The organism is Streptomyces sp. NPDC058637, assembly GCF_042717325.1.
GTDB lineage: Bacteria > Actinomycetota > Actinomycetes > Streptomycetales > Streptomycetaceae > Streptomyces.
Genome location: NZ_JBHXRD010000004.1, coordinates 1 through 113,426, shown reverse-complemented (window position 1 = coordinate 113,426; position 113,426 = coordinate 1). Strand labels below are relative to the sequence as shown.

At 71.9% G+C, this 113,426-nt stretch carries 97 protein-coding genes and 5 pseudogenes (1 of these 102 running past the window's edge); 42 read left to right on the top strand and 60 right to left on the bottom strand.

What is annotated here, in order from left to right:
• Positions 1–607, bottom strand: the 5' portion of a protein-coding gene (locus tag ACFWVP_RS05530; protein ID WP_384493826.1) for a Cmx/CmrA family chloramphenicol efflux MFS transporter. It extends 605 nt beyond the left edge of the window; the window shows 607 of its 1,212 coding nt (coding positions 1–607); it begins with the start codon at positions 605–607; its stop codon lies beyond the left edge, outside the window.
• A 375-nt stretch (positions 608–982) separates the two neighbouring features.
• Here ACFWVP_RS05530 and ACFWVP_RS05525 point away from each other — a divergent pair, with 375 nt between their 5' ends.
• Together ACFWVP_RS05525 and ACFWVP_RS05520 are read left to right on the top strand one after the other, a co-directional pair.
• Entirely contained in the window at positions 983–2,302 is a 1,320-nt protein-coding gene (locus tag ACFWVP_RS05525) for a cation:proton antiporter (protein ID WP_384493824.1), read from the top strand.
• On the top strand, positions 2,299–3,018 hold the full coding sequence (locus ACFWVP_RS05520; protein ID WP_384493822.1) for a 4'-phosphopantetheinyl transferase: 720 nt from the start codon (positions 2,299–2,301) through the stop codon (positions 3,016–3,018). The genes ACFWVP_RS05525 and ACFWVP_RS05520 overlap by 4 nt, the downstream gene beginning before the upstream one ends.
• On the opposite strand, the gene ACFWVP_RS05515 is transcribed toward ACFWVP_RS05520, so the two are convergent.
• Entirely contained in the window at positions 3,015–4,007 is a 993-nt protein-coding gene (locus ACFWVP_RS05515) for a transcriptional regulator (RefSeq protein WP_384493820.1), read from the bottom strand. The two genes, ACFWVP_RS05520 and ACFWVP_RS05515, sit on opposite strands and share 4 nt — an antisense overlap.
• A 564-nt stretch (positions 4,008–4,571) precedes the next feature.
• Between ACFWVP_RS05515 and ACFWVP_RS05510 the strand changes: the two genes are divergently transcribed.
• The 3 genes from ACFWVP_RS05510 to ACFWVP_RS05500 are packed head-to-tail and all read left to right on the top strand — an operon-like array spanning position 4,572 to position 6,843.
• Entirely contained in the window at positions 4,572–5,066 is a 495-nt protein-coding gene (locus tag ACFWVP_RS05510) for a hypothetical protein (RefSeq protein ID WP_384493818.1), read from the top strand.
• Positions 5,067–5,104: 38 nt separating this feature from the next.
• Positions 5,105–5,626, top strand: coding sequence for a hypothetical protein (locus ACFWVP_RS05505; protein WP_384493816.1), 522 nt, complete (start codon positions 5,105–5,107; stop codon positions 5,624–5,626).
• Positions 5,620–6,843, top strand: a complete 1,224-nt coding sequence (locus tag ACFWVP_RS05500) for an MAB_1171c family putative transporter (RefSeq protein WP_384493815.1) — start codon at positions 5,620–5,622, stop codon at positions 6,841–6,843. Before ACFWVP_RS05505 ends, ACFWVP_RS05500 begins: the two co-directional genes overlap by 7 nt.
• A gap of 331 nt (positions 6,844–7,174) precedes the next feature.
• Here the strand turns inward: ACFWVP_RS05500 and ACFWVP_RS05495 are convergent, their stop codons facing one another.
• Positions 7,175–8,425, bottom strand: a complete 1,251-nt coding sequence (locus tag ACFWVP_RS05495; protein ID WP_384493814.1) for a hypothetical protein — start codon at positions 8,423–8,425, stop codon at positions 7,175–7,177.
• Between the two features lie 326 nt (positions 8,426–8,751).
• Between ACFWVP_RS05495 and ACFWVP_RS05490 the strand changes: the two are divergent.
• The 3 genes and pseudogenes from ACFWVP_RS05490 to ACFWVP_RS05480 form a co-directional block, all read left to right on the top strand.
• Positions 8,752–9,030: pseudogene (locus tag ACFWVP_RS05490) on the top strand (Scr1 family TA system antitoxin-like transcriptional regulator); the annotation flags it as partial.
• A 150-nt stretch (positions 9,031–9,180) separates the two neighbouring features.
• Positions 9,181–9,840 (top strand): RNA polymerase sigma factor, encoded by a 660-nt coding sequence (locus ACFWVP_RS05485; RefSeq protein ID WP_384494012.1) that lies wholly within the window; start codon positions 9,181–9,183, stop codon positions 9,838–9,840.
• 695 nt (positions 9,841–10,535) lie between these two features.
• A complete protein-coding gene (locus tag ACFWVP_RS05480; protein WP_384493813.1) occupies positions 10,536–10,922 on the top strand; it encodes a hypothetical protein in 387 nt (128 codons plus the stop codon).
• Between the two features lie 65 nt (positions 10,923–10,987).
• On the opposite strand, the gene ACFWVP_RS05475 is transcribed toward ACFWVP_RS05480, so the two are convergent.
• The gene (locus ACFWVP_RS05475; RefSeq protein ID WP_384493812.1) at positions 10,988–11,479 is read right to left on the bottom strand and encodes an FBP domain-containing protein; all 492 of its coding nucleotides are present in this window, start codon (positions 11,477–11,479) and stop codon (positions 10,988–10,990) included.
• Between the two features lie 84 nt (positions 11,480–11,563).
• Here ACFWVP_RS05475 and ACFWVP_RS05470 point away from each other — a divergent pair, with 84 nt between their 5' ends.
• On the top strand, positions 11,564–12,145 hold the full coding sequence (locus ACFWVP_RS05470) for a TetR/AcrR family transcriptional regulator (protein WP_384493811.1): 582 nt from the start codon (positions 11,564–11,566) through the stop codon (positions 12,143–12,145).
• Between the two features lie 441 nt (positions 12,146–12,586).
• On the opposite strand, the gene ACFWVP_RS05465 is transcribed toward ACFWVP_RS05470, so the two are convergent.
• Positions 12,587–13,048: a GNAT family N-acetyltransferase gene (locus tag ACFWVP_RS05465; protein ID WP_384493809.1), complete on the bottom strand. Its 462-nt coding sequence runs from the start codon at positions 13,046–13,048 to the stop codon at positions 12,587–12,589.
• A 497-nt stretch (positions 13,049–13,545) separates the two neighbouring features.
• Here ACFWVP_RS05465 and ACFWVP_RS05460 point away from each other — a divergent pair, with 497 nt between their 5' ends.
• The 5 genes from ACFWVP_RS05460 to ACFWVP_RS05440 are packed head-to-tail and all read left to right on the top strand — an operon-like array spanning position 13,546 to position 20,171.
• Complete coding sequence (locus ACFWVP_RS05460; protein ID WP_384493807.1) at positions 13,546–14,526, top strand: DUF6895 family protein; 981 nt, start codon at positions 13,546–13,548, stop codon at positions 14,524–14,526.
• Positions 14,523–15,710: a radical SAM protein gene (locus tag ACFWVP_RS05455; protein WP_384493805.1), complete on the top strand. Its 1,188-nt coding sequence runs from the start codon at positions 14,523–14,525 to the stop codon at positions 15,708–15,710. Before ACFWVP_RS05460 ends, ACFWVP_RS05455 begins: the two co-directional genes overlap by 4 nt.
• A 2-nt stretch (positions 15,711–15,712) precedes the next feature.
• The gene (locus tag ACFWVP_RS05450) at positions 15,713–16,663 is read left to right on the top strand and encodes a DUF6895 family protein (RefSeq protein ID WP_384493803.1); all 951 of its coding nucleotides are present in this window, start codon (positions 15,713–15,715) and stop codon (positions 16,661–16,663) included.
• Positions 16,660–18,033: an MFS transporter gene (locus ACFWVP_RS05445; protein WP_384493801.1), complete on the top strand. Its 1,374-nt coding sequence runs from the start codon at positions 16,660–16,662 to the stop codon at positions 18,031–18,033. Before ACFWVP_RS05450 ends, ACFWVP_RS05445 begins: the two co-directional genes overlap by 4 nt.
• Positions 18,030–20,171 (top strand): prolyl oligopeptidase family protein, encoded by a 2,142-nt coding sequence (locus ACFWVP_RS05440; RefSeq protein ID WP_384493799.1) that lies wholly within the window; start codon positions 18,030–18,032, stop codon positions 20,169–20,171. The genes ACFWVP_RS05445 and ACFWVP_RS05440 overlap by 4 nt, the downstream gene beginning before the upstream one ends.
• Positions 20,172–20,202: 31 nt before the next feature.
• Here ACFWVP_RS05440 and ACFWVP_RS05435 read toward each other — a convergent pair whose 3' ends face one another.
• Positions 20,203–20,769, bottom strand: coding sequence for a DinB family protein (locus ACFWVP_RS05435; protein ID WP_384493797.1), 567 nt, complete (start codon positions 20,767–20,769; stop codon positions 20,203–20,205).
• Positions 20,770–20,822: 53 nt separating this feature from the next.
• A complete protein-coding gene (locus ACFWVP_RS05430; RefSeq protein WP_384493796.1) occupies positions 20,823–21,191 on the bottom strand; it encodes a hypothetical protein in 369 nt (122 codons plus the stop codon).
• A gap of 287 nt (positions 21,192–21,478) precedes the next feature.
• Between ACFWVP_RS05430 and ACFWVP_RS05425 the strand changes: the two genes are divergently transcribed.
• Positions 21,479–23,002, top strand: coding sequence for a glycoside hydrolase family 43 protein (locus tag ACFWVP_RS05425; RefSeq protein WP_384493794.1), 1,524 nt, complete (start codon positions 21,479–21,481; stop codon positions 23,000–23,002).
• A gap of 592 nt (positions 23,003–23,594) precedes the next feature.
• Positions 23,595–25,748 (top strand): RNA polymerase recycling motor ATPase HelR, encoded by a 2,154-nt coding sequence (gene helR / locus ACFWVP_RS05420; protein ID WP_384493792.1) that lies wholly within the window; start codon positions 23,595–23,597, stop codon positions 25,746–25,748.
• Positions 25,749–25,806: 58 nt separating this feature from the next.
• Here helR and ACFWVP_RS05415 read toward each other — a convergent pair whose 3' ends face one another.
• Together ACFWVP_RS05415 and ACFWVP_RS05410 are read right to left on the bottom strand one after the other, a co-directional pair.
• Positions 25,807–26,340 carry an SRPBCC family protein gene (locus ACFWVP_RS05415; RefSeq protein WP_384493790.1) on the bottom strand — a complete coding sequence of 178 codons (534 nt, stop codon included), beginning with the start codon at positions 26,338–26,340 and terminating at the stop codon, positions 25,807–25,809.
• Positions 26,341–26,562: 222 nt separating this feature from the next.
• Positions 26,563–27,483, bottom strand: a complete 921-nt coding sequence (locus ACFWVP_RS05410; protein WP_384493788.1) for a MerR family transcriptional regulator — start codon at positions 27,481–27,483, stop codon at positions 26,563–26,565.
• A 322-nt stretch (positions 27,484–27,805) separates the two neighbouring features.
• Here ACFWVP_RS05410 and ACFWVP_RS05405 point away from each other — a divergent pair, with 322 nt between their 5' ends.
• The 3 genes from ACFWVP_RS05405 to ACFWVP_RS05395 all read left to right on the top strand — a co-directional run bounded on the left by ACFWVP_RS05405 (position 27,806) and on the right by ACFWVP_RS05395 (position 29,704).
• Complete coding sequence (locus ACFWVP_RS05405; RefSeq protein WP_384493786.1) at positions 27,806–28,669, top strand: Scr1 family TA system antitoxin-like transcriptional regulator; 864 nt, start codon at positions 27,806–27,808, stop codon at positions 28,667–28,669.
• On the top strand, positions 28,666–28,854 hold the full coding sequence (locus ACFWVP_RS05400; RefSeq protein ID WP_384493785.1) for a DUF397 domain-containing protein: 189 nt from the start codon (positions 28,666–28,668) through the stop codon (positions 28,852–28,854). Before ACFWVP_RS05405 ends, ACFWVP_RS05400 begins: the two co-directional genes overlap by 4 nt.
• Positions 28,855–29,071: 217 nt before the next feature.
• Positions 29,072–29,704 (top strand): hypothetical protein, encoded by a 633-nt coding sequence (locus tag ACFWVP_RS05395; RefSeq protein ID WP_384493784.1) that lies wholly within the window; start codon positions 29,072–29,074, stop codon positions 29,702–29,704.
• A 64-nt stretch (positions 29,705–29,768) separates the two neighbouring features.
• Here ACFWVP_RS05395 and ACFWVP_RS05390 read toward each other — a convergent pair whose 3' ends face one another.
• The 3 genes from ACFWVP_RS05390 to ACFWVP_RS05380 are packed head-to-tail and all read right to left on the bottom strand — an operon-like array spanning position 29,769 to position 32,043.
• Positions 29,769–30,389: a hypothetical protein gene (locus ACFWVP_RS05390; protein WP_384493782.1), complete on the bottom strand. Its 621-nt coding sequence runs from the start codon at positions 30,387–30,389 to the stop codon at positions 29,769–29,771.
• 30 nt (positions 30,390–30,419) lie between these two features.
• On the bottom strand, positions 30,420–30,731 hold the full coding sequence (locus tag ACFWVP_RS05385; protein WP_384493781.1) for an NIPSNAP family protein: 312 nt from the start codon (positions 30,729–30,731) through the stop codon (positions 30,420–30,422).
• Between the two features lie 46 nt (positions 30,732–30,777).
• Complete coding sequence (locus ACFWVP_RS05380) at positions 30,778–32,043, bottom strand: DUF6357 family protein (protein WP_384493780.1); 1,266 nt, start codon at positions 32,041–32,043, stop codon at positions 30,778–30,780.
• Positions 32,044–32,187: 144 nt separating this feature from the next.
• Here ACFWVP_RS05380 and ACFWVP_RS05375 point away from each other — a divergent pair, with 144 nt between their 5' ends.
• The gene (locus tag ACFWVP_RS05375; protein WP_384493779.1) at positions 32,188–32,799 is read left to right on the top strand and encodes a hypothetical protein; all 612 of its coding nucleotides are present in this window, start codon (positions 32,188–32,190) and stop codon (positions 32,797–32,799) included.
• Between the two features lie 129 nt (positions 32,800–32,928).
• Positions 32,929–33,507 (top strand): hypothetical protein, encoded by a 579-nt coding sequence (locus tag ACFWVP_RS05370; protein ID WP_384493777.1) that lies wholly within the window; start codon positions 32,929–32,931, stop codon positions 33,505–33,507.
• Between the two features lie 85 nt (positions 33,508–33,592).
• Here the strand turns inward: ACFWVP_RS05370 and ACFWVP_RS05365 are convergent, their stop codons facing one another.
• Positions 33,593–34,765, bottom strand: coding sequence for an aminotransferase class V-fold PLP-dependent enzyme (locus ACFWVP_RS05365; RefSeq protein WP_384493776.1), 1,173 nt, complete (start codon positions 34,763–34,765; stop codon positions 33,593–33,595).
• 303 nt (positions 34,766–35,068) lie between these two features.
• On the opposite strand from ACFWVP_RS05365, the gene ACFWVP_RS05360 reads away from it, so the two are divergent.
• Complete coding sequence (locus ACFWVP_RS05360; protein ID WP_384493774.1) at positions 35,069–38,989, top strand: metallophosphoesterase; 3,921 nt, start codon at positions 35,069–35,071, stop codon at positions 38,987–38,989.
• 100 nt (positions 38,990–39,089) lie between these two features.
• On the opposite strand, the gene ACFWVP_RS05355 is transcribed toward ACFWVP_RS05360, so the two are convergent.
• Positions 39,090–40,349: an amidohydrolase gene (locus ACFWVP_RS05355; protein WP_384493773.1), complete on the bottom strand. Its 1,260-nt coding sequence runs from the start codon at positions 40,347–40,349 to the stop codon at positions 39,090–39,092.
• 164 nt (positions 40,350–40,513) lie between these two features.
• Here ACFWVP_RS05355 and ACFWVP_RS05350 point away from each other — a divergent pair, with 164 nt between their 5' ends.
• Complete coding sequence (locus ACFWVP_RS05350) at positions 40,514–40,684, top strand: thiazolylpeptide-type bacteriocin (RefSeq protein ID WP_030757923.1); 171 nt, start codon at positions 40,514–40,516, stop codon at positions 40,682–40,684.
• 70 nt (positions 40,685–40,754) lie between these two features.
• Here the strand turns inward: ACFWVP_RS05350 and ACFWVP_RS05345 are convergent, their stop codons facing one another.
• The 11 genes from ACFWVP_RS05345 to ACFWVP_RS05295 form a co-directional block, all read right to left on the bottom strand.
• On the bottom strand, positions 40,755–42,677 hold the full coding sequence (locus tag ACFWVP_RS05345) for a TOMM precursor leader peptide-binding protein (protein ID WP_384494001.1): 1,923 nt from the start codon (positions 42,675–42,677) through the stop codon (positions 40,755–40,757).
• 44 nt (positions 42,678–42,721) lie between these two features.
• Positions 42,722–43,477, bottom strand: coding sequence for an ABC transporter permease (locus tag ACFWVP_RS05340; protein WP_384493771.1), 756 nt, complete (start codon positions 43,475–43,477; stop codon positions 42,722–42,724).
• Positions 43,474–44,466, bottom strand: coding sequence for an ABC transporter ATP-binding protein (locus tag ACFWVP_RS05335; RefSeq protein ID WP_384493769.1), 993 nt, complete (start codon positions 44,464–44,466; stop codon positions 43,474–43,476). Before ACFWVP_RS05335 ends, ACFWVP_RS05340 begins: the two co-directional genes overlap by 4 nt.
• A gap of 44 nt (positions 44,467–44,510) precedes the next feature.
• Positions 44,511–45,656 carry a peptidase M50 gene (locus ACFWVP_RS05330; protein ID WP_384493767.1) on the bottom strand — a complete coding sequence of 382 codons (1,146 nt, stop codon included), beginning with the start codon at positions 45,654–45,656 and terminating at the stop codon, positions 44,511–44,513.
• The gene (locus ACFWVP_RS05325; RefSeq protein WP_384493766.1) at positions 45,653–46,786 is read right to left on the bottom strand and encodes a lantibiotic dehydratase C-terminal domain-containing protein; all 1,134 of its coding nucleotides are present in this window, start codon (positions 46,784–46,786) and stop codon (positions 45,653–45,655) included. Before ACFWVP_RS05325 ends, ACFWVP_RS05330 begins: the two co-directional genes overlap by 4 nt.
• Positions 46,774–49,581 carry a lantibiotic dehydratase gene (locus ACFWVP_RS05320; RefSeq protein ID WP_384493764.1) on the bottom strand — a complete coding sequence of 936 codons (2,808 nt, stop codon included), beginning with the start codon at positions 49,579–49,581 and terminating at the stop codon, positions 46,774–46,776. Before ACFWVP_RS05320 ends, ACFWVP_RS05325 begins: the two co-directional genes overlap by 13 nt.
• Before the next feature lie 15 nt (positions 49,582–49,596).
• The gene (locus ACFWVP_RS05315) at positions 49,597–51,261 is read right to left on the bottom strand and encodes a nitroreductase family protein (RefSeq protein ID WP_384493762.1); all 1,665 of its coding nucleotides are present in this window, start codon (positions 51,259–51,261) and stop codon (positions 49,597–49,599) included.
• Between the two features lie 41 nt (positions 51,262–51,302).
• A complete protein-coding gene (locus tag ACFWVP_RS05310; protein ID WP_384493761.1) occupies positions 51,303–53,333 on the bottom strand; it encodes a TOMM precursor leader peptide-binding protein in 2,031 nt (676 codons plus the stop codon).
• Positions 53,323–55,563: a TOMM precursor leader peptide-binding protein gene (locus ACFWVP_RS05305; RefSeq protein WP_384493759.1), complete on the bottom strand. Its 2,241-nt coding sequence runs from the start codon at positions 55,561–55,563 to the stop codon at positions 53,323–53,325. Before ACFWVP_RS05305 ends, ACFWVP_RS05310 begins: the two co-directional genes overlap by 11 nt.
• A gap of 165 nt (positions 55,564–55,728) precedes the next feature.
• A complete protein-coding gene (locus tag ACFWVP_RS05300) occupies positions 55,729–57,627 on the bottom strand; it encodes a BTAD domain-containing putative transcriptional regulator (protein ID WP_384493757.1) in 1,899 nt (632 codons plus the stop codon).
• Between the two features lie 62 nt (positions 57,628–57,689).
• On the bottom strand, positions 57,690–57,896 hold the full coding sequence (locus ACFWVP_RS05295) for a hypothetical protein (RefSeq protein ID WP_384493756.1): 207 nt from the start codon (positions 57,894–57,896) through the stop codon (positions 57,690–57,692).
• Positions 57,897–58,190: 294 nt separating this feature from the next.
• Between ACFWVP_RS05295 and ACFWVP_RS05290 the strand changes: the two genes are divergently transcribed.
• Entirely contained in the window at positions 58,191–59,198 is a 1,008-nt protein-coding gene (locus ACFWVP_RS05290; protein ID WP_384493754.1) for a helix-turn-helix domain-containing protein, read from the top strand.
• A 33-nt stretch (positions 59,199–59,231) separates the two neighbouring features.
• On the opposite strand, the gene ACFWVP_RS05285 is transcribed toward ACFWVP_RS05290, so the two are convergent.
• Positions 59,232–59,444, bottom strand: coding sequence for a hypothetical protein (locus tag ACFWVP_RS05285; protein ID WP_384493753.1), 213 nt, complete (start codon positions 59,442–59,444; stop codon positions 59,232–59,234).
• 476 nt (positions 59,445–59,920) lie between these two features.
• On the opposite strand from ACFWVP_RS05285, the gene ACFWVP_RS05280 reads away from it, so the two are divergent.
• The gene (locus ACFWVP_RS05280; RefSeq protein ID WP_384493751.1) at positions 59,921–61,456 is read left to right on the top strand and encodes a sugar transferase; all 1,536 of its coding nucleotides are present in this window, start codon (positions 59,921–59,923) and stop codon (positions 61,454–61,456) included.
• A 59-nt stretch (positions 61,457–61,515) separates the two neighbouring features.
• Here ACFWVP_RS05280 and ACFWVP_RS05275 read toward each other — a convergent pair whose 3' ends face one another.
• Positions 61,516–62,499 carry a GDP-L-fucose synthase family protein gene (locus ACFWVP_RS05275; RefSeq protein WP_384493750.1) on the bottom strand — a complete coding sequence of 328 codons (984 nt, stop codon included), beginning with the start codon at positions 62,497–62,499 and terminating at the stop codon, positions 61,516–61,518.
• A 114-nt stretch (positions 62,500–62,613) separates the two neighbouring features.
• Between ACFWVP_RS05275 and gmd the strand changes: the two genes are divergently transcribed.
• Together gmd and ACFWVP_RS05265 are read left to right on the top strand one after the other, a co-directional pair.
• Positions 62,614–63,627: a GDP-mannose 4,6-dehydratase gene (gene gmd / locus ACFWVP_RS05270; RefSeq protein ID WP_384493749.1), complete on the top strand. Its 1,014-nt coding sequence runs from the start codon at positions 62,614–62,616 to the stop codon at positions 63,625–63,627.
• Positions 63,624–63,782: a hypothetical protein gene (locus ACFWVP_RS05265; RefSeq protein WP_384494011.1), complete on the top strand. Its 159-nt coding sequence runs from the start codon at positions 63,624–63,626 to the stop codon at positions 63,780–63,782. Before gmd ends, ACFWVP_RS05265 begins: the two co-directional genes overlap by 4 nt.
• Here the strand turns inward: ACFWVP_RS05265 and ACFWVP_RS05260 are convergent.
• Positions 63,740–63,925, bottom strand: a pseudogene (locus tag ACFWVP_RS05260) (helix-turn-helix domain-containing protein); the annotation flags it as partial. The gene ACFWVP_RS05265 and the pseudogene ACFWVP_RS05260 sit on opposite strands and share 43 nt — an antisense overlap.
• Before the next feature lie 167 nt (positions 63,926–64,092).
• Here ACFWVP_RS05260 and ACFWVP_RS05255 point away from each other — a divergent pair.
• Genes ACFWVP_RS05255 through ACFWVP_RS05245 form a run of 3 tightly spaced genes read left to right on the top strand, consistent with a single transcriptional unit; the run spans position 64,093 to position 67,891 of the window.
• Positions 64,093–66,348 carry a LamG domain-containing protein gene (locus ACFWVP_RS05255; RefSeq protein WP_384493747.1) on the top strand — a complete coding sequence of 752 codons (2,256 nt, stop codon included), beginning with the start codon at positions 64,093–64,095 and terminating at the stop codon, positions 66,346–66,348.
• Entirely contained in the window at positions 66,348–67,055 is a 708-nt protein-coding gene (locus tag ACFWVP_RS05250) for a hypothetical protein (protein ID WP_384493745.1), read from the top strand. The genes ACFWVP_RS05255 and ACFWVP_RS05250 overlap by 1 nt, the downstream gene beginning before the upstream one ends.
• Positions 67,052–67,891 carry a glycosyltransferase family 2 protein gene (locus ACFWVP_RS05245; protein WP_384493744.1) on the top strand — a complete coding sequence of 280 codons (840 nt, stop codon included), beginning with the start codon at positions 67,052–67,054 and terminating at the stop codon, positions 67,889–67,891. The genes ACFWVP_RS05250 and ACFWVP_RS05245 overlap by 4 nt, the downstream gene beginning before the upstream one ends.
• A 12-nt stretch (positions 67,892–67,903) precedes the next feature.
• On the opposite strand, the gene ACFWVP_RS05240 is transcribed toward ACFWVP_RS05245, so the two are convergent.
• The gene (locus ACFWVP_RS05240; RefSeq protein ID WP_384493743.1) at positions 67,904–69,067 is read right to left on the bottom strand and encodes a glycosyltransferase; all 1,164 of its coding nucleotides are present in this window, start codon (positions 69,065–69,067) and stop codon (positions 67,904–67,906) included.
• Positions 69,068–69,175: 108 nt separating this feature from the next.
• Here ACFWVP_RS05240 and ACFWVP_RS05235 point away from each other — a divergent pair, with 108 nt between their 5' ends.
• Positions 69,176–70,717: a hypothetical protein gene (locus ACFWVP_RS05235; protein WP_384493741.1), complete on the top strand. Its 1,542-nt coding sequence runs from the start codon at positions 69,176–69,178 to the stop codon at positions 70,715–70,717.
• Here the strand turns inward: ACFWVP_RS05235 and ACFWVP_RS05230 are convergent.
• Genes ACFWVP_RS05230 through ACFWVP_RS05220 form a run of 3 tightly spaced genes read right to left on the bottom strand, consistent with a single transcriptional unit; the run spans position 70,686 to position 74,919 of the window.
• Positions 70,686–71,930: a hypothetical protein gene (locus tag ACFWVP_RS05230; RefSeq protein WP_384493739.1), complete on the bottom strand. Its 1,245-nt coding sequence runs from the start codon at positions 71,928–71,930 to the stop codon at positions 70,686–70,688. The genes ACFWVP_RS05235 and ACFWVP_RS05230 overlap by 32 nt on opposite strands.
• Positions 71,927–73,660, bottom strand: coding sequence for a lipopolysaccharide biosynthesis protein (locus tag ACFWVP_RS05225; protein WP_384493737.1), 1,734 nt, complete (start codon positions 73,658–73,660; stop codon positions 71,927–71,929). The genes ACFWVP_RS05230 and ACFWVP_RS05225 overlap by 4 nt, the downstream gene beginning before the upstream one ends.
• Positions 73,657–74,919 carry a glycosyltransferase gene (locus ACFWVP_RS05220; RefSeq protein ID WP_384493735.1) on the bottom strand — a complete coding sequence of 421 codons (1,263 nt, stop codon included), beginning with the start codon at positions 74,917–74,919 and terminating at the stop codon, positions 73,657–73,659. Before ACFWVP_RS05220 ends, ACFWVP_RS05225 begins: the two co-directional genes overlap by 4 nt.
• A 117-nt stretch (positions 74,920–75,036) precedes the next feature.
• Here ACFWVP_RS05220 and ACFWVP_RS05215 point away from each other — a divergent pair, with 117 nt between their 5' ends.
• Positions 75,037–75,486, top strand: coding sequence for an adenylyltransferase/cytidyltransferase family protein (locus tag ACFWVP_RS05215; protein ID WP_384493733.1), 450 nt, complete (start codon positions 75,037–75,039; stop codon positions 75,484–75,486).
• Here the strand turns inward: ACFWVP_RS05215 and ACFWVP_RS05210 are convergent.
• A complete protein-coding gene (locus ACFWVP_RS05210) occupies positions 75,455–76,189 on the bottom strand; it encodes a CDP-alcohol phosphatidyltransferase family protein (protein ID WP_384493732.1) in 735 nt (244 codons plus the stop codon). The genes ACFWVP_RS05215 and ACFWVP_RS05210 overlap by 32 nt on opposite strands.
• 190 nt (positions 76,190–76,379) lie before the next feature.
• On the opposite strand from ACFWVP_RS05210, the gene ACFWVP_RS05205 reads away from it, so the two are divergent.
• Positions 76,380–76,748, top strand: a complete 369-nt coding sequence (locus ACFWVP_RS05205) for a nuclear transport factor 2 family protein (protein ID WP_384493731.1) — start codon at positions 76,380–76,382, stop codon at positions 76,746–76,748.
• A 6-nt stretch (positions 76,749–76,754) separates the two neighbouring features.
• Here ACFWVP_RS05205 and mnhG read toward each other — a convergent pair whose 3' ends face one another.
• The 7 genes from mnhG to ACFWVP_RS05170 all read right to left on the bottom strand — a co-directional run bounded on the left by mnhG (position 76,755) and on the right by ACFWVP_RS05170 (position 83,874).
• Positions 76,755–77,132: a monovalent cation/H(+) antiporter subunit G gene (gene mnhG / locus ACFWVP_RS05200; protein ID WP_384493729.1), complete on the bottom strand. Its 378-nt coding sequence runs from the start codon at positions 77,130–77,132 to the stop codon at positions 76,755–76,757.
• Positions 77,129–77,452: a monovalent cation/H+ antiporter complex subunit F gene (locus tag ACFWVP_RS05195; protein ID WP_384493727.1), complete on the bottom strand. Its 324-nt coding sequence runs from the start codon at positions 77,450–77,452 to the stop codon at positions 77,129–77,131. Before ACFWVP_RS05195 ends, mnhG begins: the two co-directional genes overlap by 4 nt.
• Positions 77,449–78,081 carry a Na+/H+ antiporter subunit E gene (locus tag ACFWVP_RS05190; protein ID WP_384493726.1) on the bottom strand — a complete coding sequence of 211 codons (633 nt, stop codon included), beginning with the start codon at positions 78,079–78,081 and terminating at the stop codon, positions 77,449–77,451. Before ACFWVP_RS05190 ends, ACFWVP_RS05195 begins: the two co-directional genes overlap by 4 nt.
• Positions 78,078–79,730 carry a Na+/H+ antiporter subunit D gene (locus tag ACFWVP_RS05185; RefSeq protein WP_384493724.1) on the bottom strand — a complete coding sequence of 551 codons (1,653 nt, stop codon included), beginning with the start codon at positions 79,728–79,730 and terminating at the stop codon, positions 78,078–78,080. The genes ACFWVP_RS05190 and ACFWVP_RS05185 overlap by 4 nt, the downstream gene beginning before the upstream one ends.
• Complete coding sequence (locus tag ACFWVP_RS05180; protein WP_384493723.1) at positions 79,727–80,341, bottom strand: Na(+)/H(+) antiporter subunit C; 615 nt, start codon at positions 80,339–80,341, stop codon at positions 79,727–79,729. The genes ACFWVP_RS05185 and ACFWVP_RS05180 overlap by 4 nt, the downstream gene beginning before the upstream one ends.
• Entirely contained in the window at positions 80,338–83,235 is a 2,898-nt protein-coding gene (locus tag ACFWVP_RS05175; protein WP_384493722.1) for a Na+/H+ antiporter subunit A, read from the bottom strand. Before ACFWVP_RS05175 ends, ACFWVP_RS05180 begins: the two co-directional genes overlap by 4 nt.
• Positions 83,236–83,448: 213 nt before the next feature.
• On the bottom strand, positions 83,449–83,874 hold the full coding sequence (locus ACFWVP_RS05170) for a (4Fe-4S)-binding protein (protein ID WP_384493720.1): 426 nt from the start codon (positions 83,872–83,874) through the stop codon (positions 83,449–83,451).
• Positions 83,875–84,194: 320 nt separating this feature from the next.
• Here ACFWVP_RS05170 and ACFWVP_RS05165 point away from each other — a divergent pair, with 320 nt between their 5' ends.
• From ACFWVP_RS05165 to ACFWVP_RS05145, 5 genes are all read left to right on the top strand, one after another.
• A complete protein-coding gene (locus ACFWVP_RS05165; RefSeq protein WP_384493719.1) occupies positions 84,195–87,332 on the top strand; it encodes a nitrate- and nitrite sensing domain-containing protein in 3,138 nt (1,045 codons plus the stop codon).
• On the top strand, positions 87,329–87,766 hold the full coding sequence (locus ACFWVP_RS05160; protein ID WP_384493717.1) for a roadblock/LC7 domain-containing protein: 438 nt from the start codon (positions 87,329–87,331) through the stop codon (positions 87,764–87,766). The genes ACFWVP_RS05165 and ACFWVP_RS05160 overlap by 4 nt, the downstream gene beginning before the upstream one ends.
• Positions 87,763–88,170 (top strand): DUF742 domain-containing protein, encoded by a 408-nt coding sequence (locus ACFWVP_RS05155; protein ID WP_384493715.1) that lies wholly within the window; start codon positions 87,763–87,765, stop codon positions 88,168–88,170. Before ACFWVP_RS05160 ends, ACFWVP_RS05155 begins: the two co-directional genes overlap by 4 nt.
• Before the next feature lie 6 nt (positions 88,171–88,176).
• Positions 88,177–88,746: an ATP/GTP-binding protein gene (locus tag ACFWVP_RS05150; RefSeq protein ID WP_384493714.1), complete on the top strand. Its 570-nt coding sequence runs from the start codon at positions 88,177–88,179 to the stop codon at positions 88,744–88,746.
• Between the two features lie 62 nt (positions 88,747–88,808).
• Entirely contained in the window at positions 88,809–89,942 is a 1,134-nt protein-coding gene (locus ACFWVP_RS05145; protein WP_384493712.1) for an FAD-dependent monooxygenase, read from the top strand.
• A gap of 111 nt (positions 89,943–90,053) precedes the next feature.
• On the opposite strand, the pseudogene ACFWVP_RS05140 reads toward ACFWVP_RS05145, so the two are convergent.
• Positions 90,054–90,186 (bottom strand): annotated as a pseudogene (locus ACFWVP_RS05140) (RidA family protein); the annotation flags it as partial.
• A 100-nt stretch (positions 90,187–90,286) separates the two neighbouring features.
• Between ACFWVP_RS05140 and ACFWVP_RS05135 the strand changes: the two are divergent.
• Positions 90,287–91,111 (top strand): PaaX family transcriptional regulator C-terminal domain-containing protein, encoded by an 825-nt coding sequence (locus tag ACFWVP_RS05135; protein WP_384493710.1) that lies wholly within the window; start codon positions 90,287–90,289, stop codon positions 91,109–91,111.
• A gap of 455 nt (positions 91,112–91,566) precedes the next feature.
• Entirely contained in the window at positions 91,567–92,028 is a 462-nt protein-coding gene (locus ACFWVP_RS05130; RefSeq protein WP_384493708.1) for an ATP-binding protein, read from the top strand.
• Here the strand turns inward: ACFWVP_RS05130 and ACFWVP_RS05125 are convergent.
• From ACFWVP_RS05125 to ACFWVP_RS05045, 17 genes are all read right to left on the bottom strand, one after another.
• The gene (locus ACFWVP_RS05125; protein WP_384493707.1) at positions 91,979–93,469 is read right to left on the bottom strand and encodes an amino acid permease; all 1,491 of its coding nucleotides are present in this window, start codon (positions 93,467–93,469) and stop codon (positions 91,979–91,981) included. The genes ACFWVP_RS05130 and ACFWVP_RS05125 overlap by 50 nt on opposite strands.
• 251 nt (positions 93,470–93,720) lie before the next feature.
• Positions 93,721–94,722 (bottom strand): ornithine carbamoyltransferase, encoded by a 1,002-nt coding sequence (gene argF, locus ACFWVP_RS05120; protein ID WP_384493705.1) that lies wholly within the window; start codon positions 94,720–94,722, stop codon positions 93,721–93,723.
• A gap of 137 nt (positions 94,723–94,859) precedes the next feature.
• Positions 94,860–96,092 (bottom strand): arginine deiminase, encoded by a 1,233-nt coding sequence (locus ACFWVP_RS05115; protein WP_384493703.1) that lies wholly within the window; start codon positions 96,090–96,092, stop codon positions 94,860–94,862.
• 150 nt (positions 96,093–96,242) lie between these two features.
• Positions 96,243–98,786: a polynucleotide kinase-phosphatase gene (locus ACFWVP_RS05110; RefSeq protein WP_384493702.1), complete on the bottom strand. Its 2,544-nt coding sequence runs from the start codon at positions 98,784–98,786 to the stop codon at positions 96,243–96,245.
• Positions 98,783–100,279, bottom strand: coding sequence for a 3' terminal RNA ribose 2'-O-methyltransferase Hen1 (locus ACFWVP_RS05105; protein ID WP_384493701.1), 1,497 nt, complete (start codon positions 100,277–100,279; stop codon positions 98,783–98,785). Before ACFWVP_RS05105 ends, ACFWVP_RS05110 begins: the two co-directional genes overlap by 4 nt.
• 43 nt (positions 100,280–100,322) lie before the next feature.
• On the bottom strand, positions 100,323–101,258 hold the full coding sequence (gene mmuM / locus ACFWVP_RS05100; RefSeq protein WP_384493699.1) for a homocysteine S-methyltransferase: 936 nt from the start codon (positions 101,256–101,258) through the stop codon (positions 100,323–100,325).
• A gap of 89 nt (positions 101,259–101,347) precedes the next feature.
• A complete protein-coding gene (locus ACFWVP_RS05095; RefSeq protein ID WP_384493697.1) occupies positions 101,348–102,271 on the bottom strand; it encodes an LLM class F420-dependent oxidoreductase in 924 nt (307 codons plus the stop codon).
• Positions 102,272–102,311: 40 nt separating this feature from the next.
• Positions 102,312–102,836 (bottom strand): DUF6099 family protein, encoded by a 525-nt coding sequence (locus ACFWVP_RS05090; protein ID WP_384493696.1) that lies wholly within the window; start codon positions 102,834–102,836, stop codon positions 102,312–102,314.
• Between the two features lie 135 nt (positions 102,837–102,971).
• Positions 102,972–103,331 (bottom strand): nucleotide pyrophosphohydrolase, encoded by a 360-nt coding sequence (locus ACFWVP_RS05085; protein WP_384493694.1) that lies wholly within the window; start codon positions 103,329–103,331, stop codon positions 102,972–102,974.
• Positions 103,328–104,584, bottom strand: a complete 1,257-nt coding sequence (locus ACFWVP_RS05080; protein WP_384493692.1) for an AAA family ATPase — start codon at positions 104,582–104,584, stop codon at positions 103,328–103,330. The genes ACFWVP_RS05085 and ACFWVP_RS05080 overlap by 4 nt, the downstream gene beginning before the upstream one ends.
• A 7-nt stretch (positions 104,585–104,591) precedes the next feature.
• Positions 104,592–104,996 (bottom strand): cell division protein SepF, encoded by a 405-nt coding sequence (locus ACFWVP_RS05075; protein WP_384493691.1) that lies wholly within the window; start codon positions 104,994–104,996, stop codon positions 104,592–104,594.
• Positions 104,997–105,071: 75 nt separating this feature from the next.
• Positions 105,072–106,361, bottom strand: a complete 1,290-nt coding sequence (locus ACFWVP_RS05070) for a cytochrome P450 (protein ID WP_384493689.1) — start codon at positions 106,359–106,361, stop codon at positions 105,072–105,074.
• Positions 106,358–106,972 (bottom strand): ATP/GTP-binding protein, encoded by a 615-nt coding sequence (locus ACFWVP_RS05065; protein WP_384493687.1) that lies wholly within the window; start codon positions 106,970–106,972, stop codon positions 106,358–106,360. Before ACFWVP_RS05065 ends, ACFWVP_RS05070 begins: the two co-directional genes overlap by 4 nt.
• Entirely contained in the window at positions 106,950–107,303 is a 354-nt protein-coding gene (locus ACFWVP_RS05060) for a DUF742 domain-containing protein (protein ID WP_384493685.1), read from the bottom strand. Before ACFWVP_RS05060 ends, ACFWVP_RS05065 begins: the two co-directional genes overlap by 23 nt.
• The gene (locus tag ACFWVP_RS05055) at positions 107,300–107,722 is read right to left on the bottom strand and encodes a roadblock/LC7 domain-containing protein (RefSeq protein WP_384493683.1); all 423 of its coding nucleotides are present in this window, start codon (positions 107,720–107,722) and stop codon (positions 107,300–107,302) included. The genes ACFWVP_RS05060 and ACFWVP_RS05055 overlap by 4 nt, the downstream gene beginning before the upstream one ends.
• Entirely contained in the window at positions 107,719–109,137 is a 1,419-nt protein-coding gene (locus ACFWVP_RS05050) for an ATP-binding protein (protein ID WP_384493681.1), read from the bottom strand. The genes ACFWVP_RS05055 and ACFWVP_RS05050 overlap by 4 nt, the downstream gene beginning before the upstream one ends.
• Positions 109,138–109,218: 81 nt before the next feature.
• A complete protein-coding gene (locus ACFWVP_RS05045; protein WP_384493679.1) occupies positions 109,219–110,214 on the bottom strand; it encodes an MBL fold metallo-hydrolase in 996 nt (331 codons plus the stop codon).
• 400 nt (positions 110,215–110,614) lie between these two features.
• Here ACFWVP_RS05045 and ACFWVP_RS05040 point away from each other — a divergent pair, with 400 nt between their 5' ends.
• Positions 110,615–111,508 carry an SIS domain-containing protein gene (locus ACFWVP_RS05040; protein WP_384493678.1) on the top strand — a complete coding sequence of 298 codons (894 nt, stop codon included), beginning with the start codon at positions 110,615–110,617 and terminating at the stop codon, positions 111,506–111,508.
• A gap of 75 nt (positions 111,509–111,583) precedes the next feature.
• On the opposite strand, the gene ACFWVP_RS05035 is transcribed toward ACFWVP_RS05040, so the two are convergent.
• Positions 111,584–112,153, bottom strand: coding sequence for a hypothetical protein (locus ACFWVP_RS05035; protein ID WP_384493676.1), 570 nt, complete (start codon positions 112,151–112,153; stop codon positions 111,584–111,586).
• A 75-nt stretch (positions 112,154–112,228) separates the two neighbouring features.
• A pseudogene (locus ACFWVP_RS05030) lies at positions 112,229–112,737 on the bottom strand (hypothetical protein).
• Positions 112,738–112,840: 103 nt separating this feature from the next.
• On the opposite strand from ACFWVP_RS05030, the pseudogene ACFWVP_RS05025 reads away from it, so the two are divergent.
• Positions 112,841–113,294 (top strand): annotated as a pseudogene (locus ACFWVP_RS05025) (winged helix-turn-helix transcriptional regulator).
• Positions 113,295–113,426: the final 132 nt, after the last annotated feature.

Sequence of the window (113,426 nt, the reverse complement as noted above, 5' to 3'; positions counted from 1 at the left end):
TCAGCCGGGAGTCGCGCAGCGCCCGCAGTTCGTGGCGAACGCTGGGAGCCGAGGGGTCGACGGGCGTCGCCGGCACGGCCCGCAGCACCGCGAAGGCCGCAGGAACAGAGATGATCGCGACACCCCAGAAGACCGAGCGCCAGCCCCAGACCTCGTTCAGGACGGCACCGAGGGGGACACCCGCGATGAGGGCGAGGGTGACTCCGCTCAGGAGCACCGAGGTCGCCCGTCCCTTGGCCTGCGGTCCGGCCATGGATGCCGCGGTCGCGAGGCCGACGGCGAGGAAGCCCGCGTTGGCAAGTGCGGCGACGACCCGGGTGACGAAGAGGACCTCGAAGCTGTCGGTGAGGGCGCCCACGACGTGGGCGAGGAGGAAGGTGACGAGGAAGGCCAGCAGCGCCCGGCGGCGCGGCCACCGCAGGCTCAGCATCGCGACCAGCGGTGCGCCGACGATCATGCCGACGGCGAAGGCCGAGGTGAGCGAGCCGACGGCGGGGATGGACACGCCGAAGTCGGCGGCCATGTCCTCCACCAGCCCGGACAGCATGAATTCCGACGTTCCCTGGGCAAATACGGCCAGCCCGAGAACGTAGATGGCGAATGGCATGAAGAAGCTCCAACTACATCGCAGAAAGGGGAGACGCGCGACGCATGGGCGCAAGGCCGTGCGTGGGCGTGGGGGACGTCCGGAGGGAGCTCCGGAGGTGATCCCGCGATGCGGTTGATCCGTGACGGACGCGCGACGCACTGCTCGGCCGGGAGGCCGGAGAAAGCAGGGTCGTCAGACAGTTACGCGGTTCGCCACCGGATCACCGGTGGCCCGCTTCTTTCCGCCTCGGGACTCGACATACCTCTCAACATAGCAACGCCCGGATCGCCGTGTCTAACGCAATTGACGACCCCCGCCGTCCTGGCCGCTCCCCTGTCCCCGACCGGGTAGGGCACCGCCGCGGGCCGGTCGCCCCGTACCCAAGGAGTGTTCGTGACCACCCATCAAACGGCCATGATCATGGTCGGTCTGGCGTTGATCCTCGCCCTCGCGCACGTGCTCGGGCGCCTCGCACTGCGGTGCGGTCAGCCGGCCGTCCTCGGCGAGATCCTCGCCGGCATCCTGCTCGGTCCGACGCTGCTCCACGGCGCCCTCTCGGACGCGGTCTTCCCCTCGGACGTCCGGCCGATGCTCAGCACGCTCGGCAACCTCGGCGTCGCACTGTTCATGTTCCTCGTCGGGATCGAACTCGACCACCGGCTGCTGCGCGGGAACAGGCGAGCCGCGGTCGGAGTGTCCGTGGGGTCGATGGTCTGCTCGTTCGGACTCGGCGTGCTGCTGGCGGTGTGGCTGTGGGACGAACACGCGGTCGACAACCGGATCGGCTTCGTGCTGTTCATCGGCGCGGCCATGTCCATCACGGCCTTCCCGGTCCTGGCCCGCATCCTCACCGACCGGGGCATCCAGCACACCAGGATCGGTGCGCTCGCGATGGCGAGCGCGGCCGTCGGGGACGTCGTCGCCTGGCTGCTGCTCGCGGCCGTCCTCACCTTCACGGGGAGCCAGAGCTCCTGGCAGGTGTTACTGGTCCTGCCGTACGCCGTGGTCATGATCGCGGTGGTACGGCCGCTCCTCGGCAGGTTCCTGGCCACCCGGGAGCCGCGCGGAACCGGTGCCGGCGAGCGGGGGCCGGGTGCCGCGCCGCTCAGTGTGCTGACGGTGCTGCTGCTCGTCTCCGGTGCGCTGAGCGAGTGGTTCGGGCTGCACTTCATCTTCGGCGCGTTCCTCGCCGGTGCGATCGTGCCGCGCCACGGCACGGAGCGGCTGCGCGCGGCGGTCGTCGACCGGTTCGAGTCGGTCACCTGGATGCTGCTGCCGGCGTACTTCACGGTGGCCGGGCTGAAGGTGGACCTGAGCACGGTGGACGGGGACGGACTCGGCGAGCTGGGCCTGATCCTCCTCGTGGCGACCGGCGGCAAGTTCGGCGGCGCCTACCTGGGAGCGCGGGCCGCGGGGCGGCCCGGGCGGTCGGCGACGACGCTGGGCATCCTCATGAACACCCGCGGTCTCACCGAACTCATCATCCTGGGCGTTGGACTGCAACTGGGGCTGCTCGACACGGACCTGTACTCGCTCATGGTGGTCATGGCCCTCGTCACCACCGCAATGACCGCGCCCCTGCTGCACTGGGCCTACCCGCGCCGGATGGTCGACGCGGATCTGCGGGAGCTGGCCGCGGAGTGGGCGGCGACAGCACGGCGCGCCGAGCCCGCCCTGCCCGTGGGCGGGAAGCCGTCGGAGGTGAAGCGATGATGCCCACGCTCCTGACCGGGCTGGTGCCGGAAGCGGCCCGGACCGCCGAGGAGTTCGGCGACGTCCCGGACGCCTGGATCTTCCCGGAGGAGGCGGCCGTGCTGGGTCGAGCGGTGGACCGCCGACGCGGGGAGTTCGCGACCGTACGGCACTGCGCGCGGATCGCCCTGACCTCCCTCGGCCGGCCGGCCGGCCCGATGGTCCCGGGGAAAGGGGGTGCGCCGACCTGGCCGGAAGGCGTGGTGGGCTCGATGACCCACTGCGACGGCTACCGAGCCGCCGCCGTGTCCCGGAGGATCGACGTCGCCGCCCTGGGCATCGACGCCGAACCCCACGCGCCGCTGCCGCCGGGCCTTCTCCGCCGGATCGCGTCACCGTCCGAGCGGGGCCACCTGATGGCACTGCGCCACACCCGTCCCGCGCTCCAATGGGACCGGCTGTTCTTCAGCGCCAAGGAGTCCGTGTACAAGGCGTGGTTCCCCCTGACAGGGACCTGGCTGGACTTCCGAGAGGCGGAGCTGGTCCTCGACCCGTTCCGGCAGACCTTCCGCGCCAGTCTCCTGCGGCCCGGACACGACGACGAGGGGCGACCGCTCCACACCCTCCACGGGCGGTGGCGGGTCGGCCGCCGGCTCGTCGTCACCGCCGTCGCCCACGGGGTCACGGCGTCCGCCCCGGGGGAGCCCGGTCCGCCACCCGCGTACGGCCGGGGCTAACTGGTCAGGGAGTCCTCGACGCAACGCAGCTCCTGAGCCATGCCCTTGAGGTCGTCGGCGCAGGCGGACAGGATGTCGGCCACCGCGCTCCGCCCGTGCAGAGGGATGGTGGGGGCGAGGCGCTTCCATTCCTCGGTCGTACGCAGCTGCGTGTGCAGTCGGTGCAGGACGAGCCGTCCGCTCTCACTGAGTCGCAGCGAGGGGTCGTTGCGGAGTCCGTCGAAGAGGGTGATGCGGCGAGCGAGGTCGGGCTCGCCTCGACGACCCGGACGGTCTTCGTCCGGTGCGGGCGCAGTGGTGGCGGTGGGACCGGCCGCGCCCGAAGAACCGTCGGACCGGCGGCTGTCCGGAACCGCCGGCCGCCCCTGGGCCAGCCGGTAGCGCACGTCACGGGCGGTCCCCACAGAGATCCCGGCCCGCCTGGCGATCTCCCGCAGCGAGGCTGCCGGCTTCTGTCTGATCACCTCGGCAGCCACCCGCCGTCCCTCCGCCGTGGTCGACGGACGGACCCGGCCGTCACGGCCGACCCGCGCGTCCGGTCGCGCGTCCGATTCGGCGATACCCCGGCGCAGCGCGCCCACGCCGGTGGCGTTCCAGCCGGTTGTCTCGGCGATCCTGCGGTCGGACCAGTGGGGGTGCGTGCGTAATATCCGTAACGCCGCCTGCTTCCGCTCGTCGCTCGAGAGTGGAAGTCCGTGCCGCGTGTTGGATTCCACGGCGAGCGGGAAGGCCGCGTGCTCGTCCCCCTCGAACCAGTGCGCGCCGATGGTGTGCCGGTTGCGCAGTTCCGTGGCCCTCACCCGGTGCATGCCGTCGACGACGCGCAGGGTCGCCCGGTGCACCAGGATCGGGGGAAACTCCGCCTCGCTCTCCGCGAGTGCCCGTACGTGTGCCTGGTCGAGTGCGAAGCGGGGCGAGTCGGCCGGCAGCAGGGTGCTTATGTCGATGTCGAAGGTCAACGCCTGTCGTTGATCCGATATCGCGGACATCAATACCTCCAGGAGAGCACGTCATCCATGACAGGAAGGGTGGGACGGCTCCGCCGCCGCGGGCACGACGGAGCGGCGCGTCGAACGCGCGGCGGCGTGGGGAGAGGTGCCACCACACCGGAGCGCGCGAGATCACGAGTGGGAGCGGAGAAGCGGGCCGGGGAGGTGACTTCGGGTCAGTCGTCGGTGCAGGCGTACTGAGCGGTACGGGTACGGAGGTGACAACCGCCGTGCTGAAGAGCTCCGGCTCTCCTCATGACCGTGGCGTCCGGTGGGGGTGCCGGCCTCCGGGGCGGTCCTCGACCGGGTCACCCCCCGGTCCTGCGTGTCACGCGGCTGCACCATGCGATCGCGATCCTTTCAAGGGATGGGCGACGCCTTGTCGAGCTCTGACCGTAGCCGAAACGTGACGCTAAGCCAGCGCATGACGAGGCGTCAACGTGTCCGCTGAAGCGGACGGAACATCCGCCTCCGCGCTTGTCCGGAACCACTCTTGCCCGCTCCGGCGGACAGGGATACACATGGTCTGTACCCTCAGGAGGGTCTTCGGGAGGGATGGTTCGCATGGATGCGGAACCGGCACGCGACGGGGTGCGTCCGCTGCTCCGGAAGTTCGATCAGCGGCTCACCGAACTGATCCACGTGGTCTACCCCGATGAACAGCAGCGGCCCGGATATGCCCGCCTCGCCCGGGAGATCAGCGCCGTGACCGATGGCTCCATCTCGGGGACGTACCTGTGGGAACTCGCCACGGGCAAGAAGCGCAACATCACCCTCGAACAACTGGACGTCCTCGCCTATTTCTTCGGGGTGCCTCCGGAATACTTCCTCAACGAGGAGGTGTCGCGGCGGGTGAACGCCCAGCTGGCGCTCGCCACCGCCCTGAGGGACGCCAAGGTGCGCAGTCTGGCGATGCGGGCATCGGGGCTCTCGGCCGCCAGTCTCGACTCCCTGCTGACCATCGTGAACGAGACGAGGAAGGCCCATAACCTTCCCGAGGTCGGCCACCAGGGGGCGGGCACGGACGCCGGAACCGACGAGGAGACGACGGCTACGTGACGGAGGACGCCTTCGATTCCGACACCGGGGAGCGTTAGTTGCTGCGATCACTCATCCTGCATCGACGGTGCCGGGAGCTCGCCGGACAGGTCCAGCTGCCGCAGCCGTTCTCCATCGCGAGCTTCCGTGACCACGTCTCGGAGCAGCGTGGACGACCTTTGTACGTCCACGCGTTACCGATCGAAGCCGCGATGGACGGCACCTGCGGCCTCTGGCTCGCGACGAACGCGGACGACCACATCTTCTACGAGCAGCGCACCTCCCCGCTCCATCAGGAACACATCGTGCTGCACGAATTCGGCCACATGCTCTTCGACCACCATCCGGTGGCGGAGGGAGCGGACGACGGCGACGCCCAGCGCGCGGTCCTGCCGGATCTCGATCCGCGCATGATAGGACGCCTCTTCGGGCGCACCAATTACTCCACCCGCCAGGAGCGCGAGGCCGAGCTGCTTGCGAGCTTCTTGCGCACGGGGGCGGACCAGCCGCCGCGACGGGAACGATACGGCCCAGCCGCCAGCCTGAGTGCGGCCCTCGGGGTCGAGAACCCCAGGTGCTGAGCTCACACCTGACCGCGTTCGGCGCGTGGCTCACGTACCCCAGCTGCCTCTGTCTCTGCCTCGCCGTCCTGCTTCGCGCGGCGCCGTCTCTCCGCGCCGCGGACCAGCGCGGGCTGTGGCTGGCCGTCACCACGGCGGGCGTGGCGATGGTGCTGGACCTCCCCGCCGTCACCGGGCTCGCTACGGATCTCGCCGGCACCGGCCACACTGTCGACCTGGTGAGGAACCTGACCGGAGTGGTCTCGGCGGGCGCTGTCCTGTTCTTCGTCTCCGCTCCCATCGGGAGTCGCCGGCTCCGCGTCGGCCTCTGCGGCGCCATCGGCTCGATCCTGGTCATCCTGACGGTCCTCGACTTCTCCGCCCCGGCACATCCCTCCCACTCGGTGATCGCGGCCCAGGGCCCGTCGCCGTCCTTCGCCTACTGGCTGACACTCATCTCCACCCATGTGGTGGCCAACTCCGTGTGCTTGATCATCTGCGGTTGGTACGGCCTGCGCACGGACGACCGCCCCCTCGCCATCGCTCTCCGGCTGTTCGCCTCAGGCACCGCGCTCGCCGCGCTCTTCTGGATCGGCCGGCTGCTCCGCCTCGTGCTGGACGTGTCGTGGGCTCTGCCGTACCTGCCGCTCCTGATCAACCTGCACGCCCTCTTGCGCGCGGCAGCCATACTCGTACCCACCGCCGTCGTGCTCGCCGGCGTCCTGGCCGACACCCGCACCGTGTGGCGTCTCTGGCCCCTCTGGAGCGAACTGGTGGGCGCCGTCCCCCACATAGTCCTGACCAGGCGCCGCACGAGACTCCTCGAACTTCTCTGGCCTCCGATATCGCGCAGACTGCTCGCCTATCGCAAGGTCATCGAAATCCGGGACGCCATGCTGGAACTCGATCATTACGTCTCACCCGGGCTCACCCTGCTCGCCCGCGACCACGTCCGGCCCCTGAACCTCACCCCCGTCCAGGCCAACGTGGCGGTCCTGGCGTGTGTGATGAAGGAGGCCCGCCGGGCGAAACTCGCGGGCAGCCCCCGGTGCGAGTCCTCGGCAGAATCGCTCGGCCAAGGGAAGACACCGCTGCTCCTCAGCCGCCAGGAGCACGCGACAACCCTCACGGCCGAGAAGACCCATCTGATCGAGCTGGCCCGGGCCTACACCTCGGCACCCGCCCGCTCGTTCGTGACCCCTCCGCACAGGCGCGCGCCGCAGCACCGGGACGGCTGAAGGACCTGGCGATCGACGCCGTGGCACCGACCACCGCCCTGCCCGCTCGCACGAGCAGTCGCTGTCATCGCACTGGCCCGGGTGGCGATCGGTGAGCAACCGGCCGCCGTGCTGGACGCCGGTCCTCCCCCAGAGCCCTATTGCTTCCCGGGTCGCGACTTCGAGGCCGCCCGGATAAGCCGCAGCTGCCCGATCTCAGCGACGTTCTTCATCAGCTCGGCGTTCAGTCAAGCGATCATGTGTGGCGGCGAGATCGACGTCCGTACAGGCACTGCGGGCGGTGAGCTCACCGTCGATCGAAGATTGCACCGAGCACGGGCCGGCAGCCCGATCACTCCGCCTCGACGCCCGGCTTCTCGTCGCCTCGCCGACGCCAGGTTCGTTCGGCGATCCCGCTGGAGAGCTTGCCCTTCACCGTGCCGGCCCGGTCGAGAGTCTCGTTGCCGAGGCTTCTCGCAGCGCCGACGCCCTTCGCCCCCGTCTCCAAGGCCTTGTCCCTCACCTCCGCGGCCGCCTCCGCCCACCGCCTCGCCTCCGACGACTGGCGACCGGACTCGATCCCGAGGCGCCCATGGAAGTCATGGACGTCGACCGCGACATGGTTCCTCGACCGGACCACGGCCGGGGACTTGGCCGGGTGCAGCAAGACCTTCGCGTTGGCCGTGCCGGCAGCCGCGTTCATCCGGGCCACCAGAAGCTCGGTGCTCCGCGCGATGTGTTCCAGCCGGTTCTGCCGGGCGGCCCTCAGCCCGAGGCGATGCCCGTTCAGCTCCTCCGGAGAGGCGTCCAGCACCCGGTCCAGTTCCAGCACGGCGATCGCGTCCTGCAGCTGGAAGCACCGGGCCAGGACAGCGAGCCACTCCCGGACCGCGGACTCGGCTGCCTTGGCTGTCGTGGCGAGATCACCGATCTTGGTCTTGTTCTCCATCTTCTCGGCGATCGAGTCGAGTTGCCGCAACGCGTACGCCTGGGTCTCCGCGATCGTCACCGGCGCGGTCTGCACCTTCGACCAGGTGACGTCGTCGACCCTGCCCCTCTTCTCCCTCAGGGTCATGGACTCCTCGATGACGAAACCCACTCCGATCATGCGGGCCAGCACTGCATCCTTCTGGGCGCGCAGCACGTCGTCGACCTTCTCGTCGATCAGGGCGAGGTAGTCGGTGATCTCGTCCATGGTCTGCTGCATCGCAACCTGCGACATGATCCGCCCGGCGTTGGCCAGGATCGCCGGATTGGTCAGCAGCGATCGGGGCGCCTTCACGAATTCGACGAATCCCTTGATCTGGCCCTTCCGCCCCTTCACGACCCCTGTGCTGAGCCCCGTCTTCGAGCTTTCCCTCAGCCCGTACTTCTTGACGAGCTGTGCCGACTTCGGAGTCAGCTTCACCCAGCGGCCGGAGTCGGCGGCGAGCTCCGAGCCGGCCTGCGCGACTGCGGCCCCGGCGCTGACGAAGGACTTGAACCGTTGCGGTCCGAGGTCCTTCGACGACAGACCCTCCGAGACGAGGAAGCGGTCGACATCCGTCGCACTCCCGATGACCGCCAGTCCGTCACCGTCGCTGATCAGCTGTATCTCGTCCATCGCCCGCTCCTGAAGTGGTTGTTCGCAGTGTGAGGGTGGTCGGGGCGCGCAGTGATCGCGGGGCCGGCCAGTACTACCTGACGGTGGGCGGGGTGCCGGCCTCGACAGCGAGGCCGAATCGCTTACTTTCGGCTCGCGAGAAAGGGCCTGACCGACGTGCATCGTCCCATGCCGCCCGACGGCCCCCACGACAAGTCGCCTACGTCATGGCGGCGCGCACAACGAGTGGTCAGCGTGCGGCGGAGGACAGCTCCACCGGCGTGCCGGCCCGCTTTTCCGTCCCGTCCATCCCAAGGACCTGAGCTGGGTTTCGGCGTCCGGGGCTGTTGCAGACGGAGGCGTACGCGCGACGGCTGCTCGTCAACCAGTTGCCGTTGGGCGACGAGCGGATCGAGGCGCGGTTGGCGGCACGGCTGGAGCGGCAACGGTTACTGCGGGACGGCCGGACACGGCCTGCAGCTTCATCCTGGAGGAGCACCTGTTCCTGCGGCGCACGGGGGGCGGAGGTGACGCGGGAGCTCATCGGGCATGTGCTGAGGGTTGCGGAGTTGCGGAACATCGAGGTCCAGGTGATGCCGCAGATGCGGGTGGGTCATGCGGGGTTGGACGGCCCGATTCTTGAATGGGGGTCCGGCGTCAAGAATCTTGAAAAGGCGGATGCAATCCGCGGGATCGACGCCTCCTTATGGAGGACAGCGCAGAGAGGCGAGCCCATCAGGTCCGCGGGACCGGCTCGCGTGCGATCGAGGAGCGCGATGGCTCAGCAGGATGGCAGGCCCGGCATACTCCCGGGGCTGCTCAAGTACTTCCGACCGGATCTGTTCGGCCCCCGCCATGGAGTTCTCCAGGTCATCGGCGGCACCGGAGAGGAGCAACTGTCCCCGGAGGCCGCCGAGCAGTGGCACGAGGCGCTCGCACTCGGTGACCGCTGGTTCTACATGACCCGCAAGCGGCTCACGAAGGAGCACGCCGAGGACATCTGGCAGATCGTGCTTCTCGCGGTGTGGCGGACCCTGAGGGACCACGGGCCGGTGGACCGCATGAGCGCGTACCTGGGCGTGGTCCACAACCGCGAAGTGGCTCGGTACATCGACCGGATGAAGGAGCACACGCTGACCGTCCTGGGTCAGGACGTCCGCATCGAGGCGGCGGACGACGCGCATGTGCCGCACAACCTGGCGGACCTGCACGAGCGCGCCCGGCGTCTCGCCAAGGAGCTCGAAGGGCTGGTGACTCCCGCGCAGGCGGAGGCGGTGATCCTCGTCGACGCGTACGGCCTCGACTCCAGGTTCGTCGCCGAGCTGACGGGCACGACGCACACCATGGTGCGCAACCGCGCCAGCAGGGCGCGCCGGGAGATGCGCAAGCCCGACGTCAAGAAGCAGGTGCACACGCGGCTGGGCGTCACCGACTGAAGCCCGGAATGCCTTCTACGGTCCGCGTCCGTACGACCGCCGCCGCGTACGGACGCGGCCCCGAGTGGGCCGTCCGACATCAGGCCCAGAACAGCGCAGAGAGCAACTGCGCGCAGACCCGAATGAGGAAGTTGGGATCAGATGAACAACGAGTCTGGGGGGGCTATGCACAGCGTGGGGCGGTGGGTGATCGTACTTGTGGCCGCGCTCTGGGGAGCGGTGTACCGGTGGTACGACCGGACACTGATCGCCGTGATGTCCTGGCTGCCGATTCGAGCGGACCAGGACGTTCCAGGGAGGCGTGCCGACGGGGGGAACGGCACGGCCCGGTCCGTGGGCAACGGGGCGCGGACACTGGACCCGCGGGAAGCATGAGTGGCACATGGATGCCTCGGCGTCCCGGTCGATGGAAGCGGCCGAGCAGCTGTACGCGTCCACACCGCACCCCGCTCATCGGCGGAGCGGGATTGCGGCCGATGTGACTGCTGTACCTGATGTGACTGATGCGTCAGCGCCTTGGAGTTCCGGGGGAACGTCAAGGTTGTGACGGGGGGATCGACAGAGCCGGGCGCCTTGATGCAAATGAGGCGTCCGGCTCCTCCTATTGAGGGACAGGACAACACCGCACTGTCACCGCGGAGTTCGAGTGAGGCCCTGCTTCGTCGCATCCCGGCAGTGCTCCCTGAAGGAGTCCCATGAACACCCTGCCCGAGCCGTACGCGAACCGCCAGGTCGAGGCCGTCGAGGTCGACGCCTCCGGGGTCGAGACCGTCGAGGCCAAGGCCGTCGAGGTCGGCGCCCTCCTGATCGAGGCGAGGCGCGAGCTCGGCCTCCGCGAGGCGGAGACGCGGGTCGCCCGCCACGAGGTACGCCGGCTGCGCCGCGCCCGCCGGGCCGAGATGTACCACCGCGTCGTACGGAACACGCAGGTGCCGTTCCGTGTCGGCTGTGCGGTGCTCGGCGCCCTGGCCTTCCTCGCGAGCGCCGTGATGTTCGCTCAGGGCCACCAGCAGGCGGCCGACACGCTCAGTGCCGCCGGGGCGTTCTGGGCGCTCGCGGTGATGCTGCGGCCGTCCAGGTAGCACGGCCCCGGTCGCACACGCCTTCCTTCCGTTCGTACGGTTCGCCGTCATGTCGCACGCCCCGGTCAGGCGGTCACCTTGGCGATGAACGCGGCGAGGTTCGCCACGGTCCGCCCCACCTTCTCCTCCAGGGTGAGGGACTCCTGGAGTCGTCCGCCCACTCCCGCGTCCTTCTTCCCGCGTACGTAGAGGGAACAGGCCAGGTCGCTGCACATGTAGACGCCGACCGAATTGCCCTGCTGCCCGGCCTTCCCGGACCTCGGCGCGACCATCAGGGAGACGCCCCCGGTGTGGATGGTCACGCACACCGAGCACATGCTGCGCCGCGTCTGCCAGGAGCCGGCGCCGGAGGAGCGCAGCTGGAGGCCCACGGGGCGGCCGTCCAGCTCGGTCACGAGGTAGGCCCGGTCGGGGGCCTGGGGATCTCGCCAGCCCAGGAAGTCCAGGTCGTCCCAGCACCGCTCGGCCAGGTCGCGGGGGACCGCCAGGCGCTTGGCCTCACCCTTGGTGCAGTTCACGAACGCGGTACGGATCTCTTGCTCGGTCAACGGCTTCATACATGACACGCTAATTTGCCTAAATCGTTTAGGCAAATACATAATGGTCGACGGAAGATGTGTGAAGTGACTCGGAGGGTGGGCATGGCACAGGGTGGACGGGTAGGACTGACCACGGAGCGCCTGGTCCGGGCCGGCGCGGAGCTCGCCGACGAGATCGGCTTCGAGCAGGCGACCCCGGCGGAGCTCGCCCGGCGGTTCGGCGTCAGGACCGCGAGCCTGTACTCGCACGTGAGGAACGCCCACGACCTCAAGACCAGGATCGCCCTGCTCGCCCTGGAGGAGCTCGCCGACCAGGTCTCCACCGCGGTGGCCGGGCGGGCCGGCAAGGACGCCCTGACCGCTTTCGCGAACGTCTACCGCGACTACGCCCTCGCCCATCCGGGGCGCTTCGCCGCCGCCCGGTTCCGGCTCGACCCGGAGACGGCGGCGGCCAGTGCGGGCGTCCGGCACGCACAGATGACGCGGGCGATCCTGCGCGGATACCACTTGGCCGAACCGCACCAGACGCACGCCGTGCGGCTGCTGGGCAGCGTCTTCAGCGGGTACGTCGGCCTGGAGACGGCCGGCGGGTTCAGCCACAGCGCCCCCGACTCGCAGGAGAGCTGGACCGAGATCCTCAACGCCCTCGACGTCCTGCTGCGCACCTGGCCCACCACCTCCTGACCCCCTTCGCGGCCGCACTCGTCACCTGGCGGACCTCCGACCGAGGAGACCGGCGCCATGAACACCGAGCATCCCGGCGGCAGATCCCGCTCGCTGACCGAAAACCCCGGGAGGAGGCCGTACGGGCAGGAGCCGGGCCCGGTCGGCTCTCAGGTGCCCGGGGGCCACCGGACCGCCACGATCGTGCTGAGGATCAGCGGTGGTGCCGGCCACCGGAAGCCCATCGCGCGCCGCACCGTGGGAGGGGCGACCGTGAGGAGCAGTCCGAGCACGCGGCTGCGACGGTGAGCCAGGACGCCGACGAGGTCGCTCCTCAGGCGTCCCGGTCCCAGCTCCCGGAGGGGCTGAACGGTGGCCGACCGCGCCCCGGGGTCCTAAATTCCGGTGAGTTCATTCAGCTCCCCCTTCGGCACCCACATCATCAGTGGGAGCGCAGGGCCGTCAGCGGTCCGCGTCGAGCACCAGCATGATGTGCTCCGCCTCTCCGTGCGTGACCGTCCCCGTGCGCCGGAAGCCGTGCTTCTCCAGCAGCCGTACCGAGCCGGTGTTCTCGGCGAAGGGGTCGGCGTACAGCGGCCGGTTCGTCTCCTGGTCCAGGAAGAGTGCCAGCGCCTGTGTGCCGACGCCCCAGCCCCAGAACTCCCGGCCGAGCCAGTATCCGAGGAAGCGCCGGTCCGCCTCCCACCACGCCACCAGGTTGCCCGCCAGCACCCCGTCGACGGTGACGGCCCGGACGAGGACCGAGGGATCCCCCAGGACCTTCGTCTTCCAGTGCGTCATGAAGGCCTCGCGCTCGCGGGGCGGGAAATTCGACCGGCGCGCGGCCTCCGGGTCGTGTTCCTGCGCGTGGAACACTTCCAGATCGGCCTCGACGGCGGCTCGCAGACGTACTTGGTCGCTCATGCCCGTGAAGTCTGGCACCCGCCACTGACAATCCCGGTCCGCCGTCTGCCGGACGGCCGCCCCGCGAAGACGTTCCGGCGCCGGTGGGACAGGGCGTATACCGGCGCCGAACCTGCGGCCAGGCGTTCCCATACCGGGGCCTCATACGTTCTGTCTCAGCCGGCGCAGCAGTCGCCGTCCATCAAGGAGGACAGGATGCCCGAGAACACGAACCCGGAGCAGCAGGACGACATCGAGGCCGAGGTCGTCGCGCACAGCGAGGACGAAGAGCTCGAGGCCGGCTGCATCATCAACAACAGCAGCGCTCTTTCCTGAGCATCGCGCGGGCTGCCCGGCTCCGGCTTCACGCCGCGAACCGGGCAGCCCGCGCCTGTTTTTCCGCGCCTGTTCCCGCACCGGCGCCCTCGGCGGCCGGCCGGCCGCAACGGACAGCGCGGCCCGCGCGGCCGACATCGTCGAGCGGACGGCCCAGGCCTCCGCCACACCGAAGGAGGACCATGGGTACACGATCAGTCGGCCTCGAGGCCGCGGAGCGTCTGTCCACGAGCACCCGGCACTGGATGGGGCGCCACGCGGACTACCTCGGCTCCCCGGCCGCCCACGCGGAGCTCCCGGCGACCCCGCACGTGAAGGCACTGCTGCAGCTCGCCCTGCTCTGCCGTACCTGGCGCAGGATCGCACCGGCGGACGCCGATCTCGTCGCGCCCGCCGCGGTGGTGGAACGCACCTGGCAGCGCGCGGACTTCCCCCGTCTCCTCACCGCGGACCCGAGGTACGCACGGCAGTTCCAGCTGATGTATGCGGCGCTGGCACCGGCCACGGGCGCCCCCGACACACCCCGCGTCGCACCGGCGCGGGACGGCTTGCGGGAGGGCGCGGCTCCGGAGTTCGACGGCTCTCTGGAGCGGGGCAAGTCGCCGTACCTCCAGCTGGAAACCAGGTTCTACGCCGATCTCGCGGGCGTTGGGCACCGGTTGGCGTCCTACCAGGAGCTGTACGCGTCCAGTCTGCTGGCCCGGGCCGGTGCGCTGCGGGTGGCGGAGCTGGACGTCTGCGAGATCGCGCACACCGTCTTCCACCTCAGTGACTTCGGCTTCCGCGACGCCGGCCTGACCGGGGGTGACCTGGAGCGGGCCGTCGACGTCGTGGACCGGCTCACGGAGCACTGCGTGCGGCAGGGTGCGTGGGACCTGGCCGGGAAGCTGGTGCTCGCCCAGTACTGCCTGGGCGTGGATCCGCTGAGTACGTCCTCGGGGGTGGCCGCTGTCCGGATGCTGGAGCAGGCCCTGACGCCCGACGGGGCGATACCCGGGAAGTCCCTGGCCGAGCGGGCCGCGCCGGACGCCACGCCCGTGGCCTTCTTCCGGCGCGCCTACCAGTCGACCCTCGGTACGGCCCTGGCCATGCTGGTCGTCACCGGCGGCCGGTCCGGCGAACTGGCCACGGCGGGCGCCTACACGGCGGGAGGCGAGCGATGAGCCTGGACCAGGCAACCCGTACCGGGGGCGAGCGTCTGCTGCGCGGCGAGCGGAACTGGTGGTTCCTGGGCGCCGGCGGAATCGTCCGCCTCGGCTCCCGGCACGTCACCCCCGACGGAACACTGCTGCCCGAGACGGAACGCTGGCTGGACGAGCGCGGCATGTACGCCACCCGGCCGGTCCGTTCCTACGCACTGACCGTCCTCACCAGCACCCACTGCAACCTGGGCTGCGGATACTGCTTCCAGAACACCGCCCAGGACCCGGCGGGCGGCAGCCGCCCGCCCCGGATCGCCCGGAGCCGCCTCACCTCCCGGACGATCACCTCGGTCCTCGACTTCACCGAACGGCAGATGGCCGCCGCCGGCCTGGAGCGGCTGAGGATCCTCCTCTTCGGCGGAGAGCCCCTGCTCAACCCGCGCGGCTGCCTGGAACTGCTGGAACGGGCCGCGGACCTCGGGCAGTCGTCGGCCTGGATGATCTCCAACGCCACTCTGCTCACCCCGCGCCTCGCGCGCGAGCTTTCCGGCCTCGGACTCGACTCCGTCCAGGTCACCTTCGACGGCGACCGCCCCGACCACGACCGGATCCGGATCGGCAGGGCGGACGGCGGCGGTACCTTCGACACGATCGTCCGCAACGTCGTCCAGGCATCCGAGGCCGCACCCCTGCGGTGGACCCTGCGCGTCAACGTCTCCCAGGAGAACTTCCACGGGATCGACAGCCTGATCGGCCGCCTCTCGGCGGCGCTCGACCCCGCCCGGTGCACGCTGTACTTCGCCCGGGTCGGTGACATCGGCATCGGATACGCCAACGACCTGCACACAGCGGAACTCTCGGCCGCCTTCATCCGGTGGCAGCGCCGGGCGCTCGCCCTCGGCTTCACCGTGAGCCGCCCCGGTGCCCGCCGGCCCTGCACCACCTGTGGCCACTCCGGCGGCCGCTACGGGGCGGTGGTGAGCGCGGACGGAACCCTGGCCAGCTGCTGGGAGACCGCGGGCAAGCCGGACTGGGAGGTCGGCACGGTCGCCGACGGCTACCGGTCCGGTACGAAGGCCGACGACCGCTGGATCGCGTGCGAGGACCTCTACCGCTACGACGAGGGCGCGCGGGCGCTCACGGAGTTCCGTGACACGGTCGACACGGCGCTGCTCGATCACCTGGCCGAGACGGGGCGCCTGTAGCGATGGCCTCCCCACTCGACCAGCTCTCCGACGGCGCGCTCGACTGGCTGGGGGGAAGCCTCGACCACTTCGACCCCTACTCGTCGAGCGCCCCGTCGGCGACGCACGCGAAGGCGAAGGCCGCGCTGGAACTGGCACTGCTGTGCCACTGCACGGCACGCCTCGACGGTTCACCCGCGCCGCTGACGGGGGCGAGGGACCTGGTCCGGACGCTGTGGGGGCGTCCGGACTTCCCCGACCTCTTCGACGTCCATCCCAAGCACGCGTCCTCGTACGGGCTGATCTACACGGCACTCGCCCCCGACGGTGTCGACCGCCCGTCGCTGCGGTTGGACCCCGCCTTCCTCTCTCCGCAAGGGAAGTCCCCGTACGAGCGCATCGAGATCCGCTACTACGCGGACAAGGCCGGTGTCACCCACGGGATCGAGCCGTACGCCGGCCTCGTCCCGCTCAGCCCGCTCGTCGCGTACCAGCCCTCGGCACCGGAGGACACGGCACCGGAGGACATGGCGCCGGGGGACGCGGCACCGGAGGAAGGGGACGCGGCACCGCTCCCGACCCCGCAGGCGTACGCCCTGACGCACACCGCCTTCTACCTCGGCGACTTCGGCCGGACCCGCCCAGGGCTGACCGCTGACGCGGCGGCGGGCGCACAGGACCTGGTCAGCCGCATGCTGGACCACTGCGTCGCGCACGACCGGTGGGACCTGGCCGCGGAACTCGTCCTCACCCAGTTCATCCTGGGCACCGATCCGCTGCGCACGCCCTCGGGTGCCGCGGCCGTGGAATGTCTGGTGAAGGCGCAGCAGTCCGACGGCGCGGTCCCCGGCCGGTCGGCCACGCTCAGGGCGACGGAGTCGGACACGGCCGCGGAGTTCTTCCGCAGGGCGTACCACACGACCCTGGTGACGGCCCTGATGGCCTTGATCATCTCGTCGGGGAGAACGTCATGACCCCACGCCTCATACTCATCAACCGCGACTACACCAGGCTCTGGATCGGCCAGGCGGTCTCGTCCGTGGGGGACGCCGTCTTCAGCACCACCCTCGTGCTCTGGGTGGCCACCGTGCTGGCGAAGGACGAGACCTGGGCGCCGATGGCGGTCAGTGGTGTCCTGCTGTCGACGGGCATCGCAGTCCTGTTCGTCGGCCCGCTCGCCGGGGTGTTCGTCGACCGCTGGGACAAGCGCCGCACGATGCTGCGCACCGAGGTGGTCCGCGGCGGGCTGGTGGCCGTGCTGACCCTCGTGTCGTTCCTCCCGGTGGACGCCCTCCCCGTCGGGGTGTGGCTCGCGCTCGTCTACGCGACCGTGCTGATGCTCAACGCGTCCGCCCAGTTCTTCACACCGGCGCGCTTCGCGGTCATCGGTGACCTGGTGACCGGGGAGGCCGACCGCGCGAGGGCGGCCGGCATCGCCCAGGCCACCGCCCAGACCGCCTGGATCATCGGGCCGCCCCTCGCCGCGCCGCTGCTCTTCACGGCCGGTCTCCAGTGGGCGCTGCTCCTCAACGCGGTCTCGTACGCGGTGTCGTACATCGTGATCCGCTCCATCGGGGCGGGCCGTCCCGCACCCGCCGCCGGCCGGACCGGCGGCGCCCGGCAACCGGCCAATGTGTTCGGCGAGTTCACCGCCGGACTCCGCTTCTTCCGGCGAAGCAAGTTCCTGGTCGCGCTGATCGTGCTCGCCGTGATCGGCCAGTTCGGTACGGGTGCCCTGAGCACGCTCAACGTGTTCTTCGCGACGGACAACCTCCACATGCCCACCCACCTCTACGGCTACATCGGTACGGCCATGGGGCTGGGCGGGATCGTCGGCGCGCTGTGCGCGGGGCGTGTGGTGCAGTGGATCGGGGCGCGCCGGACGACCTGGGCGGGTCTGCTGGTGAGTGGCGTCCTGCTGCTCGTCTACTCCCGGCAGACCGGTTTCGTCGGAGGCGTCGTCCTGCTGTTCCTCTTCACCGTTCCGCTCACCATGCTGAACACGGCGATGGCACCGCTCCTGCTCGGTGCGGCGCCCGCCGAGTACCGGGGGCGTGTGGTGTCCGTGTTCTATCCGGTGACGCAGCTGGCGTCGATGCTCTCCGCGGTGCTGTCCGGCTGGCTCGCCGGCTCCGTGCTGCGGGACGTCGCGGGCTCGTTCGCCGGTATCCGGTTCGGCCCCGTCGACACGGTCTTCGCGGCGTCGGGGGTGTTCGTCGTCCTGTCCGGCGTCTACGCCTGGACCGCTCTCCCGCGTACGGAGGCCCCCGAGAAACCCGACCCCGGGCCGGCCGCCGCACCGGATGAGCCGCTGCCCGCCACACCCCGAGGGAGAACCAAGTGACCTCCGTCATCCGACCGGTGGGGCACCGGTACCCCGATGCGGTCCGGCAGGACCTCGTGCAGGAGATCCACGGGCTGCCCGTCGCCGACCCGTACCGCTGGCTGGAGGACGCCGAGGCCGGGCCGGTGCACCGCTGGGGCGCGGAACAGGACGCCCTCTACGAGGCGGAGCGGGCGGCCCTGCCCGGTCTGGAGCGGTGGCGGGCGGAGGTGGCGGCGCTCACCGGCGTCGACCGTGCGACGGCTCCGAAGGTCCGGGGCGGCAGGGTCTTCCGGCTGCGCCAGGAGGCCGGACGGGAGCATCCCGTGGTGACGGTGGCCCAGGGCGAGGAGGGCACCGAGCGGGTGCTGCTGGACCCGTGTGCGCTCGACCCGTCGGGGCGGACGGTGCTCGACGCCTGGCAGCCGTCCCTGGAGGGCGATCTGATGGTCTGCCAGGTCTCCCGGGGCGGCACGGAGGACTCCTTGCTGCGGGTGATCGACGTGGCCACCGGCGAAGTCGTCGACGGTCCGGTGGACCGGGTGCGGAAGTCGTCGATCGGCTGGCTGCCCGGCGGCGAGGCGTTCTACTACGTCAGGCAGCTGGACCCGCGGCTGAACCCCGGCGAGGAGCGCTACCACCGGCGGGTCTACCTGCACCGGGTCGGGACAGCGCCCGGGACGGACGCGCTGGTCTTCGGCGAGGGGCGCGACCGGACCCAGTTCTACAGCGTGTCCGTGACGGCCGACGGGCGCTGGCTCGGGGTCACGGCCACGCTCGGTACGGGCCGGGGCACCGACCTCTACCTGGCGGACCTGACCGCGGGCCCGCTCGACCGCCCGCTGCTGCGGCCGGTCCAGGAGGGCATGGGGGCCGTCACCCGGCTGTGCGCGGTGCCGGACACCGGCCCGGACGACCCGGTGTGGCTGCGCACCGACCACGGCGCCCCGCGCGGTCACGTCGTCGCCTGCCGGCCGGCCGATCTTCGGCTGGGCCCCGACGCCTGGCGCGAGGTGATCCCCGAACGGCCCGACGCGATCCTGACCCACCTCGTCGTCCTGTCCGGTCCCGAGCTCCCGCACCCTCTCGCACTGGCCGCCTGGACCCGCCGCACGGTGGCGGAGGTGACCGTGCACGATCTGACCGACGGCCGGCAGGTGGCCACGGTGCCGCTGCCCGGCACCGGCGCGGTCGGCGACTTCTCGGCCGGTCCGCACGGCAGTTACGACGCCTGGTTCACGTACACCGACTTCGTCACGCCGCCGCGGGTGTTCCGCTTCGACGCGCGGACACACCGGGCGGCACCCAGCGAGGACGGTGCGCGGGACGCCGGGACGGTCGGTGGCGCGGTCACCCGGCAGGTCGAATTCCCGTCCCGGGACGGCACGACGGTACGGATGTTCGTCATCTCCCCCACGGGCCGTCCGGACGTCCCACGCCCGACCCTGCTCACCGGTTACGGCGGGTTCGGCGGGACGATGTCGCCCCGCTACCGTGCTCTGGTACTGGCCTGGGTCAGGGCCGGCGGGGTGTTCGCCTGGGCGGGGCTGCGCGGCGGCGGTGAGGAAGGTGAGCAGTGGCACCGGGCCGGCAGCGGGGAGCACAAGCAGAACACCTTCGACGACTTCGACGCCGCGACGGACCACCTGGTCTCGGCGGGGTGGTCCGCCGGCCGGATCGCGATCATGGGCGGGTCCAACGGCGGGCTGCTGGTCGGCGCGGCCCTCACCCAGCGGCCCGAGAAGTACGCGGCCGTCGTGTGCATGTCCCCGCTCCTGGACATGGTCCGCTACGAGCTCTCCGGGCTGGGGCCCAGCTGGGTGCCCGAGTACGGCAGTGTGAGGGACCCGGACCGGCTGAGGATCCTGCTCGGCTACTCCCCCTATCACCGCGTCACTCCGGGCACCGCGTACCCGGCGGTGCTGCTGACCGCCTCGGACGGCGACACCCGGACGGACCCGCTGCACGCCCGGAAGATGTGCGCCGCCCTGCAGCACGCCTCCTCCGGCACCGGGCCGGTCCTGCTGCGGCTGGAACGCGGTGTGGGCCACGGTGACCGGGCCATGTCGAGCGTGGTGGCGCTGCAGGCCGAGTGCCTGGCCTTCCTCGCGGCACACGTGGGTCTCGCGGCGCCCGGCGGCCGGGACGAGGGACCCTAGCGGTTCCTCGCGCGGCCGGTGACGCTCCTCGTCACTGGCCCACCCGTCCGTCGACGCACTCGCGCAGCAGGTCGGCGTGTCCGCAGTGGCGGGCGTACTCCTCGATCCTGTGCACCATCAGCTCGCGGACGGCGATCCTGTCCTTCCCCAGGCGCTCGCCCAGGTCCGGATGCGCGGCCAACGCGGCGTCGGTCGCGGCCTGTTCGCGCTCCAGGTCGGCGTACGCGGCGTCGACCAGATCCTGTTCGGCGACGGCCCCGTCGAAGTCCGCGTCCCTCGGGCCGTACAGCTTCGGCACCGGGTCGCCGTCGATCCAGGTGCGCCAGTCCCGTTCCACCTCGACGAGGTGCCGGATCAGGCCGAGCAGCGACATCGTCGACGGCGGAACGGACCGACGGGCCAACTGCTCCGCGTCCAGGCCCTCGCACTTCATGAGGAGGGTCTTGCGGTAGTCCGCCAGGAAGTCCCGCAGTGTCGCGAGCTCACCCTCCGAACCGGCTCCCTGGCTGTTGCGCGGGTCGTCCTCCGGGTCCGCCCACATGTCGGGGTAGGTGGTGGCCAGGCTCCATCGTGCGGGTTCGTCGCTCATGCGCGCCATGGTGGTCCGAGGGGACCCGGCCCGCCACTTCTTTACGGACCGGGGACAGGTGATCACCGCGGGTCCGGCTCCGGCCGGCCCGCCACGGCCGCGCGGACCTCGCTCCAGGGGTCACGCCGAAGGATCCCGGTGTCTCCTCGGGCGTGTGCCCGTCCCGTGCGGAGGACCCGGACCCTCGGCCTGACCGACTCGTCCGCGTCATGGGCGAGGCGTTCGAGCAGGGCAGGCGACGGCTTCCGCTTCATGGCGACCCGGAAGCGGGCGCCGGTACCGGACCCTCGACCAGGTTCCGGGGACCGCCGACGGACCGTGTCGTCCCGGACGACGCCGACCCGCTCGCCGGGAAGCCGGTCGACGGCCTCCGTCCGCACCTGCACGGACGTCTCGTCCGGGCGCCGCCCGTCACGTCCCGAGTCCGCCACGTGCCGTCCGGGGCGGGGGCATTCCTGCCCATTATCCCATCGAAGCGCTTCGACGGATCTCGATGGGACAACCGGCACACGCAATCATGGGCGAACTCACGAACCGGCTTGTCTCCGGAAATCCCGGGGCTACGCCCAGCCCGTTGACATCCTCTCGTCGACCTGCGAGCTTCGAAGCGCTTCAACGATCCAGGTCGGACGGCAGACCGCGGCCCCGGCCGCGTCGCCGGACCTCACGGCCGCGCGCGGCGGTTCCCCACGCCCCGACCCCATTCCTGAGGACGGACATGACGTTCTTCGACAACCCCGTGATACCCGGCTTCAGCCCTGACCCGAGCATCTGCCGGGCCGGCGACGACTACTACGTGGCGACGTCCAGTTTCGAGTACGTCCCCGGGGTGCCGCTGTGGCACAGCCGCGACCTGGTGCACTGGAGGCTGATCGGGCACGCGCTGGACCGGCCCTCGCAGTTGGACCTGCCCGAGACCGTCTCCTCGTCGGACGGGGTGTACGCGCCCACGCTCCGGTACCACGACGGCCTGTTCTGGATGATCACGACCGTCGTCGGCGGGGCGGACACCTTCCTGGTGACCGCTCAGGATCCCGCGGGGCCGTGGTCGGAGCCGGTGCCGGTCGGTATCCCGGGCATCGACCCCGACCTGGCGTGGGAGGAGGACGGCACCTGCTGGTGCGTGTTCTCCTCGGGCGGGATCCACGGGGTGCGCATCGAGCCGAAGACGGGCGAACTCCTGGGTGAGCCCGTGGCGATGTGGTCGGGAAGCGGGCTCCAGTATCCCGAGGGGCCGCACCTCTACCGCATCGGCGACTGGTGGTACCTGCTCCTGTCGGAAGGCGGCACGGAGCGCGGGCACGCCATGTCGGTGGCCAGGGCCCGCACCCTGCCGGGGCCGTTCGAGCCGCACCCCGACAACCCCGTACTGTCCCACCGCAGCACCGGGCACCCGGTGCAGAACACCGGCCACGGCGATCTGGTGCAGGCGCAGGACGGTACGTGGTGGATGGTGCTGCTGGGCACCCGGCCCCGCGGTGACACACCTAAGTTCCACGGTATGGGCCGTGAGACGTTCCTGGTGCCGGTGCGCTGGGAGGACGAGTGGCCGCTGCCCGGCCCGCCGGAACCGCGCGCGCCCGCTCCGGCGCTGACGCCGCACCCCTGGCCGGCCGAGCCGGACCGGGACGACTTCGGCTCCCCAGCGCTCGCACCGTGCTGGGTGACGCCCCGAGGGCACGCCCCGGCCGCCGTCCGCCTCGACGAGCGGCCTGACCATCTGGTGCTGCACGCCGGCAAGGACAGCCTCGATCAGCCCGGGGCGCTCTTCGTGGGACGGCGTCAGCGCGACCCCGACTGCAGCGCGCGTACCTCGGCCGATGTCGCCGAGGGCGGCCGGGCCGGGCTCGCGGTGCGGCTGGACGACGCCCACCACTACCAGGTGGAGAGGGCCGACGGCGTCGTCCGCGCCGTCGCCCGGATCGGCCCGCTGTGCCACACCGTCGCCGAGCGGAGCGTGCCGTCGGGCCCCGTGACCCTGCGGATCGACATCACCACCACCGATGTCCTGCCCCCCACGGTCACGGTCCGCGGCGCCGTCCCGCCGGGCCTGCGCGTCGGCGCTCCTGACACTCTGCGCCTGGGGTACGAGACGGCCGACGGAGACTTCGAGATCCTCGCCGAACTCGACGGCCGCTACCTCACCACGGAGGTCGCCGGGGGCTTCACCGGCCGTGTCGTCGGCATGTACGCCACCCACGGCAGCGCGGCCTTCGACTGGTTCGAACTGCGCTCGGCCTGACGGACGTTCGCCCGACCGGCCCCACGTCCGCCGCGGCGGGGTCGGGCCGGTCGGGGGCGCCGAGCGGCCGGGGTGTCCCTCGGGCAGAGCTCTGACGCCGTTGCTGCGCGACGGGGTGGTGGTCTTCGTCTCGGAGGACGGGAGGGGAGAAGGAGGAGTACCCACTCCTTTCCACTCTCAACATATAGCGCATGGGGGGCCTTGCCGCAAGGCCCCCTCCGTGCCGCAGAATCATCGGCCTGGGCCAGAAGCTGCGGAGTGGGGGGTTGAGGAAGTGCGTGCGCTTTTGTTCATGTACGGGTCACGTGAGGGCGTGGTGGAGCGGCGGGCATCCGGCGCGGAGGCGCAGAGGTGCGCGGCGCCCTCAGCGGCGGTCACGGCGATGCGGCTCGACGCGATCGGCTGAGCGGGACCCCCCGCCCCCACACGCACCACCCGGAACCCTGAACGCGAGAACCCGGACCCCGGCGAGCGCCACTCGTCACGGCCGCCGGATTCGTCACCCCGACAGACACCTTGCCGTGCGCAACACCGGTCCAGACACCTTGCCGTGCGCAACGGTGGCGAGCGACCCCAGATCGGAGCCAACTACGTGAACCCCCTGACCACCAGCGCGTTCGACCTTCCCGACCGCCTCTCCCCCAAGGCCGACCCGGCACTGATCGCCGCCGACGAGAAGCACTTCGCGGCCGTCGCCGAATGCCTGGAGCAGTCGATCGCCGAGCTGACCGACCAGCTCGACACCGAACGCAGGGCTCCCGGCGGCATCGGCAGGCAGGCGATGGACCGGGACATGGAGGTCCACCGGCTGACCACCCGCCTGCGGGCCCTGCGCCGCTTCGGCCTGGACCTGTGCCTCGGGCACATGGTCGGCACGGACGGCCCCGAACCCGTGTACGTCGGGCGGCTCGGCCTCACCGACAGCACGGGCCGCCGACTGCTGCTCGACTGGCGCTCCCCCGCGGCGGAACCGTTCTTCGGGGCCACCCACGGCAACCCGATGGGGCTGGCGAGCCGCCGCAGGTACCGCTGGACGCGCGGAAGGATCAGCGACTACTGGGACGAGGTGTTCACCTCGGACGGCTTCGCGGGGCACGCCGCGCTCGACGACCAGTCCGCCTTCATCGCAAGCCTGGGCAGCAACCGCTCGCCCCGGATGCGGGACGTCCTCGGCACCATCCAGGCCGACCAGGACGCCATCATCCGTGCGGGGTCCCGTGGCGCGCTCGTCGTCGACGGCGGCCCGGGTACGGGGAAGACCGTCGTCGCGCTGCACCGCTCCGCCTACCTCCTCTACTCCGACCCGCGCCTCGGTCACCGGCGGGGCGGCGTGCTGTTCGTCGGCCCGCACCAGCCCTACCTGGGCTACGTCGCCGACGTCCTGCCCAGTCTCGGGGAGGAGGGCGTGCAGACCTGCACGCTGCGGGACCTCGTCCCCGAAGGGGCGTCGGCTGTGTCCGAAAGGGACCCGGACGTGGCCCGCCTGAAGTCGTCCGCGGACCTGGTGAAGGCGGTCGAGGCGGCCGTCGGTTTCTACGAGCAGCCGCCCGCCAAGGGGATGACGGTCTCGACGCAATGGGCCGACCTGCGGCTGAGCGCCGACGACTGGGCCGTGGCCTTCGAGTCGGCGGGCCCGGGGGCTCCGCACAACGAGGCGCGTGACCAGGTGTGGGAGGAGCTGATCACGCTCCTGATGGAGAAGTACGACGGCGACGGCCCGGTCGATCTGATCCGCACGGCCCTCCGGCGGAACGGGGAGTTGCTCACCGCCTTCGACCGCGCGTGGCCGCTGCTGGAAGCGGCCGATGTCGTCGGGGACCTGTGGTCGGTGCCGGCCTATCTGCGCAGGTGCGCCCCCTGGCTCGGCCCCGAGGACGTCCGGCGGCTGCGGCGTGCGGACGCCCAGGCGTGGACGGTGTCCGACCTGCCGGTCCTGGACGCGGCACGGCAGCGGGTCGGCGACCCGGAGGCGTCGCGGCGCAGGCGCCGGAACGAGGCCGCCGTCGCCGCCGAACGCGCGCGCAGGGCCGACGCCATCGACAGCCTGCTGGAGAACACCGAGATCGACGAGAGCGAGGGCGCGGTGGGGATGCTGCGCGGTCGGGACCTTCAGGACACCCTGATCGACGGGAGCGCGCTGTCCGGGGCCGAACCGGACCTGCTCGCCGGCCCGTTCGCCCACATCGTCGTGGACGAGGCCCAGGAACTGACCGACGCGGAGTGGCAGATGCTGCTGCTGCGGTGCCCGTCCCGGAGCTTCACCATCGTCGGGGACCGCGCCCAGGCCCGGCACGGGTTCACGGAGTCCTGGCAGGAACGCCTGGAGCGCGTCGGGCTCGACCGGGTCAGCCTGGCGTCGCTGAGCGTCAACTACCGGACGCCGGAGGAGATCATGACGGAGGCCGAGCCGGTCATCCGGGCCGCGCTCCCGGACGCGAACGTGCCGACCTCCATCCGCAGCGGCGGTGTGCCCGTCGTCCACGGATCGGTGTCGGACCTGAGGCCGGTCCTCGACACGTGGCTGGCCGCGCACGCCGACGGGGTCGCCTGCGTCATCGGCGACCCCTCGTTCCGGTCGACGTCCCGCGTCCGGTCGCTGACCCCGCAGTTGTCGAAGGGGCTCGAATTCGACCTGGTGGTCCTCGTGGACCCCGATTCCTTCGGCACGGGCGTGGAAGGGGCGGTCGACCGCTATGTCGCGATGACCCGGGCGACCCGGCAGCTCGTCGTCCTCACGAGCCCCTGACACAGATCGGAGGTGCCTGGCAGCCGGCTCCGGCTCCCGGCCGACGGGCCCCGCCGGCTCAGTCCCGCCGTCGCTCCGCCGCCGCCTTGATGCCGTTCAGTGTGGCGTCCATGCCCTTGCCGAGTTCGTCCAGGCGATAGGCGACGATCGCCGCCTTCTTCTCGGGGGCGCGCTCGATGTACGCGTTCAGGCCGGTGGGGCCGGGGCCGATGGTGACGGACTGGCGCAGCACCGTGCCGTCGGGGGCCGGGGCAAGGGCGAAGGACCAGGTGGCCATGCGCCGCGCCGGATCCTCGTTGGCCCGGGCGTAGCGGCCGTCGGCATCCAGGACGCACCAGGCGAGGGAGCGTTCGGGCACGAGTTCCGTGACGAGGGAGATGGTGCGCCACGTGCCGTTGCGGGGGTGCTCGTTGCGTCCGGCGTAGCGGGCGCCGACGGCGGGGCAGTAGGCGTCGCCCTGCCACTCCACGTCCACCAGTTCGGGGCTCCATCCGGCCATGGCCTCGATGTCGGCCACGATCTCCCAGACCCGTGCGGGAGCAGCCGCGATGTGGACCTCGCGGTGGGTGGCGGGCAGGTCGGTGTCACGCATGTTCTCCCCCTGTGGAAGCGGTCGTCTGCCACTCCGTACGGGAATCCTGCACGGGCCGAGCGGCTCGGAAACGTACGGGCGGCCAGGGCGACGGGCTCAGTCGCCCGTCGCCCCGTCGGTCCGCTCCCGCGAGAGGTCGGCGTGGCCGTTGTGGCGGCGAGGAGTTCGCCCCGGCGGCTTCGGTTCGAGCCAGACGCCTTCGGTTCGAGCCCCGACACCACGTCAGCGCGGCAGGTCCAGCTCCGCGACGACCGTCTTGCCCACAGGCGCACGGTCGAGGACGTCCCACCGGTCGGCGAGCGCGTCCACCAGGAGCAGGCCCCGCCCGGTCTCCGCGAGCGGCGGCACCGGTGGGTACGGATCGCCCGGGGCGTGCGGCCGGAGTTCGCCCCGGGTGTCGGAGACCGCGATACGCAGCGTCCGGCCGCGAATCCCGGCGGTGACCTCGAAGTCCCGGCCGGGGACCCTGCCGTGCGTGACGGCGTTGGCGGCGAGCTCCGCGACGAGCAGGGCGGCGGTGTCGGACACCTCACTGCCGTGCGGCACGCCCCAGGCGTCGAGTTGGTGCAGCACGAGCCGACGGGCGAGGCGTGCGCCGCGCGGGGTGGAACTGAACCGCTGCGAAAACAGGCGTACAGCGAGCGGCGCCTGAGGGGCCTTGGGAGGGGACGGTGAGGTCATGCGCCCACGATGGCGGCGCTCAGCACCCCTGACCAGCGGCGACGCGCGTACGCCACATCGGCGTACGCACACCCCGGGCGGCCGGTACGCGATGCCGCGCCGGCCCCTCGGATCCCGGGAACGGACGGCACCGGCAACGGGCCGAGGTGGCCCGAGCCGGCCCGCGGTGGCGTGGCGCAGTCGCCATCGCGGGCGCTCCGCGAGCAGCTGTCGGTGGTGGCCCCGCAGTGCGTCCACCTCGTCCACCTGCTCGGACAGGATCCGGCCGATCTCCGGCAGTCCGACGCCCAGCGCCCGTAGTACGAGGATCTGCTGCAACAGCAGGAGCTGGTGCTCCTCGTAGTAGCGGTAACCGTTGGCGCCGACCCGGGCCGGCGGCAGCAGGCCGGTCTCGTCGTAATGGCGCAGTGTCCGGGCGGTCACGCCGGACATCCGGGCCACCTCCGAGATCGGCTGGTCCATCCCGCCTCCCGCACGTGCATCTCGCCGGGCCGGTCTCTCCGGCCCTGGTCACGACCGTAGAAGCTGCCGCAACGGCAACCGCAACCCCCGAGACGGTCACCGGCTGTACCGCCGTGCCATCGGCGCCCGGCCTGCCATGGACGGATCGCGCTGCTACCAGGCGCCTTGAGGGTGAACGTCAGAATGCGGCACCCTCATCACGCGTACGCTGTGACATCGCACGCACACGCTCGGTGGCCACTTCGTGCCGCCCACCGGTGTGTCGATGCGGCAAGGTCAGAAGCGGTACGGCGGGGCTGGTGCGCGCGGAAGGTGGCCGACTGTGGCCTACGAGAACACGGACGACGGCGTTGCGGGAACGGGCACGGGGGCCGGCTCCGAACCGGAGGTGTCGGACAGCCTGCGCACGTTCGGCGCGTTCGTCCAGGCGCTGCGGGAGCACGCGGGCCTCACACGCGAGGAGTTCGGCGACCTGGTGCTCTTCTCCAAGCACACCGTCGCCTCGATCGAGCAGGGCCGCCGGATGCCGGACGGCGACTTCGTGGAACGGGCGGAAGCGGCACTCGGGAACACGGGTGCGCTACGGAAGGCTGCGCCCCATCTTACGAGGCAGGCCGGGCTGGCGAGTTGGTTCCGACAGTGGGCGCGGCTGGAGACACAGGCAGTGACCCTGTGGACCTACGAGTGCCGGGTCGTTCCCGGACTGCTCCAGACCGAACGGTACGCCCGGGCCGTGACTGTCGGCGTGCCGCCTGTGAAGGACCAGCCCCAAGTGGCGAAGCAGGTGACAGCTCGGCTTGAACGCCATCAGCTCTTCGAGCGCAGGCCACCAATCGCGTTCAGCTTCATCATCGAACAGGCTCTTCTTGAGCGCGGTACGGGAGGTCCTGACGTGGTGCGTGAGTTGCTCGACAGCCTTGTGGAGCGGTCGTTGCAGTTCAATATCGAGTTGCAGGTCATGCCGCGATACCAGCCCGACCACGCCGGATTCGACGGCCCGTTGATGCTCCTGGAATCACAGGACAACAAGTGGTTCGGCTACGCGGAGGGGCAGCGTGGCGGCATGCTGATCTCGGACCCGAAGGAGGTCAGCATCACCCTCCAGCGGTATGCGAAACTGCGCTCGCAGGCTCTCACCTCCGAGGACTCCAGGAGCCTGCTCAAGCAACTGCGAGGAGCGCTATGAGCAGCATCGACGAACGGGCTTGGTTCAAGAGCAGCTACAGCGGTTCCGACGGAGACGCCTGTATCGAGGTGGCAAAGGGAACCCAGGCGGTCCGTGTCCGGGACTCCAAGGATCACCTCAGCCCCGAACTCTCCCTCTCCCCCACCGCATGGGACGACTTCGTCGCCTACGCGGCGCAAGGCTGACCCGGCCCCCACGCCCCGCGCCGGACCCGTCCCGCGCGGGGCGCTGCCGTTCGTACCCGCTGATCGCCGTCCGCTCCCGTCCCATTTCTACGTAGAGAAATACGTACTCTTCCGGATGAGTTCGGGGCCGCGCCTTGCGATGGTGGTGACACCGTCGGCCGTGGACAGGCCGGCACCGAGGGGAGCGAACGTGGAGTTGTCCCGGACAGGCAGAACCATGCGTGCGGCGAGGTGGGGTACGGGTGTGGTGCTCGTCCTCGGCTCGCTGGCCGGATGTGGCAGCGGGGACGGGAAGGCGTCCGCCGATGCCGCAGGCAAGCCGACGGCGGCTGCCGCACCGACGAACGGGCCGGGTGACTACCGTCCGCCGACGGATCTCTGCCCCGAGGTCGACTTCGGCCCCCTGACCGCCGCCGTCGCACCCAAGGACGGTCCGCCGAAGGGGCAGCGGACGGGTTCCGATCCGGCGACGGGCAAGGGTGCCGCCTGCCTGCAGGGCTTCAAGGCGGCAGCGACGAAGGCGGATGGCCGTTCCGTCATCTACTGCACCGCGTGGAAGGACGTGGCCACCGCGATCAAGCAGTACGAGTACGCGCTGTCCTCGGCTCCCGAGGAAGCGCGGGGCCCGGTGGTGAAGGTGCCCGGTCTCGGCGGCGGGGCTTTCCGCTACGAGAACGTCAAGGAGGCCGTGGCGTTCCGTAGCGACCTCCGGCTCGTGGTCCGGGACAGCAACCTGGAGTGCGAGGTCCAGGTACAGAGCCTTCCCCTTCTGACGGATCAACAGGTTTCGGCGGCCTGGCCTGCCATGGCGGAGACCGCCCGTGCGCTGATGCCCAAGCTGCGTTCCTGACCCGGCGGCGGAGCGGACGACCTGGTGCCGTGACCGCGTAGGCCGATCCGCTCCTACGACCCGTTCAGAACCGGAAGCCGATCACGCCGAAGCCGGGTAGCGCCTTCGCGCGCCGCATCCAGCCCAGGCACTGCGCGACGGCCTTGGTGACTTCCGGCTCCTGCGGCGGAGTCCGGCCAGGCTCGGGGCCCTTGCGTGCGGTGGCCTCGTACTGTTCCAGGGCCTGGGTGACGCGATCGTGCGTCCAGTCCCCGCAGCCCGGAGTGGAGGTGCGCGGCAGCGGAGCGGGCGGGCCGCCGTGACTGAAGGACTCCAGGGACACGGCGGTGATACCCAGCGCGCCCAGCCCCTGGTCGACGGCCGAAAGCCAGTCGCCCCGGTGCGGGGTGAAGCAGTCGTTGGGCAGGAACGCGCCGGAGAACGAGCACAGCCGCTCGTAGGCGTAGCCGTACTGGAAGGCGTGGCGCCGGTTCTCGCTGAAGGGTCCGCCGTGGATGACCGCGCGCAGCGCCGCCTCCGCCGTGGGGGCGCCCTGCTCGATCTCGTGGCTGTGACAGTCGTCGTCGTCGGCCATGTCGGCCGCGAAGCGGTCGCGTATCGCCTTCAGCAGCTGGTCGTCACGGGATCCGACCAGGGCACGCGTGGCCGTCACGTCGAGCAGGTAGAGGCTCAGGGAAGAACTCATGGGACGAACCTATGGGAGGAGGAACAGACCTCAGGAGCTGAGGTCCAGCGGCCGCAGGAAGCGGCGCTCGTATCGCTTGATGCAGCGCGTGTTGCGCGCCAGTTCGAAGGCATCCTGGCACTCCGGGTCGGTCATGCTGTCCGTGCGGTACTGCTCGTACGCGGCGAAGCTGGGAAAGGAGAAGAGGGCGTACGCGATGTCGCTGTCGCCCTCACTCGGCAGGAAGTAGCCGTGGTGCGTCCCGCCGAACCGGTTGACGAGCCCGACCCAGCGGCGGCCGTACTCCTCGAAGTCCTCCAGCTTGTCGGCGTCGATCTCGTACTTCAGATGAATGGTGATCACGCCCCCATGATGCTGCATGCCGGTACGGGGCCTCAGCCCCGATCGTTCACGAGTCGGCGTTGCGCCGCCGGCGCGCGCGCTCGAACTCGGCGACATCCGATATCCAGGAGCCGTGCTGGTCGAGTGCGGCGCAGCCGCCGCGGACGAAGGCGCTCACCAGGTTCCGGTACCCGCCGATCCCGTCGACCAGGCTGTACTCGACCCGGTACTCCGGGTCCGTCCCGTCTTCACCCGCGCGCGCCGTCGTGATCCGGGCGACGGAGTCCGCGTAGAACTGGAGCTGGATCCCTTCGCCCATCTCCTCGTCCTCGATGGTGAACACTTCGTTGTCCGCGGCGGAGCGCTCGCCGACGAAGTCCCAGAACTCCGCGGTGGCGGTGCGGGCATCGTCCCGGAGCCACTTCTTCTCGGTGCCCTTGTCGTCGGTGAACGACAGGGCCGTCTTCCTCGCACCTCCGCCGAAGTCGGCGCGGTCGTCGGCAGCCTCCTCGTCCTCCTCCATGGGTGTGTTCCTGGTGCGGTCCGTGGCCTCCGAGCACATCAGGAAGCTCACGGTGCGCACCGCGTCGTCGACGAGCTCGGGGTGTGCTCGGCGCACGGCCGCGTCGACCGTCTTCGCCATCCGGTCCCAGTCGCCCTTGTCCGTGGCGCGCTTTCCCCGTCGCGGATCGCGGCCGATCCGCATCCCGGCGCACGCCTGCTCGGCCGTGGCGATCACGCGCATGACCTCGGGCAGCTGCGCGGGTTCGACGGCATCGGGCGTCCGCCTCGGAATCGTCGCGCCGTGCACGTACTGGTTCGTGTACTTCAGGACCGCGGCGTCGAGCGGGCCGAGCACTACTCCGCGCTCGGTGCGACGGCGGTCCGCGTGGTACTCCTGAGCTCGTTTCCCGTTGGAGGTCTCCGTCGCCGCGCGCATCGCCGCGCAGACCTGACCGCGATCGAGGAGAGCGGTGTCGGCTCCATGGGCGACGAGCCGGCCCCTGTCCCACCGGATGTGCTGGAAGAGCGCGTCGACGTCCGTGGGCGCGGAGAGGAGGACCGGGTCCAGGAGCGCGACGGCGGCGTCCTCGTCGAGCCGGCCCCGGGTTCCGGCGGCGTCGCACAGCGGAAGGACCGCGCTCCACAGCAGCAGGTGTCTGGCCAGGTCCTCCCGGATCACCGCGAGATGGGCTTCCCCGATCGGGAACGTGAAGGTGCGAGGGTCGTGGTTGGCGTCGGCCCCGGCACCGAGCATCAGTTTCAGCTGGCCGTCCTCGCGGATCACGTTCGGGATCCAGCCGCTCCTGCGCGTGAAAACGGTGTCTCTCATGGGCTCAGTCTTCCGCATCGGACGAGACCGGCGAGTCCTGCCCGTGTCCCGATCCGGCCGGCCAGGTCCGCGATGCCGCTGAGCGGATCCGGGCGGCGAGACAGTGCTGAAGGCGTTGTCACAGGCGGTGGATACCCTGCGGGGATGAGTAACGCGATGTGGGATGCCCTGGCAGCGACACCCCTCCCTGAAGTGCGGCGCCGCGCGGCCGTCCTGGACGAGCTCGCCGAGGTCGAACCGGTGACGGTGACCGGCGCACACCGTCTGGCCTGGAACGACGGCGGTGGCCAGTCGGCGGTCTGGTACTTCGCGGAGGACGGCCGCGTGCTGCTGTTGACGTTCGACCACGAGTCGGACCTGAATCTGTACGCGGAGGAGGATTTCGCCCTTCAGGAGTCCTTGTACGAGGGCGTCCCCGAATCCCTCGTCGCCCTGGTCCGCGACCGTCCCGAGAACTACGAGTCGCTGAACCTCACGGACCCCGCGACGGGCCGGGCGATTCACTACGCGGGCGGAGTCTTCTGGTACGACGGCACGCGCTGGCACATCGCCGACGGCCTGGCGGAGTACTGCCGCCGCGAGGACGCGGACCTCTTCGGCGAGTCCGGCTTCGACTACTGCCTGCGCTTCTACCGCTTCGGCCAGGACTTCACCCCGGAGACGGTCGTGGGGATCCGGGACGAGGACGAGGACGCGAAGGAGAAGGCCGCGGACCTGCTCTCACGGGTTCGTGAAGCCTTCTCCCGGCACGGCTAGGGCCGTTTTCGTCGGTCATCCGGCTGACCGGACGACCGTGCCGGTCCTCCTCGGTGGGGTCCTCGCGGAGGGCATCATCGAAGGGCTCGGCATCACACAGACCGGAACCGCGGTGGGGACAGGGGCCTCGTGACCGAGATCGAGCAGGCTGAGCAGCCGATCTCGGACGGTCTGTCCGTCATGCAGACGCTTGAGCGCGTTCTCGGTCACACGTATTCCGAGAAGACTCCGCAGTGGGCAGATCTCGGCTTTCCCGTGATCGACCGGGGCAGGTTCGCGATCTTTCCGCTCGCGGTGGCCCGTGCGCAGGAGGACGGCGACTCCGGAAAGCGCCTGTCGGACATGGAGCACAGCCTGCGGCGCAGCTGCGTCCACTTCTTCGGTGGCGACGACTTCCACGCGGAGATGGAGCTCGGCGCCGAGGACGGATACGGCCGGAAGCTCGCTGACGCCGGAGCCTTCGTCACCGGACCGCCCTGGAACTGCCTGTGGTGTATCCAGCGCTTTGCCGTGGTCCTCGCGCACTCGGTCGATCAGCACCGCGTGTGGGAGACCCTGGCCCTCCACATCGTGCCGAAGGGCTGGGTCCGGTACCGCCCGGTCAACTCGGGTACACGACGCGAGGCGTCCCGCTACCGGCGGATCATCAGGGAACGGGACGCCGCCGACGTGGTCTGGTCGTGGCCGTCGTCGGTTCCGGGCGAATGAGAGGCCGGGCGTGTGGTGTCCGGTCCTTCGCCCGACGGGGCACGGTGCTCGCGCGGACCCACGCGGCTGAGCGCCGGGCCGGGGCTCAGCGGGTGAGGCCGGCGATCACCTCGACGGCGCGGTCGATCTCCGCCTCGGTGTTGTAGTAGTGCGGGGAGAGCCGTACCAGCGGGTGCACGTCGCGGATCTCGGAGTCGAACTGGGTGTGTTCGGCGACGGTCGTGGTGACGTTGATGTGCTGGGCGGCCAGCGCGGCGGCGACGTCCGCGGTCGGGATTCCGTCGACCTTCGCCGTCACGATGGCGCACTTCTCCGTCCCCTGGTCGTGCGTGGTGACGCCGGGCAGGGCGTCCAGCCGTCGGCGCAGGAGGTCGCCGAGTGCGAAGGCGCGCTTCCCGATCTGGTCCATGCCGAGATCGAGAGCCTGGCGCACGGCCGAGTCCAGCCCCAGGACGTTGGCGTACGCCATCTCCCAGGTGGCGAACCGTCGTGCGCCGGGCTGCCAGGTGAAGCCGCGTCCGCCGTCCCAGTTCGCCGACTCGATCTCCACGACGGACGGTTCGAGGCGGTCGAGCGCGTCGCTGCTGACCCACAGGAAGCCGGTCCCCCGCGGCCCGCGCAGGAATTTACGGCCGGTCGCGGTGAGCATGTCGCAGCCGATCTCGCGTACGTCGACGGGGAACTGACCGACGGACTGGGTGGCGTCCAGCAGGAAGGGCACCCCGGCGGCCCGGGTGATCCGGCCGATCTCGGCGGCCGGGTTGACCAGGCCCCCGCTGGTGGGGACGTGACTGACGCCGACCAGCGCGGTGCGCTCGTCGATGAGGGCGGCCAGCGCGGTGGTGTCCAGCCGGCCCGAGGCGTCGTCGGGGACCACGACGATCTCGGCGCCCGTGCGCCGGGCGGCCTGGAGGTAGGCCAGGACGTTGCTGCCGTACTCGGCGCGGCCCGTCAGGACGCGGGCGCCGGGGCTGAGTTCGAGGGCGTGGAACGCGGCGTTCCAGGCCTGTGTGGAGTTACCGAACAGCGCCACCTCGTCGGCCCGGCCGCCGATCAGCTCCGCGACACTCCCGTACGTCGCGCCGATCCGCTCCTGCTCCTGGTCTGCCGCCTCGTAGCCGCCGACAGCCGCTTCGAGCTCCAGGTGCGCGGTGATCGCGCGCAGCGTCCGCCGGGACATCAGGCCCGCCCCGGCGTTGTTGAGGTGGACCCGGCCGGTGGTGCCCGGGGTGTCGTGGCGGAGGGCTTCGATGTCCATGCGGGTGCCTTCTCCTCTGTCGGACGGCTTCCTGGGCCACGCTCCCAAACCTCTCCACCCAAGTAAAGTGATCAACTGGGGCGACGCCCTCCGCACGGTCCGCCGCCGGCCGGACGGGACCATTCCCCTGATGGTTCACGGGTGATTCACCGCTGTTCATCCGCGCTGCACAGGATCTGCCACGGGCATGGCGTTCATCTCGCGTCTGCCCTTCCTCGCGGCGATCAGGAAGGACGGCTGCTGATGCGGCCAGCAGAACGGCTCCTACGGCCGGGTGGCAGATCCGGCACACAACGGTTCGCGGTGGCCGCACTCACCGCGCTGCTCCTCGTGGGCGGCAACCTGACGGCGGCGTACGCCGACACCGGTACCCGGGAGCGGCAGGGGCCGGGACAGGGCGGAGCCGAAGCGGCCACGAGTCTGCCCGTCCTCACCCCCGGCGAGGGCGCGTACCTGGAAGGTACGGAGATCGTCGCGGCCACGCCGACGCTGGCCGGTGACCCGGTGACGGGGCTGGCCGTCGACGGGAAGGCGATCGACGCCGAACCGACCCTCGGGGTGTCCCGGTTCACCTTCGACATCGGGTCGAACTCGACCGAGGCCCGCTACCGCAACCACGTGCTGGTGAACGGCGGCCACCGGGCCGACATCGGCGACCTCGTCAACGAGCGGGGCACGATCGAGATCCCGAACGGGCAACTGGTCAAGGGCGAGAACACGATCGAGATCGTCGTCGGCACCGTCGCGAGTTCGTGCGGCACCAACCACGACGACTTCGTGCTGTCCGACCTCAGGCTGGAACTGCTCGGCGAGGTCGCGGACGGCGAGGAGAACGAGTACACGTACGCCTTCGGTGACGGGAACTGCGGTTCCAACGCCTCGCTGCTGACCCGGGCGGAGCTCAGCTTCTTCGTCCAGGGCGACCCGCGGGCCACGACCGGTCTCCGGGCCGCTCTGGACACCACGGAGCTCACGAACGGAACGCACGCGCTCACGGCGCGGACCACCTCGGGCAAGACCGTCAGGAACACCGTGCGGGTGAACAACGCCCCGGCGGGCGCCCCCCGGCTGCTGCCCAAGGACGGCACGCTGACGAACGGGCCGCAGTCGGTGTTCGCGAACCTCCCGGCCGGCACCGAGGGCGGCGTGAAGTCGCTGACCGTGGACGGTGACGTGCCCGCCACGGACCCCCACCTCGGCAACGGTGCGGCGACCTTCTCCTTCGACGTCGGGGCGGACGCGGTCGACGACCGGAACGACAACCACCTGCTAGTCAACGGCAAGCGCGTCGACCTGGGCGGTACCTGGGTGAACCAGCGGGTCGGACTGGCGATTCCGGCACGGCACCTGGTGCCCGGTGACAACACCGTCGAGGTCGTCACCGGCGCGTACAAGGAGAGCTGCGGCAACAACCGCGACGACTTCGACATCGCGCGGCTCGCCCTCTCCTTCGACGGCGGCACCGTCACGGGCCGGGACATCGCCGACTCGTACGCCCTCGGCGACGGCACCTGCGGCGACAGCGGCACCCGCCTGCGCCAGGTGGAGCTGCACTTCACCGTCGACGCCCCGGCCGTGCCCGTCTCCGACACCCTCGGCTCCGGGAACGCGACCCTCGGATTCACCGTGGGCACCAACTCGATCGAGGCCCGCTACGGCAACCACGTCCTCGTGAACGGCCAGAAGCTGCCGTTGGAGAGCGACTTCGTCAGCAGGCGCGTCGACCTGCCCCTCCCGAACGAGTGGCTCGTCCCCGGCTGGAACACGATCGACTTCGTCAGCGGCACCTTCCCGACGTCGTGCGGCGACAACCACGACGACTTCGCCGTGTCGGCCCTCACCCTCACCCCGGCGGACGGCACCGCCACCGGCCGGATGCTCAAGGGCTCGTACAGCTTCGGTGACGGCAACTGCGGCGACAACGTCAACCCGCTGACCGAGGTCGACCTCCAGTTCTTCGTCGAGGGTGCGGCGCAGGGCCTGCGCGCGGACCTGGACACCACGAAGATCGAGGACGGCGAGCACACCCTGGCCTCGGAGTCGGGGACCGGCAGGACCGCGACCCGCGTCCTGGTCACCGACAACTCCGCGCCCCGCGTCGTCACGAGCACCCCCGCCGCCGGGCGGAGGATCACCGCGGCGGTCGTCCTCGACGTCCGGCTCGACGACCTGTCCGGTGTGGTGAGCGGCCCCGAGGTGAAGCTCGACGGCGAACCGGTCGAGCTCGGTGCCGCCGTGGGCCCCGGCCTGTCCGCCGGTGAGCACACCCTGTCGGTGTCCGGCACGGACGGCCTCGGCAACAGCGGTACCCGTGAGGTGAGGTTCACCTCCGCCGGTATCCCCGACGCCCCTGCGGACCTCGCGCCGAAGTCCGGCACGACCGACGCGGGACGCGAGGTCACCCTCTCGGCGAAGGTAGCCGAGCCCGACGGCGGCACGGTGAGCACCACGTTCTCCGAGGCGGAGATCCTCACCCCGGGACAGGTGTTCCAGGGCACGGCCCCGTCCGTCCCCACGACGCTGCACGTGAAGGGCGAGAAGAAGGTGAAGCCCGTCGGCCTCGAACCCGCCGACGGCAGGACGCTCGACGCACCGGCCGCCGAGGCCGTCACCTTCCAGCGGTTCGACGTCCAGGTGAAGGGCCACGTCGACTCCCCGGTGCTGCGCTGGGAGGGCGTCATCGACCCCGAGCGGCTCGCCGCGCTCCGCGTGTGGAACACCCGGACCGAGCAGTGGGACGTCCTGACCGGCGCCCGCGGCGCCGCCGAGGGCAACACCGTCCTGACATCCGTCGTCGACCGGACGTACGTGGACCGGCAGCGGGTCCACGCCATGGTGACCGGGGAGGACCCGTTCGCCGACGACATCGAGGCCGGTGACCCGAACAGTTTCGCCGACCCCGGCTCGTACGACTTCTCGATCGTCCACCACACCGACACGCAGTACCTCTCCGAGGGTGCGGTGGAGCAGGAGACGGCCGGGGAACGCGCCGTCTGGGAGAAGGCGTACGGCGACGTCACGCGCTGGGTAGCGGCCAACAAGGACGAGCGGGAGATCGCGTACGTCGCCCACACCGGCGACATCACCGAGAACAACATCCGCAAGCCCGCCGACGAGGCCACCCGCCGCCAGGTCGTCGGCGAGATGGAGGTGTCCTCGAGGCAGCAGAAGATCCTGGACGACGCGGGCGTCCCGAACGGGGTGATCGCGGGCAACCACGACAACCAGTCGGGTGCCGAGAACGGGCCGGACGCGCTCTACAACCGGTACTACGGGCCGGAGCGCTACCGGGCCCTCTCCGAAGGCTGGGAGAACGCCTCGTACGGCGGTCCGTGGCGCGAGGGCGACAACCAGAACCACTTCGACCTGTTCTCCGCGGGCGGCCTCGACTTCGTCGTCGTCGGCCTGTCCTACGGGGTGACGCGTGAGGAGTCCGACTGGGCCGACTCGGTGTTCGAGCGCTACCCCGAGCGCAACGGCATCCTGCTCTCGCACGACTACCTCTCGCCGAGCGACAGCCCCGACGGACGCGGCGCCTCGTTCTCCGCGCCCGACGGCTCGATGCTGTACAAGAAGGTCGTCCAGGGCAACCCGAACGTGTTCCTGATCCTCGCCGGTCATGAGCACGGGGTCGGCACCAACGTGAAGCCGCGGGTCGGTGAGGTCTCGCACGGCGTCGTCGAACTCCTCGCGGACTACCAGTTCTACACGGTGTCCGCGGACCGGCTCGGGCTCACGGAGATCGGCGGCTACCGGCCGGACGAGCAACTGCGGTTCGGTGCGAGCTTCTTCCGGATGCTCCAGTTCGACGTCGACCGGTCCGAGGTGACCGTGGACACCTACTCCCCGCTGCTCGACGAGTTCGGCGCCACGGAGTACGACGCGGACCACCGCTACGACGGTACGGAGGACAACATGGTCCTCCCGGTCGACCTGAACACCCGCAGGACGGCGTTCAGGACCGATTCGCTCGCGCTCTACAACCCCGTGAGCGTCATCGGACGGGACAGGGCCGGTTCCGGAGAGGTCGCCTCGGTGACCTGGAAGGACCTCAGGCCCGGCACGGCGCACGCGTGGTTCGTCACGGCGCGCTCCGCGCACGGCGGTGTGACCGCGTCCGAGCCGAGCGTGTTCGTGACCAGGGACGCGCGCGGGCGGCCCGGCCCGTGGGGGCCGGGCGTGCCGGACTACCGGTGGTTCACGCCGCCGGCCGCCGGACGGTGACCGGCTGACCCGGCTCCGCGAGAAGCGCGCCGGAAGCACCGGACACGGAGAACGCGCAGGCCGCCCCGGACCCCCGTATCAGGGTCCGGGGCGGTCCGCGTCAGGGGCCCGAGGGGCCGTCCAGCCGGTCGAGGGCGGCTGCGGTCAGGGCGGTGATCGCGGGCGGGAGCGCGGTCCGGATGTCCGGGGCGAAGTGGGGCGAATGGTTCGGGGGAAGGCCGGTCGCGGCCCCGGCCCACTGCGCGGGGCCCATGACCCCGATCATCCAGTAGACGAGTGGGACGCCTGACTCGGCGTGGATGTCCAGGCCCGCGTCGCCGAAGAGCGGGAAGTCCTCCGCCGCCATCGACGGGGGCCACCGGCCCACCCGTTCGGGCCCGTACGAGGTGGTGTGGGCGGCGCGTACCGCCCGGGTCGCGTCGGGGTCGCACCACAGGGCGGGCGAACGGGAGGACACCGTCACCTCCGGGTCGCGGGGGCAGGCGGAGGCGGTGCACTCGGCCCGTACGATCCGCTCCAGGGCGGCGAGGGCACGGTCCAGGGTCTCCTCGTCCGTCGCACGGAGGCCGATGCCCAGCTCGGCCGTGTCCGGCACCACGTTGACCGCGGTGCCGGCGTGCAGGGTGCCCACGGTGAGCGTGAGCCGGTCACCGGGTGCGGTCTCGCGGGCGACGACGGTCTGGAGCCGGGTGACGACCGCCGCGGCGGTCACCACGGGGTCGACGGTCAGGTGCGGGGTGGCGGCGTGACCGCCCCGGCCGTGCAGGACGACGGTCAGGGCGGCGCTCGCGGCGGCCACCGGCCCGTGCCCGGTGCCGTGCGCCACCATCCCGGAAGGGAGCGGGGCCGCGTGCTGGGCGAGGACCACGTCCGGTCTGCCGAACCGCTCGTAGAGGCCGTCCGCCAGCATGGCCCGTGCTCCCGTCAGGGTCTCCTCGGCGGGCTGGCCGACGACCACGACGGTGCCCTGCCACCGGTCGGCGGCGCGGGACAGAAGGTCCACCGCGCCGGCCGCGGCCGCGAGGTGGAGATCGTGGCCGCAGGCGTGCATGGCGCCGTTGGTGCTCGCGTAGGCGAGGCCGGTGCGCTCGTCCATCGGCAGCGCGTCGAGTTCCGCGCGCAGGTACACGCGGGGGCCCTCGCCGTTGCTGAGGACGCCGACGACGCCGTGGCCGCCCACCTCGCGGGTCACGTCGCAGCCGGCGGCGGCGAGCCGTTCGGCGAACAGGGCGGCGGTACGGCTCTCCAGGCCGGACGTCTCCGGGTGGCGGTGCACGTCCAGGTAGAGGGTGAGGGCGGGGCGCAGGACCTCGCCCGCCCTGGTCAGGACGGGGTGGGGCGGGCGGATGGCGGGCGTCATGGGGTCTCCTGCGGCGGGGGGCCGGGGGCACTGTCGGGGCGCTGGCGTCGCGTGCCAGCGATGTGCGTGCGCGAGGCGTGCCGAACGGTCAGTGGCGGCCGGTGGAATGGGTGGCGTACACCCCAGCAGGCCGTCGGACCGGCGGCCCCGACGGAGGAGACCGCATGAACAAGGACCTGAGCACCCTCGCCGACGAGATCCTCGAGCTCGAGGCCGAGACCTTCGAGATCTCCGACTACTCGGACGCCAGCGAGGTCGTGCTGGCCGGTTCCACCAGCACCAGCTCGACCTCGACGTGCAGCTCCACCACCAGCACCACCTCCTGCTCCGCCTGATTCGGCGTCAGCAGCGGTCCGTTCGCGCCCGGTACCCGTCTCCTGACGGGTACCGGGCGTTCGCGGTCCCTCAGGGGAACGGATGCGGGACCCGGCGGATCTCGGCGTCGGTCAGGTCCGTGGTGCGGTGGCCGCCGCGCCGCAGGGCGGTGCGCAGCCGTGGCAGCAGCAGGGCCCGCTGCCGGTTCCAGCCGAAGTCGATCGGCAGGAGTCCCGGCACCAGGGTGCTGACCGTGCGCAGCCCCATGCGTTCCTGTTCGGGGGTGGTCTGGTCGACGACGATCACGTCGTGGCCGGCCCCGGTCAGTTCGTCGCGGACCACGTGGACGTCGTCGAGCAGGTCTCCGGTGCGCGGGCGGCCGTTGTCCTCCCAGTCGCGGTAGACGTCGTCGAAGGGGCGGACGGCCACCGGTTCCAGGTAGCCGCGGGCGTGTTCGGCCATCCGCGGCAGGCCGTAGAGCTGGGCGTGGTCCTTCAGGTGCCTGACCCGGTCGAAGTCGTCGGCCATCGCTTCGAGTTCGTCCCGGCGTTCGGTGGTCTGGCGGGACAGGTGCGGGATGTAGGTGAGCACTTCGGACAGTGCGCCCTCGACGGCGGCGAGCGGGTCGAGCGAGGCCGCCGCGGCGAAGGAGAGGATGCCGGGGCCGCCGTCCCGGCGGACGGCCACGGCGGTGACCACGGGCACGGCCAGGTCGATGCGGTTGTCGAGGACGTGGACGTCGTAGCCCTGGAGTGCGGCCCGTTCCGCCATGGCCGCGGCCGTACGGCCGCCCACGGTGTCCAGGTCGATCCTGGTGAGGCGGGCCGCGCCGTACCAGGCGTTGAGGAAGGCGTCGCGCTCGACGAGTTCGAGGAGTCCGCCCAGCACCGCCTCCTCCAGGCTGCCGCCGATGGCGCAGCCGTTGGAGCACTCGAAGACGAAGTTGTCCGCGGCCAGTCCGGCGCTGTAGTAGACGAGTCGGGAGGGGACGAGTACGGGGCGTTCGTCGCGCAGCGACCAGCCCCACTCCCAGGGGATGGGCCGGTCGGGGTCGAAGGGGTCGACCAGCGGGTCGTCGCGGTAGGTGCGGGGGTCGTAGAAGCCGCAGGTGGCGGGGTCGACCGCGTCCGCCCTCAGCTCGTTCCAGGAGCCGGTGACCGGCGTGGTCCGGCCGCGCCGGTGGGTTCCCGCGTAGCGTTCGAGGCCTTCGAGGAAGGCCAGGGTGCGGCTGGTGGAGAAGGCGTTCTCCTGGCCGCTCCAGGTGACGTCGTTGAGCCCGGCGTAGCCGCGTACGAAGACACTGCCCGCGACCGGGGCGGTCGTCGGGGAGGTGACGTCGATCCAGGTGCCGCCGCCGAGTGCCCCGCACACCGGGTTGGCCAGCGCCTCCTGCGGTATGGGGTACGAGGAGGCGGGGCGCAGCCGATAGGTGCCGGGGTGCGGTTTGGGCCGGGGGGTGAGGGCCCGCGGGGTCGCTTCGCCGGTGCCGGGGCGCGGCCCGCAGTCGGGGCAGAGCGGGTCGGCCAGGAGCGGGAACGTCCGTACGCGCAGGGTCTTCAGGTCGAGGCGTGACACCTGGGGCAGGGCCCGGTCCGCGGGTCCGGCGGCGGGCGGTACGGCGTCGGGGGTGCCCAGGACCGCCGTGTACAGCGCGGCGACGGCGTCGTACGTGTGGTCGGTGAGCAGCGGCCACTCCCCCACGGGCCGGGGGCCGTCGGGGCCGCCGGTCTCCAGGGCGTCGCGTTCGCTGCGGCTGCGCAGCCGCTGCCAGCGCATCGCGAGGCAGCGTCCGCATGCGGGCGCGGTGCCGTCGCCGCCCCAGGGGCCGACGAGTACGGCGGAGGCGGTGAGGTGGACACGTGCCCCGGACCGGTCGGCGGCCCAGGGGTCGGGGGCGCCCAGGTCGCCGAGGGTGGCGGCGGCGTCGGTGGCACCGACCGGGACGACCTGGGGGGTGCCGGGGCCCAGCCGGTCGTCGAGAGCGGAGTGGAGCACGGTCCGCGCCCGGTCCATCGGGTGCGGCAGCGGTGGGGACGGCTGTGGCCGCGTGGCGGTGGTCACGAGGCCTTCGTCCAACGGAAGGTCCGGATCGCGACGACGCCGAAGACCAGGGCGAAGACGGCGAGGCCCGCGCAGCCGATCGCGATGTCGGAGAAGTCGCCGCGGCCGGTCAGGGCGTTGGACACGGCGTCGTTGAGGTAGCGCAGCGGCATGATCAGGGAGACCTTCTGCAGCCAGGAGGGCATGGCGTCCATCGGGAAGAAGGATCCGGACAGGAAGGCCATGGGCAGCATCAGGAAGTTCGCGACGGCCGCGACGGACTCGGGGGTGTTGGCGAAGGAGCCGATGATCACGCCGAGCAGCAGGAACGTCGTGATGCCGAGGGTCATCACCGGGATCAGCAGGGGCCAGCCGGAGGCGGGCTCCAGGCCGAACAGCGGCAGCATCGCCACGCCGACGAACAGCAGCGACTGGACGAGGCCGACGACGAGGGCGAGGGCGTAGCGGGAGCCGATGACGGCGGACAGCGGGGCCGGGGACATCCGGATCAGCCGCAGGATGTCGTCGGTCCGCCACTGCATGAGGGTGAACGCGATGCCGAACACGGCGGCGTTCGCCACGCCCCAGGAGAGCACTCCGGCGGCGGTGTAGGAGATGTAGGACAGGCCGCTCTGCTCGACGTCCTGGCCGCGGAAGATCAGGCCGAAGACGACGAGGAAGAGGAGCGGGAAGGCGAAGGTGAAGAAGAGGGTCGTGCGGTCGCGGACCTGGGCGCGGTAGCCCGCCGCGGTCAGTGCGGTGTACGTGCTCATGCCTGCTGCTCCGTCGTCTCGGCGTTCCGGCCGGTGGTCCGCCGGGCGGTGAGCCGGGCGGTGAGGTCGAGGTAGACGTCCTCCAGGCCGGCGGTGCGGGTCTGTACGCCGTCCAGTCCGGTGAGGCGGTCGACGGCGGTGAGCACCCGTCCGGACGTCCGTGTCTCCAGGACCAGGGAGCCGCCCTGGACGGTGACGCGGTCGACGCCGGGGATCGCCGCCGCCTGCTGTTCGTCGAGCCTGCCCAGCGGCAGCATCAGCCGGCTGGGGGCCTCGGAGGCGTCGACGAGGTTGTGCGGGGAGTCCGTCACGGCGATCGCGCCGTCCACGAGGATGGTGATGCGGTCGCACAGTGCTTCCGCCTCGTCGAGGTGGTGCGTGGTGTAGACGATGGTGCGGCCCTCGGCCTTGAGTCCGCGCAGCACCTCCCACAGGGCGCGGCGGGCCTGCGGGTCGAGGGCGGCGGTCGGCTCGTCCAGGAAGATCAGTTCAGGGCCGTGGACGAGTGCGGAGGCGATGGCCAGGCGCTGGCGCTGGCCGCCGGAGAGGCTCTCCACCTGTATGTCGCGGTGTTCGGTAAGCCCCACGGAGTCCAGGGTGGTGTCGACGGCGGCCCGGGAGGCCCCGTAGAGGGCGGCGACCGTGCGCAGGTGTTCGTGCGCGGTCTGCCGTACGAAGAACGCCGAGGACTGTGTCTGCACGCCGAGGCGGGGCAGCAGCGCGGTGTTGCGCGGCCAGGGGGACTCGCCGAAGAGGGCGACCGTTCCCGAGTCGGCCCGGCGCAGCCCCTCCATGATCTCCACCAGGGTGGACTTGCCCGCGCCGTTGGGGCCGAGGAGGCCGAAGAACTCCCCGCGGCGGATCTTCAGGGACACGTCGTCGACGGCCTGCCGGTCTCCGTACCGCTTGGAGACCCCCACCACTTCGACGGCCGGGGACGGGGTGGTGCCTTCGGGGGGTGTGGCTCGCATGGCCTCTACCTCACTCATGTGGTGCGTGGGTCCTTCGGGTCGGTCGGCGGGGCGCGGTCGGGTCATCGGAGCAGCAGCAGGGCCGCCGTGCAGGTGCCGGCCGCGGCGAGGAGGATCAGGGCCGCCGAGCCGATCCCGTACGCCGTGTAGAGGCGGCGGGCCCGCCGGGGGTACGCGGCGGTGGCGTCCGCCCCGCCCTTGCCCCGGCGCAGCGTCAGGTAGGCGCGGGTCTCGGGGGCGAGGTGGGCGACGCCCAGGGCGTGGCCGAGCATCCGGTAACCGTCCAGCGGGGGGAGGGGGACGAGGTTGCTGAGGCCCTGGACGCTGCCGAGCAGCAGCAGACCGGCCAGCGGGGGACGGGTGGGGTCGTCCTGCGGGAGGAGCAGCCACCAGAGGGTGAAGGGCAGCAGGAGCAGCAGGTTGACGTAGGCGCCCGCGCCGGCGATCACCTGTTTGGCGCGCCGGCCGGGCAGGAAGAGGTAGTTGTCGACCGTGCAGTAGAGCATCGCGGCCGGGAGCCGCCAGCGCAGTCCGATCTCGGCGACATGGCCGCCGTAGTGCTGGGCGGCGACGCCGTGGGCGAGCTCGTGGAGGGTGATGCTGAACCACAGCAGCAGGGCCACCGCGGCGAGGGCGAGCGGGTTTCGGATCAACTCGGCGGTGCCGTCGAGGAGTTCCCCGGCGTTCAGGCCGAGCACCACCAGCATGGCCAGCACGGCGGCCAGCAGCGGGAGTTGTACGGCGGGGTGGAGCAGGGGCCGCAGGATCCGGTGCAGCCGGGCGGTCGTCGCGTCGGCGTCGGCGACCATCCGCCGGGTGCCGTGCCAGAGGGTGCCGGTGCGGGGCGGGGCCGGTGGGGCGGGTGGGGGGTCGGGGGCGCCGGACAGCAGACCGCGCGCGCCGAGGAGGCCGAGCAGCCGGTTCCAGTTGTCCTCGGCGAGGCGGCGGCCGAAGCGGGTGGCGTACGCGGGGCCGATGTCGTCGAGGTTCCGTGTCCCGTCGAGCCGGGCGATGACGAAGTACTCCTTGACGCCCACCTCGAACGCGGCACCGCTGCCCGGGTGCTTGACCAGGTGCACGGTGCGGGGGCCGCGCAGCAGGGCAGGGCTCAGCAGCACCCCCTCGCGCAGCGCCGGCCGATAGGCACGGGCCGCCGCGTGGGCCCCGGCGTGTTCCGGCGCGGCGGGCGTGCCGGGGGCGGCGGTCATGCGTGCGCCCCGGCGCCGCCGGCGTCCTCTTCCCGGAGCACCTGGCCGAGGACGAAGGACAGATAGGCCTCGTCGCGGATCGTCACATGCAGCCGGTTGTTGGTCATGTGCATGTACGGGGAGAGCAGCCGCGGCAGGACCGCGGGCACATGGGTCAGCGTCTTCGGCGGGGCGGCCCGCGTCTGCTCGGGGCGCTCCTGTCCGGCGTCCTCGCGGGCGGGCCCGTCCCAGGCGGGGAAGGCGAGCTCGCCGCGGCCGGCCAGGTCCACCACGCGTGCGCGCAGCTCCAGGCAGTGGGCGGCCCAGCCCCGCAGGAACGCGGGCAGCCGCCGCAGCTCGCCCGCGGAGACGGCGGCGTGGATCTCGGCGAACCGGCGGCCCAGCGCGGGTGCCATCTCGGCGTAGTTGCGCTCGTACTCCTTCGAGCCGATGAACCCGGTCCCGGGGAAGGCGCGGTGCCAGAACTCGTAGTAGCCGTCGAGGTAGTCGGCGAGGCGGTCCTTCTCCGGCAGGAAGCAGCTCGCCATCACCATCATCAGCTGCGCGGAGGTGCCCAGCAGCACGGTGCGCAGGTGCAGGTTCATGGTGCGGAAGGCGTCCATGACCAGGTCGCTGGAGTGCCGGAAGTGCCATTCGGCGAGCTCGACCCCGGCGGGCCCGCCGTACTTGGCGTACTCGGGGGCGTAGGCCTCGTACGAGAAGGAGTTGTTCGGCCGCAGGTTCATCCGGCCGTCCTCGCCCATGTAGCGGCCCCGGTCCTCGCCGGGGAACTCGATGTCGAACAGGGCGTTGTAGAAGTCCTTGAGGAAGCCCGAGTCCACCTCGTACAGCGCGGGTCGGGTACGGAGGAACGTGCCGAGCGCCTCCTCGGCCCTGCGGCGCACCTCGGGTGCGGCGGCGGCGCTCGACGGGCGCAGCCGGAGCCGGACGTGCGGGCCCTCCAGCCAGTAGTTGATGAAGAAGTGCCCGGCCAGCAGGCCTTCCTCCGTGAGCCGGTCCACCAGCGGGCGGACGCAGTCGACCAGCATCGGCCGGGGGCTGGCGGCGTAGAAGACGTGCAGGGCGAGCCATTCCCCGTCCGCCGGGCCGGCGACCGGCCGGGCGGGGCGGGGCGACGTCAGTTCGGGCATGTCGGGCCGTCCTCGGTGCTGGAGCGGAAGGTGAAGGTCTCTACGGCCAGTTCGGCCACATGGCTGCCCCGCGCCGAGGCCAGGTGCAGCTCGTCCTCGGCGGGGAGCATCTCGCGCAGGACGACCCGGGTGCCGGGCTCGCGCTCCACGAGGGCGTCGAACGCCGTCAGGGAGAGGTGGCTGCCGAAGTCCACGTAGGCCGGTTTGGCGCCGAGGGCCGCGCGGCCGTCCCGGGTCAGGGTGGCGAAGACCTGGTCAGGCAGCCGGTGGGTGCGCCGCCAGCGCTGCCAGTCCAGGTACCACTCCTCCTCGCCCGTCCCGGGGCGGCGGACCGGGAGCGCCGACGTCTCCGCCGTCCAGCTGCGCCGGCTGATCACGAGATCGCCGTGGCGCACCCGGGGCCGGCGCGTCACCCCGTCCACGGGTTCGCCCTCGGGGACGCCGCCCCAGACGTTCGAGGGGGCCATGGTGCTCGGCGAGAGGAGCAGGAGGGTGCGGGGGATCTCGGGCAGTGCCACGGGCACGAGGTAGCCGAGATAGACGGGAACGACCTCGCGCTCCAGCCTTCGCGAACGCAGGACGAGACGGTCGTCCTCCTCGTCGTGCTCCAGGTACAGGTCGTCGAGGTGGATCCGGCCGTCCTCGGGGACGGTGGCCGTCTCGCCGGGGCAGACGATCTGGTGGTCCGTCAGACGGCCGTGCAGATTGAGGTTGCTGGTGACCGGCCCGCCGGTGAGCTCGGCGAACACCGCACCCCGGGGCTGCCGGGCGCGGAGCTCCGTGCGGAGCCGGCCGGTCAGTCCGGGACCGTCGGCGCCCTCCGTGCCGCCGTGGCCGTCGTACACATGGGTGAAGCGGCTGAAGGGGAACGCCACTCCCCCGTAGGAGCGGTTGAGGACGACCAGGGACTCCCCGCTGCCGCCAGGAGCGGGGCGGGCCAGCTGGAGGTGGTGGCTCTGCGGGGTGAAGTCAGCGGTGAGGGGTGCGAGTTCCTCGGCGACCGCGGTGAGCAGTTCCCCGGGCAGGCTGATCTCCCCGGATCCGTCCGCCTCCTCCCACAGCTCGCGCATGCCGGCGACGAACCGCCGACGGGCGTCGTCGAGCGTCCTGAGCGCGGGCTGGCCGAGCCAGTTCTCCTCCGGCACGTAGGTGCCGTCCTCGTCGAACGCGCGTCGCTTGGACGTGAAGGAGATGTACTGGTCGAAGAGGTCCTCGTGGAAGTCGTGGACGAGTCCGAGCAGGTCGTCGCACCGGCCGCCGCGCCCGTACCGGGCGACGAAGAAGCCCCGCAGGGTGATGCGCTGGGGCAGCGTCATGTCGAACATCGGCAGCACTCCCTCGACCGCCCGCAGGGCCCGCCCCGTCGCACCGGTCAGCACGCCCGGCCCGCAGACCAGGTCGTCCCCGGCGCTGACGTCCTCGTACAGCAGGGTCTGCGGGAGCGCGGGATCCTGTGCGCCCAGCTCCCGCTGGACGTCGAGGAGTTGTTCGCGCAGGGTGCGCAGCAGGGTCCGGCGTTCGTCGGTCCCGGCGGCCGGGTACGCCGCCAGGCAGGCGGCCGGGCCTTCCAGGCCACGGGCCACCCGGTCGGCCCAGGGGGCTCCCAGGGTGCGCAGGGCCTCCTGGAAGGAGCCCAGCGGGTCCGGGGTGTGCACGTCGGTGCGCAGGCAGGGCACCTGCACCATGCCGAGCTGCAGCAGGGCCGCGGCATAGCGTTCGCACTCGGTGCGTTCGGCGCCGTGCTCGGCGTGCAGCCAGTCGACGAGGTCACGGTGGCGGAGGTCCGTACGGCTGTCGAAGAGGCCGAGCAGCCGCTCCAGGGTGCCGCTGCCGCGGAGGTAGAAGAGCCGGTCGCGCACCGAGTCGAAGGTGACGGCGGCACTGTCGTCGCCCGCCGTCACCCACTGCCGGACGTAGCGGATGCGGTCCTCGTCGCGGCCCCAGCCGGGGGACAGCACGACGGGCAGGTCCTGGCGGAGTACGGGGTCCGCGAGGATCAGGTCGGCCAGCCGGCCGAGGGCGACGACGTTGAGCCGCACATGGCTCGTCCAGTCCTCGCCGGTGCTCAGGGCGGCCCGGGCGTCCGCCGGGTCGCCGTCGAAGGTGCCCAGGGCCACGGCCGTGAAGGTGCTGAATGGGCTGGTCTTGCAGGCCGTCCGGTAGAGGTAGGCGAGTGCGGAGCGTTCGATCTTCCGCATGCGTCTGCCCGGCTCGGCACCGGTGTCGCGCAGATAGGCGTCGAGCCGGCTGTCGAGCGTCGGCGAGGCCAGCAGCAGGCCGAGCCTGAGGCGTTCCCCGGCCAGGAGGGTGCGCAGTTCGCCGCGCGCCGTGCGCAGTTCGGCGGCGAGCAGTTCGGCACCCCGGTCGCGGAGTCCGGTCAGCCCGGCGCGGTCGCGCAGCCACGCCGCGGTGCGGGCACCGGCCTCCTCGTCGAGGCCCGCCACGAGGCGTACGGCGGCGTCGGCGTCGGCGGGCAGCCGGTTGTTGAACACCTGGCGGCGCAGCGCCAGCAGGGCGCGGCGGGCGTCCGGCCCGACGGCGTCGGCGGCCTTGAGCAGGTCGTGCAGCAGTTCGCTGAGGGCCGCGCCGCCCGCGCGCAGGCGCTCCTCCCCGTCCAGGACCTCGTCGGCCCAGCGGCGGGTACGGACGCAGCGCAGCCCGTGCACGCTCTCCACGGGCAGGCCGGCGGCCCGGAGCACGAAGCGGCGGCCGGGCTCCCACCGCACGGCGGGCGGAGGGCCGAGAGGAGCGTCGGGAGTGGGCGGGGTCGGTGTGTCGGACGTCGTGAGTGTCATCGGAAGTCTCCCCGGTCAGGCGATCTCGTGGCGGAAGTCGGCGGGCCGGGGGCGTTCGTGGCCGAGCGGCATGATCAGCAGGGGGGCCTCGTCACCGTCCCCCAGGCCTAGCTTCTCGACGAACGAGATGTTGTCGAAGCCGAGGGCCACCCCCGCGCCCAGCTCCAGGGCGGCGGCGGCCACGTAGAAGGTCTGCGCGACGGCGCCCGCGGTGCCGACGGCCAGCCGGTAGCCCCGGTCCCCCACCGCGTCCAGGACCGCTGTGGTGCGGACGGTCGGCACGAGGACGACGCCGGCCTGCTCCAGGTTGTAGTTGGCCAGGAAGTAGTTCTCCTGGAGGAACGCCCCCTGCGGGCCCGGCACGACGAGCCGCAGCTCCCCCGCGTCCGGGTCGTAGGCGTACGCGCCCGGCTCGATGCCCTCGACGTGGTTGACGAAGGCGTAGAGCGTGGCCAGCGGTACGGCGTCCGCCGGGTCGGCGTCGCCGCCCAGCGACGTCGCCGCGCAGGCCGCCAGGACCGCCGAGAGCTGTGCGGGGGTGACCGGGCGGGCCGCGTCGAAGCGGCCGAAGCTGCTGCGCCGCCCGCGCAGCGCCCGGCGTACCGGTATCTCCGGGAAGGCCGGTGCGGGCAGTGCGGCGCGCGTGCCCCCGGCGGGTGCGGGGAGGGCCGCGGCTGCGGCGAGGGCGCCGGGGGCCGGGCGGTCCGCCGCGCGTGCCACGGTCGCCGCGTGCATGGCGAGAACGGTCGGGAACTCCAGCACGGTGCGGGAACGCTCGACGTCCCGGTACCGGACGGCGGGCCGGTACGCGGGGCCGGGTTCCGGTGCGGCGGGCCGGTGCGCGGGGTCCGGTCCCGGTACGGCGGGCGGGGGCGTCCGGGACGCGGGACCGTCCCAGCGCAGCGGGACGACGGCGAAGACGCCCTCCTCCTCGCCCGCCACGCCGAGCAGCCCGTTCAGCCGGGGCTCGTCGAACCACAGCACCGGTGCCGTCCGCAGGCCACGCGCACCGGCCCAGATCCGCCAGGTCTGGACGACGGTTCCGAGGTCGGTGGAGACCACGTGGTAGGAGAAGCTGTTGTACTTGAACGCGTTCTGCCAGTACTTGACGCCCAGGACCAGGTACTGGTCGGTGGCCAGCGCCTCGGCCGGCGCGTCCGCTCCCAGCGCCTCCCGCACCTGGCCGGACACGTCACCGGCCAGCAGCCGCTGCACGGCGTGCCGGTGGACGTCGTAGTAGTGGATGCCCGGGGTCAGCGGTCCGGACGGGCCGGAGACCCAGTAGACGCTGACCGGATAGAGCCCGCCGCCGCCGGCGGTGCCCCGGGACCAGTTGGCGTGGGTGTAGAACGGCAGGCCGGACAGGTCGCTGTTGGCCTGGACGCCCAGCCGGCGGCCGGTCAGACCGTAGGAGTCCTTGAGCATCGCGGACAGCAGCGGCAGGGTGAATCCGGCCGCGCGTTCACCGGGATCCGCCTCGCCCCGGGCCGCCGGGAGCAGGCCGTGGGCCGCCGGGGCGTCGGCGAGGTCGTCGCCGTCGGGCAGGGGGTAGGTCTCGGCTCCGGGGTAGAACTTGCCCTTGCGGGGACCGTCGGCCCAGTCCGGGACGAAGTCGGCGGGCTCCATCGGGATCCGGCCGCGGTGCATGACGGCGTTCGCGTACTCGTGGGCGTACCCCATGGGGTCTCCCCTTTCGGATGGGCGGTCGGCAGGGACGTCCGTCACGGGAACGGGTGCGGGGCCGGGTTGAGCCCGTCGGCGGTCAGGTCGGTGTCGCGCAGTCCGGCCTCACGCGGCGCGGTGCGTGTGCGGGGCATGTGCCGGACGCGCTGCCGGGACCAGCCGAAGTCGATCGGGATCAGTCCGGGGACCAGCACCTTCACGGTGTGCAGGCCCAGGGCGCGCTGTTCGGGCAGGGTCTGGTCGACGACGACCACGTCGAACCCGGCGGCGGTGACGGCTCCCACCGCCCGCAGCAGGTCCTCCCGCAGGTCCGGGCTGACGGGTGCGCCGTCCGCGCCGGGCCACCGCAGGCCGGTGACGTCGACCGGGGGGCGCGGGTCCGGCTGCCGCAGCAGGAAGTCGGCGTGGTCGCCCATCTCGGGTACGCCGTAGACGAGCGGGTGGTCGTGGAGGCTGGTGACCTGGTCGAAGTCCTGGGCCAGGGCACGCAGCCGGGTCTCGTCGCGCCGGGTCCGGCCGACGAGGTTCACCGAGTCCGTGGCGATCTCGCAGAGGGCGGAGTCCAGGGCCGATTCCGGGTCGAGCCCGGCGCCCGCGCCGAAGCACATGCGGCCGACGCCTCCGTCGAAGCGTTCGGCGACGGCGGTGACGACGGGGACGGGGAAGCTGATCCGGGTGTCGAAGAAGCGGGCCCGGTAGCCGTACATGGCGAGCCGGTCCACCATGTGCCGGGTGCCGGGGCGGGTACTGGTCGCCGGGTCGATCTCGGTCAGCGGCACCTGCCCGTACCAGGCGAGCAGGAACGCGTCCCGTTCGATGACCTCCATCAGCCCGAAGTAGACGGCCTCCTCCGGGCTGCCGCCGGAGGCGCAGCCGTTGGAGCTCTCCTGCACGAACCGGTTCTCCAGGCCGGGTGCGTGGTAGTAGGCGAGGATCTCGGGGACGGGACGCGGGCGGGCGTCGCGCAGCGACCAGCCCCACACCCAGGGGATCTCCCGGTCGGGGGTGAAGGGCCGCACCCGGGGGTTGTCCCGGTAGAACTCCTCGGCGTACAGGCCGGTCTCACGGGGGTCGACGGCGTCCGGGCCCAGGTCGTCGAGGGAGGCCACGAGTCCGGTGGTCCGGCTCCGGGCGCGCATGCCCGCGTACCGCTCCAGGCCTTCCAGGACGCCGATGCGCAGACTCCTGCCGAAGCTGTCCGCGTGGCCGCCCCAGAAGGTCTCGCGCAGGTAGGCGCCGGAGCGGGTCGAGAAGCAGCCGACGGTGGCGGAGGTCGTGGTGGACGCGACGTCGCAGATGACGGACGGTCCGAGCGCGCCCCAGTGCGGGTTGGCGAAGGCGTCCACCGGCAGGCCGTGGTCCTCCAATCGGCGGACCCGGAAGGCACCCGGCCGGTACTTGGGCGCGGGCCGCAGGGTCAGGGCCGCGCCCTCGGCGGTGTCCGGTCCGGGCGCTCCGCAGGAGGGACACTCCGGATCGGGCACCAGCGGGTGACGGCGCACGTTCATGGTGTCCAGGTCCAGGAGGTGCACGTCGGGGTACGGAGCCCGGGCGGCCTGCGGGCGCTGGGCTTCCACGGCTCCTGCGGCACCCGTGGCCCCCTCGGCTTCCGCGGCTTCCGCGGCTTCCGCGGCTTCCTCGGCGAGGGCGGCCAGCAGTGCGGCCACGGCGGTGGCGGCGAACGGGGTGGCGTAGGGCCAGGGGGCCACCGACCGGGTGCCGGAGCCGAGTTCGAGCCCTTCGCGCAGGGACACGGAGCGGACCCCCTGCCACCGGCGCTCCAGGCAGGTCCCGCACCCCGTGTCCCGTCCGGCGGCGGGCCACGGCCCGACCAGCACCTGACGCCCGTACAGGTACACCGGTACGTGGTCCCCCGGTGCGGCGGGATCGGTGTACGCGTCCCGGACGCCGAGGGCGCCCACCGCGACGGCCGGGACGCGCGCCGTGCGGACCTCGTCCAGAGCCTCCCGCAGGGCCCCGGCGAAGCGGCGGGAGGACTCGGCCCGCGCGGCGGACCGCCGGGGCGGGTCCGCCTGTCCGGGCCGCCGGTCCATGGTCTCAGCGGGCATCTGCGGCCACCGTGAGCAGGACGCGGACGGTGTGGATCCCGGCGGTCGGCAGGTCCCCGGCGTGCGTCGGCACGACGAGCGCGTCCCGTCCGTCGGCGGCGAGACGTTCCAGGAGCCGGGTCCAGTCCGCGGGCTCCCCGGGCGCGTCACCGGCGTTCGCGGTGACGGGGATCAGCGCGGGGTCCAGGTCGCGCAGCAGCGGGTCGCCGGTGTCGGGTAGGCCGAGTCCCTCGGCGGCGAACTGTGCCTGGCCGAGCAGGTCGCGCAGGGCGTCGACGGCGGCGGCCCCGAGGTCCAGGGCCGCGCCCACCGCCCAGTACGCGGGCGTCGTCGCGTCCCCGGTGGTCCGGGCGAGGACGACGGACGCGCCGGAGTGCGTACGCTCGCCGAGGTCGAACAGGGCGGCGGTGATGCCGAGATGGCCCGCTGACCGCAGCAGGAAGGTCACCTCCGGGTCCTCACCGAAGGCCGAGGGCGGGATCACCGCCGTCTCCCCGACGCCTCTGACGGCCCGTCGGAGGGCGTCGTGGGCGAGTGCCGACAGCAGGCCCGCGGCGGCGGCCTCCGGCAGGTCCGCACCCGCGCCCGCACCGGCCCGCGTCCGCTCGAACCCCCGGTCACGGTTGTCCGGGCCGAACGGGCGCACGGCCCCGGCGGGAACCAGCACCTGTTCCTTCGTCACGAGCGAGGTGGCGAGGGCCCACGCGGTGCTCCCGGCACCGCCGGTGCCGGACGCCGTCGTCAGCGCGGAGGGCAGCCGGCGGGCCTGTGTGCTCCCCAGAGGTGCCGCGGGCACGACGTGTTCGGCGTAGACGACGGCGGCGGCGTTCAGCGCGCGCAGCCGGGCACCCGCGGTGTGGTGGACGTCGAAGGCCGTGACGGTCCGGGTGACTCCCGGCCCCAGGCCGAGCACCAGGGAGCCCACCTTCAGGGGCGTCTGGGTCAGCGGTTCGTCCGCGTACCGGGTGAAGACCCCGGCGTGCGGGCGGACGAGTGAGGAGCGGCGCTCCAGCTCGGCCAGGGGGCCCTCGGCGGCGTCGTCGTCGGGGGCGGTGGCGACCGTCGGGAGGAAAGCCGGGCGGGTCGGGGCCGATGTCAGATCGACGGGTTCCGGGCCGCCCCGGGGGGCGCTGCCGACGCAGTGGGGGCAGCGCGGGTGGGGCAGCAGCGGCTCCGCCGCGACGTCGAAGGACGCCATGTCCTGGATCAGCAGCTGCCCCCGGGTCTCGGCGGCCAGCGCACCGGTGACCAGGCGGAACACCTCGTAGCCGAGCAGGTTGCCGAGCATCGCGGTGAGCGGGCCCGCGGGCTGTTCGCCCGACGTCCCGGTGCCCAGGGCCAGACCGCTCCACAGGTCCGCGGCGGCCGCGTCCGACGCCAGGTCCCCGGCCCCGCCCAGCCGCAGGGCGGCGCAGGACCAGCAGCCCTCGGAGCCGGAGGTCATCACCGGCCCGATAACGGCCTTCCGGCCGAACGTCCAGGCGGGCAGCAGCGTCCGGCCGTCCGGCACCCCCTCGCGCAGCAGGCGCAGCACCGTCCCGGGGGCGCCGGGCCCGGAAGCGGCCACGACGATGTCGTATCCGTCGTAGGCCGCCCAGCCGGGCTGCGACGGTGCGGCGGCCGGGAGGAGCGTCATCTCGACGGGGCAGTCCTGCTCCGCGAGCTGTGCCGCCTCCTGGTGGATCGTCGCGAACTCCTCGGGCGTCACGCTTCCGGAGCCGTCCGCGAGGGCGGAGTCGTAGGCGACGGCCGCGCAGCCGTTGCGTATCAGGGACAGCACGCACCAGCGGGCGACCGGGCCGTCGCCGAGGACGGCGACCCGGGTGGCGCGGAAGCGCGCGAACCGGTCCTCGGCGCCGTCGGCGTAGTGGTCGACGTACGCGATCTGCTGGGCGAAGCGGGCGGCGACGGCGGGCACGGTCGCCGGCGAGCCCGTTTCGCCCGGTGCCGGGACCGGGCGGGCGAAACCACGCGCGTAGAGCGCTTTCACGAGTTCGCCCACCATGGCCTTCTGCCGTTCTCCGAAGCCCTGGCAGATCTCGTCGACGGATCTGGTGCCGTCCAGGTGCGGGACGAGGAGGGTGGCGAACCGGTAGGCGGACCTGGAGGTGAGCTGGAAGCCGCCGTCGGCGTTGTGGAAGATCACGCCGTCGGGTGTCTGGGTGAACAGGACGTCGCGGCGGACCCGGGGCCTGGTTCCTGCGGTCTCTGCGTACGGTGTCGTGGCCATGCGTGCGTCACACCTCTTGGTCTGTGGTCGGGCGGGGGCGGCCCGGGGGTCTGGGCCTGTACACGGGTCGGGGAGGCGGTGCGGTCGGTACGGGGCGGGCGCCGGTCGGCACCGGGCGGGTGCGGTACGGGCGACGGGCGGTTCGGTACGCGGCGGCGCGGCCCGTCAGCGCAGGGCGGCCGGGGGCCTGTCGACCGCCGGCCGGCTGTCCTCGCGGCGGGGCGGGCGGAGCACGGTGGGGCGGTGGGCGGACCGGGGCACGGCACGGCGGGCGTGCGCGCGCAGGAGTTCGTGCATGCGGAAGGCCCCGGGCAGGCCCTCCTCCAGCAGGCCGGCGTCCAGGAGCCGTTCCATCACCGCCTCCGCCGTCTCCTCCGACAGGCCGAGGACGTCGGCCGCCCGCCCGGTGGTCAGGGGGTCATGGGCCGACGCCCCCAGCCGGAGGTGGGCCTCGGCCAGCGGTGAGGGCAGCCGGTCCAGCGCCTCGTCCAGGATGAGCGGAACGGACATACGGGGGTCGTCGGCCAGCGTCAGCCGGGCCGGCAGATCGTGCCGCAGCCGGTCCACACAGTCGGCGATCCGCAGCCGGGGCCTGGTGATCAGCCGGGCGGCGGCGATCCGCAGGGCGAGCGGGAAGTGCCCGCACAGGGACGCGAGTCGCCGTGCGGCGGCGGGCTCGGCGCCGATCCGCGCGCCGCCCAGCACGGCGGTCAGCAGCGCGTGCGAGTCCTCGGGTTCCAGGGTGCCGAGCCGGAGGACGGCGCCTCCGTGGGTGGCGACGAGCGCGGCCAGACCCATCCGGCTGGTCACGATCGCGGCGCCGCCCGCGTTGGCGGTCAGCAGCGGACGTACCTGGTCCGGGTGGACGACGTCGTCGAGGACGAGGAGGCGGCCGCGCCCCTCACCCGCCCTCGCGGGCAGGGCACGGCGCAGTTCGTCGGCGGCCTCCCGCACCGGGAGGGCCCTCCCGTCGGGGCGGGTCGGCGACAGCAGCAGGCAGCCCTCCGGGTAGTGGTCGGCCACCAGGTGCGCCGCGTGCAGCGCGAGGGCGGTCTTGCCGACGCCGGGCGCCCCGGAGAGCACCACGACCGTCGGGCCGGGCGGCCGGTCACCCGTCAGGAGGCTCACCAGCGCCTCGACTTCGGCGTCCCGACCCGTGAAGCAGGGCACCGCCGGCAGCGGGGCGGCGAGGGGCACCGGCCCGGTGTCGGCAGCCGCGTCACGAGGCGTCGCGGCGGCGGGCGCCACGGGGACGGGCGGTGCGGGAGCGGGCTCCACGGGAACGGGCGCCGCGAGGCTCACCGGCGCGCGCCCGTTGTCGGGGGTTCCGAGATCGTCACCGCGCAGGATCGACAGCTCCAGCCGCTGGAGGTCCGCCCGGGGGTCGACGCCCAGCTCCTCCCGCAGGTGCCGCTTGACCCTGCGGTATTCGGCCAGGGCCTCGGTCTGCCGGCCCGTCCGGTACAGGGCCAGCATCAGCTGCTCGGAAAACCGCTCGTGGGCGGGGTATACGCGCGTAACCTCCCAAAGATCGACGAGAGTCTCGCGGCAGCGCCCGTGCTCCAGTTCGATGTCGCAGACCCGTTCCAGGACCCTCAGCCGTTCCTCCGCCAGCCGTGGCACCTCGTCGCGGTGCAGGAGGTCGGAAGGGACGTTGGCGAGCAGCGGACCCTGCCACAGCGCGAGGGCGGCCCGCAGCGTGTACAGCTCAGCCTCCTCCCCGGAAGCGGCCGCACGGTCGACGAGCTGACGGAAGTGCAGCAGGTCGAGCGTCTCGGCGTCGGCCCGCACGCGGTAGCCGCCGGCGACCGCCATGACGGCCTGGTCCTCGATGCCGTACTTGGCGAAGATCCGGCGCAGCCGCAGGACGCAGCTCTGCAGGGCCGCCTTCGCCGTCGCGGGCTGCTCCTCGCCCCACACCACACCGCGCAGACGGTCGGTGGACACCACCGAGCCGGGGCGGATCAGCAGAGCGGCCAGCAGCGCGGTCGGTTTGGAGGGCGGGAGCACGACGACGTCCCGCCCGTCGGTGATGCTCAGGGGACCGAGCAGTTGGAATCGCACCGTCGTCCGCCCTTCCTCCCTCTGGTCCGCCACAGCCGGGTCGAGCCGCACGGCTGCCGCGCCTACTGCCAGCCGAAGTCGTGGGGATTCGGCCCGTGACCAGGGACATCGGGGCGAGCCGGTGTCTGGGGCGGCGGGCCGGAGGGCTCGTGCGTGGCGGTGACGCCGACGTCCGTCGCCTGGGCGGGCACGACACCGGCGAGAAGGGCGGAGCCGGTCAGCATCAGGGCCGCGAAGGCCAGACAGGAGGAGCGGTGAGCACGGAGCATGTGAGGAGCCCTTCCGACCATCTGTGGGGATCGATGCACAGCATGGTGAGTTTTGTACGGAAGTGACGACACGGTGAAGGTCAGACCGGTGGACCGATGGGGCCATGGCCCTTTTCGTCCAGGGAGCCGTCGGGATCCCGCCCGGACGCCCTTCGCCTCCTGTACGGATCGAGTGCGGCCGCCGTACGGAATCCGCCGCCGCGCCCCGCCCCGGCCCCAGGGGCCCCATGTCCGAAGCGGGGTACCCGTGCCATGATCTGGGACGAGAGGGGCCAGGGGGGCCAAGGGGGGGCGATGCTTGACCGGTTGGGTCTGGACCCGGTGGCGGAGACGGTGTATCGGGCGATGCTCGACCGTCCCGGGACGAGTCCGGAGGAGCACCGTGCACGGCTGGGGCTGACCGCCGGTCAGCTCGACGGGGCCATCGGACTGCTGCGCAGCCTGTCACTGGTCCGCCCGGCGGCGGACGGGGACCCGCAGCGGATGCACGTGGTCGATCCCCGGCTGGGCCTGGAGCTGCTGCTGGCCCGCCAGCGGGCCGAACTCGCGGCGCGCAGGCAGCGGGTGGAGGAGGGCGAGGCCGCGGTGGCCGAGCTGCTCAGCGAGTTCACCCCGGCCCATCCCGTGCCGGGCGAGTCACCGGTGGTCCACCTGGACGGCGTGGACCACGTCCGGGACTACCTGGCCCGGCTGCACGCCGAGGTGGAGGAGGAGATCCTCACGTTCGCCACGGGCGGTGCGCAGACCGAGGAGAACATGCGGGCCTCCCGGCCGCTCAACCAGCAACTGCTGGGCCGTGGTGTCCGGATGCGTACGGTCTATCTCGACAGCATCCGCAATCACGCCCCCACGGTCGCGCACGTCAAGTGGCTGACGTCGATCGGCGGCGAGACGCGCACGGCGCCCTCCCTCAGCACGCGCATGATCATCACCGATCACCGGCTCGCCCTGGTGGCCCTGGACGACCAGGACTCCTCGCTCGGCGCGCTCGTCGTGTCGGGGCGGGGGCTCATCGCGGCCTTGGAAGCCCTGTTCGAAAGCGTGTGGGGGCAGGCCCAGCCGCTCGGCCCGGCCGAGAGGCACGAGGCGTGTTCGCTGACCCGTCAGCAGGACGAGGCCCTGCGGCTGCTGGCGCGGGGATACACGGACGAGGCCATAGCCAAACGTCTGGGTGTCTCCCCGCGCACCGCCCGCCGCATCGCCACCGGCCTGATGGGCGACCTCGAAGCCCGCAGCCGCTTCCAGGCCGGTGTCCACGCGGTGCGGCAGGGCTATCTACCGGCCGGGGGCCCGACGTCCTGAGCGGCGGGTTCGCCCGTGCGCACCGCCGGGAGGTCAGTCGGGCAGGGGGACGCGGATGACGGGGTCGAAGGGGTGCTTGTTGAAGCCGGTGCGCAGATTGCGGCACTCGGGCGCCTTGCACATGAAGAACTCCTCGACGGCCTTGCGGCCCGTGCGGCTCCTGAGCCAGTCCTTCTCGTTGCCGGTGAGTGACCGGTGTTCCTCGTCGGAGCCGCAGGTGTAGCAGTACATCGCGCGAGATGGCATGAAACCTCCTGATACGGCGTACAGGCCGGTCAGGAGCATACGGATATACCGGGCACGCCGGACAGACCCCACCCGCCCGCACACAGGAACGAACCTGTCCACGAACGGGGGAACGGGCCCTCGCGCCCCCCTAATTCGCGTTCGCAACTCCCGCGCACCACGCGGAACTTCGGGGCGACGGGACCCGCGTCAGGCCGTCGGCGAGGCGCGCGGGAACGCGGCGGCGCGGTTCACGCCTCCCGACACCCTGCTCAAGCGCTTGCCGGAAACCACCAGATACCGACAACTGCGCACAGGCCCGGAGATCCAATGCGGAATGCGGCGGGAGCCGGGCGATCCGGCCGCCTGAACTTCACGAGAACTCCAGCGAAATGGCACGTGTGTGGATATCGTGCACCGAGCGAGGGCGCATCCGTCATCCCCTGGATCGACGGATGCGCCCCGTTTGTGGGGATGCAACTGTGGCTGGGGGGTTCATGGGGCATGTCGAAATACCTGAATCGGATATATCCGGGACCGTGGGGTTCGCGGGCGCGCCACGGCCGCGTACCGCCACGGCCCGGAGCCGTCCGGCGACTCCGGAGGAGTTGTGGACGGCCCCGGCCGTGCCGCGCGACCGCGTGGACCGGCCGGGAGCGAAGCGGAAGCCGGGACGGCACCTGCCGCTCCTGGTCCTGACGGACGTACTGGGGCTGGGATTTCCGGCCCTGCTGGTGCTGCGCGCCGGTGACCAGCCGGGGGCACCGATCGCCGCAGCGGTGGCCGCGACGGCCTGGGCCGTCGTGCGCGCCGCGCGCGGCCGGTACGCGGCACGGGACGCCGGACGGGTCCGGGGGAATCCGCTGGGCGACTGGCTGGTGCTCGTAGGGCTGCTCGCCGTGCTCCTGGCCGTGACGGGCGGGTCCCTGGACCCGGCGACCGCCGTCGCGGCCCTGGTGCCCGGTCCGGCCGTGGCGGTGCTCGCCGGGGCGACGGCCCGTCGGCTGTCCGCCCGTCGTGGAGCGGCCCGGCGGGTGCTGGTGGTCGGCGAGGCGGCGGGGCTGGACCGTACGATCGGCCTGCTCAACTCCCGTACGGACCACGCGTACGCGGTGGTGGCGGCGGTTCCGGTGGGACCGGCGGTACCGAACTGCGGGATGCCCGTACCCGGGCGGCTCGCTCCCGAGCGGGCCCACGACGACGTGTCCACCGTGCTCGGCGGGGCCCTCACCCATGACGCGGACCTGGTGCTCCTCGCGCCCGGCCCGCGGCTCGACGACGACCGGCTGCGCCGGCTGTCGTGGGGTCTGCACGACAGCGGGCTCGCGCTCTGCGTCCTCTCGGAGCTGTCGGGGATCGCCGCGGCCCGGGTGCGCCCGACCTCCGTGGCGGGGCTGACGCTGCTGCACGTCGCGCCGCCGCTGCGGCGCGGTGCGCAGGCGGTGCTCAAGGCCGTCGTCGACCGGGGCGGCGCGGCGCTCGGACTGCTGGTGCTCGCGCCGGTGCTCTTCTGCGTCGCACTGGCGGTGCGGCTCACCTCACCCGGGCCCGTCTTCCACCGGCAGACCCGTCACGGGCGCCACAACAGGCCGTTCACCATGTGGAAGTTCCGCACGATGGTGGCCGACGCGGAGTCGCGCAGGGAGCAGCTCTCGGCGGCGAACGAGAGCGAGGGTCCGATGTTCAAGATGCGTCGCGACCCGCGGGTCACCCGGATCGGCCACGCGCTGCGCCGGACGTCCGTCGACGAGCTCCCGCAGCTCCTCAACGTCCTACGGGGTGACATGTCCCTGGTAGGCCCGCGTCCTCCGCTGCCGGAGGAGGTCTCGCGCTACGACGAGCGGGAGCTGCGGCGGCTGGCCGTCAGACCGGGGCTGACCGGCCTGTGGCAGGTCAGCGGGCGTTCGGACCTGTCCTGGCAGGAGACGGTGTCGCTGGACCTCTGGTACGTCGACAACTGGTCGGTGGCCACGGACATGGGCCTCCTCGCCCGTACGGTGCGTGCCGTCACCGACGGCCGCGGGGCGTACTGAGAGCGGTGGGGGAACGCGTGCGGGAAGTCCAGGGCCACCGTGGCCACCGGGCCGGGCGGTCAGCCGCGCGGTGCGAGCTGACCGAGCCACCAGGCGTACGTGCGGGCGATGCCGTCCCGCAGCGGGATCTGCGGCTCGAAGCCGAGGGAGGAGAGGCGGGACACGTCGAGGAGCTTGCGCGGGGTGCCGTCGGGCTTCGAGGTGTCCCAGGCGATGCGCCCCTGATAGGCCGTCACGTCTCGGACCGTCTCGGCGAGTTCCCGGATGGTGAGGTCGTCGCCGCAGCCGATGTTGACCGGCTCGTCGCCGTCGTAGACCGCCAGGAGTCGTGCGCACGCGGTGGCGAGGTCGTCCACGTGCAGGAACTCGCGGCGGGGGCTGCCGGATCCCCACAGCGTGACCTCGGGCGCCCCGTCCCGCTTCGCCTCGTGGAAGCGGCGGATCAGGGCGGGCAGCACGTGCGAGGACTCCAGGTCGAAGTTGTCCCCGGGGCCGTAGAGGTTGGTGGGCATGGCGCTGATGTACGAGGCGCCGTACTGCCGGCGGTAGGACTGGACCTGCACGATCCCGGCGATCTTTGCCAGTGCGTAGGCCTCGTTGGTCGGCTCCAGCGGGCCGGTGAGCAGCGAGTCCTCGCGGATCGGCTGCGGGGCGAGCTTGGGGTAGATGCAGGACGAGCCGAGGAAGAGCAGTCGCTCGGTCCCGGCGGCGTGCGCGCCGGCGATCACGCTGAGCTGGATGCGCAGGTTCTCCTCCAGGAACTGCACCGGGTAGGTGCTGTTGGCCATGATCCCGCCCACCTTGGCGGCGGCCACGACCACGGCGTCCGGGCGGACGTCCCGCAGAAAGGCCCCGGTCGCCTCCGCGTCGCGCAGGTCGAGGTTTTCCCGGCCGCGGGTGATCACCTCGTGCCCGTCGGCGGTGAGACGGCGCACCAGCGCCGAGCCGACGAGACCGCGGTGGCCCGCGACGAATATGCGGGCGCCGGGTCGCAGGAGGGGGCGGGCGGATGCCTGGGAGGGGCCGGGGAGATCAGTCGTCATGGCTCGGATTGTGTCAGCCGTACCGCGCTTCGGTGACCTTTTGCCGCAATGCGCCCAGATCAAGATATTTCGGTGAACCAACCGCCCATCGGGCGACCACAGAAGGGGGGAGTCATGGCAAAAACCGCGTTCATCACGGGCGTGACCGGTCAGGACGGTTCGTACCTGGCGGAGCTGCTGCTGGAGAAGGGGTACACGGTCCACGGCCTGATACGCCGTTCGTCCAGCTTCAACACGGAGCGGATCGACCACATCTACCAGGGGCCCGAGGAAGCGAATCGATCCTTCGTGCTCCATCACGCCGACCTGTCCGACGGCGTCGCCCTCGTGAACCTGCTGCGTGACATACGCCCCGACGAGGTCTACAACCTGGGTGCCCAGTCGCACGTCCGGGTATCCTTCGACGCGCCGCTGTACACCGGCGACGTCACCGGACTCGGCACCATCCGACTCCTGGAAGCGGTTCGCGCCAGCGGCATCGAGACCCGGATCTACCAGGCGTCGTCCTCCGAGATGTTCGGCGCCAACCCGCCCCCGCAGAACGAGAGAACGCCCTTCCACCCGCGCAGTCCGTACAGCGTGGCCAAGGTCTACTCGTACTGGGCCACGGTCAACTACCGTGAGGCGTACGACATGTTCGCCGTCAACGGGATCCTGTTCAACCACGAGTCCCCGCGCCGCGGCGAGACGTTCGTGACGCGCAAGATCACCCGCGGGGTGGCCCGGATCAAGGCGGGACTCCAGGACCGGCTGCACCTGGGCAACCTCGACGCCGTACGGGACTGGGGATACGCCCCCGAGTACGTGGAGGCGATGTGGCGGATGCTCCAGTGCGACACCCCCGACGACTACGTGGTGGCCACCGGCGTGGGGGTCAGCGTCCGGCAGTTCCTCGAGTACGCCTTCGAGCACGCGGGCCTGGACTGGGCGGAGCACGTCCGCTACGACCCGAAGTACGAGCGCCCCAGCGAGGTGGACGCGCTGATCGGTGACGCGTCCAAGGCCGAGGATCTGCTCGGCTGGAAGCCCGACGTGAAGTCCCAGGAGCTGGCCAGGATCATGGTCGACGCGGACATCCGGCTGCTGGCCGACCAGTTGACCGGAGCGGCCGTGCGGGTGGACCGATGAGAGGACCCGGACGTCTCGGACGCACGGGCGGGGGGTTCACCGAGGTCCTCGGCCTCGCGGTGGGAGCGCCGAGCGCTGTCGCCGCTCCCCCGGCCGCCGCACACACCCCGCCGGTCCTCTTCCACGCCGTCAGCATCGACGATGTGGCGCTGTAATCGACCCGTTCCCCACGCGCCCACGCCTCGGTGCGGGCGGCAAGGGCCGGGTTGTAGACCTTCCGCACACACCCGAACGTCCGCGACAGTTCCACAGCCTGCGCATCGACCGGGTGGAAGCGGTACCTGAACGCCCGCTTCACGCGCTTCACCGTCACGCCGACAAACCAGTACGAACACGCATGGTGACCAAAACTGCGAGTCAGGACACTGCGGTCCGCCTTGGCGACGGACCCCAGTTCGACGCCCTGCTCCGCAGGAGCCCGTTTCCTCTCCGCCGTGAACGGCGGAGTATCCATGGAGGAATCAGATGAACGGAAGTACGGGGCGGGGACTCGGGGGACGTGGCCGTGTGCGGGCCGCCTCCGCCGCGCTCTGCCTGTTCGCCGGAGCCCTGTCCGCGACCGCGGCCGGGGCCTCCCCGGCGGTGGCGCTGACACCGCCGGTGGCGCTCACCGCGGACGATCTCACCACCTGGCAGACCAACGGCATCGTCTGGTCGCTGGCCGCCGCGGACAACGGCGTCGTGTACGCCGGCGGCACCTTCTCCACCGTCCGGCCGCCGGACGCGCCGGCCGGCACCTCCGAGCAGCCGGCCGTGAACTTCGCCGCGTTCGACGCGGCGACCGGCGCGCCGACGGGGTGCGACCTGTCGTTCACGATGTCCTCCGGGACCGCCACCGTCCGGGCACTGGCACTGTCGCCCGACGGCCAGACGCTCTACGCGGGCGGACAGTTCGGGGCGGTGAACGGGGAGGGCGTCAGCAATGTCGCGGCCATCGACACGGCGACCTGCACCGTGCGCCAGGACTTCAAGATCTCCGTCTCCGCGACGGTGCGGGCCCTGGACGCCACCGCGGACACCGTCTACCTGGGCGGTGACTTCAACAGCGCGGGCGGCCAGACCAGGAACAAATTCGCCGCCGTCACCGCGTCGGGCGCCGACCTGCTCCCCTGGACGGCCAACGCCGACGAGGTCGCCCGGGCCGTGCAGGTGACGCCCGACGGACAGCACGTGGCGCTCGGCGGTGACTTCTTCACAGTGAACGGCACCACCTCCCACGCGCTGGCCGTGGTCGACGCCACCACGGGGGCGCTGACCAAGAGCTACCCGGGCTTCATCCCGAACACCTCCACGGTGCAGGACCTCACGACGGACGCGACCGGCCTCTACACCGCCAACGAGGGAACCGGCGGCGGGGTCTTCGACGGCCGCATCGCCATCGACCTCGACGACTACCAGCAGCGCTGGCGGGACACCTGCCTGGGCGCCACCCAGGCCGTCCTGGTCCACTCGGGCGTGCTGTACAGCGGAAGCCACGCCCATGACTGCGCCAGCATGGGCGGATTCCCGGACCAGCCGCGCAAGCACCTGCTGGCCCAGTCCGTCGACGACCCGACGCTGCTGCCCTGGTTCCCGGACACGAACGACGGCATCGGTGAGCCCGTCGGACCCCGGGTGATGGCCCAGACCGACAAGGGCGGCCGCCACTACCTGTGGGTCGGCGGGGAGTTCACCACCGTCAACGGCGGGGGGCAGCAGGGTCTGACCCGCTTCGCCGACGGTCCGGACACCGGGGCGCCGTGGGTGCCCAACGTCAGCCTCTCGACGGTCACTCCGGGGCAGATCGACGTGAACTGGCAGACCAGTTTCGACACGGACGACGGGGAGCTGACCTACCGGATCTACAAGGACGGGGCGAGCACACCCGTCCACACCACGACGGGGTACTCGCTCTTCTGGGACCGGCCGCAGCTGAAGTGGACCGACACCGAGGTGGCGGCGGGCGAGACCCACTCCTACCGCATCAGTGTGAGTGACGGCACCAACACCAGTGCCAAGTCCCCCGCCCAGTCGGCGACCGTCGCCGCCACGAAGGAGCCCTACCCGGCCCGGGTGCTGTCCGACGGAGCCCAGCTGTACTGGCGCTACGACGAGGGCACGTCCACCTTCGCGTCCGACACGACGGGCGGGATGAACAACGGCTTCCTGCGCAACGCGCCCGCCTACCGGCAGACCCCGGCCGCCGTCGCCGGTGACTCGACCGCGATCGGCTTCGACGGCGGCAGCGAGTACGCCTACAGCAACAGGCAGCACCCGCAGCCCACCCGGTTCTCCGTGGAGACCTGGATCAAGACCACCACCACCCGGGGCGGCAAGATCATCGGGTTCGGCAACCTGACCATGCAGAACAGCACCCGCTTCGACAAGCACGTGTACATGGCCAACGACGGCCGGCTGGTCTTCGGGGTCCACAGCGGAGGCCGCCGCACCATCACCACGTCCGGCGCCTTCAACGACGGCAACTGGCACCACGTCGTCGCCACCCAGGGCACCGGCGGCATCGCGCTGTACGTCGACGGGCAGCTGCGGGCCGCCAACTTCCTCTACACCACCAACGAGAACTACCCCGGCTACTGGCGGGTCGGCGGGGACAACCTGAACAACTGGGCCAACCGTCCGACCAGCAACTTCTTCGCCGGGCAGATCGACGAGACCGCCGTGTACCCGACCGCGCTGACCTCTTCCCAGATCAGCGCGCACTACGCCCTCAGGACGGGCTGATGAGGCATCCGTTCCTGGCCGGCGCCGTCGTCGCTCTCGCGACGGCGGCGCTGGCCGCCTGCGGCTCGTCCGACGGCGGGAGCGAGAAGGCAGCCGCGGGCGCCAAGCCGTCCACCTCCGCCTCCGCGCCCGCCGTCGCCGGCCCGGCGGCAGAACCCTCCACCTCGTCAGGGCCGGCCGCCCCTGACGGCGGGACGACGAGCGCGGCTCCGAAGGAGCCCGCCTCGGGGATCACCCCGGCCACGGGCTCCTTCACCGAGAAGCAGAAGGAGTACCTGACCGACCGCGTCCCGAAGGGGATGGACCCGGCCGCCGTGCTCCAGACCGGCCAGGAGACCTGCGACCGGCTCCGCTACCTGGTCAGGGCCGACCGGGACATCGCCGTCGGCGCGGTCCTCACCGGCGAGGTGGCCGACGCGAAACCGGCGGTGGCGCACCTCTGCCCCCAGCACCAGGACCTGGTGGACGAGGCGGCGCTGGGTTACGCCGACGGCACGCACACCGGCAGGAAGCTCCGGCCGGGCCGCTACCACGCCCCCTCGCCCACCGAGGACTGCAGCTGGCAGCTGACGGGGGCGAACGGCAAGGCCCTGGTGTCGGGATCCTCCGACACCGGGAAGCGGGTGGAGCTCACCGTCCCCGAGTCCGCCCGCACGTTCACCTCCACAGGCTGCTACGCCTGGTTGCCCGAAGGAGACAACAGTTGAGCAAGCTCCCCGCCAAGCTCCCCATCGCCGTGGCGATCCCCACGAAGAACGAGGGCCTGAACATCGCCGAGGCGGTGAAGTCGGTGCTCGGCCACTTCGAGGCGGTCGTCGTCGTGGACTCCCACAGCACGGACGACACGGCGAAGATCGCCGAGGAGTGCGGGGCCGAGGTGGTCACGTACACCTGGGACGGGGGCCATCCGCGCAAGAAGCAGTGGTGCCTGGAGAACGTCCGCACGGACCTGGACTGGATCCTGCTGCTGGACGGCGACGAGCGGCTGAGTCCGGGGCTCCTGGCCGAGCTGCGGCAGGTCTTCGCCGACCCGGCCGGTGACAGGCCGGCCGCGTACGACATCCCGCTGGGCTACTGGTTCTCGGGCAAGCGGCTGCGGCACGGCTACACCATCCGCAAGCGGTCGCTGACGGACCGCACCCGCTGCCACTACCCGGAGGTCGGTGACCTGGCCGCGCCCGGGATCGGGGAGGTCGAGGGGCACTACCAGCCGGTGGCGGCGACGGCCGGCTCGCTGCGGAACCCCATCGAGCACCAGGACCTGGACCCGGTCACCGCCTGGTTCGAGCGGCACAACCGCTACTCGGACTGGGAGGCCTGGCTGGAGCACCACCCCGAGGTCAAGGAGCAGGTGCGGAAGGTCAAGTCCCGTCAGGGGCAGCTCTTCCACAAGGCGCCGTTCAAGCCGCTGGTGTCCTTCGCCTACATGTACGTCTACCGGCGGGGCTTCCTGGACGGGCGGGCCGGTCTGGACTTCGCGCTGGCGATGAGTTTCTACCGCTGGCAGATCGCGCTGAAGTCCCGCGAGAAGCCCGTACGTTGACAGGCCAAGACCTCACCCTCGCCTCCGGCGGACCACGTCCTCGTAGGTCCGCCGGAGGGTGGCGGTGACGGCCTCGATGGTGAACTGGTCGTTGACCAGCTGCCAGGCGGCCTTGCCCGCCTGCTCGGCGGCCTCCGGCTCCAGGAGTTCAAGGATCGCGCCGGCGACCTTACGGGCGTTGGCCGCGTCCTCGCCGACCCGGCTGTCGATGACCCGGCCCGCACCGGCCCCCGACACATCGGGGCCTTGCCCGCAGGTGCGGGTGATGACGACCGGAGTGCCGACCGACATCGCCTCCAGGACCGAGACAGGGAACGGCTCCTCGATCGCCGGCAGCACGTATACGTCGGCCTCGCGCCCGGCGGCGAGGACCTCGTCGTGCTCCAGCGGGCCCACGTGGTCGAGGGAGTCCGTGACGCCCAGCTTCCGGGCGAGGGCGAGGGTGCCGGCCAGCGCGCCGGTGTCCGGGCCGGCCAGCACGAAGCGGGCGTCCGGGTGGCGGGCGAGGACGTGCGGCATCGCGGCGATGAAGTCCTCGGGCCGCTTGCGCTCCTGGATGCGGGCGAGGTACAGCACGGTCGGCGGGCGGCCGGGGTCGCGGGAGGGCTTGCGCTCCTGCGGGCGGACACCGTTGACCAGCCGTACGGTACGGGTGAGCGGTACGGGAGCTGCGACGGCGTTCACGTCGACCCGCTCCATCTCGGTGAGGTGCAGGACGGCGTCGGCCTCGCGCAGCACCTTGCGGACCCCGAGGACGTCGGTGAGCTGGGCGACCTTCTTCTCGGTGGGGTCGATCATGCCGTGGGTCTGGACGACCAGGGGTGTGCGGGTCGCGAGCGCGAGGAGCGCCGCCGGCAGGGTCACCAGGTCCCGCATCAGATGGACGTGTACGAGGTCGGCGCCGCGCATCATGCGGCGTGCGGTGCGCAGCAACGCGGCGGAGGTGATGCCACTGACCTCGAACATCGGGAGCAGGTGCCGTGCCTGGAAGAGATGAACGGGAACTCCCTCCACCTGGCTTGGGAGTTCGCCGTCGGGGAAGCCGTCGCCGAGGGCCATGACGCGTGCGTCGTCGCCGTTCGCCCGCTGGACCTTGGAGAGGTTGAACGCCACCCGGGTCGGCCCGCCGAAGGCGTGGTCCGGGGTGTGGAGCGTGACAACGTGCAGGACTTTCACCAGAGTTCCCCTCGACTGCGGCCAATAATTCACAGGGTAGTCATCGAGCCCCCTCACGTGGGCCGATTCGTTAGAGTGTTCAGCGGTTCACTGATCCCGGGGGGGCGCATGACGTCGGTGCACACATCGGCGCAGGAGGAGGCCGCCCGCGCGGTCGCGCGTCCGGAGTGGGCACGGGCCCGGGGCAGCGTCCCGGAGCCGCCCGAGCGGCCGATCGCCTGGTCGATGCTGTCGCGGGCCCTGTCCGTGCCGCTCATCCTCGGCCTGGTGTGCTTCCTGCCCGCGGTGATCGCCGCCCAGCCCGGCAGCGGTGTCCGGGACACCGCGTACTGGCTCCAGTTGGTGCTGACCTGCTATGCGGGGGCCCGGCTGGCGACGATGATCCTCTCCACCCGGCGGCGGCTGCTCCAGGGCGTCTTCTGGATGTTCGTGTACATCGCGATGGGCGTGGCGCCGTTCGCCCAGGTGGTGATCGGGCAGACACCGACGCCGATGGTGGGACCGCGCCAGGACCTGGTCACGGCCATCGCGATGGTCCTGGTGGGCTGTGCCGCCTTCGACCTGGGGGCGCTGCTGGCCTCGCGGCGCCCGCTGCGGCGCCGTACGCCCTCCACGCGGAGCCCGGGCGGAGGACCGGCCGTGGCGCATCCGCTGCGGCTGCGACTGCTGGTGCTGCTGGCGTTCGCAGCGAGCGCGTTCTACGTGGTGAAGCTGGGCGGGCCCTCGGTCTTCTTCTCCAGCCGGCAGGAGATCAACGAGACCGTCGCGGCGAGCGGGGTGGTCTCGGAAGGCTCCAATGTCGGCTCGGCGTTCGTCAAGGGCTTCGGCCAGGTCCCGGCGCTGCTGGCGCTGCTCTTCTACACCCGCCGTCTGGCAACCTCCTACCGGGCCCGACGCTCCCCGTCGACGGTGCTGGTGTGGGTGGCGCTGGTGGCTCTGAACCTTGTGGTGAACAACCCTGTCTCCAACGCCCGTTACTGGTTCCTGACGGCGCTGATGGCCTTCGTGTTCACCGCGTTCCCGAGCAGTGCGGCGATCTACCGCATCGTGCTGGCGACGGGGGTGGTGGGGGCACTGGTGGTGTTCCCGTACGCCGACAAGTTCCGGTACGACGACGAAGGACAGCGGCCCGCGCAGTCGGCCTCGGTCTTCGAGCCGCTGGTGACCAAGGACTACGACCAGATGGTGATGTTCGCCAACAGCATCTCGTGGGTCGACACACGGGGCCACACCTACGGCCGCCAGCTGACGGGCTCCGCTCTGTTCTTCGTGCCGCGCGCGGTGTGGAGCGGGAAACCGGAGGACACCGGGGTCCGGGTCGGGCAGTGGATGGGGCTGCGAATGACCAACCTCTCGGCCCCGTTGTGGACCGAGTTCTGGGTCGACTTCGGCGCCTCCGGGGTGATCGGCGGGCTCGCACCGATCGGTTACGCGGTGGCGCGCACCGACCGCCGGTACGCGCTGGCCGTCACCCGGGCGGGGCCCGGCCCCGGGAGTGTGCTGGCCATCGCCGCGCCGCTGATCGCCGGATACACCTTCATCCTGCTGCGCGGCCCGCTCCTGCAGGCGGCGGGGAAGCTGGCCATCGCCGCGCTGTGTCTGCTGCTGATCAGCACGTTCAAGGAGCAGAGGGCAGCGCGTCAGCGGTGACGGCCTCGTCGGGCGCCGGCTTCCGGCGTCGGATCCGGGCCACCCTGGTCCAGGTGGCGGCGGCCTTGCAGAGCGAGCCGAGGCACAGCCCCCAGGCGGCCCCCGGGACGCCTCCGAGGGCGTAGCCCCCCGCCATGAACGCCACGGCGGTGAGCGAGAAGACCACCTGGATGCTCAGCGTCGTACGCGGATCCAGCATCCGCAGGGCCAGCAGTCCGCAGGTGCCGACGGCCATCGCCGCGTACTGGCTGCCGGTCGCGGGGAGCAGGGCCGCCGCCGTGGGCCAGGTGTCGCCGAGCAGTTGCCGGCCCGCCGCGTCGGGCAGCAGGGCCAGCACGGTGGCCCAGGCCGCGGCGGTCGCGGCCAGCATGACGGCGAGTGCGGCGGTGGCGCGTACCCGGCGGCGTTCACCGTCGAGCCGGCGAAGGAGCGGGGGGCCGAAGCCGGTGGCGGAGGTGTAGAGGACGTTGAGCGGCCCGAAGAGCGTGGTCGCCCCCCGCAGCGCGCCGACCACCAGGGGGTTGCCGACGGCGCCGAGCCCCAGCACGGACAGCTGGCTGGTGGCGTTGCCCACGCCGAACTCCACGACGAAGCGCCGGCCGAGGTGCCCGCGCTTGAGCAGAACCCGCATCCGCAGGGGTGTTCCGGCCGCCCGGCGGTGCAGCAGGACGGCGGACAGGAGCAGGGCGGGCAGCGCGGACAGCCCCCAGACGAGGACGAGCCTCGCCGCCGCGGTCCCGTACGGCTGCACGGCCAGTGCCCCCAGGACGCACGCCAGCCGCAGGGTGTCGCCGGCCAGCGCCGCGTGCGGCAGGTGGAGCGTGGAGAAGGCGTACCGCATGGCGTCCTGGCCGAGGACCACCGGCAGTACGAGTCCCAGCACGACCAGGGCGCGGGACGTGTCGCCGGGGAGGAACAGGCACACCGCGGCGAGCGGGACGCCGACGGCCGCGGCGGCGAGCACCGTGAACAGGACCGCCGACCGGCACGCCCCTGCGGTCTCCTCGTCGCCGCCGCGCCGCAGCACCAGCGGCTGCCCGGTGTACGCGCCAGAGACGCCGAGCAGCACGGTGAAGACGAGGTAGACCGCCGAGAAGCGGGCGAAGTCGGCCACGGTGGAGAGCCGGGCCGCCGCCACCAGGACCAGGATGTTGGTCAGCGCGGCCACGCCCTGGTCCGCGACCGAGCAGACGATCGCGGTGCGTGCCCTCACCGGCGCCCGGCGGGGCTGCCGAACGGGAAGCGCAGTCCGAGCGTCTCGGTGGGGTCGCCGGTGGTCTCCGGCCCTTCCGTTCCGTCGGACGGGGAGGCCGCGTCGGAGTCCTCGGTGGAGGCGGGGGCTCCGGGGCCCGGGCCGCCGCGCCGCCTGGCGCCGGACTTCTTGCGCGCCCGGCGCTCCTTGAGCGCGAGCCGGCTGCGGCCCGGCTGGAGGAGTGCCCCGAGCACGGAACCGCCGGACGCGCCGATGACCTCGCGGATGCGTTCCAGGTCGCTGCGGTGCACCTCGCGCAGGTCGCAGACGATGACGACCCCCTCCACCCGGTCGACCAGGGCCACGGCGTCCGCGTACGACAGGACGGGCGGGGCCAGCACGATGACGACGGTTCCCGGCCGGTCGCCCTCGGCGACGATCCGGCCGACGGGTGCGGAGGTCAGGGCGCGGGGCACGTTGTCGACGGGCCGGCCGGCGATCAGGGTGAAGGCGCCGGAGCCCGGTACGTCGACCGTGGAGCGGCTGCCCGAGGGCCAGCTGCCGTCCTCGTCCTCGGTGGTGGCCCAGCGGGGCCGGGCCTCGCGCGCCGCCCGGCCCAGCTCGGCGGCCAGCGACGGCGTCCGCAGGTCGGCCTCGACGAGCAGGACCTCGCGGCCCATCTCGGCGAAGGCGGCGGCGAGGTTGGAGGCGGCCGCTGCCGCCGCCGCGTTGTCGCCGCGCGGTGCCGTGACCAGCAGGCGGCGGCTGTCGGCGAACGCCGGGTCGTAGGCGAGCCGGAAGGCGACCGCCCGGTACTCCTCGGCGAGCCTGCTGCCGCCGCGTCCGATGGCGAGGATCTCCCGCGCGGCACCCCGCTCCCGGGGCAGTGTGCCGAGCAGTGGGGCGCCCAGCGAGCGGACCAGCTCGCGGGTGGAGCGCACGGCCGGGTCGAAGACGAGCCGCACCCAGGACAGCAGCAGCCCGAGGGCGAGGCCCACCACGCCGCCCAGTCCCAGCAACAGGGGCAGGCCGGCGCCGGTGGGCACGGTGGGTTCGACGGGCTTCTTGTTCAGGTAGCCGGGGGTGGTGTCGAGCGCGTTCAGCTCCACGATCTTCCGGTTGAGCTCGGAGATGGCTACGACGATGTTGGCCCGCGCGCTGTCCGTGTCCTCGGCACCGGTCCCGCCCGTCTGCTCCTCCAGCTGGTCGCGTTGCTCGACGAGCGGCTTCAGCTGGGCCCGGTAGCCCTTGGCCATGTTGTCGATGCTGCCCTCGGTGCGCTGTCTGCGTATCTGGAGGTAGGCGTTGGCCAGCGCGCCCGCCCGGGTCTTCGCCAGGGCGGGGGTGCCGGCGGTGTAGGAGAAGCGCAGGGTCAGGGTGTTGGGCGGGTTGGTGACCTGGAGGCCGGAGAGGAGCTCGCCCGCGTCGACGGGGTCGCCCTTGGAGGCCAGGGTGCGGGCGGCCAGGGTGCCCACGGTGTCGCTGACGGCGGTCTGCCGCTCGGAGCCGATGTTGATGCCCTTGTCCGCGGACGCGCCGGTGGCGAAGGGGTCGGCCGTCGCCGAGCGGACCTGCACCTCACCGGTGGCGGTGTAGGTGTCCTCACCGCTCAGGGCGAGGAAGCCGCCGCCCAGCAGGCCGACGACGACGCCCCCGGCGAGGAGCGCGCGGTAACGCAGGAGCTGGCGGAACTGGTCCCGCAGCAGCGCCGGTTCGTCCTGTTCGTCCAGGGTGCGGATCGGATGCGTCATCGGCGTGCTCTCCCTTGTGCGTCCCCGAGGACCTCGGCGAGCAGGGCGTCGAAGCGGGCGAGGCCCGCCTCCCGGCTCAGGTGGTGTGCGACGTACCGGGGCCCCTGCGCGCCCAGGGCGTCCGCCGCGTCCGGGTCCTGGGCGAACTTCCGTACGGCGGCGAGGAGTGCGGCCGGGTCCTCGGGAGCGACGAGGACTCCCGCACCGGAGCGGCGCACCTCGTCGGCGGTGCCGCCCTCGTCGGCCACCGAGGCGACGACGGGGCGGCCCGAGACGAAGTAGGAGGTGAGCTTGGACGGCACGCTCATGTCGAGCACGGAGGCCCGCTGGGTCACCGCGAGCACATCGGCGGCGGCGAGCACGTCGGTGAACTCGTCCGCGCCGGCGGGCGGCAGGAAGTCGACGTTGGGCAGTTCCCCGGCGCGCTCGCGCAGCCCGGCACGCTGGTTGCCGTCGCCCATCAGCACGACACGGATGTCCGGGGCCAGCCGGGCCAGATCGACCAGCACGTCGAGCCCCTGCTTGAGGCCCATGTTCCCGGAGTGCAGGAGCACCGGGGTGCCCTCGCGCCAGCCGAGGCGGGCCCGGGTGGCGGCCCGGTCACCCGAAGGGTTCTGCACATGCGTCCAGTTGGGGACGAGGCGGATGCGCCCGGGGTCCACGCCCAGGGCGGTGACCCCCGGCACGAAGCTCTCGTGGATCACCCCGACGACCGCGGCGCCGCGCAGCGCGTACCGCTCGGCCGCCGCCGCGACCGACGCCGCCCTGTCCCCGCCGCGGATACCGCTCTGCGCGGCGGCGGCCCCCATCAGGTCCTGGACGACGGGTATGTGGGGGACGCGGTGACGGCGGGCGATACGGGCGGCGATGACGCCGCCCGCGAGACTCGGCATCTGGGAGACCACGACGTCGGGCCGTCCCGGCGGCGGGGCCAGTGTTCCGTGGGCGAGCACGGACGCCTCGAACGCGGCCCTGCGCAGGGCGCTCTGCCGGGGCGGCACGTAGTGGCGCCGCCGGTGCACGCTCACACCCTCGCGGACCTCGTGCTTCCGCCACACGCCCCGGTACGGCTCGTCGACGCGCCAGGCCGGGTAGTGCGGCATACCGGCCAGGACCTGGGTCCTGGCGCCCGATGCCGCCCAGTGCTCGGCGAGCTGGGTGGCGTACGGGCCGATGCCCGTCAACTCGGGGGCGTAGTTGGTGGAGACAACGAGAATTCTGCGGTTCTCGAACGGTTGGTGATGCTCAGCAGCGGACATCGGACGATCGCCTTCCCCCCGGAACAGCCTCCCCTTGAGCTTATCCGTTCACGCGTTGCACAAGTGTTCTTCACAGTAAGGTCGTCGGACCAGTTCCACCGTGGGGGGAGAGAACGGATGGTGCAGCACAGGGTCGGTTACGCACCGGGGGTGTACGACCTTTTCCACGTCGGCCACCTGAACATTCTGCGGCACGCCCGCAGCCAGTGCGACTACCTGGTGGCCGGGGTCGTCTCCGACGAGATGGCCGCGCTCGCCAAGGGGCACAGACCGGTGATCCCGCTGACCGAACGTCTGGAGATCGTGCGGAGCGTGCGTTTCGTGGACGCCGCGTTCGTGGAGACCGTTCCGGACAAGGTCGAGACATGGCAGCAGGTGCGCTTCGACGTCATCTTCAAGGGTGACGACTGGCGGGGCACCGAGAAGGGGAAACGACTGGAGCGCGACTTCGCCGAAGTGGGCGTGGAGGTCGTCTACTTCCCGTACACGGTGCACACGTCCAGCACCCAGCTGCGCCGGGCACTGGACGTGCTCGTCAGCCGGCCCGGAGCGCTTTCAGCTCCCTGAACCACTTGGCCAGGAAGGCCACGAGGAACAGGGCGTGCACGGCGGCGAACAGGGCGTATCCGGCACGGAAGGCGCCGGGTGCGCCGAGCAGCAGGAAGACCAGGCAGAACACCCCGTAGTCCGCGGGCAGCAACGCCACGGCCCGCACCCGGGACACCGGGGCCGTGGCGCCGCCGCCGGACGTGGACGCCGTGCGGGCCGCGGCCTTGCCCAGCTGCTCCCGCAGCAGGCCGGCGCAGAAGGTCAGCACGGCGGTGAACAGGAAGCCGAGCGGCAGCAACAGCCACTCGTCCGACGGCAGTTCGGCGAAGCGGTAGAAGGAGACCAGCACGGCGGTGTGGACGAGGATCATCTTGGCGCAGTCCACGACGTGGTCGAGCCATTCGCCGTCCGGACCGCCCCGTCCTGTCAGCCGGGCGAGCTGCCCGTCCGCCGAGTCGAAGGCGAAGCCGACGGCCAGAGCGGCGTAGACGGCGGCGCCGAGCCACCATGACGGCTCGGCGAGCGCCACCGCGGCGAGCGCGGAGAAGGTGAACGCCGCGCTGACCAGAGTGACCTGATTGGGTGTCAGGCCGACTCGGTAGGCCCCCGCCGCCAGCAGGCGTCCGGCCGGCCGGTTCACGTACCGCGAGTAGAGCGAGACACCCTTGGACGACTTCTGTGCGCCGCGCAGTTCGCGCAGCACCGTACTTGTGCTTTCCATACGCCCCCCAGCGCCCGGCTGAACTGTCCGCTGCATCATGGCAGACGTACGGGGACGGGCAGGGGCGGTCCGTCCCCTCCGGCGGCATGACCTGGCAGGTAATCGACGTGCCGCCGGCCCCGGGACAGGCTGTTCACGACGCCGCGGAACACCGTGGCCGCGGACACCGGACTTCCGGGAGGAACAGATCATGACCGTTCACGAGGACGCCGTCCTGCGCTACTTCGCCGCGTGGAACACGGACACCGCCGAGGAGCGTACGAAGGCGGTGGCCGCCGCCTTCACCGAGGACGCCACGTACACCGATCCGCTGGCCGAGGTGCGGGGCCACGAGGGGCTGGCCGCGGTGATCGGCGGGGCCCGGGAGCAGTTCCCCGGCTTCGACTTCGTCCCCACCGGTACGCCGGACGCGCACCACGGTCTGGCCCGCTTCACCTGGGACCTGGTCTCCCGGGCCGACGGCTCGGCCCCGGTGGCAGGGTTCGATGTGATCACCCTGGCCGGGGACGGCCGGATCAGCTCGGTGAGCGGGTTCCTGGACCGGCTGCCGGGCGCCTGAGCGGGGTCAGTCCTGTCCCGGGCGCGGTTCGGGTCCGGGCTCGGTGAGCTGTTCGTCGAGGTCGTCGAAGAGCAGTTCGCTGTGCCCGATCTGACCGGTCCGGTAGGCCGACCGGGCCACCAGGTGGGACGCCACCGGGCCGGTCAGCAGCTGGAAGAAGCCGATGAGGGCCAGCGTCGCGAGGTCCATGCCGCCGCGCAGCCGCAGCGCGACCCCGGCCAGTACGAGCAGCAGGCCGAGGGTCTGCGGCTTGGTCGCGGCGTGGCTGCGGGACAGGACGTCGGGCAGCCGCAGCATGCCGATCGCCCCGAGCAGACAGATCACCGCACCGGCGAACACCAGGGCCGCACCGGCCGTGTCGCTGATCTGCAGCAGGACGTTCATCGCGGCTCGTCCTTCCCTGCGGGGTTCCGCCGCGACAGCGGCCGGTCGCGTACGGCGATGAAGCGGGCGATGCCCACCGACCCGGTGAAGCCGAGGAACGCGAGGACCAGCATGACCGGGAAGTAGAAGGAGTCCAGCGCGATCGCCGACTTGGCGCCGAGCCCGGCGATGATCAGCGCGGCGCAGACGTCCAGGGCGATCGCCCGGTCCAGCATGGAGGGGCCGCGCCAGATCCGGACGAGCAGCAGCGCCCCGGCGACGACGAGGACCACCACGGCGGCGGTCAGCAGCACACGGTCGACGGTGTCGGGGCCGCTCATGAGACCTCCCCCTGTTCGCCGGGCGGCCCGGTCGGGGGCGGTGGCGCGGACACCCGGTCGATCTCGTCCCTGGTTCCGAACGCCCGCACCGTCAGGGCCTCCAGCCGCCAGACGGAACGCCGGGCGGCGTCCAGCACCTCCGGCCTGTCCGCGTCGAGCACGTGCAGGAAGACCGTGCCGGTGGCCCTGCGCACCTCGATGACGGAGCCGCCGGGCACGCTGGACACGGCGACGGCGGTGGCGGCGAGCATCAGGTCGCTGCGGCAGCGCAGTGGTACGCCGATGACGGCGGGCCGGTGCGGACGTCCGGCGAAGATCTGCCGGGTGACCTGCACGCCCGAGGTGTACATGTCGTAGAGCAGGTATCCGGCGAGGACGATGATGCCCCACGGGTGCAGCCGCAGCCCGAGGTCGACCTTGGGCAGCGGGAACGCCAGGCAGACGGCCACCGCGACGACCACGCCGGTGACGACGTTGGCCCAGGTCAGGGTGGACCAGAGCAGCACCCAGATCAGGGTGAGCCAGGCGATCAGCGGCAGGTCCAGAACGCGTCCCCGGCGGCCGGGGAGGGCGAAGCTGAACGGGGGCAGGCCGGGGTCGCGGGAGGACAGGGTGAAAAAGCGCCTCACGGGCCGAGCACCTCCTCCACATAGGGGGTCCGCGCGATGAGTTCGGCGGCCGAGCGGTCGGTGTAGGCGGCCAGCGGTCCCGCCAGCACGGTGAAGGCGAGGCCGAGCGCCACGGCGCCCGCGGTGGCGGCGGTCATCGCGCGGGGCGGCCTGGTCGTGGTGGTGACGGCCCGTCCGTGCAGGGTGGCGGCGACGGCCTGCCCGGCCGGACCGGGGACGCCGAGGACAGGTTCGTCGCCGGTGCCGGGAATGCGGTCGGGGCCGGTGTCGACGTCGTCCTCGCTCTCGTCGGCGGACTCCAGGACGGTGCCGAAGGCGGCCTGGTCGGGGGGTTCGGCGCGCCAGAAGGCCAGGTTCCAGACCTTGGCCATCACGTACAGGGTGAGCAGGCTGGTCACGGCCGCTCCGGCGACGAGGATCCAGGCCCAGACGCCGCCGTCGGCGACACCGGCGCGCATGAGGCCGAGTTTGCCGATGAAGCCCGAGAGCGGCGGGATCCCGGCGAGGTTCATCGCGGGGACGAAGAAGAGGACCGCGAGGAGCGGGGCGGCCCTGGCCAGTCCGCCGAGCCGGGTGAGCTCGTTGGTGCCGCCCCGGCGTTCCATGAGGCCGGCGACGAGGAAGAGGGTGGTCTGGACGGTGATGTGGTGCGCGACGTAGAAGATGGCGCCGCCGTACGCGTCGCGGGTGGCGAGGCCGATCCCGAAGACCATGTAGCCGATGTGGCTGATGAGGGTGAAGGAAAGCAGGCGTTTCAGGTCGGTCTGCGCGACCGCGCCGAGGATGCCCACGACCATCGAGGCGAGCGCGGCGGCCATCAGCAGGTCACCGAGCCGGTTGCCGGGGAAGAACAGGGTCTCCGTGCGCAGCATGCAGTAGATGCCGACCTTGGTCAGCAGGCCGGCGAAGACCGCGGTGACGGGTGCGGGAGCGGTCGGGTAGGAGTCGGGGAGCCAGGCGGCGAGGGGGAAGACCGCGGCCTTGATCGCGAAGACGGTGAGCAGCATCGCCTGGATCAGGGTCTGTACGCCGAGCGGGAGTTCGGGAAGCCTGACCGCCAGCTGGGCGAAGTTGGCGGTGCCCGTCGCGGCGTACGTCATGGCGATGGCGGTCAGGAACAGCATCGAGGAGAACAGCGAGATGATCACGTAGGTGGAGCCGGCCCGGATCCGGGGGCCGGTGCCGCCGAGCGTGAGCAGGACGAAGCTGGCGACCAGCATGATCTCGAAGCCGACGTAGAGGTTCACGAGGTCGCCCGCGAGGAAGGTGCAGGACACCCCGGCGACCAGGATGAGGTAGGCGGGGTGGAACACCGCGACCGGTGTCTCCTTGTCCCGGTCGGCCATGCCCTGGCCGAGCGAGTAGACCAGCACGGCGAGGGTGACGGCCGAGGAGACGGTCAGCATGAGCCCGGACAGCCGGTCGGCGACCAGGGTGATGCCCAGGGGCGGGGCGAAGTCGCCCAGGTGCACGGACAGCGGGCCTTCCCGGTCGGCCACGATCATGAGGGCGACCGAGAGTCCGAGTACGGCGGTGAGCACGGCGACGCTGATGACGCGCTGGAATCGGGCGAGCCGGGTGCCGAAGGCGAGGCTCAGTCCGGTGGCGCAGAGCGGCAGCAGCACCGGCAGCGGGACGAGGGCGTTCATCCGGCGTCTCCTCGGTCGGGGTCCTGGCCATGGGTACCGGGTGCGGCGCCGCCCGGGTAGTCCTCCGGGTCGGCGCCCAGCACGTCGTGCCACAGGTTGCCGGAGGCGTCACGGCCCCGGGCCTGGAGTGCGCGGTCGGCGTGCAGCCGGGCGCGCAGCCGGCGGCGTTCCTCGCGGTAGCGGGTCCGTTCCTCCGGTGTCCGGTCGGACTCGGTCCGGTAGCGCTCGCGCAGTTCGGCCCACTCCCCCAGGACCTCGGTCCGCAGCACGACGCGCCGGTCCTCCAGGTCGTCGTGGACCTCGTCCGTGCCGGTCAGCTGGTGGCTGCGGTAGGCCATGGCCAGCAGGAACGCGGTGGTGGCGAGGGTGATGACCATGGCGGTCAGCGCGATGGCCTGCGGCAGCGGGTCGGTGACCCGTCGCAGCGGTACGCCGTAGAGGAGCGGTGCCGCTCCGGCGGATCCGGTCGCGGACAGCACCAGCAGGTTGATGCCGTTGCCCGCGATCACCGCACCGAGCAGGATGCGGGTGAGCGGCCGGGTGAGCATGAGGGTGCCGCCGACCGCGCAGAGGACCACGGCGGTGGCGAGGAGCGAGACGCTGACCGTCATCGGCCGGTGCCTCCCGTCCCGGGAGCGGGGTCGAGTGCGCCCGCCGCGCGTTCGATCTGCCGGTCGATCTTGGCTCCCAGCGCCCGGACGATGTCCAGGACCACGCCGAGGACCAGCAGGTAGACGCCGAAGTCGAAGAGGACCGGCGTCGCCAGGTGGTACTCGCCGAACACGGGCAGCCACCCGTGGTAGGTCCACGCGTGGAGGACCGTGCCCTCCGCGAGGCCGAGGAGGGCGACCCCGGTGGACAGGAAGAGGCCGAGTCCGGTGAAGAGGCCGGGCTGCAGCGGGGCGGCCTCGGCGAGTTCGAACCGGCCGCCCGCCAGGTAGCGGGTGATGAAGGCGAGTCCGGCGACGAGTCCGCCGACGAAGCCGCCGCCCGGCATGTTCTCCGCGCAGAACAGGAGGTACAGGGAGAGGACGAGGATCGGGTGGAAGACCAGCCGGGCCACCACCTCGAAGACCACGGAGCGGTGTTCGGGCGCGAGGGTCGAACCGGCGGCCAGCCAGTCGCGCTCGGGGGCGGTGTCGTCGCCCTGCGGCAGTCCGGTCAGCCGGTGGCCGGTCATCGACCAGGCGGTGGCGCCGCGCAGTTCCTCCCGGATCATGGGTCCTTCGCTGCGGCGGTGCAGATAGACGAGGCTGGTCACACCGATCGCGGCGGCGGCGAGGACGGCGGACTCCCCCATGGTGTCCCAGGCGCGCAGGTCGACGAGGATGGTGGCCACGACGTCCTTCAGCCCATGGTGGGCGACCTCCTCGACCATGGCCGCGCCGGCCGGTGCGGCGACACGTGAGGCGCCCGCCACCCAGACGACCACGCCGAGCGTCGCCGCGGCGCCGAGCGCCACCGGGACGCGGATCGCGCGCCGCCAGGGGCTGACCGACTCCTGGAAGTGCACCGGCATCCGGCGCAGCACCAGGACGAACACGATCATCGAAACGGTCTCCACGCAGAACTGGGTGAGTGCCAGATCGGGGGCGCCCTGCACGACGAAGAGCAGCGCGGCTCCGTACCCGGTGAGTCCCGCGAGGACGACGGCCTTCATCCGGCGGCTGACGGTCAGGCAGAGCAGGGCCGCCGCGCAGGTCAACACGGCCACGGCGGCCTGGAGCGGGGTGTCCCACGCCCGGGGGGCGACCGCTCCTTCCCAGGGGCGGTCGGTGACCAGGACCGCCAGTTGTCCGGCCAGCATCACCAGCAGGGTGGTGGCCAGGTAGACGGACAGGGAGCCGCGCTGGACGAATCCGGTGATCTGGAGGGCGATGCGTTCCAGGCCGAGCAGGAGGTGACCGAAGACGCTGTCGGCGGTCGGCCAGGCGATCCGCCGGGAGATCCGGGTGACGGTGGTGCGTCCGGCGAAGAGCGCGGCGCCGCCCGCCCAGGTGAGGGCGGACAGCAGCAGGACCGTTCCGAAGCCGTGCCAGAGCGCCAGGTGGTACGGGTGGGCGGGCGCGGGGAAGGCGTCGGCGTACGCGGCGAACAGCCGGTCGGTCCACCCGATTCCGGGGCCGAGGACCAGTCCGGCCACGGCGAGGAGCGCGGGCGGGGCCAGGAAGGCGGCACCGACACGGCGCACGGGGGTGTCGGCGACCCCGGGCTTGCGGGAGAACGCGCCCCACACGAAGCGGAAGGTGTACGCGACGGTCAGCACGGAGCCGACGACGGTGGCGGCGAGCACCCAGCGGTCCACGGCGTCGCCGTGCTGCAGCGCGTGGAAGGCGGCCTCCTTCGCGGCGAAGCCGAGGAGCGGCGGCAGCGCGGCCATGGAGGCCGCGGCGAGCAGGGTGACCGTGCAGAGGTACGGCGCCGCGCGGCCGACGCCGGAGAGTCTGCGCAGGTCACGGGTACCCGTCGCACGGTCGACGATGCCGGTGACGAGGAACAGCGCGGCCTTGAACAGGGCGTGACCCAGGATCATCGCGGCGGCGGCGAGTGCGGCGTCCCGGGTGCCGGCCCCGGCGAGGACGACGAGGAAGCCGAGCTGGCTGACGGTGCCGTAGGCGAGGACGAGCTTCAGGTCGTGGAGGCGCAGCGCCCGCCAGCCGCCGAGCAGCATGGTCGCGGCGCCGAGCACGAGGACGACGGGCCGCCAGACGGGGACGTCGGCGAAGGCGGGGGCGAGCCGCGCCACCAGGTAGACACCGGCCTTGACCATGGCCGCGGCGTGCAGATAGGCGCTGACGGGGGTGGGTGCGGCCATGGCGTTCGGGAGCCAGAGGCTGAACGGCCAGATCGCCGACTTCGACAGCGCCCCGCACAGGACGAGGACGACGGCCACCGACACGGCGAGGGTGGGCTCCGGCGGGTCGGCGACGATCGCGGAGATCCGGTAGGTGCCGGACGCCTGACCGATGATCAGGAAGCCGACCAGCATGGCGAGGCCGCCGAGTGTGGTGACGGTGAGGGCCTGGAGGGCGGAGCGGCGGTTCTGTTTGCGTTCGCTGGCGTGGCCGATGAGGAGGTAGGAGAAGACCGTGGTCAGTTCCCAGAACACGTAGAGGGAGATGAGGTCGTCGGCGAGGACGAGCGCGAGCATCGCGCCGGCGAAGGCCAGCAGGTTCCCGGCGAACGAGGCCAGTCGGGGGGAGTCGTCGGTGAAGTAGGAGGCGCAGTACAGCAGGACGAGCGTGCCCACGCCTGCCGCGAGCAGCACCATCAGCTCGGCGAGCGCGTCCAGTCGCAGGCCCACCCAGACGTCGTACGCCGGGATCCACTCCCAGGCCTGGTCGACCGAGCGCCCTGCCGCCGTGGTGCCCCATTGCGTCGCCGCCCAGACGGTGGCCGCCGCGGGGGGCAGCGCGAGCACGACGAAGGCGTGCCTGCCGAACCGCCGCACCAGCGGACGCGCGCAGGCCGCCAGGACGAAGTGGCAGACGATGAGCGCGATCACGAGGGGGCATCCGGAACAAAGGGCACCGAATACAGATATATCGCCCGACTCCGTTCACCCGTCCGGCGCGCCGCGCGGCCACCCGGCCGCTGCTTCCCGCCGGTCCGGTCCCGCGTGGCACCCGGCCGCTGCTTCCCGCCGGTCCTGGCACCGGGCGACTGCTTCCCGCCGGTCGGGACGCGCCGGGCGCCCGGCCTCCGCTCCTCCGCCCGTTCAGACGTGGCGGGCGCACGCTCCACTGTGATCACAGAACGGCGCGTTCCCCGTCAGTCCGCAGCCACACACCATCACCCGGGTCTCCTGCCGCGGATTTTCCGGGGTGGCCACCTCCAGGTCCCCGCGCACATGGACGACCCCGTCGGCGTGCAGGGAGACGTGCGTCGGCACGTCGGGGACCTCGTCGGGCATCCCGTCGGTGCGGTGGTAGCCGAGCGCCCCGCTCGGGCAGCGGTGGATGACGTCGTCGGCCGAGGCGTGCCGGGGCCTGATCCAGGGCCTGCGTCCGGCCTGGAAGACGCCCGGCAGCCCGTGGACGCACTCCGCGGCGTGCAGACAGCGGTGCGCGTCGTAGCTGACGGTGATGCCGTCACCCTCGTACGACCTGGTCGCGGGGGGGGGCGGGGGCGGTTCGCTGGTCACCACGGTCCTTCCCGGTACGGGCCGGTGTCCGACACCTGCGTGCGGGAACCCGCGTGCGGGACACCCACCCTCCAGGCTCACCCCGGAGCAGGTGGGCCGCTACTCGGGCGGATCGACCGGCCCGGTACGTCACGGGGAACGGTGAGGGAACTGTGGATGCGCCGTGTTGCACATGTGAGCCCACTTACTCTTCGTTTTTGCACTGTGACTAATATCCATGTGTCCAAGTTCTCAATGGATTTGATCAGTCACCGGCTGACACCACTGTCAAGGAGCATCCCCTGCGCACGCGCGCGTCACGGCGGACCGACTCGACACCCATGTCGTTGCGGACAGCCCTACTCGTCCTGGCCATCGTCCCCGGTGTCGCACTGGCGGCCCTCTGGGCGGTCACCAGTGGCCAGACACTGCTCGACTTCCAGCGTCAGGCAGCCCAGGGACTCTTGGCCGAGCAAGCGGGCCAACCGTCCAACATCGTGTACTACAACCTGCAGGAGGAGCGTCGGCTCAGCGCGGAGGCGCTGGCCCGTCCCGGCGGCTCCGACACGGCGTTGAAGCAGCAGCGCACGCTCACGGACGACGCGATCGAGAGCTTCCAGTCCCTCTCGGACGTGAACGCGGACGACGCGCCCGAAGAGGTACGGGACGCGGTCGGCAGGGCCCGGGAGGCGATCAACCAGCTGTCCGCGCAGCGCGCCCTCGTCGACGAGGGCGACGACGAGCAGCAGAAGGTCGTCTACGGGTACTACACCGATCTGATCGCCGTGGACCTCAAGCTGTTCGCGGCGCTCAGTCACGTGGACAACGGCCGGGTGACCACGCTGTCCCAGACGCTGGTGGACCTCTTCTGGACCAAGGAGATGATCTCCCGCTCGGACGCGATCCTGGCCCGGGGCTGGCCCGCGGGCAAGCTCAGCGCCGAGGACCTCCAGCAGGTCCGGGAGTCCGTGTCCGCCCAGTCGTTCCAGGCCGGCAACAAGGTGCTCCCGTATCTGCCCGAGGACGAGCGGGCCGAGTGGCAGGAGATCATCGACGGGCCCGCCTGGGCCGGCAAGACGAAGGTCGAGGAGCAGGTCCTGCGCCCGGCCTCGCCGGACAGCGCGGGGTTCGTCGCGCTGAAGGCCGACGAGAAGACCTGGCGTCAGGCCATGGACGACGTCACCCCGCAGCTCGTCGAACTGATGGAGAAGCGGACCGCCGTCGTCGTCGAGAACGGCAAGAGCAGCATCCTCTCCCTGCTGCTCAAGATGGTGCTCACCACGGTGATCGGCCTGCTCGCGGTCATCGCGGTCATCCTGACCACCTGGCGCCTCACCCGTAACCTCCGCCTGCGCATCGGCGGTCTCCAGGAGCGGGCCGAGGAGCTGGAGCGGGCACTGCCCGAGGTCGTCGAACGGCTGGCGCAGGGCGAGAAGATCGACGTCGAGGCCGAGGCCCGCGCCATCGAGACGCCGGCCGAGGGTGGTGACGAGCTCACCCGGCTCGGCAGCGCGCTCAACCAGGCGCGTACCAGTGCCCTGCAGGCAGCCGTCAGACAGGCCGACCAGCACCGCGGCTTCGAGCGGCTGCTGCAGCGCATCGCGCGCCGCACCCAGCAGTTGATCGGCCAGCAGCTCAAGAAGCTGGACGAGCTGGAGCGCAAACACGAGGACCCCGAGGTGCTCGACGGCCTCTTCGACCTGGACCACCTCACGGCACGTCTGCGCCGGTACGAGGAGAACCTGGTGATCCTCGCCGGCGGTTCGCCGCACCGGCGCTGGCGCAAGCCCGTACCCCTGCTGGACGTCATGCGTTCCGCGCAGGGTGAGGTGCAGGACTACCGCCGGGTGGTGCTCGATCTCGACGGTTCGCCCTGGCTGTCCGAGCGGGCCGTCGGTCCGGTCTCCCACGTCCTGGCGGAACTCATCGAGAACGCGCTGAGCTTCTCCCGGCCGCCCAGCCCGGTCGAGGTCCGTGCCGCCAAGGTGAGCCGGGGTCTGGCCATCGAGGTCGAGGACCGCGGTCTCGGCATGGACGAGACGCAGCTGGCCGAGGCCAACGAGCTGATGAGCCGTCCGCCCCGGATGGACGTGCTGGCGCACTCCGAGGACATCCGGCTCGGCCTGTACGTGATCGCGCGCCTCGCGGACCAGCACGGACTGCGGGTCGAGTTCCGGCCGTCCGCCTTCGGCGGTACCCGCGTGGTCGTGCTCGTACCCGACGAACTGACCGTGGCCGAGCCGGGTTCCCGCCCGGTGGGCGTACCGTCGGCCCCCGCCCCGGCCGCCGCGCAGCGTCCGCCGGAGGCCGCCCCGGCGGCTGCGGGTGCGCTGCCGACGCGGGTGCAGGGCAAGGCGCTGGCCGGTGTCACGGCCCTGGCCGACCACACCGCGCGGTCCGGCCGCGCGGCCGGACAGGACCCGGCCGAGCAGCCGGATCCGTACGGCACGGAGGACCGGGCGAAGGACCCGTACCCGCGGCAGGACCAGCCGTACGCGGCTGCCGAGGAGCCGTACACGGTGCCCGGTCAGCCCTTCCCGCCCACCGGACAGCCGTACGGCACGGCCGACACCCCGTACCCCGGGGCCGGATCCGCGTACGCCACGAGCGACACCCGGTACGCCGACGCGGAACAGCCGTACGGCGGCATCGGTACCGCCTACGCCGACGCGGCGCCGTACGCCGAGGGCGAGTCCGCCTTCCCCGATGCCAGGCCGTACACCACCGGTGACACCACCCACCCCGGCACGGACCTGCCCTACGTCGCCGGGGGCACCGCCCACCCGGACCTGCCGTACACCACCGGTGACACCGCCCACCCCGGCACGGACCTGCCCCACACCACCGGTGACACCTCCTACCCCGGGCCCGAAGGGCCGTACGCCGGGGGCGACCTCGCGTACCCGGCGGCCGTCCGACCGTACGCCGGGCCGGACGGCGCGTATCCCGCGTCCGAGGGCGCGTACGTGGGCCAGGAGCAGCCGTACATGACGGCGGCGGGCCAGTACCCCGTGCCCGGCCACGTCTACCCGGCCGCCGAGGACCCGTACCCGGCGCCGGGTCCGTCGTACCCGCGGCCGTACCCGGCCGGGACCGACGCCGACCGGCAGTCCTACGGTGCGTCCGACCACGCTGCCGTGACAGACCACCCGCAGGCACCGCAGCCGCCCGCGGCACCGCTCCCGCCGGTGCGGCCGGCCCTTCCCGGGCCGGACGCGGCGGCGGAGGGCGCCGAGCCTCCGCTCCCCCGGCGGGTGCGCCAGGCCAGCCTGGTGGACGAGCTGCGGGTCGGCCCCGCCGCCCGCACCACCGCACCCAAGCCCCCGAGCTGGGACGAGAACCCGCTGCTGCGGCCGGCTCCCCGTCGGGCCGGGGCCGCGATCGGTGCGTTCCAGCGCAGGTCGCGCGCGGCCCGCGCGGCGGAGGAACCGCCGCGCCCGCCCGCCCCCTCCCTTCCCACGAGAGAAGAACGGTCATGACTCGCACAACGGCCACACTCCAGGACCTGGACTGGCTGCTCGACGGTTTGGTGGACTCGGTCGCCGAGACCGTGAACGCCGTGCTGCTGTCCGACGACGGCCTGGTGGTGAGCCACTCACGGACCATCGACCGGGCCGACGCCGAGCGGCTCGCCGCGATATGCACCGGCCAGCAGAGCCTCGCCCGCGGGGTCGGCCAGCTGTTCAACGGCGGCACCGTGCACCAGGTGATCGTCGAGCTGGCCGATCTCTGGCTGTTCATCATCACGGCCGGCCAGGGCACCCACCTCGCGGTCGTCGCGTCCCAGGAGGTCGACGCCGAAATCATGTCGCTGGCGATGCACAACCTCGTCCAGCAGGTCGGCCAGAAGCTCACCGCGCCCGTGCGCGGCGAGTTCGACGCCTTCGGTACCGGGGGCGGGCAGCGGGTGTGACGCCCTACTGGGACGAGGAGGAGGCCGAGGAGGACGGAGCGGGCACGATGGTGCGCCCGTACACCATCACCCGTGGCCGGACCGCCCCCGAGCGGGACGACTTCAGCCTCATCACCGTGCTCACCACAGCCGACCGGCCGGTGGACGGGCACGGCGTGCCCCTGCACGTGGGCCGGCTCCAGCCGGAGCACCGCATCATCCTCGACCGCTGCCGCCGGCCGGCCGCGGTCGCCGAGGTCTCCGCCGACCTCGACCTGCCGGTCTCGGTGACCAAGATCCTGCTGGCGGATCTGGTGTCCCAGGGCCTGCTGCTGGCCCGCGCACCCCTGACGGTGGCGCGGGCATCCGGCGGGGCCGACATGGGCCTGCTGGCCGCCGTACGTGACGGACTCCGGAGACTCTGACCCAAGATGACAACCAGCCAGACGGCGCCCTCCGCCGTCAAGATCCTCATAGCCGGTGGTTTCGGCGTCGGAAAGACGACCCTGGTGGGCGCCGTCAGCGAAGTCGCTCCGCTGCGCACCGAGGAGTACCTCACCAAGGCGAGCATCGGTGTCGACGACCTGGCCGGCGTCGGCCGGAAGGACACCACGACCGTGGCCCTGGACTTCGGGCGCATCACGGTCAGCCCGGAGCTGGTGGTGTACCTCTTCGGCACGCCGGGCCAGGAACGCTTCTGGTTCATGTGGAACGACCTGGTCAACGGGGCGCTCGGCGGTGTCGTGATCGCCGACACCCGCCGGCTCGAGACCAGCTTCGCCTCGATCGACTTCTTCGAGAGCCGGGACATCCCCTTCGTGGTGGCGATCAACTGCTTCCACGGGCACAACACCCGCACCACGGAGGAGATCCGGTCCGCCCTCGACCTGGATCCGCATGTCCCGCTGCTGATCGGCGACGTCCGGGAGAGGCCGTTCGGCCGCGATGTGCTGCTGGCCCTGGTCGACCACCTGATGAGCCTGCCCGCCGCGGTCGGCTGACCGGCCTCCACCCCTTCGCTCACCTCCTGACTTCCTCATTTCCCGCTCTGGAGAGACCTGAGATGGCAACACCCCTTCGTGTACTGGTACATGGCGCCGGCATAGGCGGGCTGACCCTCGCCGTCGCGCTCGCCCGGCGTGGTCACACCGTCGAGGTCGCCGAGCTCCGGGACCAGCTGGACGCCCTCGGTGTCGGCATCATCCAGCCGTCCAACGCGCTCCACGTCATGCGCGAGATCGGCGTGCTCGACGCGTGCGTCGCCGCCGGCTTCGAGTGGGAGGTGCTGACCATCTGCGACCCGGCCGGCGCCACGCTCGCCAAGATCCCGCAGCCCCGCATGGACGACGCCCCCTCGAACAACGGCATCCCGCGCCCGGCCCTGGCGACGGTGCTCGGCGACGCCGCCGTCGCCGCCGGGGCGCGGATCCGCTTCGGTACGACGATCGTCGAGCTGGCCGACGACGGCTCAGGCGTCGAGGTGACCCTGTCGGACGGCTCGTCCGCCCGCTGGGACCTGGTCGTCGGTTTCGACGGCATCGGCTCGCCGCTGCGGACGCGGCTCTACGGTGACCGTTTCACCCCCGAGTACACCGGCTTCGCCAACTGGCGGGTCACCGTGCCGCGTCAGCCCGAGGTCCGGGGTGTCGTGATGAGCACCGGCAACCAGGCCGCGAAGGCGCTGCTCACCCCGATCACGGACGAACTGATGTACCTGGGCGCGGTGTTCGCCGAGGAACCGGACTTCCGGCCGGACCCCGCGCGGGCCCACGAGCAGCTCGCGGAGCGTCTCACGGCGTTCTCCGGGCCGGTCGCCGAGGCACTCACGCACGTCAAGGACCCGGACGCCGTCGTGTACTCGCGCATCTCGCAGGTCTCGGTGGAGGAGCCCTGGCACGTCGGCCGGGTCGTCATCGCCGGTGACGCCGCGCACGCGAGCACCCCGCACCTCGCCCAGGGTGCGGCGATGGCGGTGGAGGACGCGCTGGTCCTGGCCCTGTCGCTGGACGACGGGGACGACGTGGCCGCGGCGCTCGCCGCCTGGGAGGCCCGCCGCCGGCCGCGCGCCATGTTCGTGCAGAACCTGTCGCGCGCGATCCTGAAGCAGGAGACGGGCGCGGGAACGACGCCCGAGGAGGACGAGCTCCTGAAGATCGGCATCCCTGGCGCCGCCCATGTGCTGGTCAAGCCGTACTGAACAACCGCATGACGTGATCCCCCACCGGGGCAGCCGGACGGACCGGCTGCCCCGGTCGCGTTCTCGGCGCCCGCGCGGGACCTGCCGGTCGCACCGGGCTCCGGTCGTGTCTCAGTCGAGCACCGCGATGCCGTCGAGCTCGACCAGGGCCTGCTCGTCCCAGAGCCTGACCGCTCCGATCACCGCCATCGCCGGGGTACTCGCGCCCCGCGAGCCGGCGCCCGATCCTGCCCGGTTCGGGGGCTGCCCGCGCGCCTTCGAGTTCCTGCCCGCGCTCCCCCGGACGGCGACCGGCAAGCTCCAGCGCTTCCGGCTGCGTGGCACGGGCGCTCTAGAGTGATCGCGTGGCCGAGCACACCCCCCGTTCCCTGATCGTCTCCCTCTACGGCGCGTACGGGCGTTCCCCCGGCAACGCGCCGTTGGCGGTGTCCGAGCTGATCCGGCTGTTGCACGCCGTCGGCGTCGACGCCCCGTCCGTGCGCTCCTCCGTGTCGCGGCTCAAGCGCCGTGAGCTGCTGGTGCCCGCCCGGACCGCGGACGGCGCGGCGGGGTACGCGCTGTCGGCCGACGCCCGGCAGCTGCTGGACGACGGGGACCGGCGGATCTACCGCCATCCGGAGCCCCGCCTCCAGGACGGCTGGGTGCTCGCCGTCTTCTCCGTGCCGGAGGCCGAACGACACAAGCGGCACCTGCTGCGCTCCCGGCTCGGCCGGCTCGGCTTCGGCACGGCGGCGCCCGGGGTGTGGATCGCTCCCGCCGGGCTGTACGAGGAGACGCGGCACACCCTGGAGCGGCTGGAACTGGCCCCGTACGTCGAGCTGTTCCGCGGGGAGCACCTCGGTTTCGGCGCGACGAAGGAGTCCGTGGGGCGCTGGTGGGACCTGGACGCGGTCGCCGGGCTCCATCTGGACTTCCTGGCACGGCAGGAACCCGTGCTCCGGTCCTGGGAGGCGCGGCCCGCCGGGTCGGTCCCGGATCCGGAGGAGGCGTACCGGGACTACCTCCCGGCGCTGGATTCCTGGCGGCGGCTGCCGTACGCGGATCCGGGGCTGCCCGGGGAGCTGCTGCCGAAGGACTGGCCGGGGGCACGCTCGGCGGAGGTGTTCGGGCTTCTGCACGCCTTGCTGCGGGACGCCGGGGCCCTGTTCGTGCACGCGCGGGCCACCTGATGGAACCCGGATGCCCGCCGACCGGTCTTCTCGGGGCGGGCGAGGGTGACGGTCGCCACGCCGTCGTCCAGCGTTCAGGCGCAGGTGCTGCCGGCGCTCCGTGTGCGGGGCGGAGCCGGTGAACGGGCTCATGGAAGGGTGCCCTCCAGCCGTCGGACTGCTGCTGATCCGCCTCGAAGTTATCACTCGTACGTGACTTCCGTCATGAGAGCGCGATAAACGATCGGTGAGACCGGTGTGGCGAAGGTCCCCTTTGTACCGGTCGGCCGCCTCTATGTCTGAGGCGCTGCACTTCGTATGGTTGAACGCAGGAAGTCCCGATACGGAACTCCTGGTGCAGCCGTCCCCCCGCTACCGCGGTCCCGGAACACCGGCCCTGGAACAGGGGCCCGGGAACCGCGGGCCCGGAACACGAGTCCCGTACAGGAAGTCCCGCTCCCGAACGGAAACCCGCCTTGCCCCCCGACGCCCCCGCCCCCCCGCCCGCACCCGCCTCCTGGCGCATCGCCCTGCCGCACTCCACGGCCGCGGTGCCGATCGCCCGCGCCCTCATAAGGACGGCGCTGGCGGACATCGAGGCGCCGGCGGACAGCGATACCGCCGAGCTCCTCACCGCCGAGCTGGTCGCGAACGCCGTGGAGCACACGAACGGCGCCGGGCCCATCGAGCTGGTGGTCGAGCTGATGGCGACCGGCTGCCAGGTTGAGGTCCACGACCACGACCCGGGCCCGCCCGGCGACCTGTCCCGCCCCGGCCCCGGCAGCCAGGCCGACCCCTGGCAGGAGCACGGCCGCGGCCTGCTCCTGATCCGCACCCTCAGCTCGGCGTGCGGTCACCGCGCCACGGAGCACGGCAAGGCGGTCTGGTTCACCCTTCCTTCGGTCCCGAAGCAGCCGGGCCCGTCCCCGGGGAGCTGACCAGCCGCGACCTGCTGCGCCCGTAACCGGCGTAGACGAGCGCGCCGACGGCCAGGAAGACCACGAACTGCAGCCAGGTCGTCCAGCCGGTCCCGTACATCAGGTACAGGCAGAACGCGACGCCCAGCACCGGGCTGAGCGGATAGAGCGGCACCCGGAAGGAGCGCTTCAGCTCCGGGTTGCGGCGGCGCAGCGCGATCACCGCGATGTTCACGACCGCCATGACGGCGAGGGTCCCGATGGTCGTCAAATTAACGACGACGTCGAGGGACGAGAAGGCGGCGGGCAGCGCGAAGAGCGCCGCCACGATCCAGGTGTTGGCCACAGGGGTACGGGTCCGCGGTGAGACGCGCTCGAAGACCCGCGGGATCAGCCCGTCGCGGGACATCGACATCAGGATCCGGGTCTGGCCGTACATCACCGCGAGCACCACGGACGCGATCGCGACGACCGCGCCGAACGCGATGATCCCTCCGCCCACGGCCGAGTCGGTGACCTGGTCGACGACCAGCGAGAGCGCGGCCGGCCTGTCGGACACGGCGTCCGCGCCGATCGCGCCGATGGCCCCGAGGGCGACCGCGCAGTAGAGCAGGGTGACGATGCCGATGCAGATCATGATCGCGACGGGGATGTTCCGCCGGGGGTTCTTGACCTCCTCGCCCGCGGTGGTGATGGCGTCGAAGCCGATGTACGAGAAGAAGGCCACCGACGCTCCGGCGGTGACCCCGGCCATGCCGTGGGTGGCGAACGGCGAGAGGTTCCCGTCCTCGAACGCGGTGAAGGCGATCGCGCAGAACGCGACGAGGATGCCGATCTTCAGGACGGCCATCGCCGCCGTGGCACCCGCGCTCTCCCTGATCCCGCGTACCAGCAGCGTGGCGGCCATCATGATCACCACGACGGCCGGGAGGTTGATCACTCCTCCGTCGGCGGGTCCGGACGAGACCGCCGCGGGCAGTTCCCAGCCGACGAGGCTGTCCAGCAGCTCGTTGACGTACTGGCTCCAGCCGACGGCGACCGCGGAGACGGACACGCCGTACTCCAGCAGCAGGCACCAGCCGACGAGGAACGCGACGCGCTCGCCGAGCGTGGCGTAGGCGAAGGAGTAGGAGCTGCCGGACACCGGGACGGCGCCGCCGAGCTCGGCGAAGGAGAAGGCGGTGAAGACGCAGGTGATCGCGGCGAGGACGTAGGAGACCACCACGGCGGGACCCGCCTCGGCGACGCTGTCGGACAGGCCGACGAAGATCCCGGTGCCGACGATCGCGCCGACGCCGAAGCACACGAGCTGGAACAGCCCCATGGTGCGCCGCAGGCCGTGGCCTTCCAGGTCGGCGCCGGACTCGGCGACCAGCAGCTCGGGGCTCTTGACGCGCGCCCGTGTCGCGTACGACGGCTTCGCCGGGGTGCGGGGGGCCGGGGCGTGGGGGGCCGGACTCATGGGGGGACGTTCTCTTCTCTGGTGGGGCGTGTGCGGGGAGCCCGTGGGGGGCGGGGCCCGCCCGTGGGGGGCTGCGGCCTGCGCGGACCAGAGGCCCGCACGCACGGAAAAGGGGTTCGAGCGTGCGAGCCCGAACCCCACCAAGCGGCACCATGATAGCCACTCGTGCGCATACTCACCCAATCGGGTGCATGACCATACGTTCCGCCCCGCGTCGGCCCCCGTCGCCGCTCACCGGCCGTAGTGACCGCTCACCCGGCCATGGTGGCCACGAGGACGGCCTTGATGGTGTGCATCCGGTTCTCCGCCTCGTCGAAGACCACGGAGTGCGCGGACTCGAAGACCTCGTCGGTGACCTCCAGCGCCGTCAGTCCGTGCCGCGCGTGGATGTCGCGGCCCACCTTCGTGCCGAGGTCATGGAAGGCCGGGAGGCAGTGCAGGAACTTCACGGCGTCGTTGCCGGTGGCGCGAAGGACGTCCATGGTCACGGCGTAGCCCGCGAGGGCGGTGATGCGCTCGTCCCACACCTCCTTGGGCTCCCCCATGGAGACCCAGACGTCGGTGGCGACGAAGTCGGCGCCCAGGACGCCCTCGGAGACGTCCTCGGTGAGGGTGATCCGCGCACCGCTCGACCGGGCGAGCTCGTCGGCCCGGTCCACGATCTCCCGGGCCGGCCAGTAGGCCGTGGGCGCGACGATCCGGACGTCCATGCCGAGCAGCGCACCCGTGATCAGGTAGGAGTTGCCCATGTTGAAGCGGGCGTCGCCGAGGTAGGCGAAGACGAGCTCCTCCAGCGGCTTCTCGCTGTGCTCGGTCATCGTGAGGATGTCCGCGAGCATCTGGGTCGGGTGCCAGTCGTCCGTGAGGCCGTTGAAGACGGGGACCCCGCCGTATTCCGCCAGCTCCTCGACGGTCTCCTGGCTGTCACCCCGGTACTCGATACCGTCGAACATCCGGCCCAGCACCCGCGCCGTGTCCTTCACCGACTCCTTGTGCCCCATCTGGGAACCGGAGGGATCGAGGTACGTCGTGGACGCCCCCTGGTCGGCGGCGGCCACCTCGAAGGCGCAGCGGGTGCGGGTGGAGGTCTTCTCGAAGATCAGCGCGATGTTCTTGCCGGTCAGCCGCCGCTCCTCCTCGCCGGCCTTCTTCGCGGCCTTGAGCTCTGCCGACAGGGCGATCAGGCCGCGGAACTCCTCGGCCGTGAAATCCAGCTCCTTGAGGAAGTGGCGGCCTACGAGGTCTATGGCCATGGTGACTGCTCCTGGGTCGTGCTGCGGGCATGCGTACAGAGACCCTGGAAGTCTATACGAGACCTTGCATCGCTATACAGACGCCTGTTGCGGGAACCCCCGGGAATCCACCACCGGCACGGGAGCACGGGGGCCGCTCACACCGGGTCGCGCACCACCGGACAGCTCATGCAGCGCGGACCGCCCCGGCCCCGGCCCAGTTCGCTGCCGCGGATCTCTATGACCTCGATGCCCTGCTTGCGCAGATGGGTGTTCGTGGTGGCGTTGCGCTCGTACGCCACCACGACGCCCGGCTCCACGGCGAGCACGTTGCATCCGTCGTCCCACTGCTCGCGCTCGGCGGCGTGGACGTCCTGGGTGGCGGTGAGGACCCGGATCGCGTCGAGGCCGAGCGCGGCGGCGATGGCCCGGTGCATGTGCTCGGGCGGATGGTCGGTGACCTTCAGCTCGCGGGGGCCTCTGCCGGGCTCGATCGTGTAGGAGCGGAGCATCCCGAGTCCGGCGTACTGCGTGAACGTGTCCCCGTCGATCATCGTCATCACCGTGTCGAGGTGCATGAACGCGCGGCGCTTGGGCATGTCGAGCGCCACGATCGTGCGGGCCGAGCCGGCGTCGAAGAGGCCCCTGGCCAGCATCTCGACGGCCTGCGGGGTGGTGCGTTCGCTCATCCCGATCAGGACCGCGCCCCGGCCGATGACGAGGACGTCGCCGCCCTCGATGGTGGACGGGTAATCGTGCTGGCCTTCCGACCAGTGGTGGAAGGGGCCCGCCTCCGCGCCCGTGAACAGCGGGTGGTGCCGGTAGATCGCCTCGAAGTGCACGGTCTCGCGCTGTCTGGCCGGCCAGCGCATCGCGTTGATCGACACCCCGTCGTAGATCCACGCCGAGGTGTCCCGGGTGAAGAGGTGGTTGGGCAGCGGGTTGAGGAGGAAGTCGTCCAGGTCCATGACGTGGAAGCGGACGGAGATCGGCTCGGCGTGCCGCTCCAGGAACTCCCGCTTGGTCATCCCGCCGACCAGTGCCTCGGTCAGCTCGGCGGTGGACAGCTCCTCGAAGGCGGCCCGCAGATGCTCGGTGGCGAGCGGGCCGTACTCCTTCTCCTCGAAGACCCGGTCGAGGACCAGCCGCCGCGCCACCGGGATGTCGAGGGATTCCCGGAGCAGATCACCGAAGAGATGGACCTCCACGCCCCGGTCGCGCAGCACGTCGGCGAAACCGTCGTGCTCCTCCCTGGCGCGGCGCACCCACAGCAGGTCGTCGAACAGGAGCGCGTCCTTGTTGCTGGGGGTGAGCCGCTTCAGCTCCAGATCGGGGCGGTGCAGGATGACGCGGCGGAGCCGCCCGGCCTCGGAGTCGACATGGAATCCCATGTATCCATCCTCACCACGCGGAGCACCGTTCACCCTGCGAACCGCCCACCGATTCCCGTCATCCCGATGTCCGTCATCCCGATTCCCGTCGGGCGGGAACCAGGACCGGGATCAGAGCCCGGGACCGGAGCCGGGGATCAGAGCCGGGGGTCAGAGCCGGGGGTCGACCGGCTCCGACTCCAGGGCGAGCACCGCGAAGACCGCCTCGTGGATCCGCCACAGCGGCTCCCCCTCGGCCAGCCGGTCCAGCGCCTCCAGGCCGAGGGCGTACTCGCGCAGGGCCAGCGACCGCTTGTGGCCGAGGAACCGTCCACGCAGCCGGTCCAGGTTCTCCGGGCGCGTGTACTCGGGGCCGTAGATGATCCGCAGGTACTCCCGGCCGCGCACCTTGATGCCCGGCTGGACGAGTCTGCCCTTCTCGTCCCGCACCAGTGCGCCGAGCGGCTTGACGACCATGCCCTCACCGCCGCGCCCGGTCATCTCCAGCCACCAGTCGACGCCGGCGCGCACGGAGGCGTCGTCGCCGGTGTCGACGACGAGGCGCCGGGTGACCTGGAGCAGGCCGGTCGGGTCGTGCTCGACGAGGCGGTCCAGCCAGGCGAGCTGCTCGTCGTGCGGTACGGAGGCGAGCGAACGCCCCCGCACGGCGAGGATCTGGAAGGGTGCGAGCCGCACCCCGTCGAGCCCCTCGGTGCTCCAGCAGTAGCGGCGGTACGCCTCGGTGAACGCGGCGGCGTCCGCGGCACGCTCCCGCTGACGGCCCGCGAGCGCGCCGACGTCCACACCGCGGGCCTCCGCCGCGGCCAGGGCGTCACCGGCCACGGGCAGCACCGCACCCGACGCGGCGCCGACCGCCGCGTACTGCGAGCGCAGCAGCCCGGCCGCCTTCAGGGACCAGGGCATGAGCTCGGCGTCCAGCAGCACCCAGTCGGTGTCCCACTCCTCCCACAGTCCGGCGGCGGTGACGGCCGTACGGAGCCTGCCGAGGATCACCTCGGTGAGCGCCGCGTCGTCCAGGAACGGCCGCCCCGTGCGGGTGTGCAGGGCGCCGGTGGGGCCGTCGGTCCCGAAGCGCTCACGGGCCGTGTCCGCGTCGCGGCACACCAGTGCCACCGCGCGCGAGCCCATGTGCTTCTCCTCGCAGACGACCTTGGCGACCCCGTCCGTCCGGTACTGGGCGAAGGCCTCGGCCGGGTGCTCCAGGAAGCCCTCCTCTCGCGAGGTCGCCGTCGGGGCCATGGTGGGCGGGAGGTAGGCCAGCAGTCTCGGGTCGACGGCGAAGCGGCTCATGACTTCGAGCGCGGCCGCCGCGTTCTCCTCGCGCACCGCGACGCGGCCCATCTGCCGGGTCTCCACGATCCGGCGGCCCTGCACGTCGGCGAGGTCCAGCGGACGGCCCTCCCGGCCCCCGGGCGCCTCGGTCGTCAGGGGCCTCGCCGGCTCGTACCAGACCTTCTCGGCCGGTACGTCGACGATCTCGCGCTCGGGCCAGCGCAGCGCGGTCATCCTGCCGCCGAAGACCGCTCCGGTGTCCAGGCAGAGGGTGTTGTTGACCCAGGAGGTGGTGGGGACCGGCGTGTGGCCGTAGACCACGGCGGCACGGCCGCGGTAGTCCTCCGCCCACGGATAGCGCACGGGCAGCCCGAACTCGTCGGTCTCGCCGGTCGTGTCCCCGTACAGCGCGTGCGAACGGACCCGGCCGGAGGTGCGCCCGTGGTACTTCTCGGGCAGGCCGGCGTGGCAGACGACCAGCTTGCCGTCGTCCAGGACGTAGTGGCTGACCAGCCCGTCGATGAACTCCTTGACCCGCTCGCGGAAGTCCGGGTCCTCGGCGTCGACCCGCTCCAGCTGCTCGATTGTCTCGGCGAGGCCGTACCTGACCTGCACCTTCCTCCCCTTGAGGTAGCGGCCGAGCTTGTTCTCGTGGTTGCCGGGGACGCACAGGGCGTTGCCCGCGGCCACCATGGACATCACACGGCGCAGCACGCCGGGACTGTCGGGCCCGCGGTCGACGAGGTCGCCGACGAACACCGCGGTGCGCCCGTCCGGGTGCGTGCCGTCGGTGTAACCGAGCTTGCCGAGCAGGGACTCCAGCTCGGAGCTGCAGCCGTGGATGTCGCCGATGATGTCGAAGGGGCCGGAGAGGTGTCTCAGGTCGTTGTAGCGGCGTTCCAGGACGACTTCGGCACTGTCCGCCTCCTCCTCGGTGCGCAGGATGTGCACCTTGCGGAAGCCTTCGCGCTCCAGTCCGCGCAGCGAGCGGCGGAGCTCTCGGCGGTGGCGTGCGACGACATGGCGGGGCATGCCGGCGCGGTCGGGGCGTCCGGCGTTGCGCGCGAGGCAGACCTCCTCGGGCAGGTCCAGCACGACGGCGATGGGCAGTACGTCGTACTCCCGGGCCAGCTGGACGAGCTTCTTGCGGCTCTCCGCCTGCACGTTGGTGGCGTCGACGACCGTGAGCCGTCCGGCGGCGAGCCGCTTGCCCGCGATGTAGTGCAGGACGTCGAAGGCGTCACCGCTGGCGCCCTGGTCGTTCTCGTCGTCGGCGACGAGGCCGCGGCAGAAGTCGGACGAGACGATCTCGGTGGGCTTGAAGTGCTTGCGGGCGAAGGTGGACTTGCCGGAACCGCTGGCGCCGATGAGCACCACGAGGGACAGGTCGGTCACCGGCAGGGTGCGAGAGGTACTGGTCACGCGGCCTTCGTCTCCTTCGTCGTGTCGTCGGTCCCGCCGGACGCATCGTCCGCCGTGGTCATAGTGAAGACGGCCATCTGGGTGGGCGGTCCCACCTCCGGGTCGTCCGGCCCCACCGGCACGTACGTCACCGCGTAGCCGTGGCGTGCGGCCACCTGCCCCGCCCAGACCCGGAATTCCTCCCTGGTCCACTCGAAGCGGTGGTCGCCGTGGCGTACGTGTCCGGCCGGGAGGGTGTCCCAGCGGACGTTGTACTCGACGTTCGGCGTGGTCACGAGAACGGTCTGCGGTCGGGCCGAGCCGAACACCGCGTACTCCAGGGCCGGGAGCCGCGGCAGGTCGAGGTGCTCGATCACCTCGCTGAGCACCGCGGCGTCGTACCCCTTCAGCTGCTTGTCCGTGTAGGTGAGGGCACCCTGCCGGAGGGTGACCCGCGCTGCCTGCCGCTCGCCCATCCGGTCCAGCTTCAGCCGTCGCGAGGCGATGGTGAGGGCGCGCATCGACACGTCGACACCGACGATCTCGGTGAAGCGGACGTCCTTGAGCAGCGCCTGCACCAACTGGCCCTGTCCGCAGCCCAGGTCGAGCACCCTGCTCGCCCCGGCGGCGCGCAGTGCCTCCAGGATCGCCGCACGGCGCTGCTCGGCGAGCGGCACGGGCCTCTCCTCGGTGTCGGTGGTCTCGTCCACGGCGTTGTCGACGCTCTCCACCTCCAGGTCGTCCGACTCGGCCAGCCGCACGAGCTCCAGCCGCTCCATCGCCTGCCGGGTCAGCCCCCAACGGCGCGAGAGATAGCGGCTGGTGATGAGCTTCTGCTCGGGGTGGTCGGCGAGCCAGCCCTCACCGGCGCGGAGCAGCTTGTCCACTTCGTCGGGCGCCACCCAGTAGTGCTTGGCGTCGTCGAGCACCGGGAGCAGCACATACAGCTGGCGCAGCGCGTCGGCGAGCCTCAGCTCCCCCTCCAGCACGAGCCGTACGTAACGCGAGTCGCCCCACTCGGGGAACCGCTCGTCCAGGGGTACGGCCACGGCCTCCACCCGCGACCAGCCGAGCGGGCCGAAGAGCTGGTGGACGAGCTCGGCGCCCCCGCGGGCCGGCAGGGCGGGCACTTCGACGCGCAGCGGCAGGGGCTCCCGCGCCCGCTCCGGCATGGCCCGGCAGGCCCCGTTGAGCGCGGACTTGAAGACCGTCGTCATCGCGACCGAGAGCAGGGACGATGCCGCGTAGGGCCGGTCGTTGACGTACTGCGCGAGCGCCGCGTCCGGCGCGCCGCCCCGGCCCTTGCCCTTGCCCCGCCGCACCAGCGCCACCGGATCCACCTCCAGCAGCAGCGCGGCCGTGCAACGCTCCGCGGACGCCTCGGGGTAGAAGACGTGCGCGGTGCCGTGCGAGGTGGAGAACGTCTGCGCCTTCTCGGGATGCTTGTGCAGCAGGAAGCCGAGATCGGTGGCGGGACGCTCAGGGGTGCCGGTCGTGCTGATAGTCAGGAACACCCGTCCGAGTATGGCCTCGCGTCCCACCCCCCACCAGGCATTTTCATGGCCCGGTCGGCTCTCGCATCGCGGCCAGTCCGGCGATCTCGGACGGGCCGACCCGGCAGCAGCCCCCGACCAGCCGTGCCCCGGCCCGCTGCCAGTCCCGCACCCGCCCCGGATCGAAGGTGCCCTGCCCGGTCCATCCCCGTCGCTCCGCGTCCCACTCCTCGCCGCTGTTCGGATAGACGACCACGGGTTTCCCCGCCACGGCCGCCGCCACCTCCACCGCACGGTCCGCTTCGGCGGGATCGCAGCAGTTGACCCCGACGGCCACGACCTGGTCGGCTCCGGCCGCCACGGCGAACGCCTCCTCCAGCGGCTGTCCGGCCCTGGTCCGGTCCCCGGCCACGGTGTACGAGAGCCAGACGGGCACCTGGAATTCCCGGACCACCCGCAGCAGCGCCTCGGCCTCGTCGATGTCGGGCACCGTCTCCAGGGCGAGCACATCGGGGTCCGCCGCCACCAGTGCCTCCACCCTGGGCCGGTGGAAGCGCTCCAGCTCCCGGCCGGTCAGCCCGTAGCGGCCTCGGTACTCGCTGCCGTCCGCGAGCATCGCCCCGTACGGGCCGACCGACGCGGCGACCCAGATCTCCCGCCCGGTCACCGCGCCGGCCCGGCGGGCCAGTCCCACGCTGCCGGCGATCAGCTCCGCTGCCCGGTCCCGCCCGATGCCTCGCCGCCCGAATCCCTCGAATGTCGCCTGGTAGCTGGCGGTGATGAGCACCTGTGCGCCCGCCCTCACATAGGCCGTGTGGGCGGCCTCGATCTGTTCCGGCGCGTCGGCCAGGAGCCGGGCCGACCACAGCGCGTCGGACAGATCGCACCCCTGCGCCCTCAGCTGGTTGGAGAGACCGCCGTCCAGCACGACGGTCCCCTCGGCGAGCGCGTCACCGAGCGGACGGCCGGGCGGGACGCCGGGGTTTCGGACGGATCGCACAGCAGCTCCTGTCTTCACGACGGCCGAACCCGGGTCGGCTCGGCCCGAGTCGGTTCGGGTCGGTGCGGTGCAGCGCACCGCGATTCTGCTCAGCTCAACTGGGACTGGACCTGCGACGAGATGAGTTCCAGATGCTCCAGGTCATCCAGGTCCAGGACCTGGAGGTAGACCCGGGACGCGCCGATCGCGGCGTACCGGCCGATCTTGTCGACCACCTCGTCGGGTGAGCCCGCCAGCCCGTTCGCCTTCAGGTCCTCCACGTCCCGGCCGATGGCGGACGCGCGCCGGGCGACCTCCGCGTCGGTCCGGCCGACGCAGACCACCAGGGCGTTGGAGTACACCAGGTCCTCCGGTGCCCGGCCGACCGCCCTCGCCGCCTCCCTGACCCGGCCGAACTGCTTCTCGCTGTCCTCGATCGACGCGAAGGGGATGTTGAACTCGTCCGCGTACCGTGCGGCCAGCCGCGGGGTACGGACCGCGCCGTGCCCGCCGATCAGGACCGGCACCTTGGCCTGGGCCGGCTTGGGCAGTGCGGGCGAGTCGGTCAGCTGGTAGTACGTGCCGTCGTAACTGAAGGTCTTGCCGGTCTCGGTCTCCCACAGGCCGGTGACGATCGCCAGCTGCTCCTCCAGGCGGCCGAACTTCTCCTTCGGGAACGGAATGCCGTACGCCTTGTGCTCCTCCTCGAACCAGCCCGCGCCCAGGCCCAGCTCGATCCGGCCGCCCGACATCTGGTCGACCTGCGCCACCTGGATGGCCAGCACGCCGGGCAGGCGGAAGGTGCCCGCCGTCATGAGTGTGCCGAGGCGGATCCGCTTCGTCTCACGGGCGAGTCCGGCCAGCGTGATCCAGGCGTCGGTCGGGCCGGGCAGCCCGTCCCCGGCGCCCATGCGCAGATAGTGGTCGGACCGGTAGAAGGCGTCGAAGCCCAGGTCCTCGGTGGCCTTGGCGACGGTGAGCAGGGTGTCGTAGCTCGCCCCTTGCTGGGGCTCGGTGAAGATTCGAAGATCCATGCCTCCATCCTGCACCTTCGGATCCGCCGTCCCCATCCGCTCACGACGGACCGGGCACGAACCCCGCCGGTCCGCGGATCACCCCGTACGGACCTTCACGCTCCTGGTCGGGTTCGCGCTCGCGCTCCTGCTCCGCCAGCCGTCTCAGCATGCCGTGCACCCGGTCCACCGACTCGTCGACCGCGTCTATCGCCTCGATGCACTGCCAGTAGAGCCCCTCCTCCTCCGTGCCGCAGGCGACACCGACCAGGGCGATCCCCGCGTCGCCCAGCAGCCGGGCGAGCGCATCCAAAGCCCGTGGCAACACGGCCACTTCGGAGAGCTGGGCCGCCCGGACGCCGCCCGCCGCGACCAACGGGTGGTCGAGCACCGCGGCACCGGGACCGCCGATCTCACCGAGGCCGCGCGCCTCCGTGCGTAACTCCGCCGGCCCGCACCGCACCAGCTGCCCGCCGACCGCACGGGCGAGCGCCTGCGCCTGCCACGCCTCCGCCATGACGGCCGGCGCTCCCCGGCTCTCCGCCAGCGCCCGCCGACCCGCCTCGATCAGCCGCTCCGCTTCCATGTGACTCCCCCGTCGCCGAGACCATCCGTACGAAACCCACTCACCTCATTCATTACCCACAGTGAGGTGAGCGGCACCGTAAAGCCAGAGGAAATCGGAAATCTGTGGACAGGAAATCGATTGTGGATAAGTCGATCACTCCGAAGAGTGACGATCCGGTGAATCGGAGCGGTCAGGCACCGGAAAGCGCGTCTCATTCCGTTCGATCTTCGCGGCCAGCGCGACCAGCGCGTCGACGCCCAACACCTCGCAGAACTGCAGCAGATAGGCCAGGACGTCCGCGACCTCGTCCGCCACGCGATGCGCCGTGCCGGGGTCCTCCATCACCCGCGCCGACTGTTCCGGCGTCAGCCACTGGAAGATCTCCACGAGTTCGGACGCCTCGACGCTCAGCGCGACAGCCAGGTTCTTCGGGGTGTGGAAGGGCTCCCAGTCCCGTGCCGCCGCGAATTCGGCCAGCCGCCGCTGCAGTCCCGCTACATCCAGTTCCGTCACGGTGCCAGGTCTACCACTGTCACGCCCTCCGTCCCACGGGCGGACGCCGCGGTCGCCTCCGTGACCGTCGCCAGCAGACGCATGTGCCCGGACGCGCAGATCGACGCGGCCAGCGCGAGCAGCTCCCCCGCCTGCCGGACGTCCAGGCTCCGGTCGAACCCGTCGGCCAGTACGGTGAGCGCCTGCATCGCCGAAGGCACCTCCGCCGCCGGGTCAACGACCAGGACATGAGGGCCCGTCAGCAAAACGAGGGCGAAGGCCAGATAGCGGAGCTCACCGTCACCGAGGCGCCCCAGGGGGGTGCTGTGCCCCGGCCCGCGTTCGGTCCTGGCCTGCACCGTGCCGTCCCCGAGCCGCTCGACGGTCAGCCCGGTCACCTGCCCCGCGCACCCCGTGCGCGCGCTGGCGACCAGCCGGGCGTGCCGCTGCGCGCACTGACTGTGGGTTCGGTACAGCACCTCGGCGAGGTTGTCGCAGCTGGACGTCAGCCGCCCTTCACCGACCGGCACCGTCGCCCGCATCCCGCGCGGCTGCGGATCGCAGACGAAGGCCGACCGCAGGGCCACCACCACCTGCTCGGCGGCGGCCAGCACCCGCAGCTCCCCGTCCGTCGTGCCCGCCACCCGCAGCGGCAGCAGCGCCGTGCCGAGCCGGTCGTCGGGGAACGGGGCCCGGGTCACGGCGACCGCCCCCGCGGTGTGCCAGGCCGCCTGGACGGCCGACCGGCCCGGATCCCGCAACGCCGTGCTCAGCAGGGTCTCGGCGCCGTCCGACAGCCGCTCACCGACGATGCGGAGGGTGGGCTCGGCCTGGACGGCCAGGTCCAGCCGCACCGGCCCGGCCGGTCCCTCCACCGTGCAGCCCAGCCTGAATCCCCGGCGGCCCTGCGCGTCGGCCCCGGCCCGTTCGGGCACCCAGGCCGCCGGATCGGGGAACACGTCCTCCAGCGGGTCACCGGCGGCCAGCCGCGCCAACGCCTCGTACGCGCGCAGGGCGGTCGACTTACCGGTTCCGCTGACCCCCGCGAGCAGGGTGAGCGGGCCGAGCGGGATCACGGCACGGCGGTGCGAGGCGAAGGCGGCGAGCCGGAGTTCACTGACGACGGGACAGGCGGGTCGGGCGGGGCGGACAGGGCCGGCGGGACCCGCGAGGCGGTCCGCGCGACCGGACGGCGTCGTGGTGCTCCCCGTGGAGATCACAGTCATGAGCGGACCGTACGCACGCCCCCGACCGGCGAACCGTTCCGCCCGCACAACCTTCCTACGATTGAGGTACGCCCGCCGCCGTGACCCCCTCGACCTCCATGCCCCCCGGGGCGAGCAGGAAGACGTTGCGGTCGACCCGGTGCATCCCGCTGCCGAGCCCGAAGACCACGCCGCTGCTGAAGTCCAGGATCCGCTTGGCCACGTCGTTCTCGGCCCCGGTCAGGTCGAGCAGGACCGGAATCTGCGCCACCAGGTACTCGGCCACCTCGCGGGCGTCCGCGAACACCTGGACCCGCAGGACGACCAGACGGCGCTGCTCGGCGCTCTCCTGCGCCGGGGCCGCGCGGTGGTCGACCCGGGACGGCCATTCGTTACGCCCCCTCAGGGGTACGACCTGGGCGAGCCCTTCCCACTGTTCGTCGGTGGCGTCATACCTGTCGTACCTGTCGTACCTGCTCACAGAACCACCCCGTCCGTATGCCGGTTGGCTGTGCGCCGGCTGCGCTCGCTGTCCATGGGGCAATTCTCTCGCCCCTCACCCGTTCGGCGTACCACCGACACGGACCGGAGCATGATCGGCATCCTGCCGCGCGCGGCGGACGTCCTGTTCGGGGAGCGTGTCGAGCGGGGTGAAACGGACCGGAAGGTGGGCCGGGGCGCGGTGGAACGGTCCGGGCCGCCAGACCAGGTCGGCGGCGTCGACGGCCAGTTCCAGGTCGCAGAGCTGGCTGGTGAGCTGCTCGATCGCGGTGATCGCCATCAGCAGGGCGGGCTGCTTCGCCGGGCAGCGGTGCGGCCCGGTCGACCAGGCGAGATGGGCGCCCTCGCCGGACCGCGCGGCGGAGTCCGAACCCGCGGAAAGCGACTGTGTGTTGGCCGCGGCGAAGGAGACCAGGAGGAGCTGCCCCGCCCGCAGCGCCACCCCGTGGAACTCGGTGTCGTGCCGGGGGTAGTGCGCCCCGAGGTTGGCGATCGGCGGGTCGCGCCACAGCACCTCGGCGATCGCGTCCTGCGCGGTCGTCGCACCGCCGTGCAGGGAGCCGGAGCCCCCGTACCGGGTGTCGCCGAGCATGCGCAGCAGCGCGTTGCCTATCAGGTTGGTCGTCGGGTCGTGGCCCGCGCTGAAGATGAGTGTGATCTGACGCACGGCCTCGTCGTCGTCGAGGCCGGCCGGATGTTCGAGCAGATAGGTGGTCAGGTCGCGGCCGGGCCTGGCCCGGCGGTCCGCGACGAGGCCGGTGACGACCCCGACCAGGTCGGCGTACGCGGCTGCCGCGCCCCCGGCCGGATCCATCATGCCCGCGACGCCCAGGACGATCCGCCGGCTGTCCTGCGGTGCCACGCCGAAGGCCGCCGTGAAGACGTGCAGGGGAAGCCTGCGGGCGTACTGGGCGATGAGGTCACCGGTGCCGGTGGCCGAGAACTCGCCGATGAGCTGCTGGGCGACCCGGGAGACCTCGGCCCGCAGCAGGTGCGGTTCGATGAGGCCCAGGGTGTCGTTGATGGCGTCGCGGTAACGGGCGTGGACGGCGCCGTCGGTGAACAGCGCGGTGGGCCGGTGGCCGAGCACCGGCAGGACGGGTGAGTCGGCGGGCACGCCCGCCTGCCAGGCGCGCGGGTCCTTGGTGAAGGTGTCGGTGTCGCGCAGCAGGTCGACGGCCGCCTGGTAGTCCGTGACGAGCATCGCGTCGATCCCCGGGGCGACACGGACCCGGGCCAGCGGCCCCTGGTCCCGCAGCCTGCGGTAGTGACCGTGCGGATCGGCGGCGAAGTCGGGGCCGTACAGGGCGAGCGGCTCGTGGGGCGAGGGCGCGGACAGGGTCATGACGGGTCCTGGGACGGGGGCAGGCAGGTCAGCGCGTGCTCGGCGAGGGCGATCAGGGCATCGATGCTGCCGCGTCGCTCGCGTGCGTCGCACTGCACCAGCGGGGTCCGTGGGTCGAGGTCGAGGTGCTTGCGCAGCACCTCGTCCGTGTGGGCGGGGGCGTCGGGGAAGTGGTTCACGGCGACGGCGTACGGCAGGCCCTGTTCCTCGACCATGTCCATGACGGAGAAGGAGTCCTCCAGACGGCGGGTGTCGACCATGACGAGGGCGCCGAGCGCGCCGCGCGCGATGTCCGCCCAGAGCGGGAAGAAGCGTTCCTGCCCGGGGGTGCCGAACATGTACAGCACCAGGTCGTCCTGGACGGTCAGCCGGCCGAAGTCGACGGCTACCGTGGTCGTGGTCTTCTCCGGAAGGCCGGCGGTGTCGTCGAGTCCCGTGCTGGACTGCGTCATCGCCTCTTCCGTGTGCAGGGTCGGGATCTCCGACAGCGTACGGATCAGGGTCGTCTTGCCCACGCCGAAGGGACCCGTGACGACGAGTTTCATCAGGGTCTCGGCGGCACTCGGCAGATAGCCGATGCCGCCCCGGTCAGTGGAGGGAACGGAGTCCAACGAGCAGCCTCTCGACGAGCGACCGGTCGATCTCACCGGCACTGGGTATCGGTGGTCGAGCGTGCAGATGTCCGGCGGCCACGAGGTCCGTGGCCAGGAAGACCGTGGCGCTGACCGGCAGGTCCAGGTGCGCGGCGCACTCGACGACGGTGAGGGCTCCCGGTTCCAGGAGTTCACACAGTCTGCGCTGCTCCGCACCGGTGTCCGGCGGCAGTTGCCCATCCGTACGGATGAGCACGGCGAGCCGGTCGAGCGCGGGGCCGGTGGGGGTGGTTCTGCCACCGGTGACGAGGTACGCGGGAATCAGGCGGCGCCCTGGGCCGGGGGTCATGGCCGGGCGGCACCGTCCGGTTGGCGGGTGGGGGCGTGCATCGCCCGGGTCAGCGCGGTGACCTGCACCTGCATCTGGTAGGCGATGTTCCCCAGGTGCGCGTCGGGGGCCGCGAACAGGGCCAGGGTGGTGTTCCTGCCCGCGGGTACGACGATGGCGAAGCCCAGGTCGGACTCCACGACCGTCTGGGCCAGGCGGGGCGACTCGGCCTCCGTGAATGCGGTGGTGAAGGCGCGGGCCGACGCGTGCAGGGTGGCCGTCATCGCCGCGACCCGCTCGGCGGACGCGCGGTCCAGGCCGGGCGAGGCGCCTTCGACGAGACCGTCACCGGTGGCGACCACGGCGTGCTGCACACCGGGGAGCTCCAGCAGCGGGGTCAGCACCCAGGCGAGGTCACCGGTGGTGGGGGTGGTGCTCACGTCTCGTCTCCTTGGTCGTCCGATGAAGATGCCGGGGGCGTGGGGACGCCTCCGCCGGGCGCGTCCCCGCCCGGTGCCTTCCTGCCGCTGAGGGTGCCTTCCTGAAGGGCCGCCCAGGAGGCCCCGGCCTGTTCGGGCGTACGGTCCACGGGCTCGTCGGCCTCCTCGCGGGAGGCGGCCGGAGCTGCTGCGGGTGCCCGGCGGGTCCTGCGGCGCCGGCTGGGAAGCCCTGCGACGGGACCGGCCGGTACGTCGTCCGGCGGGGGCTCGGTCGCGGCGGGACCGGCCGTCCCCTCGGGCTCGGGAGTCCCTGAACCGCCGCTCCGGGGGACCTCCGTACCGGCGGGTGCGACACCGCGCGCGTGCACGGGCTGCGGCGCGAGCACGGACAGGGTTCGGTCGTCGTCCATCACCGTCAGCAGATGGGCCGGGATACGGAGCATCGCGCGCATGCCCCCGTACGGGGAGGACTCGATGTGGCAGCTGAAGCCGTACCGTGCGACGAGCCGCCCCACCACGGCGAATCCGGTCTGCGGCGGATCCCCCAGCTCGGTGAGCAGCACCTCGTCGGGTCCGGCCAGGAGCGCGCGGGCCCGTTTGAGGGCGTCGCCGTCCATGCCGATGCCGGCGTCGTCGACCAGGACCAGGGCGCCGCGCCCCGCGGTCTGCTGGACCGTCACCGGTACCTCGGTGTCCGGGTGCGAGTACGCGGCGGCGTTGGCCAGCAGCTCCGCGAGCGCGATCGCGAAGGGTTCGGCGGCCCGGGCGACCAGGGCGAGGCGTTCCTGGCGCAGATGGTTGGCGACCTTGATCCGCTCGTACCCCGCGACCCTGGACTGGGCGCCGAGCACGACCTCGACGAGCGAGGAGTTCTGCCGGGCGAGTCCGGGCCAGGCGTCGCAGAGCACGGCGGTGGCCTGCGTGCGGCGCAGGGCCAGCTCGTTGCGGAAGTCGAGCTGCAGGATCCGTGGGTCGTCGTACTCGTGCTGAAGTTCCTGCAGCAGGTGCTGGGATTGGTTGAGCAGCGACTGGATCTTGGCCGAGGTTCCGCGCATGGCCGACCTGGCCGCCGCGTCGACCCGTCGGCGTTCCTCCAGGACAGCCGTGCCGGCGGCCTGTACGGCCTCCGTCAGCAGGCGTGCGGCCTCGCCCTCGATGCCGGCGGCCTCCCGCAGGCCGGGCACGGGTGCGGCCCGGTGCGAGAGTGCGGTCGCCGCGGCGGGGATCCGCTTCTCGCCGAGCTGGCGTATCTCCTCGGTGAGGGCGAGCGTGCGGGCCTCGGCCGCCTTCAGCTGGCGGTCGGTCAGCTCGGCGCGGGCCGCGGCCCCGTAGGCGTCCTTCCGGGCCCGGTCGGTCTGTACGGTGGCCCATATCGCCGCCACGAAGGCGACCAGGGCGACGATCCATCCCAGCACGGCGTCACCGCGTCTCTGTTGTCGGGCACGGTGTGCACACCGCGGGGCGGCGGGGTGTCCGTCTGTCGCTCCGGTCAGCCGTCACTCCGGTCCACCGCCCGTACAGGACGCCTCGGTCTCCTGCGCGAACGCCGCGACCTCGGACATCACCCGCAGGACACCGGGGAGCGCCGAGCCGTCGAGGTGCCGGTATTCGCTGCCGATGGTCACCACCAGCCGTTCGGGCAGTCCCAGTGCGGGGTAGCGCCCCTCCCGGACCACCCGGCGGGCCGCCTCGGGTACCGGCACACCTGCCGCGTGGAGGGCATGGGCGCGCTCGCGCACGTAGGAGAGGTAGCCGATGTGGTCCCGTACCCCGTCCGGGCCGAGCACCGGGCCGTGGCCGGGCACGATCACCTCGGCGCCGGTGGCCAGTACGCGCTCGCAGGCGTCGATGACGTTGTCCAGCGGGCCGGCCCAGTGCACCGGGTGGTCCCCCGGCTGCTCCGGGGTGGAGGAGAAGATGACGTCGCCGCTGAACACCGTGCGCTGTGTGGGCAGGTACACGATCAAGTCACCCGTGGTGTGCGCGGGCGGCAGGGCCGACACCTGGACCGCGTAGTCGCCCAGGGTCAGTTCGAGCTCTCCGGTGAAGTACGTCGTCGGGTGCACCGGCTCGGTGGCCGACCAGTCGAAGTCCCCGAAGTGTCGGCCCAGGTAGGCACCGAGGGGGGTGGCCGGATCTCCGTCGGCCACCAGGGCGTGCTGCTGCCGCGGGGTGGGTTCGTAGTGCATGTGCTCCTTGGCCTCCCGGGTCGCGATGATCTCCGCGTCCGGCAGCACCCCGGCACCCCAGAAGTGGTCCCCGTTGGCGTGCGTGACGATCACCCGGTCGACGTTCACGCCGTCGGGCAGCAGCTTCTCGCTCTCGACCAGGAACTGTCCGGCCAGCAAGGGGTCGTACGGGGTGTCGATCCACAGCGCGCCGCGCGGTGACACGAGGAGCCCGCAGTTGGCCAGCCCCCAGCCCCGCCTGGGCGGCAGCCAGGCGTACAGGTCCGTGCGGAGGTCGACGATGGCCCCACCCGTGATCGACATGGGGCGATTATGCCGACCACGATCCGGCCGCGCGTTCGAACTCAGCCAACTCATGTGGCCATTGACGTGAAATCGCCCCTCACTTCAGCCCCCCGTCGCACGGGGGTGACCGTCCGGGGTCGTCACGGCGCACTCACAGAGAGGGCTTTCCGGACAATGACGAGATATCACCCGCCCGAACCGAGCCACACGACAGATACCCGCACGGAAGCGACGGAACCCCACCACGCCGACTACCCGCTGAGCATGGCTGAAAACAGTCGCCCCTGTGACGCTCAAGACGTGAGTCGAATGCTTGTTCTTGCTCGATTGACCCATGTAACATGCAGAATTGAGCAAACAGGTGCCGATTTCACCCAGCCAGCCCAGGTGCGAACAGCAGCGGAAGCGGAGTGCGGACATGTCCCATGTCGAAACCGAGACAGCCGGCCAGCCCGAGTGCTGGCGTCGCGCCGCGGAGGTCGCCGCCGACCGGTCCGAGGTCCTGCCCGCCACGGGTGAGCGCATCGCCGTCGTCGGCTGCGGTACGTCGTACTACATGGCTCAGGCCTACGCCTCGCTCCGCGAGGGGTCCGGGCAGGGCGAGTCGGACGCCTTCGCCGCGTCGGAGTTCCCCGTCGGCCGCTCGTACGACCGGGTCGTGGCCCTGACCCGGTCGGGCACCACGACCGAGGTGCTCGACCTGCTGACCCGGCTGCGGGGCACCACCCGCACGGTCGCGGTGACGGCGGACCCGCGGACGGCCGTGATGGCGGCGGCCGACGAGGTGGTCGTCCTGGACTTCGCCGACGAACGGTCCGTCGTGCAGACGCGGTTCGCCACGACCGCGCTCACCCTGTTCCGCGCCCATCTCGGGCTGCACACCGAGGACGTCGTACGGGACGCGGAGGCCGCGCTGGCGGAACCGCTGCCCGAAGGGCTGCTGGAATGCGCCCAGTTCAGCTTCCTGGGCCGGGGCTGGACGGTCGGGCTCGCCAACGAGGCGGCGCTGAAGATGAAGGAGGCGTCCCTGTCCTGGACCGAGTCCTATCCGGCGATGGAGTACCGCCACGGCCCCATCAGCATCGCCACGGCCGGGACGGCGACCTGGATGTTCGGCCCCGCGCCCAAGGGTCTCGCGGAGCAGGTGCGGGCGACCGGCGCCCGCTGGGTGGAGAGCGGCCTGGACCCGCTGGCCGACCTGGTCCGGGTCCAGCGGCTGGCGATCGCCCGCGCGGCGGCCCGTGGCCTCGACCCGGACCTCCCCCGCCATCTCACCCGGTCGGTGGTGCTCGACGGGGCCACCGCCGGCTGAGCGCACGGCGAAGCCGTGCCGTGTGCCGGGGTTCACCCGCCCGGCACACGGCACGCCACGGCGCCGTATCCCGGATCAGTCCTCTTCGAAGTAGGCGTCCAGCGCCGCGTCGAGGTCCGCCGCCCACTCCTTGAGACTGCTCCGGGCCTCCGCCTCGACCTCGGCGTTGAACCACCGGCGGCTCGACACGTGCACCGTGACGGTGAACCGGCGCCCGAAGCGGGCCGTCTTGACCTCGACGGCGCCGATCTCGGCCCAGTCGAACTCCGCCTCCTGGTCGTCCAGCGTGAACCGGACACCGTCCCGGTCCACCCTGATGGATCCGCGCCGGTCGCTGACCTCGAAGACAGGGCCGTCCGCCTCCTCGGCGCCACCCTCGCGCGACGCGGAGGTGGCGGGCTCCTCCTCGGCGTCCGGCGTCGCGTCCGCCTTCTCGGCATCCCGCACCGCGTCCGCCCCGGCGTCGTCGGCCGCAGCCGTCACGTCGTCCCCGACGGTCGCGCCGGACACCTCGGCGTCCTCCGGCGCCTTCTCCGCTTGCCCCTCCGTCCGCGCGGGTGCAGGGGCCGTCAGGCCGGGGATGTACGCCGGGTCTGTGCCCGCGGCGAACTCGGGTTTCGTGTTGGAATCTATACGCTGCTCCACGGCGGGCAGTATGGTCGACGAACCTGTACGTGACCAGTCGCCCCGGTGCCGGACCGGGAGGCACAGCGGCGGAATCTACCGGAACGTGACGGCATTGCGCCGGGCCCGGCCGGCGAAGGTACCCGGCGCGCGGCCCGGTACCCGCTCGATGTCGGGGCTGACGCGCCGCTCCGCCGGGGTGGGATCGCCGAGGATCGCGAGGGTGGTCCCGGCCACCGGCTCGGGCATGAACGCCGGCATCTGCGCACGGGCCTGCTCCCGGGTCTGCTCGACGAAGCGGACCGGCTCGCCGAGCGCCTACCCGATCGCCGCGGCCCGTTCCCGGGGCGTGGTGAGGGCGGGGCCGGTCCGCTCGTAGGCCTTCCCGGCGTGCCCGTCCCGCACAGGGCCCGCGCGTCGGCGCCGTCGAACACGTCACGCAGGCCATCCGGCTCGGTGAGGTCCGCCCGCCGGTGGCGGACACCGTCCGGAAGGGCCGCGTCCGGCATCCCTCGGGACACCGCCGTCACCCGCTCGCCCGCCCCTGCCGGCGCCCGCACGAGGGGCCGGCCGACGTTCCCCGTTGCATTCGTTACGACGATCATGAACAACTCCCCTGTCGCACCGCGTGGTTGCCCCCGCCGATACGGCGGGAACGTCGCAGGAGGGTGCCCCCCGCTCCGAACCGGGGACGCTGACACCGTCGGTATGGCAGGTACCTACAGGAAAGTGACTGTGCCGAAGGGAACTCGCGTGGCCGATCCGGCAGCCCCCACGGTCTCCCCGGCAGGGGGCCACGCGCAGGGCGATCCCGAGCAGGCCTGCCCCATCTCCCCGGTCGTGGACATCCCTTCAGCCGGTGGACGACACCGTTACCCTGGGCCACCTGCACGCCTACGGCCGCCAGCGGTTCGGCGAGCTGGAGCGGCGCATCGCCCGGATCACCCCGAAGGTGCTCACCCAGCGGCTGCGGCAGCTGGAGCGCGACGGCCTGGTCGTGCGCACGAATCAAGCGGAGATCCCGCCCCGGGTCGGGTACGAGATCAGTGAGCTCGGCCGCAGTCCCGCGCCGCTGTCCGCCCACCTGTCGGAATGGGCCACCGCCGACCTGGGCGAGGTGGAGCGGTCCCGGCACGACCACGACGCCGCCCCGACCCGGTAGCGCGAGAAAGCGGCCGAGGCGGCGCGGCACGTCGGGCCCTCACCCGCGGCGAACTCGTACTCCGTGTCGGTGACTGACCGCCACCACGCCGGAAACGGCCGACGGGTGGTGCGGGTTCTTCCGAACCCGCAC

Excerpts from the sequence above, each read along its gene's own strand:
- ACFWVP_RS05115 (WP_384493703.1), bottom strand. The coding sequence starts at position 96,092 with ATGGGATTCCATGTCGACTCCGAGGCCGGGCGGCTCCGCCGCGTCATC.
- ACFWVP_RS05295 (WP_384493756.1), bottom strand. The coding sequence starts at position 57,896 with ATGCTCCGTGCTCACCGCTCCTCCTGTCTGGCCTTCGCGGCCCTGATG.
- gmd (WP_384493749.1), top strand. The coding sequence starts at position 62,614 with ATGGCAAAAACCGCGTTCATCACGGGCGTGACCGGTCAGGACGGTTCG.
- ACFWVP_RS05435 (WP_384493797.1), bottom strand. The coding sequence starts at position 20,769 with ATGGCGCGCATGAGCGACGAACCCGCACGATGGAGCCTGGCCACCACC.
- ACFWVP_RS05475 (WP_384493812.1), bottom strand. The coding sequence starts at position 11,479 with ATGAAGCCGTTGACCGAGCAAGAGATCCGTACCGCGTTCGTGAACTGC.
- ACFWVP_RS05510 (WP_384493818.1), top strand. The coding sequence starts at position 4,572 with ATGGATGCGGAACCGGCACGCGACGGGGTGCGTCCGCTGCTCCGGAAG.
- ACFWVP_RS05060 (WP_384493685.1), bottom strand. The coding sequence starts at position 107,303 with ATGACCCCCGGCCCAGGGCGCCGCCTGATTCCCGCGTACCTCGTCACC.
- argF (WP_384493705.1), bottom strand. The coding sequence starts at position 94,722 with ATGGCCATAGACCTCGTAGGCCGCCACTTCCTCAAGGAGCTGGATTTC.
- ACFWVP_RS05355 (WP_384493773.1), bottom strand. The coding sequence starts at position 40,349 with ATGACGCCCGCCATCCGCCCGCCCCACCCCGTCCTGACCAGGGCGGGC.
- ACFWVP_RS05390 (WP_384493782.1), bottom strand. The coding sequence starts at position 30,389 with ATGAGTTCTTCCCTGAGCCTCTACCTGCTCGACGTGACGGCCACGCGT.
- ACFWVP_RS05305 (WP_384493759.1), bottom strand. The coding sequence starts at position 55,563 with ATGGCCACGACACCGTACGCAGAGACCGCAGGAACCAGGCCCCGGGTC.
- mnhG (WP_384493729.1), bottom strand. The coding sequence starts at position 77,132 with ATGAACGTCCTGCTGCAGATCAGCGACACGGCCGGTGCGGCCCTGGTG.
- ACFWVP_RS05455 (WP_384493805.1), top strand. The coding sequence starts at position 14,523 with ATGAGCCTGGACCAGGCAACCCGTACCGGGGGCGAGCGTCTGCTGCGC.
- ACFWVP_RS05225 (WP_384493737.1), bottom strand. The coding sequence starts at position 73,660 with ATGACGCATCCGATCCGCACCCTGGACGAACAGGACGAACCGGCGCTG.
- ACFWVP_RS05415 (WP_384493790.1), bottom strand. The coding sequence starts at position 26,340 with ATGCGTGACACCGACCTGCCCGCCACCCACCGCGAGGTCCACATCGCG.
- ACFWVP_RS05045 (WP_384493679.1), bottom strand. The coding sequence starts at position 110,214 with ATGTCGATCACGGGTGGGGCCATCGTCGACCTCCGCACGGACCTGTAC.
- ACFWVP_RS05180 (WP_384493723.1), bottom strand. The coding sequence starts at position 80,341 with ATGACGGTCAGCGTCTCGCTCCTCGCCACCGCCGTGGTCCTCTGCGCG.
- ACFWVP_RS05310 (WP_384493761.1), bottom strand. The coding sequence starts at position 53,333 with ATGCCCGCTGAGACCATGGACCGGCGGCCCGGACAGGCGGACCCGCCC.
- ACFWVP_RS05350 (WP_030757923.1), top strand. The coding sequence starts at position 40,514 with ATGAACAAGGACCTGAGCACCCTCGCCGACGAGATCCTCGAGCTCGAG.
- ACFWVP_RS05400 (WP_384493785.1), top strand. The coding sequence starts at position 28,666 with ATGAGCAGCATCGACGAACGGGCTTGGTTCAAGAGCAGCTACAGCGGT.
- ACFWVP_RS05340 (WP_384493771.1), bottom strand. The coding sequence starts at position 43,477 with ATGAGCACGTACACCGCACTGACCGCGGCGGGCTACCGCGCCCAGGTC.
- ACFWVP_RS05040 (WP_384493678.1), top strand. The coding sequence starts at position 110,615 with ATGTCCCATGTCGAAACCGAGACAGCCGGCCAGCCCGAGTGCTGGCGT.
- ACFWVP_RS05450 (WP_384493803.1), top strand. The coding sequence starts at position 15,713 with ATGGCCTCCCCACTCGACCAGCTCTCCGACGGCGCGCTCGACTGGCTG.
- ACFWVP_RS05255 (WP_384493747.1), top strand. The coding sequence starts at position 64,093 with ATGAACGGAAGTACGGGGCGGGGACTCGGGGGACGTGGCCGTGTGCGG.
- ACFWVP_RS05070 (WP_384493689.1), bottom strand. The coding sequence starts at position 106,361 with ATGACCCTGTCCGCGCCCTCGCCCCACGAGCCGCTCGCCCTGTACGGC.
- ACFWVP_RS05335 (WP_384493769.1), bottom strand. The coding sequence starts at position 44,466 with ATGAGTGAGGTAGAGGCCATGCGAGCCACACCCCCCGAAGGCACCACC.
- ACFWVP_RS05290 (WP_384493754.1), top strand. The coding sequence starts at position 58,191 with ATGCTTGACCGGTTGGGTCTGGACCCGGTGGCGGAGACGGTGTATCGG.
- ACFWVP_RS05465 (WP_384493809.1), bottom strand. The coding sequence starts at position 13,048 with ATGAGCGACCAAGTACGTCTGCGAGCCGCCGTCGAGGCCGATCTGGAA.
- ACFWVP_RS05315 (WP_384493762.1), bottom strand. The coding sequence starts at position 51,261 with ATGGGGTACGCCCACGAGTACGCGAACGCCGTCATGCACCGCGGCCGG.
- ACFWVP_RS05495 (WP_384493814.1), bottom strand. The coding sequence starts at position 8,425 with ATGGACGAGATACAGCTGATCAGCGACGGTGACGGACTGGCGGTCATC.
- ACFWVP_RS05485 (WP_384494012.1), top strand. The coding sequence starts at position 9,181 with ATGGCTCAGCAGGATGGCAGGCCCGGCATACTCCCGGGGCTGCTCAAG.
- ACFWVP_RS05275 (WP_384493750.1), bottom strand. The coding sequence starts at position 62,499 with ATGACGACTGATCTCCCCGGCCCCTCCCAGGCATCCGCCCGCCCCCTC.
- ACFWVP_RS05205 (WP_384493731.1), top strand. The coding sequence starts at position 76,380 with ATGACCGTTCACGAGGACGCCGTCCTGCGCTACTTCGCCGCGTGGAAC.
- ACFWVP_RS05265 (WP_384494011.1), top strand. The coding sequence starts at position 63,624 with ATGAGAGGACCCGGACGTCTCGGACGCACGGGCGGGGGGTTCACCGAG.
- ACFWVP_RS05280 (WP_384493751.1), top strand. The coding sequence starts at position 59,921 with ATGGGGCATGTCGAAATACCTGAATCGGATATATCCGGGACCGTGGGG.
- ACFWVP_RS05210 (WP_384493732.1), bottom strand. The coding sequence starts at position 76,189 with ATGGAAAGCACAAGTACGGTGCTGCGCGAACTGCGCGGCGCACAGAAG.
- ACFWVP_RS05220 (WP_384493735.1), bottom strand. The coding sequence starts at position 74,919 with ATGTCCGCTGCTGAGCATCACCAACCGTTCGAGAACCGCAGAATTCTC.
- ACFWVP_RS05320 (WP_384493764.1), bottom strand. The coding sequence starts at position 49,581 with ATGACACTCACGACGTCCGACACACCGACCCCGCCCACTCCCGACGCT.
- ACFWVP_RS05425 (WP_384493794.1), top strand. The coding sequence starts at position 21,479 with ATGACGTTCTTCGACAACCCCGTGATACCCGGCTTCAGCCCTGACCCG.
- ACFWVP_RS05380 (WP_384493780.1), bottom strand. The coding sequence starts at position 32,043 with ATGAGAGACACCGTTTTCACGCGCAGGAGCGGCTGGATCCCGAACGTG.
- ACFWVP_RS05090 (WP_384493696.1), bottom strand. The coding sequence starts at position 102,836 with ATGGAAGCGGAGCGGCTGATCGAGGCGGGTCGGCGGGCGCTGGCGGAG.
- ACFWVP_RS05165 (WP_384493719.1), top strand. The coding sequence starts at position 84,195 with ATGTCGTTGCGGACAGCCCTACTCGTCCTGGCCATCGTCCCCGGTGTC.
- ACFWVP_RS05160 (WP_384493717.1), top strand. The coding sequence starts at position 87,329 with ATGACTCGCACAACGGCCACACTCCAGGACCTGGACTGGCTGCTCGAC.
- ACFWVP_RS05515 (WP_384493820.1), bottom strand. The coding sequence starts at position 4,007 with ATGTCCGCGATATCGGATCAACGACAGGCGTTGACCTTCGACATCGAC.
- ACFWVP_RS05285 (WP_384493753.1), bottom strand. The coding sequence starts at position 59,444 with ATGCCATCTCGCGCGATGTACTGCTACACCTGCGGCTCCGACGAGGAA.
- ACFWVP_RS05460 (WP_384493807.1), top strand. The coding sequence starts at position 13,546 with ATGGGTACACGATCAGTCGGCCTCGAGGCCGCGGAGCGTCTGTCCACG.
- ACFWVP_RS05195 (WP_384493727.1), bottom strand. The coding sequence starts at position 77,452 with ATGAGCGGCCCCGACACCGTCGACCGTGTGCTGCTGACCGCCGCCGTG.
- ACFWVP_RS05365 (WP_384493776.1), bottom strand. The coding sequence starts at position 34,765 with ATGGACATCGAAGCCCTCCGCCACGACACCCCGGGCACCACCGGCCGG.
- ACFWVP_RS05185 (WP_384493724.1), bottom strand. The coding sequence starts at position 79,730 with ATGAACGCCCTCGTCCCGCTGCCGGTGCTGCTGCCGCTCTGCGCCACC.
- ACFWVP_RS05395 (WP_384493784.1), top strand. The coding sequence starts at position 29,072 with ATGCGTGCGGCGAGGTGGGGTACGGGTGTGGTGCTCGTCCTCGGCTCG.
- ACFWVP_RS05470 (WP_384493811.1), top strand. The coding sequence starts at position 11,564 with ATGGCACAGGGTGGACGGGTAGGACTGACCACGGAGCGCCTGGTCCGG.
- ACFWVP_RS05125 (WP_384493707.1), bottom strand. The coding sequence starts at position 93,469 with ATGAGTCCGGCCCCCCACGCCCCGGCCCCCCGCACCCCGGCGAAGCCG.
- ACFWVP_RS05410 (WP_384493788.1), bottom strand. The coding sequence starts at position 27,483 with ATGGACCAGCCGATCTCGGAGGTGGCCCGGATGTCCGGCGTGACCGCC.
- ACFWVP_RS05215 (WP_384493733.1), top strand. The coding sequence starts at position 75,037 with ATGGTGCAGCACAGGGTCGGTTACGCACCGGGGGTGTACGACCTTTTC.
- ACFWVP_RS05345 (WP_384494001.1), bottom strand. The coding sequence starts at position 42,677 with ATGGACCGGGCGCGGACCGTGCTCCACTCCGCTCTCGACGACCGGCTG.
- ACFWVP_RS05095 (WP_384493697.1), bottom strand. The coding sequence starts at position 102,271 with ATGGATCTTCGAATCTTCACCGAGCCCCAGCAAGGGGCGAGCTACGAC.
- ACFWVP_RS05150 (WP_384493714.1), top strand. The coding sequence starts at position 88,177 with ATGACAACCAGCCAGACGGCGCCCTCCGCCGTCAAGATCCTCATAGCC.
- ACFWVP_RS05145 (WP_384493712.1), top strand. The coding sequence starts at position 88,809 with ATGGCAACACCCCTTCGTGTACTGGTACATGGCGCCGGCATAGGCGGG.
- ACFWVP_RS05480 (WP_384493813.1), top strand. The coding sequence starts at position 10,536 with ATGAACACCCTGCCCGAGCCGTACGCGAACCGCCAGGTCGAGGCCGTC.
- ACFWVP_RS05375 (WP_384493779.1), top strand. The coding sequence starts at position 32,188 with ATGAGTAACGCGATGTGGGATGCCCTGGCAGCGACACCCCTCCCTGAA.
- ACFWVP_RS05520 (WP_384493822.1), top strand. The coding sequence starts at position 2,299 with ATGATGCCCACGCTCCTGACCGGGCTGGTGCCGGAAGCGGCCCGGACC.
- ACFWVP_RS05330 (WP_384493767.1), bottom strand. The coding sequence starts at position 45,656 with ATGACCGCCGCCCCCGGCACGCCCGCCGCGCCGGAACACGCCGGGGCC.
- ACFWVP_RS05250 (WP_384493745.1), top strand. The coding sequence starts at position 66,348 with ATGAGGCATCCGTTCCTGGCCGGCGCCGTCGTCGCTCTCGCGACGGCG.
- ACFWVP_RS05445 (WP_384493801.1), top strand. The coding sequence starts at position 16,660 with ATGACCCCACGCCTCATACTCATCAACCGCGACTACACCAGGCTCTGG.
- ACFWVP_RS05325 (WP_384493766.1), bottom strand. The coding sequence starts at position 46,786 with ATGCCCGAACTGACGTCGCCCCGCCCCGCCCGGCCGGTCGCCGGCCCG.
- ACFWVP_RS05235 (WP_384493741.1), top strand. The coding sequence starts at position 69,176 with ATGACGTCGGTGCACACATCGGCGCAGGAGGAGGCCGCCCGCGCGGTC.